This window comes from Allosphingosinicella sp. (assembly GCF_036387615.1).
Taxonomy (GTDB): Bacteria; Pseudomonadota; Alphaproteobacteria; order Sphingomonadales; family Sphingomonadaceae; genus Allosphingosinicella.
Genome location: NZ_DASVTH010000034.1, coordinates 1 through 96,459, shown reverse-complemented (window position 1 = coordinate 96,459; position 96,459 = coordinate 1). Strand labels below are relative to the sequence as shown.

Annotated in this window: 101 protein-coding genes and 1 tRNA gene; 48 read left to right on the top strand and 54 right to left on the bottom strand. The window is 66.5% G+C overall.

Going from position 1 to position 96,459, the window contains the following annotated elements:
* Window positions 1-135: 135 nt before the first annotated feature.
* Window positions 136-1,410 carry a DUF445 domain-containing protein gene (locus VF631_RS07210; protein WP_431849606.1) on the top strand — a complete coding sequence of 425 codons (1,275 nt, stop codon included), beginning with the start codon at window positions 136-138 and terminating at the stop codon, window positions 1,408-1,410.
* Between the two features lie 19 nt (window positions 1,411-1,429).
* Here the strand turns inward: VF631_RS07210 and VF631_RS07205 are convergent, their stop codons facing one another.
* A complete protein-coding gene (locus tag VF631_RS07205) occupies window positions 1,430-2,038 on the bottom strand; it encodes an SOS response-associated peptidase family protein (protein WP_431849605.1) in 609 nt (202 codons plus the stop codon).
* An 86-nt stretch (window positions 2,039-2,124) separates the two neighbouring features.
* On the opposite strand from VF631_RS07205, the gene VF631_RS07200 reads away from it, so the two are divergent.
* Entirely contained in the window at window positions 2,125-2,601 is a 477-nt protein-coding gene (locus tag VF631_RS07200; RefSeq protein WP_431849604.1) for an OsmC family protein, read from the top strand.
* A gap of 101 nt (window positions 2,602-2,702) precedes the next feature.
* A complete protein-coding gene (locus VF631_RS07195) occupies window positions 2,703-5,042 on the top strand; it encodes a putative bifunctional diguanylate cyclase/phosphodiesterase (protein WP_431849603.1) in 2,340 nt (779 codons plus the stop codon).
* Here the strand turns inward: VF631_RS07195 and pyrC are convergent.
* A complete protein-coding gene (gene pyrC / locus VF631_RS07190; RefSeq protein ID WP_431849602.1) occupies window positions 5,039-6,070 on the bottom strand; it encodes a dihydroorotase in 1,032 nt (343 codons plus the stop codon). The two genes, VF631_RS07195 and pyrC, sit on opposite strands and share 4 nt — an antisense overlap.
* 49 nt (window positions 6,071-6,119) lie before the next feature.
* Between pyrC and VF631_RS07185 the strand changes: the two genes are divergently transcribed.
* Both VF631_RS07185 and VF631_RS07180 read left to right on the top strand, forming a co-directional pair.
* Window positions 6,120-6,830 (top strand): YgfZ/GcvT domain-containing protein, encoded by a 711-nt coding sequence (locus VF631_RS07185; RefSeq protein ID WP_431849601.1) that lies wholly within the window; start codon window positions 6,120-6,122, stop codon window positions 6,828-6,830.
* Between the two features lie 41 nt (window positions 6,831-6,871).
* Window positions 6,872-8,158 (top strand): M20/M25/M40 family metallo-hydrolase, encoded by a 1,287-nt coding sequence (locus VF631_RS07180; RefSeq protein ID WP_431849600.1) that lies wholly within the window; start codon window positions 6,872-6,874, stop codon window positions 8,156-8,158.
* An 8-nt stretch (window positions 8,159-8,166) separates the two neighbouring features.
* On the opposite strand, the gene VF631_RS07175 is transcribed toward VF631_RS07180, so the two are convergent.
* The 4 genes from VF631_RS07175 to VF631_RS07160 all read right to left on the bottom strand — a co-directional run bounded on the left by VF631_RS07175 (window position 8,167) and on the right by VF631_RS07160 (window position 14,165).
* On the bottom strand, window positions 8,167-9,279 hold the full coding sequence (locus VF631_RS07175) for an extracellular catalytic domain type 1 short-chain-length polyhydroxyalkanoate depolymerase (RefSeq protein ID WP_431849599.1): 1,113 nt from the start codon (window positions 9,277-9,279) through the stop codon (window positions 8,167-8,169).
* Window positions 9,280-9,380: 101 nt separating this feature from the next.
* The gene (locus VF631_RS07170; RefSeq protein ID WP_431849598.1) at window positions 9,381-10,184 is read right to left on the bottom strand and encodes a LytR/AlgR family response regulator transcription factor; all 804 of its coding nucleotides are present in this window, start codon (window positions 10,182-10,184) and stop codon (window positions 9,381-9,383) included.
* Window positions 10,181-11,287 (bottom strand): sensor histidine kinase, encoded by a 1,107-nt coding sequence (locus VF631_RS07165; RefSeq protein ID WP_431849608.1) that lies wholly within the window; start codon window positions 11,285-11,287, stop codon window positions 10,181-10,183. The genes VF631_RS07170 and VF631_RS07165 overlap by 4 nt, the downstream gene beginning before the upstream one ends.
* Before the next feature lie 49 nt (window positions 11,288-11,336).
* The gene (locus VF631_RS07160) at window positions 11,337-14,165 is read right to left on the bottom strand and encodes a M16 family metallopeptidase (RefSeq protein WP_431849597.1); all 2,829 of its coding nucleotides are present in this window, start codon (window positions 14,163-14,165) and stop codon (window positions 11,337-11,339) included.
* 177 nt (window positions 14,166-14,342) lie between these two features.
* Between VF631_RS07160 and VF631_RS07155 the strand changes: the two genes are divergently transcribed.
* Entirely contained in the window at window positions 14,343-15,062 is a 720-nt protein-coding gene (locus VF631_RS07155; protein ID WP_431849596.1) for an ImuA family protein, read from the top strand.
* A 238-nt stretch (window positions 15,063-15,300) separates the two neighbouring features.
* A complete protein-coding gene (locus tag VF631_RS07150) occupies window positions 15,301-17,220 on the top strand; it encodes a DUF6504 family protein (RefSeq protein WP_431849595.1) in 1,920 nt (639 codons plus the stop codon).
* 5 nt (window positions 17,221-17,225) lie between these two features.
* On the opposite strand, the gene VF631_RS07145 is transcribed toward VF631_RS07150, so the two are convergent.
* Together VF631_RS07145 and VF631_RS07140 are read right to left on the bottom strand one after the other, a co-directional pair.
* The gene (locus VF631_RS07145) at window positions 17,226-17,639 is read right to left on the bottom strand and encodes a type II toxin-antitoxin system VapC family toxin (protein WP_431849594.1); all 414 of its coding nucleotides are present in this window, start codon (window positions 17,637-17,639) and stop codon (window positions 17,226-17,228) included.
* Window positions 17,636-17,890 (bottom strand): type II toxin-antitoxin system Phd/YefM family antitoxin, encoded by a 255-nt coding sequence (locus tag VF631_RS07140; protein ID WP_431849593.1) that lies wholly within the window; start codon window positions 17,888-17,890, stop codon window positions 17,636-17,638. Before VF631_RS07140 ends, VF631_RS07145 begins: the two co-directional genes overlap by 4 nt.
* 52 nt (window positions 17,891-17,942) lie before the next feature.
* Here VF631_RS07140 and VF631_RS07135 point away from each other — a divergent pair, with 52 nt between their 5' ends.
* On the top strand, window positions 17,943-21,419 hold the full coding sequence (locus tag VF631_RS07135; protein WP_431849592.1) for an error-prone DNA polymerase: 3,477 nt from the start codon (window positions 17,943-17,945) through the stop codon (window positions 21,417-21,419).
* Window positions 21,420-21,441: 22 nt separating this feature from the next.
* Here the strand turns inward: VF631_RS07135 and gmk are convergent, their stop codons facing one another.
* Window positions 21,442-22,074 carry a guanylate kinase gene (gmk, locus tag VF631_RS07130; protein ID WP_431849591.1) on the bottom strand — a complete coding sequence of 211 codons (633 nt, stop codon included), beginning with the start codon at window positions 22,072-22,074 and terminating at the stop codon, window positions 21,442-21,444.
* Window positions 22,075-22,122: 48 nt separating this feature from the next.
* Here gmk and VF631_RS07125 point away from each other — a divergent pair, with 48 nt between their 5' ends.
* A complete protein-coding gene (locus VF631_RS07125; RefSeq protein WP_431849590.1) occupies window positions 22,123-22,659 on the top strand; it encodes a DUF1697 domain-containing protein in 537 nt (178 codons plus the stop codon).
* 114 nt (window positions 22,660-22,773) lie between these two features.
* Here VF631_RS07125 and VF631_RS07120 read toward each other — a convergent pair whose 3' ends face one another.
* The gene (locus VF631_RS07120) at window positions 22,774-23,547 is read right to left on the bottom strand and encodes an exodeoxyribonuclease III (protein WP_431849589.1); all 774 of its coding nucleotides are present in this window, start codon (window positions 23,545-23,547) and stop codon (window positions 22,774-22,776) included.
* Window positions 23,544-24,932, bottom strand: a complete 1,389-nt coding sequence (locus VF631_RS07115) for an MATE family efflux transporter (protein ID WP_431849588.1) — start codon at window positions 24,930-24,932, stop codon at window positions 23,544-23,546. The genes VF631_RS07120 and VF631_RS07115 overlap by 4 nt, the downstream gene beginning before the upstream one ends.
* An 89-nt stretch (window positions 24,933-25,021) precedes the next feature.
* On the opposite strand from VF631_RS07115, the gene VF631_RS07110 reads away from it, so the two are divergent.
* Entirely contained in the window at window positions 25,022-25,660 is a 639-nt protein-coding gene (locus tag VF631_RS07110; RefSeq protein WP_431849587.1) for a glutathione S-transferase family protein, read from the top strand.
* Here VF631_RS07110 and VF631_RS07105 read toward each other — a convergent pair.
* Window positions 25,657-26,400 (bottom strand): DUF4019 domain-containing protein, encoded by a 744-nt coding sequence (locus VF631_RS07105; protein ID WP_431849586.1) that lies wholly within the window; start codon window positions 26,398-26,400, stop codon window positions 25,657-25,659. The two genes, VF631_RS07110 and VF631_RS07105, sit on opposite strands and share 4 nt — an antisense overlap.
* A gap of 182 nt (window positions 26,401-26,582) precedes the next feature.
* Here VF631_RS07105 and VF631_RS07100 point away from each other — a divergent pair, with 182 nt between their 5' ends.
* On the top strand, window positions 26,583-27,236 hold the full coding sequence (locus tag VF631_RS07100) for a DUF4893 domain-containing protein (RefSeq protein WP_431849585.1): 654 nt from the start codon (window positions 26,583-26,585) through the stop codon (window positions 27,234-27,236).
* Between the two features lie 9 nt (window positions 27,237-27,245).
* On the opposite strand, the gene VF631_RS07095 is transcribed toward VF631_RS07100, so the two are convergent.
* Window positions 27,246-28,004, bottom strand: coding sequence for a hypothetical protein (locus VF631_RS07095; RefSeq protein ID WP_431849584.1), 759 nt, complete (start codon window positions 28,002-28,004; stop codon window positions 27,246-27,248).
* Between the two features lie 304 nt (window positions 28,005-28,308).
* Here VF631_RS07095 and VF631_RS07090 point away from each other — a divergent pair, with 304 nt between their 5' ends.
* Together VF631_RS07090 and VF631_RS07085 are read left to right on the top strand one after the other, a co-directional pair.
* Entirely contained in the window at window positions 28,309-32,676 is a 4,368-nt protein-coding gene (locus tag VF631_RS07090; protein WP_431849583.1) for a Calx-beta domain-containing protein, read from the top strand.
* A gap of 148 nt (window positions 32,677-32,824) precedes the next feature.
* Window positions 32,825-33,076 carry a hypothetical protein gene (locus VF631_RS07085; protein ID WP_431849582.1) on the top strand — a complete coding sequence of 84 codons (252 nt, stop codon included), beginning with the start codon at window positions 32,825-32,827 and terminating at the stop codon, window positions 33,074-33,076.
* 11 nt (window positions 33,077-33,087) lie between these two features.
* Here the strand turns inward: VF631_RS07085 and VF631_RS07080 are convergent, their stop codons facing one another.
* The 3 genes from VF631_RS07080 to VF631_RS07070 all read right to left on the bottom strand — a co-directional run bounded on the left by VF631_RS07080 (window position 33,088) and on the right by VF631_RS07070 (window position 34,935).
* The gene (locus VF631_RS07080) at window positions 33,088-33,501 is read right to left on the bottom strand and encodes a hypothetical protein (protein ID WP_431849581.1); all 414 of its coding nucleotides are present in this window, start codon (window positions 33,499-33,501) and stop codon (window positions 33,088-33,090) included.
* Window positions 33,502-33,565: 64 nt separating this feature from the next.
* Window positions 33,566-34,540 (bottom strand): YsnF/AvaK domain-containing protein, encoded by a 975-nt coding sequence (locus tag VF631_RS07075; protein ID WP_431849580.1) that lies wholly within the window; start codon window positions 34,538-34,540, stop codon window positions 33,566-33,568.
* On the bottom strand, window positions 34,537-34,935 hold the full coding sequence (locus tag VF631_RS07070; protein ID WP_431849579.1) for a DUF2382 domain-containing protein: 399 nt from the start codon (window positions 34,933-34,935) through the stop codon (window positions 34,537-34,539). Before VF631_RS07070 ends, VF631_RS07075 begins: the two co-directional genes overlap by 4 nt.
* 71 nt (window positions 34,936-35,006) lie before the next feature.
* Between VF631_RS07070 and VF631_RS07065 the strand changes: the two genes are divergently transcribed.
* Both VF631_RS07065 and VF631_RS07060 read left to right on the top strand, forming a co-directional pair.
* On the top strand, window positions 35,007-36,020 hold the full coding sequence (locus VF631_RS07065) for a TauD/TfdA family dioxygenase (protein WP_431849578.1): 1,014 nt from the start codon (window positions 35,007-35,009) through the stop codon (window positions 36,018-36,020).
* Window positions 36,017-36,394 carry a DUF423 domain-containing protein gene (locus VF631_RS07060; RefSeq protein WP_431849577.1) on the top strand — a complete coding sequence of 126 codons (378 nt, stop codon included), beginning with the start codon at window positions 36,017-36,019 and terminating at the stop codon, window positions 36,392-36,394. The genes VF631_RS07065 and VF631_RS07060 overlap by 4 nt, the downstream gene beginning before the upstream one ends.
* Here the strand turns inward: VF631_RS07060 and VF631_RS07055 are convergent.
* Entirely contained in the window at window positions 36,391-36,708 is a 318-nt protein-coding gene (locus VF631_RS07055; RefSeq protein WP_431849576.1) for a hypothetical protein, read from the bottom strand. The two genes, VF631_RS07060 and VF631_RS07055, sit on opposite strands and share 4 nt — an antisense overlap.
* 131 nt (window positions 36,709-36,839) lie before the next feature.
* Between VF631_RS07055 and VF631_RS07050 the strand changes: the two genes are divergently transcribed.
* Complete coding sequence (locus VF631_RS07050; RefSeq protein ID WP_431849574.1) at window positions 36,840-37,382, top strand: hypothetical protein; 543 nt, start codon at window positions 36,840-36,842, stop codon at window positions 37,380-37,382.
* Here the strand turns inward: VF631_RS07050 and VF631_RS07045 are convergent.
* The 6 genes from VF631_RS07045 to VF631_RS07020 all read right to left on the bottom strand — a co-directional run bounded on the left by VF631_RS07045 (window position 37,379) and on the right by VF631_RS07020 (window position 40,693).
* Entirely contained in the window at window positions 37,379-37,885 is a 507-nt protein-coding gene (locus tag VF631_RS07045) for a hypothetical protein (protein WP_431849573.1), read from the bottom strand. The genes VF631_RS07050 and VF631_RS07045 overlap by 4 nt on opposite strands.
* A complete protein-coding gene (locus VF631_RS07040; RefSeq protein WP_431849572.1) occupies window positions 37,882-38,481 on the bottom strand; it encodes a hypothetical protein in 600 nt (199 codons plus the stop codon). Before VF631_RS07040 ends, VF631_RS07045 begins: the two co-directional genes overlap by 4 nt.
* A gap of 53 nt (window positions 38,482-38,534) precedes the next feature.
* Entirely contained in the window at window positions 38,535-38,930 is a 396-nt protein-coding gene (locus VF631_RS07035; RefSeq protein WP_431849571.1) for a heavy metal-binding domain-containing protein, read from the bottom strand.
* Window positions 38,931-38,981: 51 nt separating this feature from the next.
* Window positions 38,982-39,536 (bottom strand): hypothetical protein, encoded by a 555-nt coding sequence (locus VF631_RS07030; RefSeq protein ID WP_431849570.1) that lies wholly within the window; start codon window positions 39,534-39,536, stop codon window positions 38,982-38,984.
* Window positions 39,537-39,813: 277 nt separating this feature from the next.
* On the bottom strand, window positions 39,814-40,233 hold the full coding sequence (locus tag VF631_RS07025; RefSeq protein ID WP_431849569.1) for a DUF4345 domain-containing protein: 420 nt from the start codon (window positions 40,231-40,233) through the stop codon (window positions 39,814-39,816).
* A complete protein-coding gene (locus VF631_RS07020; RefSeq protein WP_431849568.1) occupies window positions 40,223-40,693 on the bottom strand; it encodes a DUF2721 domain-containing protein in 471 nt (156 codons plus the stop codon). Before VF631_RS07020 ends, VF631_RS07025 begins: the two co-directional genes overlap by 11 nt.
* Before the next feature lie 101 nt (window positions 40,694-40,794).
* On the opposite strand from VF631_RS07020, the gene VF631_RS07015 reads away from it, so the two are divergent.
* The gene (locus VF631_RS07015; protein WP_431849567.1) at window positions 40,795-41,847 is read left to right on the top strand and encodes a GNAT family N-acetyltransferase; all 1,053 of its coding nucleotides are present in this window, start codon (window positions 40,795-40,797) and stop codon (window positions 41,845-41,847) included.
* A gap of 60 nt (window positions 41,848-41,907) precedes the next feature.
* Here the strand turns inward: VF631_RS07015 and VF631_RS07010 are convergent, their stop codons facing one another.
* Window positions 41,908-42,465 carry a ferritin-like domain-containing protein gene (locus tag VF631_RS07010; RefSeq protein ID WP_431849566.1) on the bottom strand — a complete coding sequence of 186 codons (558 nt, stop codon included), beginning with the start codon at window positions 42,463-42,465 and terminating at the stop codon, window positions 41,908-41,910.
* A 148-nt stretch (window positions 42,466-42,613) separates the two neighbouring features.
* Between VF631_RS07010 and VF631_RS07005 the strand changes: the two genes are divergently transcribed.
* From VF631_RS07005 to VF631_RS06990, 4 genes are all read left to right on the top strand, one after another.
* Window positions 42,614-42,829, top strand: a complete 216-nt coding sequence (locus VF631_RS07005) for a hypothetical protein (RefSeq protein ID WP_431849565.1) — start codon at window positions 42,614-42,616, stop codon at window positions 42,827-42,829.
* A complete protein-coding gene (locus VF631_RS07000) occupies window positions 42,826-43,038 on the top strand; it encodes a hypothetical protein (protein ID WP_431849564.1) in 213 nt (70 codons plus the stop codon). Before VF631_RS07005 ends, VF631_RS07000 begins: the two co-directional genes overlap by 4 nt.
* 35 nt (window positions 43,039-43,073) lie before the next feature.
* Entirely contained in the window at window positions 43,074-43,445 is a 372-nt protein-coding gene (locus VF631_RS06995) for a hypothetical protein (protein ID WP_431849563.1), read from the top strand.
* Between the two features lie 87 nt (window positions 43,446-43,532).
* On the top strand, window positions 43,533-44,195 hold the full coding sequence (locus VF631_RS06990; RefSeq protein ID WP_431849562.1) for a hypothetical protein: 663 nt from the start codon (window positions 43,533-43,535) through the stop codon (window positions 44,193-44,195).
* A gap of 13 nt (window positions 44,196-44,208) precedes the next feature.
* Here the strand turns inward: VF631_RS06990 and VF631_RS06985 are convergent, their stop codons facing one another.
* The 3 genes from VF631_RS06985 to VF631_RS06975 form a co-directional block, all read right to left on the bottom strand.
* Window positions 44,209-45,060 carry an MBL fold metallo-hydrolase gene (locus VF631_RS06985; RefSeq protein WP_431849561.1) on the bottom strand — a complete coding sequence of 284 codons (852 nt, stop codon included), beginning with the start codon at window positions 45,058-45,060 and terminating at the stop codon, window positions 44,209-44,211.
* 105 nt (window positions 45,061-45,165) lie between these two features.
* The gene (locus VF631_RS06980) at window positions 45,166-45,468 is read right to left on the bottom strand and encodes a glycine zipper 2TM domain-containing protein (RefSeq protein WP_431849560.1); all 303 of its coding nucleotides are present in this window, start codon (window positions 45,466-45,468) and stop codon (window positions 45,166-45,168) included.
* 111 nt (window positions 45,469-45,579) lie between these two features.
* On the bottom strand, window positions 45,580-46,008 hold the full coding sequence (locus VF631_RS06975; RefSeq protein ID WP_431849559.1) for an OsmC family protein: 429 nt from the start codon (window positions 46,006-46,008) through the stop codon (window positions 45,580-45,582).
* Window positions 46,009-46,052: 44 nt separating this feature from the next.
* On the opposite strand from VF631_RS06975, the gene VF631_RS06970 reads away from it, so the two are divergent.
* Window positions 46,053-47,045, top strand: coding sequence for a methyltransferase (locus VF631_RS06970; RefSeq protein WP_431849558.1), 993 nt, complete (start codon window positions 46,053-46,055; stop codon window positions 47,043-47,045).
* Window positions 47,046-47,130: 85 nt separating this feature from the next.
* On the opposite strand, the gene VF631_RS06965 is transcribed toward VF631_RS06970, so the two are convergent.
* Window positions 47,131-47,679: a hypothetical protein gene (locus VF631_RS06965; protein ID WP_431849557.1), complete on the bottom strand. Its 549-nt coding sequence runs from the start codon at window positions 47,677-47,679 to the stop codon at window positions 47,131-47,133.
* A 311-nt stretch (window positions 47,680-47,990) separates the two neighbouring features.
* Window positions 47,991-48,245: a hypothetical protein gene (locus VF631_RS06960; RefSeq protein WP_431849556.1), complete on the bottom strand. Its 255-nt coding sequence runs from the start codon at window positions 48,243-48,245 to the stop codon at window positions 47,991-47,993.
* A gap of 171 nt (window positions 48,246-48,416) precedes the next feature.
* On the opposite strand from VF631_RS06960, the gene VF631_RS06955 reads away from it, so the two are divergent.
* Window positions 48,417-49,625 carry a sensor histidine kinase gene (locus tag VF631_RS06955; protein WP_431849555.1) on the top strand — a complete coding sequence of 403 codons (1,209 nt, stop codon included), beginning with the start codon at window positions 48,417-48,419 and terminating at the stop codon, window positions 49,623-49,625.
* Window positions 49,618-50,373 (top strand): LytR/AlgR family response regulator transcription factor, encoded by a 756-nt coding sequence (locus VF631_RS06950; protein WP_431849554.1) that lies wholly within the window; start codon window positions 49,618-49,620, stop codon window positions 50,371-50,373. Before VF631_RS06955 ends, VF631_RS06950 begins: the two co-directional genes overlap by 8 nt.
* Before the next feature lie 34 nt (window positions 50,374-50,407).
* Here VF631_RS06950 and VF631_RS06945 read toward each other — a convergent pair whose 3' ends face one another.
* Window positions 50,408-51,085, bottom strand: a complete 678-nt coding sequence (locus tag VF631_RS06945; protein ID WP_431849553.1) for a protein-L-isoaspartate(D-aspartate) O-methyltransferase — start codon at window positions 51,083-51,085, stop codon at window positions 50,408-50,410.
* A 91-nt stretch (window positions 51,086-51,176) separates the two neighbouring features.
* Here VF631_RS06945 and VF631_RS06940 point away from each other — a divergent pair, with 91 nt between their 5' ends.
* The 5 genes from VF631_RS06940 (at window position 51,177) to VF631_RS06920 (ending at window position 56,108) form a co-directional block, all read left to right on the top strand.
* Window positions 51,177-51,542, top strand: a complete 366-nt coding sequence (locus VF631_RS06940; protein WP_431849552.1) for a DUF1622 domain-containing protein — start codon at window positions 51,177-51,179, stop codon at window positions 51,540-51,542.
* 65 nt (window positions 51,543-51,607) lie between these two features.
* Window positions 51,608-51,940 carry a hypothetical protein gene (locus VF631_RS06935; protein WP_431849551.1) on the top strand — a complete coding sequence of 111 codons (333 nt, stop codon included), beginning with the start codon at window positions 51,608-51,610 and terminating at the stop codon, window positions 51,938-51,940.
* A gap of 83 nt (window positions 51,941-52,023) precedes the next feature.
* Entirely contained in the window at window positions 52,024-54,207 is a 2,184-nt protein-coding gene (locus VF631_RS06930; RefSeq protein ID WP_431849550.1) for a prolyl oligopeptidase family serine peptidase, read from the top strand.
* Between the two features lie 15 nt (window positions 54,208-54,222).
* Window positions 54,223-55,578 carry an amidohydrolase family protein gene (locus VF631_RS06925; RefSeq protein WP_431849549.1) on the top strand — a complete coding sequence of 452 codons (1,356 nt, stop codon included), beginning with the start codon at window positions 54,223-54,225 and terminating at the stop codon, window positions 55,576-55,578.
* Window positions 55,579-55,583: 5 nt separating this feature from the next.
* On the top strand, window positions 55,584-56,108 hold the full coding sequence (locus VF631_RS06920) for a GNAT family N-acetyltransferase (protein ID WP_431849548.1): 525 nt from the start codon (window positions 55,584-55,586) through the stop codon (window positions 56,106-56,108).
* Between the two features lie 2 nt (window positions 56,109-56,110).
* Here VF631_RS06920 and murA read toward each other — a convergent pair whose 3' ends face one another.
* The 4 genes from murA to recJ all read right to left on the bottom strand — a co-directional run bounded on the left by murA (window position 56,111) and on the right by recJ (window position 59,897).
* The gene (gene murA, locus VF631_RS06915) at window positions 56,111-57,394 is read right to left on the bottom strand and encodes a UDP-N-acetylglucosamine 1-carboxyvinyltransferase (protein ID WP_431849547.1); all 1,284 of its coding nucleotides are present in this window, start codon (window positions 57,392-57,394) and stop codon (window positions 56,111-56,113) included.
* Window positions 57,395-57,553: 159 nt separating this feature from the next.
* Window positions 57,554-57,907, bottom strand: coding sequence for an ATP-dependent Clp protease adapter ClpS (gene clpS, locus VF631_RS06910; RefSeq protein WP_431849546.1), 354 nt, complete (start codon window positions 57,905-57,907; stop codon window positions 57,554-57,556).
* A 91-nt stretch (window positions 57,908-57,998) separates the two neighbouring features.
* Window positions 57,999-58,074: transfer RNA gene (locus VF631_RS06905), tRNA-Glu, on the bottom strand.
* Between the two features lie 50 nt (window positions 58,075-58,124).
* Complete coding sequence (gene recJ / locus VF631_RS06900) at window positions 58,125-59,897, bottom strand: single-stranded-DNA-specific exonuclease RecJ (RefSeq protein WP_431849607.1); 1,773 nt, start codon at window positions 59,895-59,897, stop codon at window positions 58,125-58,127.
* A gap of 196 nt (window positions 59,898-60,093) precedes the next feature.
* Here recJ and VF631_RS06895 point away from each other — a divergent pair, with 196 nt between their 5' ends.
* Entirely contained in the window at window positions 60,094-61,311 is a 1,218-nt protein-coding gene (locus VF631_RS06895; protein ID WP_431849545.1) for a winged helix-turn-helix domain-containing protein, read from the top strand.
* Between the two features lie 30 nt (window positions 61,312-61,341).
* On the opposite strand, the gene VF631_RS06890 is transcribed toward VF631_RS06895, so the two are convergent.
* Together VF631_RS06890 and queG are read right to left on the bottom strand one after the other, a co-directional pair.
* Window positions 61,342-61,689, bottom strand: coding sequence for an endonuclease domain-containing protein (locus VF631_RS06890; protein WP_431849544.1), 348 nt, complete (start codon window positions 61,687-61,689; stop codon window positions 61,342-61,344).
* The gene (gene queG, locus VF631_RS06885; RefSeq protein ID WP_431849543.1) at window positions 61,671-62,789 is read right to left on the bottom strand and encodes a tRNA epoxyqueuosine(34) reductase QueG; all 1,119 of its coding nucleotides are present in this window, start codon (window positions 62,787-62,789) and stop codon (window positions 61,671-61,673) included. The genes VF631_RS06890 and queG overlap by 19 nt, the downstream gene beginning before the upstream one ends.
* 30 nt (window positions 62,790-62,819) lie before the next feature.
* On the opposite strand from queG, the gene VF631_RS06880 reads away from it, so the two are divergent.
* Both VF631_RS06880 and VF631_RS06875 read left to right on the top strand, forming a co-directional pair.
* A complete protein-coding gene (locus VF631_RS06880; RefSeq protein ID WP_431849542.1) occupies window positions 62,820-63,782 on the top strand; it encodes an ABC transporter ATP-binding protein in 963 nt (320 codons plus the stop codon).
* Between the two features lies 1 nt (window position 63,783).
* The gene (locus VF631_RS06875; RefSeq protein WP_431849541.1) at window positions 63,784-64,998 is read left to right on the top strand and encodes an ABC transporter permease; all 1,215 of its coding nucleotides are present in this window, start codon (window positions 63,784-63,786) and stop codon (window positions 64,996-64,998) included.
* Between the two features lie 14 nt (window positions 64,999-65,012).
* Here VF631_RS06875 and thiD read toward each other — a convergent pair whose 3' ends face one another.
* From thiD to glmM, 3 genes are read right to left on the bottom strand one after another with little or no spacing between them, the layout of a single operon-like run.
* On the bottom strand, window positions 65,013-66,215 hold the full coding sequence (gene thiD, locus VF631_RS06870; RefSeq protein WP_431849540.1) for a bifunctional hydroxymethylpyrimidine kinase/phosphomethylpyrimidine kinase: 1,203 nt from the start codon (window positions 66,213-66,215) through the stop codon (window positions 65,013-65,015).
* A complete protein-coding gene (locus VF631_RS06865) occupies window positions 66,212-66,436 on the bottom strand; it encodes a DUF1272 domain-containing protein (RefSeq protein WP_431849539.1) in 225 nt (74 codons plus the stop codon). The genes thiD and VF631_RS06865 overlap by 4 nt, the downstream gene beginning before the upstream one ends.
* Window positions 66,436-67,773 (bottom strand): phosphoglucosamine mutase, encoded by a 1,338-nt coding sequence (gene glmM, locus VF631_RS06860; RefSeq protein ID WP_431849538.1) that lies wholly within the window; start codon window positions 67,771-67,773, stop codon window positions 66,436-66,438. Before glmM ends, VF631_RS06865 begins: the two co-directional genes overlap by 1 nt.
* An 84-nt stretch (window positions 67,774-67,857) precedes the next feature.
* On the opposite strand from glmM, the gene VF631_RS06855 reads away from it, so the two are divergent.
* From VF631_RS06855 to VF631_RS06840, 4 genes are all read left to right on the top strand, one after another.
* Window positions 67,858-69,147: a dicarboxylate/amino acid:cation symporter gene (locus tag VF631_RS06855; RefSeq protein WP_431849537.1), complete on the top strand. Its 1,290-nt coding sequence runs from the start codon at window positions 67,858-67,860 to the stop codon at window positions 69,145-69,147.
* A gap of 24 nt (window positions 69,148-69,171) precedes the next feature.
* Window positions 69,172-69,771: a DUF1003 domain-containing protein gene (locus tag VF631_RS06850; protein ID WP_431849536.1), complete on the top strand. Its 600-nt coding sequence runs from the start codon at window positions 69,172-69,174 to the stop codon at window positions 69,769-69,771.
* Between the two features lie 67 nt (window positions 69,772-69,838).
* The gene (locus VF631_RS06845; RefSeq protein ID WP_431849535.1) at window positions 69,839-70,228 is read left to right on the top strand and encodes a hypothetical protein; all 390 of its coding nucleotides are present in this window, start codon (window positions 69,839-69,841) and stop codon (window positions 70,226-70,228) included.
* Between the two features lie 112 nt (window positions 70,229-70,340).
* Window positions 70,341-70,778, top strand: coding sequence for a hypothetical protein (locus tag VF631_RS06840; RefSeq protein ID WP_431849534.1), 438 nt, complete (start codon window positions 70,341-70,343; stop codon window positions 70,776-70,778).
* A 96-nt stretch (window positions 70,779-70,874) separates the two neighbouring features.
* Here VF631_RS06840 and VF631_RS06835 read toward each other — a convergent pair whose 3' ends face one another.
* The 4 genes from VF631_RS06835 to VF631_RS06820 are packed head-to-tail and all read right to left on the bottom strand — an operon-like array spanning window position 70,875 to window position 76,004.
* The gene (locus VF631_RS06835; RefSeq protein WP_431849533.1) at window positions 70,875-71,564 is read right to left on the bottom strand and encodes an NnrU family protein; all 690 of its coding nucleotides are present in this window, start codon (window positions 71,562-71,564) and stop codon (window positions 70,875-70,877) included.
* Complete coding sequence (locus tag VF631_RS06830) at window positions 71,561-72,976, bottom strand: amidohydrolase family protein (protein WP_431849532.1); 1,416 nt, start codon at window positions 72,974-72,976, stop codon at window positions 71,561-71,563. The genes VF631_RS06835 and VF631_RS06830 overlap by 4 nt, the downstream gene beginning before the upstream one ends.
* The gene (locus VF631_RS06825) at window positions 72,973-74,397 is read right to left on the bottom strand and encodes an amidohydrolase (protein ID WP_431849531.1); all 1,425 of its coding nucleotides are present in this window, start codon (window positions 74,395-74,397) and stop codon (window positions 72,973-72,975) included. Before VF631_RS06825 ends, VF631_RS06830 begins: the two co-directional genes overlap by 4 nt.
* Window positions 74,397-76,004 (bottom strand): peptide MFS transporter, encoded by a 1,608-nt coding sequence (locus VF631_RS06820; RefSeq protein WP_431849530.1) that lies wholly within the window; start codon window positions 76,002-76,004, stop codon window positions 74,397-74,399. The genes VF631_RS06825 and VF631_RS06820 overlap by 1 nt, the downstream gene beginning before the upstream one ends.
* A 129-nt stretch (window positions 76,005-76,133) precedes the next feature.
* Here VF631_RS06820 and VF631_RS06815 point away from each other — a divergent pair, with 129 nt between their 5' ends.
* Together VF631_RS06815 and VF631_RS06810 are read left to right on the top strand one after the other, a co-directional pair.
* Window positions 76,134-76,730, top strand: coding sequence for a nitroreductase family protein (locus VF631_RS06815; protein ID WP_431849529.1), 597 nt, complete (start codon window positions 76,134-76,136; stop codon window positions 76,728-76,730).
* A gap of 33 nt (window positions 76,731-76,763) precedes the next feature.
* Window positions 76,764-77,111 (top strand): GntR family transcriptional regulator, encoded by a 348-nt coding sequence (locus VF631_RS06810; protein ID WP_431849528.1) that lies wholly within the window; start codon window positions 76,764-76,766, stop codon window positions 77,109-77,111.
* Here the strand turns inward: VF631_RS06810 and VF631_RS06805 are convergent, their stop codons facing one another.
* Window positions 77,112-78,719: an ATP-binding protein gene (locus VF631_RS06805; RefSeq protein ID WP_431849527.1), complete on the bottom strand. Its 1,608-nt coding sequence runs from the start codon at window positions 78,717-78,719 to the stop codon at window positions 77,112-77,114. It abuts the gene before it with no gap.
* A 79-nt stretch (window positions 78,720-78,798) separates the two neighbouring features.
* Window positions 78,799-80,526: an acyl-CoA dehydrogenase gene (locus VF631_RS06800; RefSeq protein WP_431849526.1), complete on the bottom strand. Its 1,728-nt coding sequence runs from the start codon at window positions 80,524-80,526 to the stop codon at window positions 78,799-78,801.
* A gap of 52 nt (window positions 80,527-80,578) precedes the next feature.
* Between VF631_RS06800 and VF631_RS06795 the strand changes: the two genes are divergently transcribed.
* Window positions 80,579-81,508 carry an L-threonylcarbamoyladenylate synthase gene (locus VF631_RS06795; protein ID WP_431849525.1) on the top strand — a complete coding sequence of 310 codons (930 nt, stop codon included), beginning with the start codon at window positions 80,579-80,581 and terminating at the stop codon, window positions 81,506-81,508.
* A gap of 252 nt (window positions 81,509-81,760) precedes the next feature.
* Window positions 81,761-81,937: a hypothetical protein gene (locus VF631_RS06790; protein WP_431849524.1), complete on the top strand. Its 177-nt coding sequence runs from the start codon at window positions 81,761-81,763 to the stop codon at window positions 81,935-81,937.
* Here the strand turns inward: VF631_RS06790 and VF631_RS06785 are convergent.
* Window positions 81,934-82,356 (bottom strand): DUF4383 domain-containing protein, encoded by a 423-nt coding sequence (locus tag VF631_RS06785; protein ID WP_431849523.1) that lies wholly within the window; start codon window positions 82,354-82,356, stop codon window positions 81,934-81,936. The two genes, VF631_RS06790 and VF631_RS06785, sit on opposite strands and share 4 nt — an antisense overlap.
* 72 nt (window positions 82,357-82,428) lie before the next feature.
* Complete coding sequence (locus VF631_RS06780; protein ID WP_431849522.1) at window positions 82,429-83,070, bottom strand: SGNH/GDSL hydrolase family protein; 642 nt, start codon at window positions 83,068-83,070, stop codon at window positions 82,429-82,431.
* Window positions 83,071-83,181: 111 nt separating this feature from the next.
* Here VF631_RS06780 and VF631_RS06775 point away from each other — a divergent pair, with 111 nt between their 5' ends.
* A complete protein-coding gene (locus VF631_RS06775; protein WP_431849521.1) occupies window positions 83,182-83,826 on the top strand; it encodes a prolyl hydroxylase family protein in 645 nt (214 codons plus the stop codon).
* Between the two features lies 1 nt (window position 83,827).
* Here the strand turns inward: VF631_RS06775 and VF631_RS06770 are convergent, their stop codons facing one another.
* The gene (locus VF631_RS06770) at window positions 83,828-84,577 is read right to left on the bottom strand and encodes an SDR family NAD(P)-dependent oxidoreductase (protein WP_431849520.1); all 750 of its coding nucleotides are present in this window, start codon (window positions 84,575-84,577) and stop codon (window positions 83,828-83,830) included.
* Window positions 84,578-84,610: 33 nt separating this feature from the next.
* Window positions 84,611-86,068, bottom strand: coding sequence for a sigma-54-dependent transcriptional regulator (locus VF631_RS06765; protein ID WP_431849519.1), 1,458 nt, complete (start codon window positions 86,066-86,068; stop codon window positions 84,611-84,613).
* Between the two features lie 138 nt (window positions 86,069-86,206).
* On the opposite strand from VF631_RS06765, the gene VF631_RS06760 reads away from it, so the two are divergent.
* From VF631_RS06760 to VF631_RS06730, 7 genes are all read left to right on the top strand, one after another.
* On the top strand, window positions 86,207-86,344 hold the full coding sequence (locus VF631_RS06760; protein ID WP_431849518.1) for an aa3-type cytochrome c oxidase subunit IV: 138 nt from the start codon (window positions 86,207-86,209) through the stop codon (window positions 86,342-86,344).
* Window positions 86,345-86,360: 16 nt separating this feature from the next.
* Window positions 86,361-87,488, top strand: coding sequence for an NAD(P) transhydrogenase subunit alpha (locus VF631_RS06755; RefSeq protein ID WP_431849517.1), 1,128 nt, complete (start codon window positions 86,361-86,363; stop codon window positions 87,486-87,488).
* Window positions 87,485-87,907 (top strand): hypothetical protein, encoded by a 423-nt coding sequence (locus tag VF631_RS06750; RefSeq protein WP_431849516.1) that lies wholly within the window; start codon window positions 87,485-87,487, stop codon window positions 87,905-87,907. Before VF631_RS06755 ends, VF631_RS06750 begins: the two co-directional genes overlap by 4 nt.
* A 125-nt stretch (window positions 87,908-88,032) precedes the next feature.
* Window positions 88,033-88,710: a hypothetical protein gene (locus VF631_RS06745; RefSeq protein WP_431849515.1), complete on the top strand. Its 678-nt coding sequence runs from the start codon at window positions 88,033-88,035 to the stop codon at window positions 88,708-88,710.
* 9 nt (window positions 88,711-88,719) lie between these two features.
* Window positions 88,720-89,004, top strand: coding sequence for a proton-translocating transhydrogenase family protein (locus VF631_RS06740; RefSeq protein ID WP_431849514.1), 285 nt, complete (start codon window positions 88,720-88,722; stop codon window positions 89,002-89,004).
* The gene (locus VF631_RS06735) at window positions 89,004-90,497 is read left to right on the top strand and encodes an NAD(P)(+) transhydrogenase (Re/Si-specific) subunit beta (RefSeq protein WP_431849513.1); all 1,494 of its coding nucleotides are present in this window, start codon (window positions 89,004-89,006) and stop codon (window positions 90,495-90,497) included. The genes VF631_RS06740 and VF631_RS06735 overlap by 1 nt, the downstream gene beginning before the upstream one ends.
* Window positions 90,498-90,644: 147 nt before the next feature.
* On the top strand, window positions 90,645-91,379 hold the full coding sequence (locus VF631_RS06730; protein ID WP_431849512.1) for an aspartate/glutamate racemase family protein: 735 nt from the start codon (window positions 90,645-90,647) through the stop codon (window positions 91,377-91,379).
* Window positions 91,380-91,442: 63 nt separating this feature from the next.
* Here the strand turns inward: VF631_RS06730 and VF631_RS06725 are convergent, their stop codons facing one another.
* The 5 genes from VF631_RS06725 to miaB are packed head-to-tail and all read right to left on the bottom strand — an operon-like array spanning window position 91,443 to window position 96,457.
* Entirely contained in the window at window positions 91,443-92,783 is a 1,341-nt protein-coding gene (locus VF631_RS06725; RefSeq protein ID WP_431849511.1) for a PQQ-dependent sugar dehydrogenase, read from the bottom strand.
* A 5-nt stretch (window positions 92,784-92,788) separates the two neighbouring features.
* Entirely contained in the window at window positions 92,789-93,688 is a 900-nt protein-coding gene (locus VF631_RS06720; RefSeq protein WP_431849510.1) for a hemolysin family protein, read from the bottom strand.
* Between the two features lie 11 nt (window positions 93,689-93,699).
* The gene (gene ybeY / locus VF631_RS06715) at window positions 93,700-94,212 is read right to left on the bottom strand and encodes an rRNA maturation RNase YbeY (RefSeq protein ID WP_431849509.1); all 513 of its coding nucleotides are present in this window, start codon (window positions 94,210-94,212) and stop codon (window positions 93,700-93,702) included.
* Window positions 94,209-95,213, bottom strand: coding sequence for a PhoH family protein (locus VF631_RS06710; RefSeq protein WP_431849508.1), 1,005 nt, complete (start codon window positions 95,211-95,213; stop codon window positions 94,209-94,211). The genes ybeY and VF631_RS06710 overlap by 4 nt, the downstream gene beginning before the upstream one ends.
* Window positions 95,213-96,457: a tRNA (N6-isopentenyl adenosine(37)-C2)-methylthiotransferase MiaB gene (gene miaB / locus VF631_RS06705; RefSeq protein ID WP_431849507.1), complete on the bottom strand. Its 1,245-nt coding sequence runs from the start codon at window positions 96,455-96,457 to the stop codon at window positions 95,213-95,215. Before miaB ends, VF631_RS06710 begins: the two co-directional genes overlap by 1 nt.
* Window positions 96,458-96,459 lie beyond the last annotated feature (2 nt).

Sequence of the window (96,459 nt, the reverse complement as noted above, 5' to 3'; positions counted from 1 at the left end):
CGGCAGTGTGGGTGTCGTTGCCTCCCGCTGGGACGATCGCCTCCACATCGCCCATTCGCGGCTCACCCCCACCCTTAATCGTGCAAACGCACATCGGTACTTGAACATTCCCGCCGTTCGGGGATTGTTTCGCTCATGAAGTTGTTCGCCCGCGCGCCCCGCCGGTCTCCGGGTCATATGGAGGCTCCCCCGCCGGGCCTCAGGCACATGCGGATCGTCGCCACCGGGTTGCTGGTGGTGATGGCAGCCCTGTTCCTCATCAGCCGTGCACTGGATACCGGGCACCCGGTATTCGGCTTCGTCCGCGCGTTCGCCGAGGCGGCGATGGTCGGCGGGCTGGCCGACTGGTTCGCCGTCACCGCCCTGTTCCGCCACCCGCTCGGCCTGCCGATCCCACACACTGCAATAATCCCAAGAAACAAAGACCGCATCGGCAACACCCTCGCTCAGTTCCTGAAGGATAATTTCCTGACTCCGTCAGTGGTCGCGCGGCGGATGCGAAAGATCGACGTGGCGGGGGCGGCGGGCCGGTTCCTGACCGATCCGCCCGGCAAAGGCCGCCTGCGGGAAGGCGCATCCCGGCTGATCGCTGACATATTGGAGGCGCTCGACCAGGAGCGACTGGGCGGAATGGTGAAGAGCGCGATCGCCAACCGCCTGCGCGGCATGGAGGTCGCACCGCTGCTTGGCCAAAGCCTGGACGCGGCGATCACGGAAGAACGGCACATTCCTATCCTGGACAGCCTGATCACCTGGGCTGGGCGCGCGCTCGATGCCAACGAGGATATGATCCGAAACATGGTCCAGCAGCGCGCCAACTGGGTCATGAAAATGGCCGGGCTCGACGAGAGGCTCGCCAGCGCGATCATCGACGGTTTGCGCCGGCTCAGCATCGAGATGGCGGTCGATCCCGCGCACCCGGTTCGGCTCAAGGCCGAGGAGGGGCTCGCCGACCTTGCCTGGCGCTTGCAGCATGATCCCGAGCTGCGCGCCAAGGTCGAGGAGATGAAGAACGAGATCATCGGCAATCGGGCGGTGGCCAGCTGGATTGAGGGGTTGTGGGAGAAGGCGCGCGCCGGCCTGCTCAACGCCGCGCGCAACCCGGACGCCACAATGGCCGGACGATTCGGGGACGCCCTGCGCCAGCTAGGCGCCACCTTGCAGCAGGACCCAAGGCTCAAAGCGACGATCAATCAGTTCGCTCGCCGCGCCGTGGTCGGAGCGGTCGCAAGCTACGGCTCCGGCATCGTCGCGCTCGTGTCGGACACCATCCGCGGTTGGGACGCGCGGACCATCACCAATCGGCTGGAAGCCGCCGTGGGCCGCGACCTGCAATATATCCGCATCAACGGTACGTTGGTCGGTGGCTTGGTCGGCGTGCTGATCCACGCCTTCGAGGTTTTCGGCTGATCCTGGAGGACCCGGGGGCTCAGCAGGGGGCAAGGCGAACATCGAACGTGCCGGCCGGGCTTGGCTTGAGGATCTCCCGCGCGGGCACCGCCGGGTCGAGCCACCGCGCCCAATCGGACCGGGGGACCACCATTACCTGCCGGTCGTGATATGGCGCGACATCGGGGCCGGGTTCGCCAGTCAACATCGTGCAGGCCTCGCCCACTTCGCGGGTCGACCGCCACAGGCCCGCGATGCAGAACCAGTTCTCGCCCCGCACCGTGAACAGCCACCGATCCTTCTTCGCTCGCTTCCCCCGCGCCCCATCGGGGGCTGGCGGATCGGTATATTCGTAGAAGCCGTCCGCCACGATCAGGCACCGCCCGGTCGTGAACTCGCGTCCGTCCGAGCGGTAGTTGAAGACCGGCTTCCCGCCCGGTCCCGGCCAGCTCCAGCGGCGCTGGACGAGTTCGGCGGCGCCCGGCTCGTCCGCGGCAGCCCGCACGATCGCGGTGGGATCGGTGATGCGGATGCTCTCCAGCGCCTGGAGGTTCGGCGCACCTTCCGGAAAGCGAAGCGGGATCCGCAGCTGCGAGAAGTCGGTCGCGATCTCCCCCAACGCGACGGCGCGGCGATGCTCGTTGCACATGCCCGGGGCGCTACACGACTGCGCCCGCCCGGCGAAGCGGATTGCTCCTATTCCGGGCAAGGCCGTTCGGCTAGCTGGGGTGCGGGATGCCTGAAGGGAATGGAATGAACGGCTCCGCGATCAGCGCCGCATCGACAGGAACGGGCCGCTTCCAGACCCGGCTCGAACTGCCCGGTGGGCCGATCCTGGCGGATGAGCCCGCCGACGTGGGCGGGCTCGGCACCGGGCCGACGCCATACCAGTTGCTGAGCGCCGCGCTCGCCGCCTGCACGTCGATGACGCTTCGGCTCTATGCGGAACGCAAGGGCTGGGTCCTCCCGTCCTTCACCGTCGAGGTCTCCCACAGCTTCGTCGCGCCGCGCGACCGTTTCGATCGCCACATCGTCTTTTCCGAACCGCTTTCTCCCGAATGGCGGTCGCGCCTCGCCGAGATTGCCGACCAGTGCCCCGTGCACCGTACGCTGATTCGGGGCTTCGAGATCGTCACCACGGCTGGCCCCGGGGAAGCGGCGGACCCTGCCGGCCAGCATCTCAGCGACATGGAAGCCGCCTGCGCCGACTGATCGGGCCGGCTGCGTCGCGGCTTTAAGTTTCCAAACTTTAACCGTCCATCAAACCTCTCCGGCTACGACCACGGCTCTCGACCCGCAGGCCATGGACGCTGATGTATCACGCTCCCCTTTCCGCTGACGCGCCCCAGAACGACGCTCCGGTCGAGCTGCCGGAGGAGGATATCGGCTACGAGGACGGCAATGAGCGGTTGCGCGAGGCCCATCTAAGAAACGGACAGGCGCAGGTTACCGCGCTTTTCGCTCCATACCTCGCCCTGTCCGGCCTCGGCACCGCCCTGCTCGCCGCTTGGGCCATGTTCGGCCATGCGGGCCTCCAACTGATAATTCCGTGGATGGCGCTGGTCTGCTTCGCCCACTGGATGACTTATCGACGGGCGGCTGACGCAGGCACCGCAGCGGGAAGCCGTTCGGCGCGCGCCCCCGCCGAATGGCGCCGGATCGCGGAAGCCGTCGGCCTGGCGATCGCCTGGTGTTCGCTCCCGACCTATGCCTTCGTCACCGCCGACGGACCCGTCCAGGTCGTGATCGGCGGCGCGATGGGGGCGATGATTGTCGCCGGCCTCGCTCTGGTGGCGCTGCCCCGCGCGGCGCTCGCCTGGATTGCGACCTTCACGCTGGCGCTTTGCATCGCGAACTTCTTCGGCAGCCCGAGCCTCGATCCCAAGCTGGCTGCCGCGATCATTGGCCTCGCCGCGATCACGATCTTCGGCATCGGCCGGCTCACCCGCTGGACCTATTCCCAACTCGGCGACACCGCCAAGGTCCGCGCCCAGGCCGAGTCGGTGCGCCTGTTGCTGCGTGAATATGAGCATCGCGGCGTGGGCTGGCTTTGGCAGGTCGATAGCGAGAACCGCGTCGTCTATATCTCCAGCCGCATGACCGCCCTGCTTGGCCGTTCCACCAGCCAGCTGATCGGCCACTCGCTTCCTGCCTCGCTCGGCGGCAATTCGGCGCTCGGTCGCACCCTGCTCGCCCGCCAGCCCTTCGCCAACCTCGAGATGGAGCTCAAGACCCGCCGCGGCTCGCGCTGGGTCAGCCTGGCCGGCGATCCGATCATCGACATGGCCGGCGCGTTCCAGGGCTTCCGCGGGGTCGGCTCCGACATCACGGAAGTCCGCAAGACCCAGGAGCGCCTGACCAACTTGGCCAATATGGACGTGCTGTCCGGCCTGCCCAATCGCGGGCGCGTTCGGCAGCTTCTCGGCGAGGCACTGTCGACGGCGCAGTCGACCAATGTGCCCTGCGCGATCATGTTCCTCGACCTGGACGGCTTCAAGCCTGTCAACGACACGTTCGGCCACCCCAAGGGCGATGCGGTGCTGAAGGGCGTGGCTCAGCGCCTCGTCAAGGAAGTCGGTGATGCGGGGCACGTCGGCCGCATGGGCGGCGACGAATTCGCGATCGTCATCAAGGATGCGCAAGGCCGCAAGGTGATCGAGAATCTTGCCGCTCGCCTGATCGAGTCGGTGGCGCGTCCCTATCATATCGACAAGGTCGAGATCCGCATCGGCGTCTCCATCGGCTGCGCCTTCGGGCCGATCGACGGCCAGAGCGTCGACGACCTCATCCAGAAGGCGGACATGGCGCTTTACCAGGCCAAGAATGAGGGCCGGGGCACCTGCTGCTACTTCAACGACGACATGCGGTCCGTCGCCGAGCACCGGATGAGGCTGGAGCAGGACCTCAGCCACGCGATCGGCAACGGTCAGCTGCGCCTGCTCTATCAACCGCTGATCAATGCCTCCGATCAGACCCTGGTCGGCTTCGAAGCGCTGATCCGCTGGCACCACCCGACCCGCGGCATCGTGCCTCCGAATGATTTCATTCCGCTCGCCGAGGAAACCGGGCTCATCATGCAGCTGGGCGATTGGGTGATCGAGGAAGCCTGCCGCGCCGCCGCCACGTGGCCCGACAATATCACCGTGGCGATCAACATCTCGGCGCGTCAGCTCGTGCTCCCGGCCTTGCCCGCGACGGTCAACGCCTCGCTGTCCAAGCACCGGGTGCGGGCCAATCGGCTCGAGCTGGAAGTGACCGAAACGGTGTTCCTGGAAGATACGGCTGGCTCGCTCGACGTGTTGAAGCGGCTGCGCGCGCTTGGCGTCGGCATTGCGCTCGATGATTTCGGCACCGGCTATTCCTCGCTCGGCTATCTGAACAAGGCCGTGTTCCACAAGCTCAAGATTGATGGCAGCTTCGTTCGCGAGGCCGGAACCAACAAGGAAACGGTGGCGATCATCCAGTCGATCGTGCAGCTCGCCAAAAGCTTCCGCATGACGGTCACGGCCGAAGGCGTGGAGACCGCGGACGATTTCACCCGCATGCGCGATCTCGGCTGCCACCAGATCCAGGGCTATCTGTTCGGCCGCCCGATGAGCTTCGAACGCGCCAGCGAGTTGGTCCACGGGGCAACGCGGCGGATGAGCGCCTAAGCGTCCGCTGCTAAGCTCCAGCCGAAGCTCTCACCCGCGCCGAACGGAACCACCTCACCGATCCGCTCCGGAACCATCCCGGCCGATCGCTCCAGCGTGACCGTGCCTGAGTTAAGCGGCAGCCCATAAAAGCGCGGCCCGTTCTCGGACGAGAACGCCTCCAGACGATCCAGTGCGCCTTCCGCGTCGAACACCGCCGTGTAAGCCTCGAGCGCGAACGGGGCGTTCCAGACGCCGGCGCAGCCGCAGGCGCTTTCCTTGCGCTCGACCGTATGAGGCGCGCTGTCCGTGCCGAGAAAGAAGCGAGCTGACCCAGAGGTGGCTGCTCGACGCAACGCCAACCGGTGCCGCTCGCGCTTTGCTACCGGCAGGCAATAAGCGTGCGGCCTCAGGCCGCCTGCGAACAAGGCGTTTCGATTGATGATGAGGTGATGAGGCGTGATCGTCGCGGCGAGACCGGAGCCCCCTTCTTCCACGAAGGCCACTCCCTCGGCCGTGGTGACATGCTCCAGCACCACGTTGAGCGCGGGGAAGTCTCGGCGGAGCGGGGCCAGCACGCGCTCCAGAAAGACGGCCTCTCGGTCGAAAATGTCGATTTCGGGATCCGTCACCTCGCCATGTACGAGCAGCGGCATGCCGATCCGCTCCATCCGTTCCAGCACAGGGCGAATATTCGCGATGTCGGTGACGCCGTGCGCGCTGTTGGTCGTGGCGCCCGCCGGATAGAGCTTGGCCGCGGTGAAGACTCCCTCCGCATGGCCTAGCGCCAAGTCGTCGGGGTCGGTACGGTCGGTCAGATAGCAGGTCATCAGCGGCTGGAACCCGGCGCCCTCCGGCAGAGTGGCGTGGATCCGCTCGCGATAGGCGCGGGCACGCGCCATGTCGGTTACGGGCGGATCCAGGTTCGGCATCACGATCGCGCGCCCAAACTGCCGCGCCGTCCAGGGCAGCACAGCTTCCAGCATTGCACCGTCGCGCAGGTGGACGTGCCAGTCGTCGGGGCGGCGGATTGTCAGGCGTTGGGTCACATGGCTCCACGGGCTAGCAGGCGGGCGCCGGTCGTCCTAACTCAGCCCTATGCCAGCCACCACCCTAACCGACCGATCCCTGCTCCGTTTGTCGGGCGAGGATGTTTGCGGCTTCCTCCAGGGCCTCGTCACCCACGACACCGCCCTTCTCGCGCCCGCTCGCCCGCTCTGGGCCGGGCTGCTGACGCCGCAAGGCAAGGCCCTGTTTGATTTCATCCTGTGGGCGGACGGGGACGACGTATTGGCCGACTGCGAGGCCGATCAGGCCGAGGGCTTGCGCAAACGCCTGACCCTCTACCGCCTTCGCCGACCCATCCGGATCGAGCGCGAGGAGCAACTGGCGGTGCATTGGTCGCGGGACGACGGCCCCACGCATGATCCGCGTCTGCCGGAGCTCGGTTTTCGCTGGCTCGCACCTGCCGATGAACCCGCGAGCGGCTGGCTCCCCCACCGGCTCTCGCTCGGCGTCCCGGAGGGAGCGGCCGAACTCGGGCAGGACAAGACGCTCTGGCTGGAATGCAACGCCGCCGAGCTGAACGGCGTCAGTTTCACCAAGGGCTGCTATGTCGGCCAGGAGAATACGGCGCGGATGAACTATCGCAGCAAGGTCAACCGCCGGCTGGTCGTCGTGCCAACCGACGCCCCCGGCAATCGCGCCCGCATCCACTATCCCGAGCTCGGCCTCGCCGTGGAGCATCGCCGGGTGGAAGATCTCGGCAACGCGATCGTCCCGGCCTGGCTCGCAGCCGCGCTCGCCTGACGTGCTTGCCCGGGTCGCTTCCCGGGCATAGTCGTCGGCGCATGAAAGCCATTCCCTTCCTTGCCGCCTTGGCTCTGATCGCCAGCCCCGCTTCGACCCTCGCCCAAGCGACTCCCGCCCGGGCGAACGCCGCGATCAGCCGGATCGTCGCCAGCGCGGAATACAAGAAAGCCGCCGCCGCGCTGGATGCGGGGCACGCCCGCTGGGTGGAGGACGTGATTGCGATCACGGAGATACCGGCACCTCCCTTCAAGGAGCAGGCGCGCGCCAAAGCCTATCTCGCCATGTTCCAGGCGCGGGGGCTGAGCGACACCGCGATCGACGCGGAGGGCAATGTGCTGGGACTTCGCAAGGGGGCGGGCGAGGGGCCCTTGCTGGTGGTTTCCGCACATCTCGACACGGTGTTTCCGGAAGGCACGAACGTGAAGGTCCGCCGTGAGCCGGACAAGCTCCACGCGCCCGGCGTGGGCGACGACAGCGCTGGGCTCGCGACGCAGCTCGCGCTCATCGACGCGATGAACGCGGCCGGCATTCGCACCCGCGGCGACATCCTGTTCGTCGGCACAGTGGGCGAGGAGGGGCTTGGGGACCTGCGCGGCGTCCGCTACCTCTTCACCAAGGGCAAGTATAAGGATCGGGCCAAGGCCTTCATCTCGATCGATGGCGTCGGCAGCACTGGCTTCACCACCGGCGGAACCGGCTCCAAGCGCTACCGACTGACCTTCAAGGGGCCGGGCGGGCACAGCTCCGGCGCTTTCGGGATCGTGAACCCGATGGCCGCGCTCTCGCAGTCCGTGGTGGACCTCTACAAGTTGCAAGTGCCGTCGAGCCCCCGGACGACGTTCAGCGCCAGCGTGGTCGGCGGCGGCACTTCGGTGAACGCCATCCCGGAGCAAGTCTGGCTCGAGGTCGACATGCGCTCGGACAGTGCCGCCGAGCTTGCAAGGCTGGAGCAGCGCTTTCTCGGCATCGTGGACGAGGCGGTGAAGGGCGAAAACGCCGCTCGATCGACACGGCGGGGCAGCGTCTCGGTTGAGCGCAAGCCGATCGGCGATCGCCCCGCGGGCCAGACCCCCGCCTCGGCCGAGATCGTGCAATTGGCCATGGCCGCGCATCGGGCCGAAGGCGTGGAGGCGCAGACCGGCGCCAGTTCGACCGACGCAAACATCCCGATGAGCATGGGCGTCCCGGCGATCACCATGTCGGGTGCCGCCGCGGGCGCGGGGGCTCACGCGCCCGACGAATGGGTTGGCGTCGACAAGCCGAGTAACGTGAAGCTCAAGCGCATCCGCCTCGCCACCATCCTGGCGCTGGCGGGAATTCGCTGAGGCTTTCGTCAGCGCATCAGGCCCGCCGAGCGGAGTGCGTTCTCGATCGTCGCCTGAACGCTGCTGGTTGGCCTAGCCGCAGGTGGAATGGGCGTCGGAATCAGGCGTGGTATGCTTTCGACCATGCCGTTCGCGACCGGGGCCGGACGGCGTGGCTGGCTGACCTTGGCCTGATCCGCAATTCCCCAGAATTCGGCGATCCGATCCGTCGACGAGATCGCCACGTCGAGCATGTGCGGCCCGGCGACGCCGCTCTTGCCATCGACTTGGCCGGGATCGAGGGGGGTGCCGTGACCCATGCCGGTGATCTCCAGTTGTTCGACCAGCACGCGTCCGTCCGGCCCGCGCCATTGCCGCCGCGGGTAGCCGTCGATGCGATCCGAGGTGCCGCGCGCGCCTTCCAGGCTATGCACCGACAGCCATTGCTGAACGACATCATCGCCGTTGCCGGAATTCACGATATGGTCGGCGCTGCCGTGCCACACCGATACCCGCGGCCACGGCCCGCGATGTGGTGACGCCGCCCTAACTGCATTACCCAATATCGTCGGAGCTGCGCGACCCCGCCCGCTCATGCAAGCGAGCGCTTCGCCCAAATCGGTGGCGCAGCCATAGGCAAGACCCGCGATGACAGCGCCACCGGCGAACAGTTCCGGGTAGGTGGCGAGCATCACGCTCGCCATCGCGCCTCCGGCCGACAGGCCCGTCACGAAGACGCGTGTGCGGTCGACGCCGTGGCGGTCCGTCACGCGCTCAACCATCTGGCGGATCGACTCCGCTTCGCCCGCGCCGCGAGTTGCGTCGCCCGGCTGAAACCAGTTGAAGCAGAGGTTGGAATTGTTCGCCCGCTGCTGCTCAGGGAAGAGCAGGGCAAAGCCGTGCCGGTCGGCGAGGCGCGACCAGCCTGAGCCCTCGTCATAGCCCGCCGCGTTCTGGGTGCAGCCGTGCAGAACCACCACCAGCGGCGCACCCGCGGGTAGATGATCGGGAAGGTAGATGCGCGCCCGGAGGTTGCCGGGATTGCGGCCGAAGGCGGGCAGGTCCGTCAAGCGGTCCGTCCTGGCTTCCGCCATCTTTGGGCGTGTCGCCTTCAGGCGCTTGATTGTCTCGGATACTCGCATTTACGTTCCTCCCGGGACCGGCAGGAACAAGCCGATCGGAGCATGAACGCTGCAGTGCAGCATAGGTTGCTGCAGCGCAACAATCAGTGCTTCAGGCGGGATTAGTGGACGAAGCGGGCGACCACGTCCCGATAGCTGCGGCTCACCTTTACCTGGCTGCCTGAATCCAGAACCAGGAAGCACTCGCCGTTGGTGTGCGGCTTGACCTGGCGGACGAGGTCCAGATTGACGATGCAGGAGCGGTGGACGCGCTGGAAGCGGCGCGGATCGAGCCGCTTCTCCAGATCCTTCATCGTTTCGCGCAGGATCAGCGTGTTGTCGCCGGTGTAGATGCACATGTAATCACCGGCGGCGTCGATCTTCTCGATCGAATCGACATCGACGCGGAAGATCTGTCCGCGATCCTTGATGTTGATCAGCTTCTCGTAGCGGCCGGCGGCGTGCGCCTCATCGCTGCCGTCATTCATGCTGTCCACTGCGTCCGGCGCGACTTCGGCAAGCACCTCCTTGAGCTTGCCCGCTTCCTCGGCTCCGCGCTTTTCGGCAAGCCGCTGGCGAACGCGTTCGAGAGTGTCGGCGAGCCGCTCTTCCTCGACTGGTTTCATCAGGTAATCCATCGCCTGCGCCTGAAAGGCGCGGATCGCGTGATCGGTGTAGGCGGTGACGAACACGACCAGCGGCGGCTCGACTTCCATCAGCCCCTGGATCACCGAAAAGCCGTCGAAGCCGGGCATCTGGATGTCGAGAAAGACCAAGTCCGGCTTATGCGTCTTGATCGCGCGGATCGCCTCCCGGCCGTTTGAGCAGGTTTCGACGATCTCGACATCCTCATGACGCTCCAGGCGCAGCCTCAACCCCTGGATCGCCAAGGGCTCGTCGTCGACCAGGATCGTGCGAATGGTCATTTCACTTCCTCGGATTGAATCTGGTGGGGAATGTCGATGGTCACGCTGAAGCCCCCGTCAGCGTTCGTTTGAGTCTCAAAACGATGCTCGGCGCCATAGGCCTGCGTCAAACGGTCGCGTATATTCGCCAGTCCGACTCCGGTGCTCTGTTCGGCCCTGATCGTGTAGCCGCTGTCCGCCCCCGGGCCGGTATCCACCACCGTGATGATCACCCTGTCGCCGATCCGACGCGCTTCGACCGCGATATCTGCGCCGTCCTCCTGCGGTGTCACCGCATATTTGATCGCGTTCTCGACGAGCGGCTGCAGCAGCAACGAGGGCAAGCGAGCGCCAGACGCCGAGGCATCGATGCGAAAGCAGGGACGAAGCCGATCCTCGAAGCGCATCTTCTCGATCTCGAGATAGAGTTTCAACGTCTCTACCTCCTGTTCGAGGGTGACCGATCCGGTCGGCTCGTTGACCAGCGTGTAGCGCAGGAAGGAGGACAGCCGCGACAGCATCGCGTTGGCGCGCTCGGTTTGCTTGAGCAGCACCAGCGTCGAGATCGAATTGAGCGTGTTGAACAGGAAATGCGGGTTAAGCTGGTAGCGGAGCATCGCCAGCTGCGCGAAATTGGCCTGGCTTGCGAGCTGCACCATTCGGTCGTGCCGCTCCTCCAGAAGCAGGTAGTAATTGATCGCAAAGTAAAGTGCCGACCATGCCGTCAGCAGGATGAAGGTGAGCAGGATCGCGCCGAGGAAACGGATGCCCGCGGGCCGCGTCCCCGGCTCGAGAAAGGTAGCGTAGCTCCAGGTCACGATCGCCGAAAAGGCCGCTGCCGCCAGCAGCACCAGCGTGATCGAAACCGCCCAGGTGACGAGCGGCTTGACCCTGATCAGCCGGCGGAATGCGGCGGCCATCAGCAGCGTCAGGGAATAGCCGGTCGCGGTCAGGATCGCGGTGTGGATAACGAAACTCCACCCCATGGCATTGGCGATGCCGGAGAGGGTGTGCAGCAGGAAGTAACCGCCCCAGCCCGCCGATTGCAGAATCCAGAAAGCCCGGTTCTTGTCCTCGAAGAAGGGTTCCTGCTGAAGGCGCAGCGGTCCCCAGCTTTTCTTCACGGCTTCCGTCCCGGCCGTCGCCGGCGCGGGCGCGCTGATCTGAGCAGTGCTACTGGCCACCGCCGCCCTTCTTAGCCGGTACAACCAGCATCGACCAGTCGGGAGCGTCGGCAACGTGCCGCGCCACCGCCGCGCGGACATCCTCCGCCGTCATCTTCTGATAATCGGCAGGGAAGCTCCGGATATAATCGATCATTTCCGGCTGGCGGACCCAGTCCTCCAGCGCATTCAGCCAATAGGCGTTGGTTCGCATCCGCCGCTCGATGCCGGTCAGCACGGGGTTCTTCGCCCGCTCGAATTCATCGGGAGCCGCCGGCTTCGCGGCGAGGTCGGCGACGATCTCGCGGGCGATGCGGAAGAAGGTTGGCGCGCTCTCCGGCTTGAGTTCGGATGCTGCGTAGAAGATGCCCCAGCTCGGCATGTCCTCCGAACTGCTCGACAGCGCGTTCGGCGAATAGGACGCGCCTTCCGCCTCCCGCAGCCGCTCGAACAAGCGGACCTGGAGCATGTTGGCCGCGAGCGCCAGCGCACGCCGGTCCATCCGCCGGTCGATGCCGCCGAACGTCGACCAGCCGATCACGGCATAGGCCTGATTGGGGTCGCCCTGGTGCGTGTAAGTGCGTGGCGTGGGGCTCGGTGCTGGCGGCTGGACCGAGCGCGCCGAAGCGGCCGCGCGTCGCGTCTGCCCAGTAGGCAGCGCCGCTATCGTGCGGGAAAAGGCCTGCACGGCGGTCTCGATATCCACGTCCCCGACAATGATCCCGTCGACCGGGTCCGGCTTCAGCAGCGGCGCGAAGAAGCGTTCGACATCGCCGAGCTGTGCTTGCGCGAGTTCGGCCTTCTCGACCGGCGACCAGCGCGCGTCGCCGCCTCGGGTGAACGCCGATAGTTCCCGCCCGGCCCGCGCGCTCGCCGAGGCGAAGGCCAAATCATAGCTTTGCAGAGCGCCCGTCTTGAAGCGCGCGAACAGCGGCGCGTCCCAGCGCGGATGCGCGAGTTTGGTGGCCATGATCCGCAGCTGATCGCCAAGCTCCTGGCCGCTGGTGGAGCCGCTGAGCTCGAACGCATCTTCCGAAATGCCGAAGCCGAGCGCGACCCGCCGGCCGGTCATCAGCCGCTCGACCCCGTCGAGATCGAGATTGGCGAAGCCCGACGGCCCGACCAGCCCGCCAGCCCAGGCGAGCGACGGCTGGTCCGGCGACAGGCCGAGCAGGCCCTGGCCCCAGCGCAGGCTGACCTGCACCGTTCCTTTATCGAAATCGGTGCGCTTGAACGTGAGCGTGGAACCGTTGGCGAAGCCGACGATGGTGACGTCCATATCCTCGATCCGCTGGCGCGAGACCTCCCGCCCCGGGGCCCCGAGGGGCGGCAGATCGTCGATGCTGACGCGGCGATCCGATTGGCGCTGGGCCGGCTTCACCCTTTTGGCAAGCGCCAGGGCCTTTGCGATCCCGGGCAGACCGCCTGCGATCGGCTGCGGACTCAGCAGCATCAGCCGCGGTCCAGAGCCGCTGAACAGGCTCTCCATGCCTTTGCCGACCCGCGCCGGCGTCATGTCGCGCTCGAAGGTCGCAAGCATCGTCTGGATCGTCCTGGCGGACGCGACCACGGCTTGATCGTCGATCGCGTTGACGAGCTGCTGCGCGCGCTGCGGCGAGCGAACCGTGGTATCCGCTTCGACGGAGGCGGCGGCGGCGGTTCGAAGGTTGCTGAGCTCGCGCGCGATCTCCGCCTCGCTCGGCGGCGCCCGGAGCGCGTCGCGTACGATCGCGAAGCTCTGGTTCAGCGCTTCCTGCCAGCGTCCCTCCCGCGCTGTGATCGAGAGCTGGGTCATGTCGGCGATATGCGTGGAGCGACTCTCGCCGACGCCCGCATTGACGAAGTCGGCCTCGCCGCGGGCCTTCGCCTCGAGGCGGCGGTTGAGGATGCGGGCGCCGATCGAACGGGCCAGGTCGTCGCGTTCGCGCGCGATCGTGTTCGGAAGCGTCTGGTATGGCCTGAGCCAGGCGAACGAGGCGGTAAAGGGAGCGCCGGGATAAGCGAGGGTCGCCGCGCGCTGCTTGGGGGAGGCGATCGCGCCGAAATCGGGCTCGCGCGGGGGCGGGCCGCTCGCGCGCCAGTCGCCGAAGCGCTTGGCGATCAGCCGCTCCATCGAAGCGGGATCGGCGTCGCCGACCATGATCACCGTCGCCCGGTCGGGCCGATACCAACGCTCGTAAAAGGCGCGCAGTCCGTCCGCGGTCGCTCCGGCGAGCGTCGCTTCGGTACCGATCGTGTCGCGGTCGGCGATGCGCAGGCCGGAGTAGAAAAGCGGCCAGCTCGTCTCCTGCATGCGCTGGCTGAGCTCGGGCCGGCGGCCCTTTTCGGCCAGCACGACCTTGCGCTCAGCGTCCACGACCGCGGGGTCGAACAAGGCCGAATCGACCATCTCGGAAAGGACATGGAGGCTGGTGTCGAGGCTCGCCTCGTCGGCATGGGGCAGATCGAGCTGGTAGACGGTCTGGGTCGGGCTGGTGAAGGCGTTGGTGTCGCTGCCGAAGCTGGCGCCGAGCTTCTGCCAGATGCGCCGGCCCTCGCCGTCGCCAAAGGCCTTGGTGCCGCGAAAGGCGAGATGTTCGATATAATGGGCCCAGCCCCGCTCGCGGTCCTCCTCGTGGAGCGAACCGGCGTCGATCCGCACCCGGATCGAGACCTGCCGTTCGGGCAGGGCGTTCCGCCGCACGGCGTAGCGCAGGCCGTTAGGAAGCGTGCCGAAGGTCCAGGCCGGATCGCGCGGAATGTCGCTGCCGCGGTAAAGCCAGTCGGCATCGCCGGCGGCGAGCGCGGGCGCGCCGGTCAGGATCAGGAAGGCGAGGAGGAAGCGGCGGAGGAGGTTCATGGAGCTCATCTAGTCGGTTCGGCTCGTCACGATAGCCGTCAATCCCGCGAACTCACCCGAAGCCACGTTGACTCTGCCTGAACAGGCGTGGAACATAATAGGAACAGATGAGTCCCGAGTCGTATGTCCAGCCTGACCCCGAGCCGAACCGAACGCCTTGCCTCTTTGCGTGCGGAAGTGCGCGCGATCGAATCGGTGGGCTGCGGCGAGACGCGCGACTGCCTGGCTTTCGGCGTGGATGCAATCGACCGGCGGCTGGCGGGCGGCGGCCTTGCCGTGCCCGGGCTGCATGAGATTGCGGGCGCAGGGCCGGGCTTGAGCGACGATGCGGCGGCGACCTTGTTCCTCGCCGGCATCGGCGCGCGGCTGGGCGGAGGCAAGGGGATCGTGCTTTGGGCCCTGTCCCGCCGCGACCTGTTCGCGCCGGGTTTGGCGCAGGCGGGGCTGGGGCCAGACCGCGTACTCTACGCCGAATGCCGGGGCGATGAAGAAGTGCTGGCGGTGATGGAGGAGGGCCTGCGCCATCGCGGCCTTGTCGCCGTGGTCGGCGAGGTCGGCCGCGCCGCCATGGCTTCTTCCCGCCGGCTCCAGCTCGCCTCGGAAGAAGGGGGCACCGCCGCCCTGATGCTGAAGCGCTGGCGCAAGGCGGACGCCGATCCGCTCGCCGAGCCGTCCGCCGCCGTCACCCGCTGGCGGATCGCGCCCGCGCCATCCTCACCGCTGCCGGTGGAGGGCATCGGCCGTCCCCGCTGGCGCGTCACCCTTGCCCGCCAGCGCGGCGGCGAATCGTTCGAACTTCTGATGGAGGGCACCGATGCCCAGGGTCGCCTCGCTCTACCTGCCCAACCTCGCGATCGACCGGATCAGGCGGCTGGAACGCGGCAGGTTGCAGCCTAGCCCCTTTCCCGTTCAGGGAGAAATGGATCGCCTGGCTCTGTCCCCCGGACAGAGCCTTAGTGGCGATTCATGGACTCAAAGCGCCAGCTTTGGGAGGGTGAGGGCGTCTGACTCAACCAAGCCCGCTCCCGCTCCCTACGGTCGCCCCACCGAAGAACGCGCCGGGCCTTGGTGGCCGGACGCGCGCTGGCCGGAAAACGCCAAGGAACGTGCTAAGCTGCTTGCCTTGCGCGAGCAGATGGGGCTCGATCAGCCCTCCAACCAGCCCGCGCCGGAGGTCAACGACCCGCGCTCCGGCGGCTGGCGCCCCGGCGCGCACTGGGCGAAAAGCTCCGACGAGTGGCTCGACCGCAAGATCGCGTCCAAGCGCATGAAACGCCAGGCGGTGGCCGAGCAGATCGAGCAACTGCCGCTCCACCAGCGCCCACCGATGCGCGAACTCGGCCGGCGCAGCGAGAACCTGCCCCACCCGTTCCGGGCCATGCCGCCCGACGAGGCCGCGCAACCCACCGGGCGCGTCTCGCCCTACAATCTGGAAGGCGCCTTCTGGCAGCAGGGCCGCACGCTTGGCTGCTTTGTGGCGCGAGCGGTAAGCACCAACCCCTCTCCCGCTTGCGGGAGAGGGAGGGACCCAAGCGAAGCTTGGGAGGGTGAGGGGGCGCGGGCGAAGCTCGCGCCTGCGGCGCTCGCCCCTCACCCCAACCCTCTCCCGCAGGCGGGAGAGGGGGCTATCGTCACCACGCGCCGCGAGGGCCAGCGCATGGTGATCGCCGCTGCCTGCCCCGCAGCACAGGCGCTCGGGCTTCAACCCGCCATGCCCGTCACGCAGGCGCGCGCGCTGGTGCCGGGGCTCGACGTCCGTCCTGCCGAACCGGAGGCCGAAGCGGCGCTCCTTACCAGCCTCGCTTTATTCGCCGCCCGACGCTGGACCCCGGTCGCCGCCATCTCCGATCCGGCCGGCCTGTTCCTGGACCTGACTGGCGTCGCTCACCTGTTCGGGGGCGAGGAGCGGATGTGCCTGCGGATCCTGCGCTTCTGCGCGCGCGCCGGCTACTCGGCCCGGATCGCCGTTGCCGGAACCGCGGGCGCCGCCCACGCCCTGGCCCGCCACGCCCCCGGCCCGATCACCCTGTGTCGTTCGGGCGAGGAGCTGGACGCGCTGGCAGGGCTGCCTTTGGCAGCACTCCGGATCGGCGAGGATGCGGTCACCGCCGCCCGCCGGCTCGGCATCGAGCAGATCGGCGCGCTCGCCGCCATGCCGCGCGCGCCGCTCAGCCGCCGCTTCGGGCCCGCTCTGCTCACCCGCCTCGACCAGGCGCTCGGCCGCGCGCCCGAGCCGCTCGATCCGATCGTCCCCGTCGACCCCCCTTGCGCCAGCCTCCGCCTGGTCGAGCCGATCAGCACCGCCGAAGCCATCGCCGAAGTCATCGGCGACCTTATGACCACTTTGCTGCGCACCCTGGAGGAGACCGGCCTCGCCGCCCGCGCGCTCACCCTCCTCTGCCTCCGTGTCAATGGCGAAGAGCAAAGGATCGGCATCGGCACCGCCCGCGCCACCCGCGACCGGCTCCATCTCCTTCGCCTCCTTTGTGCAAAGATCGACAGGATCGAGCCCGGCTTCGGCATCGAGGCCATGCGCCTCCTGGCCGGCCGCTGCGAGCCGCTCGGGCCTCAGCCGATCGACGGCGAACTGGCCGGCGAGAAGCCCACGCCCGACATCGTCCCGCTGGTCGACACGCTCTGCGGCCGGCTCGGGCAGCGCGGCGTCTTCCAGGTGCGCGCAGTTGAAAGCGACGTGCCCGAACGCAGCCTGCGCCGCGTCGCTCCGCTGGCGGCGACCTCCTCTTGGCCGGATTGGGCGCGCCCCATCAGGCTGCTTGTCCCGGCCGAGCGGGTCGAGGGCGTCATGGCCGAGCTGCCCGATCATCCGCCCCGCCGCTTCTCCTGGCGCGGCCGCACCTACCGCGTCGCCCGCGCCGACGGCCCCGAGCGCATCCATGGCGAATGGTGGAAGCATAGCGGCGAGGCGGACGCGGTCCGCGATTACTTCCAGATCGAAGACGATTCCGGCCACCGCTTCTGGCTATACCGCCGCGGCGACGGTCTCGATCCGCGCACCGGCGATCTGAGCTGGCACATGCAGGGCCTGTTTGCGTGAGGGGGTCAGCGGCAGGCGTCGATCGCCTGGAGAAAGCCGGCAGCGGCGTAATCAAGGATCTTTTGGTCGTTCGTCAGCAAGGGACAGCCGAGATGCCGCGCGGTTGCGACAATCATGCGATCTGCGGGATCCCCATGGATGTCGCCTGGCAAGCTACCCGCATCGATGGCGATGATTGGCGCCAGCGGCTCTATCCTAAAGCCATGTCCATCGAGAATTGCGTGCATCCAATCGATTGGACGATAGCCGAGGGGGAGCTTGCCTTTATCGACCAGCATGGCGACCTCCCAAAAACTGATAGGGGAAATGACCGCCTCATCGGCAAGCGTTGCCTGCTCGATCAGAAACCTCGCCGCCTCTTTCAGACGACTATCCCCATGCGTGAACCAGACCAGAACATGAGTATCGAGGAGGATCAATCGAGAATCCCCAGTTCGGCGTCCCACGGCCCATCATATGCCGGCATCGTCAGATCATCGACGCCGAGATAATAAGGATGTTTCAGGAACCCGAATTTAGCGCCCTTACGCTCCTGCTGCCCTGCCGGGCGCAACTCGCCGACTGCGCGTCCACGCTTGGTGATCGTTACCGGCTCGCCAGTGCGCTCGACTTCATCCAAAATTCGCAGGCACTTCGCCTTGAACTCAGCAGCACCGATCATCCTGCCCATCGCGGCCTCCTCAAGTGACCAGTTGATGTAGTCACTTCGGCGTACAACGGCAATGACATACACTGAGCTCCACACCACCACCCACTTCAGCTTCTTGCGTGGCGTGTCCTCTTGCGACGAGCTGTTCGCGGCGGCCAAGCTGCTCGGCTATGAGGCGCTCGGCATCACCGATCGCAACAGTGTCGCGGGGCTGGTCCGCGCATTGATTGCGTCCGATGCGACCGGATGCCGCCTCATCGCCGGTTGCCGGCTCGATTTGATGGACGGTTCCTCGCTGCTGGTCTGGCCGGAGGATCGGGCTGCCTGGTCGCGCCTTACCCGCTTGCTTACGGTCGGCAAGTCGGGCGCCGACCGGCGCAAGGGCGAGAAGGGCAAATGCTTCCTCCACTGGGAGGATGTCGCATCCTGGAGCAAGGGACTGGTTGCGGCCCTGCTGCCAGGCGAAGCGGACGCGGCGACCGGGATCGCGCTCGCCCAAGTTGCCGACATTTTCGGTGACCGCTCGCACCTTGCTTTGACTTACCGGCGCCGACCGGGCGAAAAAGTTCGGCTGCATGAGCTCGACACGATGGCTCGTCGATACGGCGTTCGCAGCATCGCGACCGGTGATGTGCTCTACCATTCCCCCGACCGTCGCATCCTACAGGATGTCGTCACCGCCATACGCGAAAAGTGCACGGTGGATGATCTCGGTTTCCGGCGCGAGCGGTTCGCCGACCGTCATCTGAAAGGCGTTGCGGAGATGGAGCGGCGCTTCGTCGGCTACCCCGATGCGATTCGCGCCACAGCCGACATTGCCGAACGTTGCACCTTTTCTCTGCGCGAATTGAGCTACCAATATCCGGACGAGATCGTGATGTCCGGGCGCTCTCCGCAAGAGGCTCTGGAGCGGATGACGAGAGCTGCGCTGGTTACGGCGACCAAATCCCCAAACTACACGCTGGACCAATATTCAGCTCTTCTCGAACATGAGCTCACGCTCGTGGCCAAGCTCCGCTATGCCCCCTACTTCCTGACGGTGAACTCGATCGTCGGCTTCGCGCGCAGCCAGAATATCCTCTGCCAGGGCCGAGGGTCCGCAGCCAATTCGATGATTTGCTACGTGCTCGGGATCACCTCGATTGACCCGCTCGAGCACACGTTACTGTTCGAGCGGTTTATATCCGAGGACCGCCGCGAGCCGCCGGACATCGACGTCGATTTCGAACATGAGCGGCGCGAGCAGGTGATCCAGTGGATCTACGAAATCTATGGACACGACCATGCCGCTTTGACTGCCGTGGTCAGCCGCTTCCGCGCGCGCGGCGCGGTCCGGGAGGTCGGCAAGGCGCTCGGCCTGCCCGAGGACGTCACCGGCGCCCTCGCCGGCCAAGTCTGGGGCTGGTCGCAGGAAGGGGTGGAAGAGCGCCATGCGGCTGATCTAAATCTGGATACCAGCGAGCCTCGCCTGGCACTCACGCTCGATCTCGCGCGACAGCTGATCGGGACGCCGCGGCATCTCAGCCAGCATCCCGGCGGCTTTGTCCTCGCCCGCGACCGGCTTGACGAACTGGTGCCGATCGAGCCGGCGGCTATGGCCGACCGCTGGGTGATCGAATGGGAAAAGGACGACATCGAGGAATTGAAGTTCATGAAGGTCGACGTGCTCGGCGTCGGCATGATGGGCTGCATGCGCCGGGCCTTCGATCTCTTGAAAACGCACAAGGGGATCGCGCTCGATCTCGCCTCGCCCGAGATGCAGAGCGACGATCCTGTCGTTTACGAGATGATCCAGCGCGCTGACACGCTCGGCACCTTCCAGATCGAAAGCCGCGCGCAGATGAGCATGCTGCCGCGCATGAAGCCCAAGACATTCTACGACATCGTCATCCAGGTCGCGATCGTGCGGCCGGGGCCGATCCAGGGCGACATGGTGCATCCCTATCTTCGCCGCCGCGAGGGCAAGGAGGTGCCGGAATATCCCAAGCCCGAGCTCAAGGAGGTGCTGGAAAAAACGCTGGGCGTGCCGCTGTTCCAGGAACAGGCGATGAAGGTCGCGATCGTCGGCGCGGGCTTCACGGCCGGGGAGGCGGATGCGCTGCGCCGGTCGATGGCGACGTTCAAGTTCACCGGCGGTGTCGGCGTGTTCAAGGACAAGATGATCAACGGCATGATCGCGCGCGGCTATGCCCGCGATTTCGCTGAACGGACGTTCAAGCAGATCGAGGGCTTCGGCTCCTACGGCTTTCCGGAAAGCCACGCGGCGAGCTTCGCCAAGATCGCCTACGCCTCCTCCTGGATGAAGTGCCACCATCCGGACGTCTTCTGCTGCGCCCTGCTCAACGCCCAGCCGATGGGCTTCTACGCGCCGGCGCAAATCGTCCGGGATGCGCGCGAGCATGACGTGGAGGTAAGGCCCCCCTGCATCAATGCGAGCGGGTGGGATTCTACGTTGGAAGGGGGAGAGCCCCTCTCCCTTGAGGGGAGAGGGTTGCGCAGCCTTAGCGAGCCTGAATGCAATTCAGGGGAGCTTAGGCGAAGCTGGGTGAGGGTGACAGCGTCAGAGGAAAGCCTCCAGCGCCGTCACCCTCACCCAACTCCGACTAGGCAGCAAGCTGCCAAGTCTCCGTATCCCTCTCCCCTCAAGGGAGAGGGGCACCTCATTCCCCTCCGCCTAGGCCTGCGCGTCGTGCGCGGCCTTGCCGCGATCCATGCCGAAGCCATTCTCGCCGCCCGGGCATCCGGCCCTTTCCGCAGCATCGAGGACGCCTGGCTGCGCTCGGGAGTGCCTGTCGCCGCGCTGGAGCGGCTGGCTGAGGCGGATGCGTTCCGTGGGCTCGGCTTCGACCGGCGTCAGGCGCTCTGGCAGGTGAAGGGCCTGGGCGAGAAGCAACTGCCGCTATTCGCAGCCGCCGAAGCGCGGGAGGCGGAGCGCGAGCCCAAGGTCCAGCTCACCCCGATGACGACCGGCCGCGAGGTGGTCGAGGACTATCATTCCACCCAGCTTACGCTGCGCGATCACCCGCTCGCCTTCCTGCGCCCCGAGCTCGAGCGGCGCGGCATCATTCCGTGCGCCGCGCTCGCCCACGTCAAGAACGGCCGCAAGGTCGAGGTGGCCGGCATCATCCTCGTCCGCCAGAAGCCCGGCTCGGCCAAGGGCGTCTTGTTCATCACCATCGAGGACGAGACCGGCATCGCCAACGGCATCATCTGGCCGGCCCGGTTCGAGGCGCAGCGCCGCGTCGTGCTGTCTTCGGCGATGATCGGCATCAAGGGCACCGTCCAGCGCGAGGGCCCTGTGATCCACGTCATCGCCGATCGGATCGAGGATTATACGCCGTTGCTGCGCACTGTCGGCGAGCGCGAATTCCCGCACCGGCCCGGCCCCGGCGACGGCGCCACCCATCCCGGCTCACCCGACGCGCGCGACTCCAAGCCGCCGCGCCACCAGGATTGGGAACGCCGCGTCCGCGACTCTTACCACTCGCCTTTCCGCACCGGCGCCGACCCGGAGGAAATTATCCGGCAGAAATCGCGCGACTTCCATTGAGCAGCGCCAAACGCAGCCGGGATCAGCCGGTCAGGCTGCGAACGAAATCATGCAGGAAAACCCGGCGGGTCGCCTTCAACCGCTCGGACTTGAGGATGGTGTGGACCAGCGAGCGGCATTTCTCCGCATCGTTGTTGATCAGCACATAATCATACTCCGCCCAGTGGCTGATCTCGGCCGAAGCGCGTTCCATGCGCCCCCGCACCACTTCGTCGCTGTCCGTCCCGCGAGTGCGAAGGCGGCGGCCGAGCTCCTCCAGCGAAGGGGGCAGGATGAACACGCGCACGATGTCCGGATCGACCTGTTTCAGCTGCTGCGTGCCCTGCCAATCGATGTCGAGCAGGACGTCGCGGCCGCCCTCGATCGTGCGCACCACTTCGCGCTTCAGCGTCCCGTAGCGATGGCCGAACACGCGCGCCCACTCGAGGAACTCTCCGCGGGCGACCATCTCCTCGAACTCGGCATCGGTCACGAAATGATAGTGCTGGCCGTCGACCTCGCCCGGCCGCATCGGGCGGGTGGTCGCTGAAACCGACATGGCGATGCCGTCGTCGCTCTCCAGCAGCATTCGCGCGATCGTCGATTTGCCTGCGCCGCTCGGGCTTGAGAGCACGAAGAGCAGGCCCCGCCGTTTGAACGCACTGACGACTTCCATGCCCGCTACTGGCTTGCGAGGCGCGGGTGCGTCAAGCAGGGTTGGGACATGGAACGCCGCATCGCCCTGCTCCGCGCCGTCAACGTCGGCGGCCGCAAGATGCCGATGGCGGAGCTGCGCGGCCTGTGCGGCGAGCTCGGCTGGCGCAATGTTCAGACCTATATCCAGAGCGGGAACATATTGTTCTCGGCCGAAGGAACGGCGGCCGAACTGGAAAGCGCGCTCGAGCAGGCGATCGACCGGCGGTTCGGCTATTGGTCCGACGCGATGGTGCGCTCCGGCGACGAGTGGCGTGGATTGCTCCAGCACAATCCCCTCCCGGAAGAATCCGCCCGCGAGCCGAACCGGGTCTTCGCCGGGATTGCCAAGAGCAAGATCGTTGCGGGGGCGGCGGCTGTCATCGCGGCCAAGGCAGTCGCAGGCGAACGAGTCGAGGAGGCCGACGGCGCCTTGTGGTTCCACTACCCGGCCGGGCTTGGAACCTCAAAGATCACACCCAAGCTGATCGACCGCGCTGCCGGTTCGCCGGTGACCGCGCGCAACTGGCGCACGGTAGTGACGCTGAGCGAGCTGCTTGGTGACTAGATAATCGTCGGCCCGAACTTGATCCGGGCCAGGGCTTCTCTCCAGCCGACTCAGCGCATCGACTGAGAAAAAACAGCCCTGCCCCGGATCAAGTCCGGGGCGACGAGAAGGAGGCTAACGGTTGAGCTCGATCCAGGCTGGTGCGTGATCGCTCGCGCCTTCGCGCCCACGCACGTCGCGATCGACGCCGCAAGCCTTCAGCATCGGCACCAGCTCCGGGCTGAGCAGGAAGTGATCGATCCGTAGGCCCGCGTCGCGCGCGTAGGCGTTCCGGAAATAATCCCAAAAGGTGTAGATGCGCCCGTCCGGGTAGAGGTGCCGCAGCGCGTCGGTCCAGCCCTGGTCGAGCAGGGCGGCGTAGGCCTGCCGCGCTTCCGGCTGGAGCAGCGCGTTGTCGAGCCAGGAGCGTGTGTTGTAGATGTCGAAGTCGGTCGGCACGACATTGTAGTCGCCAGCCAGCACCGCGGGAACCTGGGCGCCCAGCAGTTCGGCAGCATAATCATTGAGCCGCTTCATCCAGGCCAGCTTGTAATCGAACTTGGGGCCGGGCTGGGGATTGCCGTTGGGAAGGTAAAGGCAGCCGATCAGCACACCGTTCACCGCCGCCTCGACATAGCGCGCCTGCGCGTCATTGGGATCGCCCGGCAGCTCCCGGCGAGTCTCGACCGGCTCACAACCGCGGGCGAGCAAGGCCACGCCATGCCAGCGCGGCATGCCGACCCAGACCGCGCCGTACCCGGCCTTCTCCAGTGCAGCCTCCGGAAATTTCTCCTGCGGCGCCTTGAGTTCCTGCAGGCAGGCGACGTCCGGCCGCGTCTCTTCCAGCCATTCCAGCAGGCGCGGCAGGCGGCCATTGATGCCGTTGACGTTGTAGGTCGCGATCCTCATGTCGGCACCAACCCGAGCCGGACGCGCCGGGTCCATCGCACCAGCATCATCACCGAGACGGCCGCGAGGCCGGCGGCGAGGCCGGACCAGATGCCGACGCCTTCCCAGTCCAGGCCGAAGCCCAGCCACAAGGCGGTTCCCATCCCGATCACCCAATAGCCGAACAGGGCATAGACCATCGGAACGGTCGTATCGTGGAGCCCGCGCAGCATACCGGCGCCGACCGCCTGCGCGCCGTCGACGATCTGGAACAGGGCGGCAAGGCCAAGGAACGCGACCGCGAGCGGTATCACTGACGCGTTGGCCGGGTCGGCGGGATCAAGGAAGATCGAGACGAGCTGGCGCGGGAAAAGCCACATCACCAGCGCCATTGCCGACATAAAGCCGACGCCCATCATCCAGCTTGTCCAGCCGGCCCGCGCGATGCCGACCGGGTCGCCGCGCCCGAGCGCGCTGCCGACCCGCACCGTGACGGCTTGGGCGATGCCCATTGGCACCATGAAGGACAGGGCGGCGATCTGGATCGCGATCTGGTGCGCGGCGAGGCTCTCCGCCCCGATCAAGCCCATCAGGAACACCGCAGCGTTGAACACGCCGACTTCCAAAGTCAGGGTGATCGCGATCGGGAGGCCGAGCTTCCAGACCTGACGGAACCGCGGCCAGTCGGCGCGCCAGAAGCGCCCGAACAGACGATATCGGCGGAAGCGCGGGTGCCGGGTGACGACCAGCGCGATGCCGAGAAACTCGAGGCTGACGGTAAAAGCGCTGCCGATCCCCGCGCCAACCAGCCCGAGCGGCGGCAGGCCGATCGCCGGCACGCCGAAGATCAGGCAGGTGTTGATCACCGCGTTGAAGATCACGGCAGCCACAGCGACGGTGAGCGCCCACAGCGGCCGCTCCAATGCCCCCAGGAAATTGCGCAGCACGAGGTAAAGGAAGGCGGGCAGCAGCGCCCACATCAGGCAGCGGACGAAGCTCTGCGCGCCCTCCGCCAGCACCGGATCCTGGCCAATCGCGATCAGCACTGCCTTGGCGTTCCAAAGGAAGGCCCACATCGGCAGAACGAGCAGCACTGCCGACCACATCGCTTGGCGCACCGTACGGCGCACGTCTCGAACGCTGTTCGGCCGGGCGCCTCGTTCGCGCGCTATCATCGGCGCTGCGGCGGTCATCAGCCCCATCCCGAAAATCAGGCAGAAGATGTAGAGGTTGACGCCCAGCGCCGCCGCCGCGAGCGTCTGCGGGCCGACCCGCGCCAGCAGCACCACGTCGGTCGCGTGGATGAGCGACTGGGCAAGGTTGGTCAGCACCATCGGATAAGCGAGCAGCAACGTCGCTTGCGCTTCGGCGCGCCAGGGTGAGCGAGGAGAGGTGCGCCGCAACATCGCCGGGCCTTAGGCCAGAGCGGCTCTTGAGTGAAATGGCTGCAAGGGACTAGGATGCGTTGCCCAACAAAACTGAAGAGGGACCTGGCATGATCGTCTATGGCTCATCCATATCGCCCTATGTCCGCAAGGTGCTCGCCTTCGCCGCCGAGAAGGGGATCGAAGTGGAAAGTAAGCCCGTGGGGCTCGGCTCCGACGATCCCGACTTCCTCGCCGCCAGCCCATTTCGAAAGATCCCCGCCCTGCAGGACGGCGACTTTCGCATCTCCGACTCGTCAGCGATCATCGCCTATCTCGACGCGCTCAAGCCCGATCCCGAACTGATCCCCGCCGAGCCCCGGGCGCGGGCGCGCGCGGTCTGGTTCGACGAGTTCGGCGATACGATCCTGATGGGCTGCGGACGCACGATGTTCTTCAACCGCCTGGTCGCGCCGCGCTTCCTGAAGCGCGACGGTGATCTGGCCGCGGCGGACAAGGCGGAGCGCGAGGAACTGCCGCCCGTCCTCGATTACCTCGAGAGCGTGATCCCGGAGAGCGGCTTCCTGGTCGAGGACCGGCTCACCTTGGCGGACCTCGCCGTGGCCAGCCCGTTCGTGAACCTCGGCCACATCCAGGTCGATCTCGGCTCGCGCCCGAAGCTTGCCGCCTACCTTGAGAGCATCCTCGGACGGCCCAGTTTCAAGCACTGGGTCGACCGCGAAACGGCATTCCTGGCCCGCGCCGCCTAATCCTTGCAGCCCATCCGGGAGCGCAACGGATCGCGGTCGATTTGGGCGATCGCACGGCCGCTCGGGCGCTTGGGCGCCATATTCTGCTCCTCCCGGGCGAGCCGGAAGGTGCCGTCGGGCTGGACTTGCCACATCAGGTAGCCGCAGACGAACTCCGCCCTCTCGAAGTCCGCGCTGAAGTCGGCGGCGACGTACAGGCCGGGCTCGGGCGCGCCCTCCGGGTTCTTGTACCAGGTGATCTCGACCACGCGTCGGCCCCGGACCGCGCCCGCCTCGGCGTTGAAGCCACGTGCCGAGCGCGTCCATTCGGCGAGCGGGAAGCGGCTCTTCATCCGGCCGGACAGCGCCTGGTGGGCTTCGGCGTAGCGGCCGGCATCCTTGGCAGCGAAGTAGCGATAACTGGTGGCGAGCACCGCCTGCTGGTCCGGGCGGCTCGGCTCCAGCGCGGCGTTGCCTGCCGCGCGCTCGATCAGGCTGAGCTTGTGCCGGCGATCGAGGCAGAGGAGTTCCTGCTCGAACCGGTTCTTTCCTTCTTCCGCGACGAAGCGGTAGCGGCCGAGCGTGACGAGGCGCGCCCCGCAGGCTCGCTTGGCGGCGGGCGCCAGCCGCGCCTGACCCTGCGCGACGTTGAGCGAGGCATCGACGGCAAGGCCCAACAGGTAGCTGGTCTCGTCCACACGCTCCACCACCGGTGCCGCCGTCGCAATCGCCTGCGCGGCAAGAAAGATGAACGCAAACATCGTCTTCGGTCCCCACCGGTTGCAGCCAGCCATAGCAGCATCGTCCGGCCGTGGAAAAGGGGCCGAGGCGCGAGCCGGCCGCCCCAACGTGGATTCCCGGCCGGCTGGCGATCTGGTAACCCTTTCTTAACCATTGGCGCCATCAAGCCAGGATGATCGAACGCCGTGAGGGAGCAGTAGTGATGAAGGCCAGTATAGGGCTGTTGTTCGGCATCGCGGGCTCCCTCATGGCGGCCGGATGCCAGACCCCGCAAAAGGCTTCGGGCGCGCGCCCCACCGTCGAGGTCAGCGCGGATGAGACGCCCGAATGGCAGGGCGTCGCGAACGAACAGGATGCGGAGCGCATCGCCAGCTTGGACGCAGCATGGCGCGAAGCGCTCGCCGCCGCGGGCAAGCAGGCGGCCGGCGAGGGCGAACTGCTCGACCCGAAAGCGGCGCTGGCGCGCCCGGCGCCGAGCCCCGGATCCTATATGTGCCGGCTGATCCGCTTCGGCTCGGCCAAGCCGCGGGAGCCGGAATATCAGGCGTTCAAGCCGTTCTTCTGCCATGTCGGCGTCAACGGCGACCAGCTCAGCATCACCAAGCAGACCGGCACCGAGCGGCCGGCCGGCTATCTTTGGGACGACGTCAACAAGCGCAGGATGATCTTCCTGGGGTCGCTTGCGCTTGGCAACGAGGATGCGCCGCTTTCCTATGGCGAGGATCCGGCCCGCGACATGGCGGGCATCTTCGAGCGCATCGGTCCGCTCCGCTACCGACTGGTCGTGCCGCGTCCACGCGGGACCGCCAAGCTGGACGTGATCGAGCTGGTTCCGGCGCCGGTTCAGTCGGAGTGACGGAAGGCTTCAGGTGCAGAGCGCCAGATAGGCGATCTCCATCACCGTGCCGCCCTCGACCTTCAGCGCGCCCTCGCCGCCCGGGCCGTAATCCTTCTCGTCGCTGACCGCGCCGTCCTTGCCGTATTTGCGCAGCGCCATCGGATTGATGGTGCGGCCCGAACAGTCGATCTGGAGGCGGTACGACGCGCCGGTCGGACCCGTGTCGCCGGGATTGGTGATCCGGAACCAGGCCTCGCGGTGGCCCGGCCTATCCTGGACGCTGGCGGCGTCGATCGCAATCGCCTGGCCTGTCGGGGCAGCGCCGAGGTTGAGCCAGGAAGAGCCGCGGGCAGATGGCGTGACCGGCGTCGCGGCGGCCGCCGACGAGCCCGCCGCGACAGTTGCAGCGGACGGGGCCGGGGCGACGGACGCGATAGCGGGATTGGTGAGCAGGTTGCAACTCGCTGACGCGCGCGACAATTCCGCCGCGACTTTCCGGTCCTTCACGAACGTCGCGACATAGAGAAGGTCCTGAACCATCAGGCGCTCGGGGTCCGTATAGCCCCGCTTCACCAGCCTCGTCGTGCGGGTCAGGACCCCGAGTTGCCCCTTTGCAAGCCGCTTGGACAGGCTCTCGTTCACGCACCGGGCCTGGGATTCGCTCAGCCCGTATCGTGCGAGCTCCGGGCCCAGAATGTTCTCACGGGACTTGGTGTAGTCGATGGCATAGCCGGCGCATCCGGCCAGAAGGAGCGCGGGGAAGGCGGCAATGATTGGCAAGCGCACGTCGAACCATCTCCGATGAAGCGGGCCGGCGATAGCAGGGTTCGGCGGCGCTTGGGATAGCCGATTGCGCGCGCGGCGGTGAAGCAGATCGTGGGTAGAACCGGACTGCGACGCGGTAGGTGAGGCCCGCAAGCTCGGTAAAAACGACGCCTATGTCTTTGCACTGTCACGAATCCTAGCCATAGCGCGGTCGACGCCGGACGACGCTGACGCCTGTCCCGGTTCAGCAAACGAATGTGGTGGGGGGGAAGCAGCCCGGGTTCGCCCGGTTTCGCTGCTGCCGCCTAAGAGGAGGGTACACACGATGGCTTGGATCAACGAGTTCCACTACGACAACAGCGGCGCCGACGCAGGCGAATTCGTCGAGATCGCCGCGCCCGCAGGCACAAACCTCACCGGCTGGACGATCGTGCTCTACAACGGCTCCAACGGGCTCATGTACAACACGAAGGCTCTTTCCGGGGTCGTCGCCAATCAGCAGAACGGCTTCGGCACGCTGAACTTCTCCTACCCGGTAGACGGCATCCAGAACGGATCGCCAGACGCCATCGCCCTGGTCAATAATCTCGGTCAGGTGGTTGAATTCATCAGCTACGAAGGGCCCTTCACCGCAGCGGCCACGGGTCCAAACGGAATTTCGAACGGTGCTGCGGCCGGAATGACCGCGACGCCGATCGCCCCGACGGAGCCGGGCACTGCCAGCGGCACCTCGATCGGCCGCGTCGGCACCGGCGATGAAGCCTCCGATTTCACTTGGGCGCTGATCACCGACGACACCCCGGGCGTCGTCAATGTCGGCCAGAGCTTCGGCTCGGCCCCGCCGCCGCCGGTCCCCGGCGCATTCTCAATCGCCGACGCATCCGCAGCCGAAGGCGACAGCGGCACCACCCCGATCACCTTCACCGTCACTCGCGGCAGCAGCAGCAATGTCGCGGCCTCGGTGAGCTACGCTGTGACGCTGCCCGGCGGCAACGGCGGCGCAAGCGCGAATGACGTTAGCGGCACCCTGACAGGCACGCTCAACTTCGCTGCAAACGAGTTTTCCAAGACGATCACGCTTAGCGTAACAGGCGACACCCTCGTCGAAGGCGACGAGACCTTCACCGTGACCCTGTCCAACCCGACCGCGCAGGCGACCATATCCGACGGGAGCGCTACCGGCACAATAACCGACAATGACGCACCGCCGGCGCCGCCCGCCCGGAACGTCTTCATCAACGAAATTCATTACGACAATGGCGGCACCGACACCGGCGAGGCCATCGAGATCGCCGCGCCGGCGGGCACCGACCTTACCGGCTGGACGCTGGTGCTGTACAGCACCTCAGACGGCGCCACAGTCGCCAATCCCTATAACACGCGCACTTTGTCCGGGTTGATTCCTGGCCAGGACGACGGCTTTGGCACATTGTCCTTTTCCTACGCTTCGAACGGCATCCAGAACGGCCCGCAGGATGGCGTTGCACTGGTCAACCCGCTTGGCGAAGTCGTGCAGTTCCTGTCGTGGGAAGGCGTTATCGTCGGAGGCTCCGGCCCGGCCGCGGGCCTCACCAGCCAGGATATCGGCGTCTCGCAGACCAGCGCGCCCATCGGAAGCTCGCTGCAGTTGGTCGGCAACGGCACCAGCTATGCAGACTTCCAATGGCAGTCGAGCAACGACGACAGTTTTGGCGCAGTGAACATTGGGCAGAACTTCTTGAACGGCGACGTCGCCGGGCAAGTTCGAATCGATGATGCGCGCATCGCAGAAGGCGAAAGCGGCACGGCGGAAATGGTGTTCACCGTCCGCCGCGCCGGTGGACAGAACAGCACGGCCAGCGTCGAATATTTCATCGGCACCAGCGATAGCGCCTCCGTCAGCGACTTGGCGCCCGGCCAGCCCCTTTCCGGCTCGGTAACCTTCGGCGTCGGCGAGACCAGCGTCCAGGTCCGCATCGCCATTGCCGGCGACACAGCGCCCGAGGGAAACGAGACCTTCACCGTGCGGCTCGCCAACCCGGCCGGCAACATCGGCATCGCCGACGACCAGGCTACCGGCACCATCGTCAATGACGACCCGATTGTCGCCACCATCGCTCAGATCCAGGGGGAGGCGCATCGCTCGCCGCTTGAGGGGCAGATCGTGACCACCGGCGGCATCGTGACCCTAGTCCGGTCCAATGGCTTCTTCGTTCAGGACCCGGTCGGCGACGGCAACGCGCGCACTTCCGAAGCCCTGTTCGTCTTCACGCGCACCGCTCCCACCGTAGCCGTAGGGGACGCGGTGCAGGTCCGGGGCGACGTCACCGAGTTCCAGGGCTTCGAAACCAATCTCACGACAACCCAGGTCAGCGCGGCCAGCGTCACGGTGCAGTCGAGCGGCAATGCGCTGCCCGGGGCGGTGGAAATCGGCGCGAACGGCCTGCGGCCGCCAAGCGAGATCATCGAGGATGATGGCCTCACCAGCTTCGATCCGACCACCGACGGCCTCGACTTCTACGAGGCGCTGGAGGGCATGCGCGTCACCATCGATGCGCCGCAGGCCGTCGCCAACGGGCGGGGCAACAACCTCTTCGTGGTCGCCTCGGGCGGGGAAGGGGCGACCAACCTGAACTCGGGAGGTGGCATCACCCTCGCCGCCGACGATTTCAATCCCGAGCGCATCCGCCTGTTCGACGGCAGCGGCGCACTCGCCAACGTGACCCGCGGCGACCAGCTGGCGGACGTCACCGGGATCGTCAGCTACTTCGGCAGCGCAACGTCGCAGTCCGGCTATGAGATACTCGTGACCCAGCCGGCGACCGTCACCAAGGATGTGGCGCTGCCGGAGCGCGAGACGACCGACCTCGTCGGCGGCCGCGATCACCTCACCGTCGCGAGCTACAATGTCGAGAACCTTAATCTCGCGGAGGCATCGAGCAACGGCTCGCCAGACCGCTTCGACCTTCTCGCCGCCGAGATCCTCTACGCGCTGAAGGCGCCCGACATCATTGGTCTGCAGGAGATCCAGGATGCGAATGGCCCGGCGTCCGGCGGTTCGCTCTCCGGCGTCGCGACCGCGCAGGAGCTGATCGATCGGATCGCCGAACTTGGGGGCCCCAAGTACGTCTATGTAGAGATCGCTCCTGGCCAGGCGAACAGTACAGGTGGCGAGCCTAACGGCAATATCCGCAATGGCTTCCTCTACAATGCCGATCGGGTGGATTACGTCGACGGCAGCGCGGAGCTGATTACGGGCGCGGCGTTCGAGGGCACTCGCAGGCCGCTCGTCGCCGACTTCCGCTTCAATGGCGAGACGGTGACGCTCATCAACGTCCACCTCACTTCACGCATCGGCAGCGATCCCCTGAGCGGCGACGTGCAGCCGCCGGCCAATGCCGGCGACGGTGCCCGCGAGGCTCAGGTGGCGGCGGTGAAGGCCTATGTGAACGAGCAGCTGGCGACTAGTCCTAACCTCAAGCTCGGTGTGCTCGGCGATTTCAACGCCTTCTACTTCGAGAAATCAGTCACGCAGCTCGAAGGCGGCGTGCTTACCAACCTGCACAACTTGCTGACGGAGGAGGAGCGCTACACCTACGAATTCGACGGCAACGCGCAGGCGATCGACAATCTCCTAGTCAGCGGCGGGCTCGCCTCCGGAGCGCGGTTCGACGTCGTTCACATCAACGCCGAGCAGCTCGACAACGATGCGCGTGCAAGCGACCACGACCCGATCCTCGCCCGCTTCTTTATCGAAGCGCCGAACGAAGCGCCGGTCGCCAAGGCGGACGCAATCACCGTCGACGAGGACGCCGCGACGGGAAATCTGTGGGAGCTGCTGCTCGGCAACGACAGCGACATCGATCAGGAGGATATCCTCTCGATCAAGTCGGTCGACGGGACCGGAACCCTTGGCAGCTTGCAGTTCGATTCAGCGACCAGGACGCTGGTCTATGTGGCCGACGACGAGAGCTTCGACGCGCTCGCGCCGGGAGCAACGGCGATCGATCGCTTTACCTATACCATCACCGATGATGATGGCCTGACCAGTACCATGACGGTGGAAGTCACGGTCAGGGCGGTCGAGGACACGGTCCGGATCGACGCGGGCAACGGCAACGATCAGGTCACCGGCGGTGCGGGCGAGGACTTCATCAACGGCGGCAACGGCAACGACGTCATCTTCGGCGAGGCTGGTCGCGATCAGCTGGACGGCGGCAGCGGGAATGACCAGCTCTACGGCGGCTCCGGTTCCGATCGCCTGACCGGCGGAACCGGCAACGATCAGCTGTTCGGTCAAAGCGGAAACGATCGCCTCGACGGCGGCAATGGCAACGATCAGCTGTTCGGCGACGGCGGCAACGACCGCCTGGATGGCGGTAGCGGGAACGACCAGCTGTTCGGCGGGGACGGGGACGATTTCCTGACCGGAGGGAATGGCAACGACACCTATGTCGGCGGCGTAGGAGCCGATCTATTCCGCTTTGGCCGGAGCGGCGGTAACGATCTGATCCGCGATTTTGATACGAGAGTGGACAAGCTCGTGTTGGACGAGGGTGTTCAGATCAACAAGGTCACGGTTCGCGACTTCGACGGGGATGGCGTGAACGATCTCAGGATCGCCTTCTCCCATGGCGGCGGAGACGTCACCCTGCTTGGGGTCAGCGACCTCGACAGCGTCCAGTTCGCAAGTGTCGGAGACTTTCTCCTCTAAGCGACATCGACCCTCAAGGGTGCGGCTTTCGTCGTTCGGCCGGCGAGCGCCGCACCTGTTGATCGACTGCTTTGCTCGATTCGTCGATGTTCAAGAACAGTTCACCGCTCTCCGCCCTAGAAGTAGCGCAGTTCAGGAGGATGTGATCGTGTTCAACGTGGTTTCGCTCGAGGGAAAAGCCTTCAACCCGGCCACTCGTGGCTATTATGCCGCTTATCGCCCGCACGAGGTCAATCGCTGCCCCGGCTGCGGGCGGAGCCACTGGCTGGTGGGACGCTCGCTTGCCGAGTGCGCCTTCTGCGCGACGGCGCTGCCGTTGCTGGATGGTGGGATGAACGGAACTGGCCTTTTCCGCCGCGGCCACCGCGTCCGCGAAGAGGAAACCCCACTCGCCGCCTGAGCGAAGGCCGCTCAGTGCACCTCCGGCGAGTGCTCGGCGGAGTGCGCTGAGGCGGGCGCGCCCGGCGCCTTCCCGCTCCAGCTCCGCTCCAGGAGCTGCTTGCCGACGCAGCTATATTCGTGGTGGACGGTGGCGGAGCCCTCGCCTGTCGAATGGTAGCCGCGCACTTCCAGGTCCGAAATCTTGATCAGCTGATCGGCCGAGCCAGCGTGCGACACCGTCATCAGGTGCTGACGGCACTCGTCCTTCGTCTTGAACTTTTGAAGCGCCTTGAGCTCAGCCAATCGTTCACTTTCCGCCGGCGAGGCGTGGTGCGCCGCCTCGGGACCCGGACCGCCGAGCAGGGATGCTCGCGAACAGCCGACCAGAAGCAGAAACAAGGCGCATCCTGCCGCTCGCTGTAGCGACCCGCTGGTGATTCTCATCGAACCCTTCCTCCCCTGCGCGCCAGCTTACATCGAAAGCGCGCAAGAGGGTAGTCGCGGGCTCTCAGGCGGGCCGAGCGCCCTGTTCCGCGCCCGCGAGCTCGGGCTCGAGCCGCTCCATCTCGACCGCGGTGCGGCGGACGGTCTCGTGGATCTGCTCGACCCGCTTCTCGATCGTCTTCTTGACCACCAACTCTTCGCGCACCACGGCTTCCTTGGTCACCACCGCTTCCTCGCGCATCTGGGTGATCTCGACGACACGATCCTGCAGCAGGCCGCTCGAGACGATCTCTTCATCTGTGAGGCGACGGTTTACCGGCCGGCGCTCGACGCTGGTCCGCTCCTCCAGCAACTCGACATCGGTCGTGACCGGCACCTCCTCCATGTAGGAGTGAACGCGCGCGCCGCCCCGAACCAGAGTGCGCTTTCCGACCCGAAGCTCCTCCTCGACAAGCGGGATGCGCGCTTCGGCTTCGGCCGGTGGCGCCGGTTCCGGCTCGGACACAGCCACGGGTGCGGGTTCGAGCTGGGGTATGGGCTCGTCTATGGGCTGGGGTTCGGGCTCGACCGGGGCGGGGCCGATGCGCCGGCTCAGCGTGGAAATCGGCACGCCCTCGACGCTGCCGTTCGGCGCGCCGCCCTTGGCAATCCGGGGATTAGCTTCCGGGCTGGGCGGGGCCATGGCCGCGACCTGCGCGGGTGGGGCAGCAGCCGCAATCGGGGCAGGTGGCGCGACGATCGGAGCTGGAGCCGGATTGGCGGCATCGCCCTGCGCGTGGCGGTCAAGCAGATCGACGGCTTGCTCGGCGGCCTGATCGCCCTCGATCTGCACGATCACAAGCGAGCCGCCGTTGGTCAGTTCCTCCTCGCACGCCTCGCGCTGGGCGCGACTGAGATAGATTGCGCCGAAATCGGGCTTCTCGCCCGGGCCGCAGGTGACGATCGCGCCTTTCAGGATGGCGAGCCGGCGCGACAGCAGGTCGAAAGCCGCTTCGGCCTCGCCGGTGTCGTCAAACAGGGCGGTTACGGTGCGGATCATCGCGTCACCTCGCTCACTACGGGGCCGTTCTGCTCGATCTCGGCTTGCTCGGAACGGAGCAGGATCGGCACATGCTCGGTGTTGGTCACGACCTTGCGGCGGACATGGATCTCCTCGACCAGCACCAGCCTTTTTTCCACCACCACCACTTCCTCCACCACCGGTATGACGGTGACATTGCCCTCGATCCGAACGCTGGGCAGGGCGTCCAGCGGCTGGTTGCGCGGCACCCGCCGCACCTCCACCTCATCGTGGGCGAGCTCGACCGGAACCTGCTCCTCCCGCTCGCCGACGGAAACACGGACGCGAAGCCGGCCGGTTTCAACTTGTCGCTTGGAGACATTGACCCGCTCTTCAACCAGCGGAATTGCGGCCACTTCCTGTTCTTCTGCCATTTCTGCTTCCCGACGCGGTACGAAGCTGAAAATCGCTGGCCGGTTCAGTCGTTCCACGCAACGGGAAGGAATTGCGCGAAGGGTTGCACATCTCGCTGCGTGAACTCTCGACGGTCGACCGGGTTGGACCGGTGATGTTGACCTGCGACCTGGATGCACTGCCCCTCACGCTTGAGCCGGATCGGCGTGGAACGATCGCCGATCTGGTGGAGCGGATCGCTGAGGAACGCGCGGAACTGAGCCGGAAACTGCTTGGGCCGGGAGCGCTCCTGTTGCGCGGCTGGCGCATGGAGAACTTGGCGGACTTCATGTCCGTGGTCCGCGCCTTTGCGGGTGAGCGGCCGCTGTTCGGCTATGCGGGCGGGGCCTCCCCGCGCAGCGCGCTGGGCGACGGCAGCTACAGCTCGACCGATTATCCGCCCCATGTCGCGCTTTCGCTCCACAACGAGCTCAGCTACACGGCGGTTCACCCACGATTGCTCTTCTTCGCCTGCCTGCAGGCGCCGGAAGCCGGCGGCGAGACGACACTGGGAGACAGCCGCCGCATCCTGCACGCGATCGAGCCCCAAGCGGCGGCCCGGTTCAAGCAGCGCCATGTGCGCTACCTTCGCAACCTCTCGCCGTTCGGGGGCGCCGGCTATTCCTGGCAGGAGGCGTTCGAGACCGAGGACCCGGTCGAAGCTGAGGCTCGGGCGCGGGCCATGGGCGCGAGCGTCGAATGGCAGGCGGGCGGATGGTTGCGGCTCAGCCAAGTCCGGCCGGCGACCGCAACGCACCCGGAGACGGGCGAGGAGGTCTGGTTCAACCAAGCCGACGGCTTCCATCCGAGCGCGCTGGATCCGGTAAGTTATGCGCAGGCCCTGGCGTTCGCGGGGAGCGAGGAAAGCTTTCGCCTGGGCGTCACCTATGGCGATGGCGGCGAGATCGCTGCCGGCGACCTGGAGGAGGTCCGTGCGGCGGTGCGGAACGAGACCCGGCCGCATCGCTGGCGGGAAGGGGACGTGCTGGTGATCGATAACCTGCTGGTGGCGCACGGACGGCGGCCGTTTTCGGGGCCGCGCAAGATCGTGCTGGCGATGGTGTGAAGCGCGAACGCGAACCCGCCGGTCTGCTCGCCCTCGCGGCACTGACCCTGGCGCTCGGCGTCGCGCTTGGCGCGTTTGGGGCGCATGCTTTGCGGGGTACGCTCACACCGTCGGCGCTCGGCTGGTGGCAGACAGCCGTGTCGTACCAGATGTGGCACGGGCTCGCGCTGCTGGCGCTGGGCGCGGGCCGGGTCGGGAGGGTGGCTTTGCCGGCCTTCCTGCTCGGGCTGGGGACGCTGATCTTCTCCGGGTCTCTCTACCTGATGGCGCTGACGGATATGCGCTGGCTGGGAGCGGTCACCCCGATCGGCGGCCTCCTCCTGATCCTCGGCTGGCTTCTGCTCGGCTGGCGCGCGTGGCGCGGGTTGAGCTAGCCTGCCAGCGCGCAGGCTGCCGCCGAGCCTGTGACGACGCTGAACACCTCCGGATCGTTCACCGCGCGGACGCGCTCCACGAAACCGGTGACGGTCAGCCGGCCTTGCCCGCGCTCGCGGCTGATATCCTCGGACAAGCTGGAAATCTTCTGCAGCTGGACCAGGTTCAGCCGATCCACCCAGCGCTTCGCCATGCAATCCGCCATCCCGCGGGACAGGCCCGCCTCGGTCAGCCGTGCGGCGACCCGACCTTCGAAGGGCTGCGAGCAAGCGGCCACAGCAAAGGGGAGAAGAAGGAAAAGCGAACGGTTCATTGGCTGGGCTCCTCGACTCGCCCAATTAGGGCGGGGGCGCGGCGAACGCCAGACTTGCGCCCGGCGCGGACTGGATCGAAAGGGCGGGCTCGCTGTTGAGGCAAGCGGAATCGACGGAGAGAGTGGGCAAGATGAGATTGGTGCGTGTCGCCCTGTTGTTTGGCGTTGTGACGGTAGCCGGCTGCGTGCCGAAGCCGGAGGCGCCGCCACGTCCGGCTCCGCAGCCCCAGCAGGTGCAGCCGACGCCACGGCCGCAGCCTCCCGCTCCTCCGCCCCCCCGGGCGGACTGGCGGGATATGCCGCTCACGCCGGGCGGGTGGGTCTATCGGAGCCAGGGCGACACCAGCCAGGCGCTGTTCGGGCCGCCGAGCGGGGAGGCCGCGTTCATCGTCCGCTGCGACCGCGTGCGCCGGCAGGTGAGCCTGTGGCGCGAAGGCGTCACCAGCGGCAATATGATGACTGTCCGCAACACCGCCAGCGCGCGCAACTTGCCGCTGTCGGTCCAGGCGCAGCCGCCCGCCTATGTCTGGTCGGCGCTGCCCGCGAGCGACCGCTTCCTGGACGCAACGGTGTTCAGCCGCGGCCGCTTCAGCGTGGAAGTGCCGGGAACGCCGATGCTGGTCATCCCGTCCTGGCCGGAGCCGGCTCGGGTGCTGGAGGATTGCCGGGGCTAGCGCGGGCTCGAAAGGCCGCCGACAGCCAGCGGCAGGTCGCGATGGACATAGCCGGTGATCGCCGTGCCGGCGGGGATGGACGCGTTCTTGCCTTGGAGCAGTGAGCTTATCGCCACGAGTGCGACACCCGTCATTGCGGGGGATCCTGTCGCGCCGGGACCCTTGGCAACCCGGGTGCCGTCGAGGCGGATGCGCCGATCGCCTACGGTGACGAACAGCAGCTGAATCTCGAGCCGGCCGGATTTGGCGAGCGCCCCGCTCGCGACGTGGCGCGCGACCTCCGCCGTCGCCACCGCTCCCTTCGGGATCACGACGTGGGAGCCAACCCGGACATCTTCGCTGACCGTGAGATCGAAGCGCGCCCCTTGCCGGTGCGTCTTGCTGTTGACCTCGGTCGCGGTAACCAGCGGCACCGGTGTTCCCGCCCTGAGCGCCAGCGGGGCCGGCACAGCCATGATGGCCTGAGCGGCGGCCGCTGCGACCAGCCAAGGCTGGCCAATCATTTTGCCTCCACCGGAAGCGCCAGCGCGGCTGGTGCTGCCGCCGGCGTGAAGGTCGAAGTCGCCGGATCGAACAGCATGTCGCCGGTGAAGTAGGCGTTGAAAATCTCGCCCGCCTTGAGTTTTGCGTTGTTGCCGGGCGCAAGCAGGGCCAGCGGCGCCAGGATGCCGAGGCCGATCGCTCCGAGAACAACCTGCTTGGTGCCCTTCTCCCCCTTGGCCTGGCTTTCCCCGCTGATCGGGATTTGGCTGCTCCCCGTTTCGACATAGAGCAGGCGAGCCGCCAGGGTGCCGGCTTTGCCGGTAGCGCCGCTTTTGTCGGCACTCAGCACTTCACCCCAGGCCTTGGCGCCAACCGGGATGATGGTCACTCCCGAAACCACGACCGGCTCATCGACCCGGAGCACGAAGCGCTCACCGGCTTTGGTGGTGCGGCTGCTGACCTCGTTCAGCACCATCAAGCGGATCAGCGTATCCTGCTCGACCAGGATGCCGCCAATGCCGGCCGGATTTGCCGGAGGCGGAGCCTGCTCTTGCGCGGCCGACAATGGCGAGAGCGCGATGGCGGAAGCGCACAAGGCTGCAATCGCCTTTTTCATGTTCAAATCTCCAGCCGTGCGGCGCCCCACAGCCTGAAGGGCGCCGCTCCTGCTTACTTGGCGGCTTCGGCCGGCTTGGCCGATCCGGTGAAGCGGATCGCTGTGCCGGTGGCGTTCGTCTTGCCCCAGCTCATCGCGCTGATGTGGGATTCGCCATATTGCGCCTTGATGACGGCGTCGGCGCCGAGCTTCTGGGCGCGCTCCCAAAGCTCCTTGTAGATCTTCGACTGGGACGCTTCCTTGCTGAAGATCGTCGCCTTGCGCACGCCGGCCTTGACCTCGCCGACCACTTCATATGGGCGGTCTGTGATGTCGTGCGGGAAGACCGGAACGCCGACCGCCTCGTTGACGACGACATATTCCTTCTTGGGCTTGTCCTTGGCGATGGCCGGCTGGGCGGCGGCGAGCGCCGCGATGACGAGCAGCGGCGTCAGCTTCGAAATCCTCATGATGTGTCCCCCTCTTTTGCCCGGCAAGACTGCGAGAGGAGTTTTGCATTGTCAATAACTTGGCGGCTTGCGCCCGCTGAGCGCGCCCGCCACCCGATCGGCGAAGGCCCGGGCGAGCCGCTCGCGTACGCCGCCGCCGCGAATGGCGAGGGCGATCGGGCCGGCGCTGCCGCCGCCCACATCGACATAAAGCTGGCCGAGCGCGGCGCCGTTCTGCGCATCGCGAACGTAGACGGTGCCGGCGAGGCGGTCCGCCCTGCCGAACAAGGCCGCGCCCGTGCCCTGCACCTCGATTGCGTCGATATCGAGCACCAGCCGCAGCGTGCGCCCGCTGTTCAGGCCGGAGCGAAGCGCCGCTTCGCGGACCGCCGCTTCCAGCATTGGCTTGAACGACTGAGCTGCCGGACCTTGTGCGCCGCTCGTCTCCGCACGCCCATCGAGCGCCGCAACGGCGGGCTGGGCGGTCGGCTGGAGGATGATCTCGATCCTGGCGATCTGGCTCGCGCCGACGATGGCGCGCGAAAGCGGCAGCACCTCCTGTGTCTGGCTGGCGCAGGCTGGCAGCAGCAGCAGCAAAGCTGGCGCGAACAAAAGGCGCAAGACCACGGCCCCCGACAGAGCCGAGGCGAGGCCCCGGCGCGAGCGGAAGATGTTATCCCCAACTTAGTTGAAAACAAGTCTTGATCGCCGAGTCGGCCCGACTCATACTCAGCTCATCTTCAACAAGCGAAAGGAGGTGATCCGATGTCTCATGGTTCAGCAAGGGGGTCGGGTCTGCTCGTTCGGGGGATGAAAGCCTAAGGCTTTCCTGTAGTCTTCCGGGCTGGAGCTTCCGGCCGCTGGCCATGTTAGAGGGGTCGTCGGGCAAGTGCCCGGCGGCCCTTCAACTTTTCTGGGCCCGCGCTTCGAAGCGCCGCGCCACGCGGCTCTGCCACAGCACGATCGCCGGAACCACGGCCAGTTCCATCACCAGGCCGAAGCGGTGCCCGTCGCTGGGCCAGCCATTCTGGACAAGGGAGAGCAGGCGCGACAGGCCGCCCACCAGGATGATCGCGCCCAGCGCCAGGAACACCGGCCTGCGCCGCTCGATCCGCGGCAGGCAGGCGAGAAAGACGAGCCCGGCGCCGAGCAGCAGCCCCGACAGGTAGCGAAAGTGGCTGTCGAGATCGATCGGTATCGGCTCGCGAACGCCGCGAAGCACCGAGGCGCTCTCGACAACGCTCTGCAATCCCATCGATAGCGGCACGAGGCAGGCGAGCGCGGTCGCACCCTGAAGCAGCTTCTTCTCGGTCTCAGGAGCCATGGAGGCTTCTCGCCGCGCGCACATATTCCTCGCGCACGCGGACCACCCGGGTCGAGATGTTGATCTCCCACAGGAACAGGCTGAGCCCCAGCGTCAGGGCAGACATGACCGCGATGAACAGCAAGGCCACCGGAATCCCGAAGTCGAGCGCGCCGATGCTGGCGAGAAACAGGACGATCACCATCACGCACACCAGCATCGCCGAGACGGTGCAAAGCGCGATTGCCCAGTGGCAGATCACCATCCGCCGGGCGAGCACGGCGAGCTCGCCGATTTCATCGCGGCGCCTGGCCTCGTCGGCCACCAGCACATCGAGTTCGAGCGCGCGCACCCGATCGACGATGCGGGCAAGCCGGCCGGCCATGACGTTCAGCAACCCGCCGATCCCGACCAGCAGAAACACCGGCGCAATCGCCAGCTGGATGATCTGGGCGATTTCCGGGACGTGCGGTGCGGTCATGGCGAGCCTGTTCGGGCGCGCTGCCCGCCTCGTCAACCGCGATTGACCAAATCCTCAACCTTCGCAGGTAGGAAAAAGGGCGACTGAAAGAGGCGGCTCGCGTGCTCCACATTCCCCTGAAGCCCGCGCGGGCGATCACTGTCGAGGTCGTGCCTGGCTTTGCCGCCGTCATCGACCAAGTCGCGCAGGCGGCCGATCCGCGGCACGCCTTTCTTCGCCGCGCCTGGTTCGCGGCTGCAGGGGGGCGAAATCCTCTTACCCTGGTGGCGACCCGGCCTGACGGCCGCGTCCTTGCCGCCTTGCCGACCGTGGCAGCCGCAACGCGGTTACTCGGCATTCGCGCAATCCCCGGCAGTTATTGGCCGGTCCGCAGCTTCCCTGTCGCCCGGGAGGCGACCGACGGCGAGCTCGCGTCGATCTTCGCCAGCTCCGCCGCGCGACGGGCGCTTGGGCGAGCCTGGCGGCTCGGCCCTGTCAACGCGGACGACCCGACCGCATCGCGGCTGGTTGGCGTCGCGGCTCAGGGCGGCTGGACGGTGCTGAAGCGCAGGATAGCGATCAGCTTCACCCTCGAAATCGTCGCGGCCCGCGCCGCCGGGCCCTGGCCCCGCGCCTCGACGCTGAAGAAGAACCGCTTCCACGAAAAGCACCTGGCCGGCCATGGCCCGCTCAACTGGCGTTTTCTGTCCGGGGCGGACTGGACGCCGGCGCTGTTCGACCAACTCGCCGCGGTGGAACAGGCGAGCTGGATCGGCGACGAGCCGGGCGCCGACGCGAAATTCTGCAATCCGCGCCAGCGGGGGATCTGGGAGCGGGCCGCGGCGGATCCGGAGCTGGCGGGCATGATGCATGTCGGCCTGCTCGAAGTCGGCGGCGCCCCGGCTGCGTTCAGCTTCGGCATCGAGGCGGGCCGCACCCGCTACTGCATCGCGACCAGCTACGACCGCCGCTTCGCCAAGCATAGCCCGGGCAAGCTCGTCAGCTATCGCACCTACATGGATGCGGCCGAGCGCGGCATCGCCATGCTGGACGATGGCGCCGGAGATGGCGGGCATAAGGGTGTGATGGGCGAGACACCGGGGCCGGACATCCTCGATTATCTGTTCGTGCGCAGCCGTCTGGCGGCGGCATTGATCCGGCGCTTCTGGCGCTAGCTCCGAACGCAAAAAGGCGCGCCGGCCTTCACCGGCGCGCCCCCTTGCAGGTTGATGCTGTCAGTAGGTCGAGCCGCCGGTCGTGCCGCCCAAGCCGCCGGAGCCGAGGCCCCCGGCGCCGGTCGTTCCCGCCATGTCCTCGTGCAAGCGCCGGAAGGTGTCGCGGCCCTCGCGAACGGAATCATAGCATTGCTGGATGAGGCTACGGGTCTGCTGCGACAACCCGTCATCCTTCAGCGCCGCTTCCCACTTGTTGGCGAGGTAGGTCTCGCCATGGTCGACCTCGGCGATCACGGCCGTGTCGTCGCTTCCGGTCACCTTGTCGCGCAGCGACAGGAATGCGCGATGGGCGGCGGCAAGGACGCTGCCGTCATCTTCCGGATTGCCGCCCATCGAGCGAACCGCGTCGCGCAACTGGGAAACGACCTGCTCACGCTCGTTGGCGCGCTCCAGGAAGGCGGAGCTGAAACGGCTGTTGGTCGCTTCCTGCGCCGAGCGGCGATAGCCGTCCACGCTGTCGATCGTGGTCTCGATGAGGCCGTTCAGAACCGAAATGTCGTGCGAGCTGCCGCCGGCCGAGCGAGCGCTGCCACCGCCCATGGGATCGGGTTCGAGCATAAAGAAATCTCCTTTGAGGGTATTGAGGCCCGTCACGTAACGCCTCGAAAACGGGAAGGGTTGCCCCGCTGAACTCACAAAATAGCGGGATCGGAACGGGCGCGATGCGACCGGCGTTCACGCTTTTGAAAAGAGGAGGTTTTGGATCATGATCGAGAGGGAGCGCGGCCAGCGGGCCAGCGTCGACCGGGAGACCGGGGAGGTTCATGGCAGCGGCTCGGGCGCGGGCGGCAATGGCAATCCGGGCGAAGATTATGACGATCAAGCCTATCAAGGCGGTGGCGGCCGCAAGGCGATGGGCGGCCCGAAGCCGATCGATGAAGCAGAGCGTCGGCCCAATGCAGACGAGGGGCCGGACCAGTGAGCGGGGGCAGCGGCCATCCGCTCCCGGGCAGCGACGAGGCCCGGCATAACGAGATCCCGGAGGATCTCGAACGTGCCAAGGGCCGCGGCGATGATCCCCGTCCGGTCGTTACCCCCGATCCGACTGGTGAGAACCCGGATGGCGAGCGTTATCGCTATGACGATCTCGGCCGGGGTCCCGGCGCTGAGGAACCGCCGCAAAGCGCCTGACGTTCGTTCCTTCGAACAGCGATCAGGAGATAAAGATGGCGAACGAAATCCCGACCGGCGGCACCCAGGCAGGCGGCGGCCCCGGCGCGAGCGACCAGCGCACCCCCGGCGGAAGCAGCGGCACCGGCGGCTACGGCAATGCCCAGAACCAGGCCAACCACCAGGGCCAGGACAATCCCTATGGCGGCGCGCAGAGCGGTTACGGAAGCGGCCAGGATCTGGATCGCGGCGCGGCGTTCGACGCGCAACAGGGCGGAGGGCGCTCGGCCGATGACATCGACATCGAGCAGAGCCCGGCAGACCAACGGGACGCCGAGCAGACGGCCGAGGCGGACGAGTTCCTTCAGGATCAGCAGGCTCATCAGGACCGTGGCCAGAGCAGTTTCGACGCCGAGGTCGAAGCCTGATCCGCTCAAGCCTGACGTGAGCGACCGAATGGAACCCGTCGCGACGAATCTCGTTTCGTCTGCGATACGGAGAGCTGGAGATTCCGAATGGCCAAGGGCAAGTCAAGCAAGGGCGGCAAGGCCGGCGACGGGTCAGCTCCGCCGTCGAACGGGTATACGCAAGGCGCGTCGAACGCCGGCCAGGACGGTCAGTCGTCCGGCACCGATCGAATTCCCGCATCGCTTCGTGAGTTCGGGGAAAAGGCCGTCGAACTCGCCAACAATCCGATCGCGCGCAGCATGCTTGCCGCCGGCCTGGTGACGGCCGCCGCAGCGCTCACCGCAAATCAGAAGACTCGGGACAGCGCCCGCAAGGCCGCCTCGGGCGTGGCCGATGCCACGGAGGAGGCGGCGGAGAATGCCCGACGTATCGGCGCCGCGCTCGTTTCGGCCGCTACCGAGTCATTCCAGAAAATGTTCTCAGGCGCCGGAGGATCGCCCGGTGAGACCGGTGCCGGCCAGCAGGCGAATGAAGCCGAACTGCCGCTCTCCACACCCCGAAGCGGCGGCGGGGCGTCCAGCGCCGGCAAGGAACGCGGCGGCGGCGGAACGCAACGCTCGGCTGCGAGCAGCAGTGGCAAGGCGGCGGGCGGCGGCAGCGGCAAAGCCGGTGGCGGCAAGGCAAAGACCACCGGCGAGGGCTCGAGCGGAAGTTCGGGCAAGAAAGGCGGCCGCAAGAAGGGCGGAGCCGCCACGAACGCGGGCGCTTAGGCAGGTCTATCGGCTATAACGGCTGCCCGGCCTGGCAGCGCTCCAGTTCGACCACGTCATGCGCGCAAAAGACGCGCACGTCGCTCCGATGCTCGACCGAGAGGTGGCGGACGCGCTCCAGGTTCTGGATGCGCAGCGCTCGATCGGTCTCCATCATCGTCTGATAGAAGCGCAGGCCGGGCGTACATCTGCGTTTCGCGTTACGGACTTCCTCGCGGTAGAAATAAGCGTCGCCAGCATAGAATAGCCAGCCAGCCTCGTTCCGGACCGCCACCCCGGCATGGCCCCAGGTGTGGCCTGGCAGCGGGACCAGCAGGATCTCCGGCGGAAGTCCGTCCAGATCGCGCGCGGTCTCGAACCCGAACCAGGGCTCGCCCTGGCCGCTATAGCGCCGCCAGTTGCGAACCTCGTTGAACTGGCGGGGGCGATAGCGCCTGCGCGGGATGAACCCGGTCCGCGGACCGGTCGCGGCGCTCCACTCCTCCTCCATCAGGTGCACGGTCGCCTGCGGGAAATCCTCCAGGCCACCCGCATGGTCGAAATCCAGGTGCGAGAGCACGATGTGGCGCACGTCGCCTGCCTTGAAGCCGAGCGCTTCGATCTGGCGAATTGCTGTGTCCTGTTCGCGCAAGACGATGCCGTTCAGCGCTCGGAAGAATTTTGGAATGCGATGCTCGGGCGGCTGATGCGGATGATCGACGTCCTTTAGCCCGTAGCCGGTGTCGACAAGGACCAGGCCGTGCGCATCCGTTTCGATGAGCAGGCAATGACAGACCAGATGGCCGAGCGGCCCCTTGCTGCGCCCGTCGAACAGCGGTCCTCCGACCGGACAATCCGTGCCGCAGTTGAGATGGTGAATTCGCATCGGCCGGACACTCCTTCGTCGGAAACGTCCAGCCCAAACGAAAAGCGGAGCGCCTTGTTCAGACGCCCCGCCTTTCTTACGCGGTTACAGGCCTTGCGGCGGTACTCAGCGGCAGCGGAAGCCGCGGCTCTTGTCGATCTCGCGACCAAGCAGGGCGCCCGCCGCAGCGCCGGCAATGGTGCCGACCGTGCGATTGCGGCCACCATCGATCGCCCGACCGGCAAGCGCACCGGCAGCGCCACCGACGATCAGGCCGGTGGTGCCGTTCCTGCGACGGCAGCGCAGGCGGCCGTCGGAACCGCGCCAGGTCTTACCCTGGTAATAGCCTTGGGCCTCAGCCGCCGTCGGGAGGGCGACCACCGGCAGCGTCATCGACGCGGCGGCGAAAGCAAGAGCAACTTTACGCATGGAACTGTCCTTCTTGAAAAACACAGACGAGAAACGCCGCACTTGTGACAGCGGTTGCATGAACCCAAAACAACAAGCGGGAAGGGTGGCGTTCAGCCGGTAAGCCAGCGATCAGTCGGCCAGCCGGTGCTCCAGGGTCATCTCCGCATTGAACAGCTTTGAAATCGGGCAGTTCGCCTTGGCTTCCTCCGCCAATTCAGCAAAGCGGGCCGGATCGATCCCGGGCAGCATCGCCTCCAGCGCCAGGTCGGACCGGCTGACCTTGAAGCCCTCCCCATCTTTCTCGAGCTTGACGCGCGCCGTCGTCTCGAGCGTGCCTTCTTCCAGCCCCTCACGGGCGAGCGCGAAGGACAGGGCCATGGTGAAACAGGCGGCGTGCGCGGCCGCCACGAGTTCTTCCGGATTGGTGCCGGGCTCCTCGCCGAACCGGGTCGTGAAGCTATATGGTTGATCCTTGAGGACGCCCGACTGGGTGGGGACCCAGCCTTTGCCGTCTTTCCCGAGCCCGACATAGCGGGCCGATGCGGTGCGTGTGAACATGGCGGCTCCTTGTGTGTTTGGCGGCAGAACCCACCTCACGCGGATTGGGTTTCGTCAAGCGCCCGCCGCCGATCACCGGGGGGCACCATGGAAAGGACAATCCCCTGCTCGACCAAGGCCAGACCGCGCTAGCGGCGCTTCTTTCCGATCTGCGGGCGCGCAGCTACCGGTTCGTTTCCCCAACTCCCGCCACCCATGCACGGGTCATCGCGCGGCCGGACAAGCAGGGGGCGCGGACCTTACGCGACGTGTTCGGATGGAGCCTGCCGTTCGAGCCGGACCTGCTGCCGCGGGAGATGCTCGCCAGCCTCGAACAGGCCGATGCGGTGGAAGAGCATGGCAACATGCTCAAGAGCAGGGTCCGCGTATCCAGCATGGACGGGCATCTCTTCCTCCACTCCGCTTACCCGACTGTCGACGACCAATCTGTCTTCCTGGGACCCGACAGCTATCGCTTCGTGGCGTTCGTGCAGGCTGAACTGGCGAGCAACGGGGTGCGAAGGCTGGTCGACGTCGGCGCCGGCGCCGGGGTCGGCGGGCTGATGGCTGCGCCCCTGGTTCCACAAGCACGCATCACCTTGCTCGACGCAAACCCCGCGGCGCTGCGCCTTGCCGCCGTCAACGCGCATGATGCCGGCGTGTCGGCCGAGCTCGTCGAGGGCTGCGGCATCGAGGATGTACCTGAGGGCCCGGACGTGGTGCTCGCCAATCCGCCCTATATGATCGACTCCGAAGGCCGCACCTATCGCGACGGCGGCGACATGCACGGTGCGCGAGTCTCGCTGGACTGGACGCTGAACGGCGCGCGGCGGCTCGCGCCCGGCGGGCGCGTGCTGCTCTACACTGGGGTAGCCATGGTCGAAGGGAGGGACGAACTGCGGGAGGCGCTGGAGCGGGAGCTTCCGGCCCTCGGATGTACCTTGCGCTATCGCGAGCTCGATCCGGACGTGTTTGGGGAGGAGCTGGAGAAGCCGGCTTATGCCGGCGTGGAGCGGATCGCGGCGATCGGGGCCGTGGTGGAGAAATCAGCCGAGTGAATCGTCGCTGGGCGCGCAGCGAAGCAATCCAGCGATCTTCCGAGTCTCTGGATTGCTTCCTGCCAATGCCGAAGAGGCAGTCCCGTCAGCCCGCGACCGCGACGTCCACCTTCTCGACCCATTCCGGGTAGAAGACCGGCTCACGGTTGGACCAGCCGGGGGCGGTAGCGGCCGCTTCGCTGATCGACTGCAGCAGGATGCGGCGCCGTTCCGGATGCAGGTGCGGCAGGGCGGCCGCGGCGCAAAAGGCGCCCGGCAGCCACGGCCGCACGCAGGCGCCGATCAGCCGCTCGTAAAGAAAGCGATAGGAGGCGAAGTCCGGCAGCCGATCCTGGCCGAGGTCGAAGGCGGTCATGGTGACGAGCGGGCCCATCAGGGGCTCCATCGCGTCGAGACCGCTGTCGTCCGGAACATAGTCGCGGATGTGATCGAGACGCTGATAGGTGCGCGCCTGGGCACGAATGCTGGCGGCTTCGCCCACGTCGCGCGACCAGCGCTTGATCGCGTCGCGGCGGCCGAGCCCCACGTCCAGCGAGCGCCGGATGTAACGCTGCGTGCCTTTCCCGAAGCTCGCGAATTCCTTCATTTCGGCTAAAGTCAGCGCCCCGTCCGCTGGCTTCGTATTCGTCGCCATGACCCCACTCCTTTTACCACAGCGAAGATCATGCGCCCCAACCACTTACCAAGGGCTTAACCGTATCCCCGCTCCCCATTAAGGAATGAATCAGGAAACCGGCCGCCCTGCAACGGAATTCGTGAGAGTGGGATCGGCGGCCGTCCGACTGTCACATAGCGGCAACATGAGGAAAGCCGCAGCCGGCGCGGATGCCCAGGCGCGCGATCATGCAGGCGGCTGGTCCACAAAAACATGATGGAGCCGGCCAAAGGGCGATTTCACGAGAGCGCCTTGCGACCGCCATCCGGCTTGCCTCCCGCCTCGACAACTCAGGTCGGGTGCGCGGAAAGGGGGTCCTCGTCGGCAACTCCCGACTCCCCGGGCGGGGGCGCGTCCAACGCCGTATCTTGGTCGAGCCGATGCTCGCCCGGATGGTCCGTCAGCTTCTGCATCAGGCTCCCTCCGCCTTGAGCGCCGCCAACGGAGGGATCCTCCTGGCTCCGATCGGCCTCGGGATCGGGCGGGGCGACCGACATCTTCTCCATCAGACCTTCGTCGACCAGTTGGTCCTTGCCTTGCGCCATGCTTGCCTCCTTTGAACGCTCGCTTCGTTCGAGCAACGTGCAGAAGGGCCGGGCGATCCGCGGAAGATTAGACGCGGAGTGGGTCCGCATTTCGACGAAACGCCGCGCCTGATCTGCAAACCGCATTTTCCGCTCTGCGAGCCGGCGTTCGAGGCGCTAAGGCATTGGCCAATGGCCTCGATCATCCTGCCACGCCCGTCCGGGCGCTTCCACGACCTGCCGCTGGCCATCAAGTCCATCCTGGGCTTCTGGTTCTTTTACTTCGTGACGATGATGTTGCGTGCGCTGGTGATCGGCCACGGTGTGGGCGAGATGTTCAGCCGCAGAACTGCTGGCATCGTTATTGGAATCATTCTCACCTTCGGGGTCTACGCGGCGCTTCGCTTCTTCGCCCGTAACAGCGGGCTGAAGAGGATGACGATCGTCGCCGCGATCGCCAGCGTCCCGGCGGCTTTTCTTTTCTCGCTGTTCAACTTCAACGCCTTCTTCGTGCAAGAACCGCTGGTCAGCCGCAACGTCGCGGAACGGGCGCGCGACGGGTTGACAATCAACCGGTCGGGGAGCGGCGAACTGCGCATACTGCGCCGCGACTCTCGCAGTCCTGTGACGGTACAGCTGCCGTGGACGCGCGACCTGCTTAGGCAGCAGGCGCCGCGTCTCATCGCAGACGGAGCGGTCACCTGGTATTTCTTCTTCGCCGCCTGGGCCTCCTTCTACGTGGCGATGAGCGCGGGAAGCCAGTTGCGCAACGCCGAGCGACGGGCGTCCGAATTCGAACGTGCGGCCCAGTCCGCCCAGCTCCGGGCGCTGCGCTACCAGGTCAATCCGCACTTCCTGTTCAACACGCTCAACTCGCTGTCCTCCTTGATCATGAGCCGCCGCGAGGACGAGGCGGAGAGGATGATCCTGAGCCTGTCCAACTTCTTCCGTTCGACGCTCGCTGTGGATCCGACCTCCGACGTCAGCCTGGCCGAGGAGATTCGGTTTCAGATGCTCTATCTGGACATCGAGAAGGCCCGCTTCCCGAGCCGGCTGAATGTGCAGACGGAGATTCCGGACGAATTGCTCAGTGCGCGGATGCCGGCCTTGCTGCTTCAGCCGGTCATCGAGAATGCGATCAAATATGGCGTCGCTCGCGCCAAGCAGGAGGTCACCTTGTCGATCCACGCCGCCCAGGAAGAGGGGCGGCTGAGAGTGACCATTGAAAATGATGCCGATCCCGCCGATCAGGTGGACGATCACGGCACCGGCGTAGGGCTGACGAATGTCTGCGAACGCCTTTCGGCGCGCTTTGGCGGCGCCGCCGAATGTCAGTTCGGGCCGATCGAGACGGGGGGTTATCGCGTGATCTTGACCATGCCCTTGGTGCGAAATGGCTGAGGACCGGCCGCTTCGGCTGCTCGTCGTCGACGATGAGCCTCTCGCCGTGGAGCGGCTGCAGATCCTGCTCACCAGGATCGATGGCGTCAGCCTGGTCGGCACCGCTTCGGACGGCGAAGCGGCGCTGCGCATGGCCGATGGCGTGACCCCGGACGCGGTTTTGCTCGACATCGCCATGCCCGGCCGGGACGGGATCGATGTCGCCCGCGCGCTCGGCCGCTTCGCCAAGCCGCCGCTCATCATCTTCGTAACCGCCTTCGATACCTTCGCCGTCGCAGCCTTCGACGTGGAAGCCGTCGATTATCTGATGAAGCCGGTCACGCCCGAGCGCCTCGTCCGCGCGATCGAGCGGGTGCGCGAGCGACTGGATAAGCGGGCAAGCGAACCACGCCCGCCTGCCGCCTCGCCACGCCACCTGGAGGAGTTCTGGGTTTCGGAGTCGAGCGGTCTCGTTCGGCTGGCCGCGCGCGACATCGACCGGATCAGCGCCGAGCGCGACTATATGCGGCTCCACTCCGGCAAGCGCAGCTGGTTGATCAACCACACGATCGGCAAGCTCGAAGAGGAGCTCGATCCGGCGCAGTTCGTCCGCATCCACCGCTCGGCGATGGTTCGCCGGGACTATGTTTCCGGCCTGCGCCGCGACGACACCGGGCGCTGGTACGCGCGCTTTCCGGACGGGGAGGAGCAGAAGATCGGGCGGCTGTATCTGCACAACGCCAAGGAGCTTGCCGGAAAAGGGCGGTAATCGCCCGGCGCCGGCTTTTTTTGCTCCTCGCCGGCTAGGCCGCGGTCTCGAGCTGGGTGAACCGGACCGCCATGACCTCCCTGGTCTCCGTCTGCCCGAACGTGCCCTTCGTCACCACGCTGAGCTGCTGCACATCCTTGCCTCCGAGCGGCACGACCATGCGGCCGCCCGGCTTGAGCTGGTCGAAAAGCGCCTGCGGCGGGGTTTTCGCGGCGGCGGTGACGAGGATCCGATCGAACGGCGCATGCTCCGGCCAGCCACGCGAGCCGTCGCCGACGCGCACCCGGACATTTTGAAAACCGAGCTGGAGGAGACGCTGGCTCGCCTCGCCAGCAAATTCCTCGACCACTTCGACGCTCCAGACGTCTGCGCGGAGCGATGCCAGCAATGCCGCCTGGTAGCCAAGCCCGGTGCCGACCTCCAGGATATGGTGCCCGGGCCGCACCTCCAGCATGTCCAGCATGAGCGCGGCGATAAAGGGCTGCGAGATGGTCTTGTCGAAGCCGATCGGCAGCGGCCCGTCATGATAAGAAAGGGCTGCAAGCTGCCCGGGAACGAACAGGTGTCGCGGCACGCGCAGCATCGCCTCCCGCACATCCGGGTCGAGCTCCTCCTTGCCAATTTCATCGCTTGCCAGGTCGAAATGCAGGTCGACGACCTCCACCATGTGGCGTCGGAAAACCGCCAGGTGCTTCTCGGTCATCGGCTTCATCGGCGGCGTCCCTCTCGCTTCAGCCTCAAGTGCCCGGCGGGGCGCTCGGTTCCGTTCCGCAACCAAGGCCGCCGCGCCTCGTTGCTCCCCTATGGACGAACGGCTGGAAGCGGGCATTCACTGGATCGGCCGTGCCATCGAGGTGGTCGGCATCGCCATCATTGTCGTCGGCGCTACGCTCGCCTTGGCCTTTTTCATCCGCCGGCTGCTCGTCCGGCGCGACAAGGAACGGGCGATCGGGGATTTTCGCTCCGATCTCGGGCGCTCGATCCTGCTCGGCCTGGAATTCCTCGTCGCGGCCGACATCGTCAACACGGTCGCGATCGAGCCCACCCTCGACAGCCTCGCGGTGCTTGCCGGAATCGTGCTGATCCGCACCTTCCTGAGCTTCTCGCTCGAAGTGGAGATCGAAGGGCGCTGGCCGTGGCAGCGAGGAGCGGAGCCGCGCGGGAACTGACGCAATCGGGACCCTCACCCCCGTCGCCGCGTTGAACCTGGCAACGACACACAAGGACCTGACCGATGGCCAAATCCAACCCCGAGACGCCAAATTCCACCACCGACTCGCCCGACAATCCGCTAAGTCATGGCGAGGCCGGCGATCTCGCGCGCGGCAACCCGGAATCGGTCGCCGAGTTCAACGGCCGGATGGCTGCGGCGGGCGGTGGCGATTCGGGCGGAGGCGCCTACCCGAACCCGCACACCGGCAAGAAGCCTGAAGGCGGCGGGTTCATGGGGCATGGCGGCCAGACCGACATCGCCTATCATGGCGGCGAGCAGCTTGGTGAGCAGGGCCTGGGCGGCAACTCCAACAGCGCCGCCGGCAAGACCGAGGGCGGCAAGCAGAAGGACTGATCCAATCCGGCTGGTCGCACGCTTCTCAATCGCTTAGCGGGCGCTATAGAGGCGGGACCAGCCCTTTGCCCCGAAGGTTCGCCATGCGCCATGCCGCTATCCTGCTGCTTCTCGCCTCCTCTGCCTGCACGATGAATCAGACGGCCCGCCGAGAGGCCGCGGCTCCGCCCGCTGCGGCGCCCCGCGCCTCGATCGTCTATCCCGCGACCCAGCGTCAGGACGTGGTGGAGAATCAGTTCGGAGCGGCGGTCGCCGATCCTTATCGCTGGCTCGAAGCGGACGTGCGCGAGGATAGCAAGGTGGCGGCCTGGGTCGCGCAGCAGAATGCGCTGACCAATTCCTACCTGGCGACGCTGCCCGGACGGGCGACGTTCGAGCAGCGCATTCGTGAGCTCTACAATTTCGAGCGGTTCGGCATCCCGCAAAAGCAAGGCAACCGTTACTTCTATTCCCGCAACACGGGGCTTCAGAACCAAAGCGTTCTCTACGTCCGCGAGGGCCTGAACGGCGCCCCCCGGATGCTGATCGATCCCAACACCTGGTCCAAGGACGGTGCCACCGCGCTCGCCGAATGGACGCCTTCGGAGGATGGCAAGCGGCTGCTTTACTCGGTGCAGGAAGGCGGGACGGATTGGCGGGTGCTTCGCGTGCTCGATGCCGATACCGGCCGCGTTCTTCCCGACGAGGTGAAGTGGGCGAAGTTCGGCAACATCGACTGGGCCAAGGACGGATCGGGTTTCTATTATTCCCGTTTCCCCGAGCCCAAGGCCGCCGAACAGTTTCAGTCGCTGAACGAGAACCACACGGTTTATTTTCACCGGCTCGGGACTGCGCAAGCGCAAGACAAGCTGATCTATGCCGATCAGGGGCGGCCCAAGCTCAGCAATGTCGCTCAGGTCTCGGATGACGGCCGCTGGCTGATCGTCACCTCGTCGGAAGGAACCGACGAGCGCTACGACGTGACCCTGATCGATCTCACCCGCCCGGCCGCGACACCTCGCAAGCTGGTCACGGGCCTGCAGAACCAGTGGGACTATATCGGCAATGTCGGCGACACCTTCTACTGGTCGACCAACACCGAAGCGCCGCGGCTTCGTATCGTTTCGACCGACATCGGCCGGCCCGGGCTGGAGGTGAAGCAGCTCGTCGCCCAGGACGAGGCGACTTTGGGCGGCGCGTCGATTGTCGGCAAGCAACTGATCGCGTCCTACCTCGTCGACGCCAAGACCGAGGTGCGCACCTTCGATCTGAACGGCCGACCGACGGGCAAGGTCAAGCTGCCCGGCATCGGCACGGCGGGCGGTTTTTCAGGCGACGCGGACGACAGCGAGACCTTCTTCGCTTATTCGAGCTTCAACGCGCCCACGACGATCTACCGCTACGACAGCGCGACCGGCGCAACGACCACCTGGGCGCAGCCGCAGGTCGCGTTCAAGCCGGAAGATTACACGGTCAGCCAGCGCTTCTACCGCTCCAAGGACGGGACCCGCGTACCGATGTTCGTGGTCCACAAGCGCGATCTCGATATGAAGAAGCCGCATCCGACTCTGCTCTACGGCTATGGCGGGTTCAACGCGTCTATGCTGCCGGGTTTCTCGGCGACCCGCATCGCCTGGATGGAGCAGGGCGGCGTGTTCGCGCTCGCCAACATCCGCGGCGGCGGCGAATATGGCAAGGCGTGGCATGACGCCGGCCGCCTCGCCAAGAAGCAGAACGTGTTCGACGATTTCATCTCGGCCGGCGAGTATCTGATCCGCGAGGGGATCACGTCCAAGGACAAGCTGGCCATCCAGGGTGGATCCAACGGCGGGCTTCTCGTCGGCGCGGTCATCAACCAGCGCCCGGACCTTTTCGCGGCCGCGCTTCCGGCCGTGGGCGTCATGGACATGCTGCGCTTCAACCGCTGGACGGCCGGCCGCTACTGGGTCGACGATTACGGCTACCCCGATCGTGAAGCCGATTTCAGGACGCTGCTGGCCTATTCGCCTTACCACAACATCCGCTCCGGCGCGGATTATCCGGCGGTGCTGGTGACCACGGCCGACACCGACGATCGCGTCGTTCCCGGCCACAGCTTCAAATATACCGCCGCGCTCCAGGCCGCCAACACCGGCCAGCAGCCCAAGCTGATCCGGATCGAAACCCGCGCGGGCCACGGCTCGGGCAAGCCGACCGAGAAGATCATCGAGGAATATGCCGACATGTGGGCGTTCATCGCGGCCCATACCGGCATGCGGGTCGGCGGGATTCAGACGGCGAGCAAGTAAGACGGGGGAGCATCAATGAAGCGGATCATCGGTGCGGCGCTGCTGGCGCTGGTCTGCGCGACGGGAGCGACGGGGCAGGAGTCATCGCCCCCGCAGGCTGCAACGCCCGCTGAGCCGGTCACGGTGATCCACGCCGGGACTTTGCTCGCGGAGCCCGGACGGTCGCCGCGCCGGGAGGCGAGCGTGATCGTACGGGGGCGCCGGATCGCCGAGGTCCGCAACGGTTACGTCAACATCCCCGGCGCGCGTGTCGTCGACCTTCGCGATCACACGGTCATGCCGGGGCTGATGGACATGCACGTCCACTTCCGCGGCAGCCTCGACGACCGCATCCAGGCACGGCTCCAGGCCAGCAGCCGTGATTACGAAGACGCGGCCTTCACGGCGCAGATGCACGCCAAGCGGACCTTGCTGGCGGGCTTCACGACGGTGCGGGACCTCGGCAACGATCCGCGCCTCGTCACTACGCTGCGCGACGCGATCGAGGGCGGCATGTTCCCCGGGCCGACCATCGTCGCGGCGGGAACCGGCATCTCCGTATCGGGCGGCCATGGCGATCCCCGCAACGGCCAGAACCGGGACCTTGCCGACATCGCAGCCCAGCGGGACATCAACACTTGCAACGGCCCCGACGATTGCCGCCGCGCCGTGCGCAACCAGATCTCGTTCGGCGTCGACGTGATCAAGATTGCGGCGAGCGGCGGCGTGCTGTCCAACGTGCCGGGCGGGCTGGCCCAGCAGATGATGGACGACGAGATCAGGGCGGTGGTGCAGACGGCGCGCAGCTTCGGCCGCCGGGTCGCCGCGCACGCTCATGGAGCCGACGGGGTCAATGCCGCGCTCAAGGCCGGCGTCAATTCGATCGAGCACGGCACCTTCACCAATGACGAAACCTTCCGGCTCTACAAGCAGAGCGGCGCTTACTACGTGCCGACCTTGCTCGCCCCCGCCGCGGCGCTGGCCGACGGCCGCCGGGGAGCGCTGACGCCCGCTCAGTACCAGAAGGCGCAGGAGGCAGCGGGTAACGCCGAGAAGAGCTTCGCCCGCGCCGTTCGGGAGGGCGTCAGGATCGCGTTTGGGACCGATGCGGGTGTCGCCCGCCACGGCGACAACGCCCAGGAGTTCGCCCTCATGGTGCGCAACGGGATGACCCCCGCAGCGGCGATCCGCTCCGCGACCGTCGACGCCGCTGCGCTGATCGACCGATCGAACAGCGTCGGCACGATCGCGCCAGGCAAGGACGCCGACATCGTGGCCGTTCGCGGCGACCCGCTCGCCGACGTCCGCCTGCTTGAAAACATGCAGTTCGTGATGAAGCACGGCCGCGTCCACAAGCTCGGCGGGGAGCGCCAACTCACCGAGGTGGACTGAACGGGGTGACTAGCGGCCCGACGCTCGGGAGCCCTCGGCTGCTCCTGCGCCCGCACGGGATCGAAGATTTCGGAGCGCTTCACGGGCTCACCCTTGCGCCGGAGACACGGGCGTTCCTGAGCGGAGAGCCCAGTCGCGAGGAAAGCTACAAGCGCCTGCTCACTTCGGTCGCGAGCTGGCACCTGTTCGGCTATGGCACATTCGCGGTGCTCGAGCGGGGAAGCGGCGATTACATCGGCAATTGCGGCCTGTTCCGCCTGGAGCGGGACCTCGACCCGCCTTTCGAGGGCGAACCGGAGGCCGGCTGGATAATCGCCCAGCAGCATTGGGGCCGCGGCTATGCAGGTGAGGCGATGCGGGCAGTGCTCGCCTGGTTCGATGCCAATCTGGGCATTCGGCGAACGGTGTGCATGATCTCCACGGGCAACGCGGCTTCCGTAAGCGTCGCCGCCAGGCTCGGCTACGAGCCGATCGGCCTGTCGCGCTACAAGGGCGGTGATGAGCTGATGCGCTACGCTCGAGAAGTATAGCCTCAGCCGGCCCCGGCGCGCTCGATGTCGGCGCCGACGGCCTGCAGCTTCTCCTCCAGCCGCTCATAGCCGCGGTCGAGGTGGTAGACGCGGTTGACCTCGGTCTGGCCTTCGGCGGCGAGGCCGGCGAGGACAAGGCTCATCGAGGCGCGCAGGTCGGTCGCCATGACCGGAGCCCCGTGCAGCTTCTCGACGCCCCGGACCACGGCGGAGCGGCCGCGCACCTCGATATCCGCGCCCATCCGGTTGAGCTCGGGCACGTGCATGTAGCGGTTCTCGAAAATCGTTTCGGTGAGCAGGCTGGTGCCGTTGGCGAGGCTCAGCATAGCCATGAACTGGGCCTGCATGTCGGTAGGAAAGGCCGGAAAGGGCGCGGTGGCCAGCGACAGCGGCTTGATGCCGCCATCCGCGCTGACCCTGATCCCGCTGGCCGTGTCCTCGATGATCGCGCCGGCATCCTGCAGGCCGGAGAAGATCGACGGCATCGTCTCCTTGCGCGCGCCGACCAGCTCCAGGCTGCCGCCGGTGATCATCGCCGCGCAGGCATAGCTGCCGGCCTCGATTCGATCGGGCATGACGGCGTAAGTGGCGCCGTGAAGCTCGTCGACGCCTTCGATCGTCAGCGTGTCGGTGCGCAGACCGTCGATCTTCGCGCCCATCGCGATCAGGCATTTGGCGAGATCGGTGATCTCCGGCTCGCGCGCCGCATTCTCGATCACGGTGGTGCCCTTGGCGAGCACCGCCGCCATCAGCGCGTTTTCCGTGGCGCCGACGGAGACGATCGGGAACCGAATCTCGCCCCCGCGGAGGCCGCCGGGCGGCGCCTTGGCCTTGACATAGCCGGCCGCGATTTCGAGCTCCGCGCCGAGCGCCTCCAGCGCCTTCAGGTGCAGGTCGACCGGGCGCATGCCGATCGCGCAGCCGCCTGGCAGCGACACCGTGGCCTCTCCCGCGCGCGCCACCAGCGGCCCGAGCACCAGGATCGAGGCGCGCATCTTGCGGACGATATCGTAGGGGGCGACCGTTGAGGCGATGTTGGACGCGCGCAGCGTCATCACCCGGCCGAATTCGTCGGGCTTGGAGCCTTCCACAGTGATCGAGACGCCGAGCTGGTTGAGCAGATGCCCGAAGCCGTCCACGTCCGCGAGCCGCGGCAGGTTGCGCAGCGTAAGCGGCTCGTCCGTGAGCAGGGCGCAAGGAAGCAGCGTCAGCGCGGCATTCTTGGCGCCCGAAATCGGGATGCGGCCCTTGAGCGGCTTGCCGCCGGTGATGATGATGCGATCCATGTCGAGTTCTTAAGACTTTAGCTGATCCGCGCAAGCGGCCCTTCGGGACGGGCCTTCGCCAAGCTCAGTCCCTCCTCAGGATGAGCGAAACAAAGCCAAACCGCTCACCCTGAGGAGCCGCTGAGCTTGTCGAAGCGGCGTCTCGAAGGGCGCCGGACCTCAGGCCTTTTCCAGCGTGCATTGCAGCGGGTGCTGGTTCTCCCGCGCGAAATCGATGACCTGCTGCACCTTGGTCTCGGCGACTTCGTAGCTGAAGATGCCGCACACCCCGACGCCGCGCTGATGGACGTGAAGCATCACCCGCGTCGCATCCTCGATGTCCATCTTGAAGATGCTCTGCAGGACCAGCACGACGAACTCCATCGGCGTGTAATCGTCGTTCAGCATCAGCACCTTGTAGGGCGAAGGCGTCTTCGTGCGGGTGCGCGTGCGGGTGGCGACGCCAAGGCCCGGTCCGCCCTCGTCGTCCTTGCGGTCCCCGGCAGCCGTGATGGGCAAATCAGTCGTCGACATGGCAGCGCCTAAATATGACATCCGCTTACCGTGCGGCAAGAGTCAGGCGTGGTTTACGCGCCAGAAACCGAAGTGTTTCGACCGTGAGAGTTGGTGACCCCTACGGGAATCGAACCCGTGTTTCAGCCGTGAAAGGGCCGCGTCCTAGACCGCTAGACGAAGGGGCCGGCTAGCGCGGCCGCACTTAGGCAAGGGCGGGCAGGGGGTCAACCCGTCCTCAGTCGGCCCAGGCCGCGTCCTCCAGGTGCAACTCGGCTGCGGGCCGGTCTCCCCAGTCGTCGCGCTTGATGCGGCCGGCGACCCACAATTTGCGGTGCGTCGGCGCAGCCAGCATCTCGGCGCCCAGCGTGCTTTGCGCCATTCGAAAGGCGATCGCCTTGATGCGCCGGCCGTCATCGCCCGCCACGATCACGCGAAGGTGGCCGTTGCCGACCACGTCCGCCTTGATGATCCGGACCGGGCCGGCCGCGATCCGCGGCGCCGGCCAGCCCGCGCCGTATGGGCCGCCCGCCTCCAGCGCGTCGCAAAGGTCCGGGCAGACGCCGCCGGGCGCGAGTACCGCATCAAGCAGCAGCGCCTGGCCGCCGCGGCTTCGGGCGATGTCGGCGGCAAGCCGCTCTTCCAGGAAGTCGGACAAGGCCTCGATCCTATCGCGCTGCACCGTGAGCCCCGCGGCCATAGCGTGCCCGCCTCCAGCGACGAGAAGACCGCTTTCCTTCGCTGCCAGCACCGCGGCGCCAAGATCCACGCCACTGATCGAGCGGCCCGAGCCCTTGCCGGTGCCGTCTTCGCCGATCGCCACCACGATCGCGGGGCGGCCGAGCTTTTCCTTGAGGCGGCCTGCGACGATCCCGATCACGCCGGGATGCCAGCCCTCGCCCGAGACCACAGCGACCGAACGCTCGCCCTGCGCCTTGCAGATTGTCTCGGCGGCCTCGCAGACCGAAGCCTCGATGCCGCGCCGCTCCTCGTTCAACCGGTCGAGCTCGGCTGCGATCACTTGGGCCTCGGCCGGGTCCTCGCTGGTGAGCAGCCGCACGCCCAGGTCCGACTTGCCGACACGCCCGCCGGCATTGATGCGCGGCCCAAGCGCGAAGCCGAGATCGGTGCAGCTCGGCGCCTTGGTCAGCCGCGCCGCGGCGATGAGGGCCGAAAGACCGACATTGCGCCCCGCCGCCATGACCTTGAGCCCCTGCGTCACGAATGCGCGGTTGAGCCCGCGCAGCTGCGCGACATCCGCCACCGTGCCCAGCGCGACGAGATCGAGCAGGTCTACGAGCCGCGGCTCCGGACGGCTCGCGAAGAAGCCGCGCGCCCGCAACGTCCGGAGCAAGGCAGCCCCCAGCAGGAAGCACACGCCGACGGCGGCGAGGTGGCCATGCGCGGCGGCCTCGTCGGCCTCGTCGAGCCGGTTCGGGTTGACCAGCGCCAGGGCGGCAGGGAGCGCCGTGGCGCATTGGTGGTGATCGACCACCAGGACGTCGACTCCGGCCGCGCGAGCGGCCGCGAGGGCCTCGAAAGCCTGCGCCCCGCAATCCACCGTGACGATCAGGCTCGCTCCGCCCTGTGCGATCCGGACCAGAGCCTCGCCGGACGGACCATAGCCCTCCATCAGCCGGTCGGGGATATAGGCTTGCGGGTCGCAGCCGAGCTGGCGCAGCAGGCGGATCATCAAGGCCGCGGAGGTCGCGCCGTCGACATCGTAATCGCCGAAGATCGTGACCGCCTCGCGCGCCTCGACCGCATCGGCGAGCCGCTCGGCCGCCCGGTCCATGTCGCGGAAGATCGAAGGATCCGGCATGAAGCCGCGGATCGTCGGCGCGCGGTGACGCTCCAGCTCGTCGCGAATGACGCCGCGGGCGAGCAGCAGCTGATCGGTCAGGTCGTCCGGCCGGAAACCCGCATCGCTGCCGTCCGCCGAACCACCGCGCCAACGCCAGGGCTGGCCGAGGATCGAGCGTTCCACGCCGAGCACGAGGCTTGAGGTCATCAGCATCAGTCCAGCCTAGAGCAGCGGAGTCCTGCCGGGAATCCGGTATCGACGTGTAGCAGGTGAATTCCGTTGAGTTTTCCATCGTCATGCCGGACTTGATCCGGCATCCACCTTCTTCTCGACGCAAGTAAGGTGGACGGCGGATCAAGTCCGGGGCGACGAGATGGGGTCAGGGCCCGAGATAATGCCGGACATGGTTTCTCTCGCCCAGGCGCGGCGGATCGCGCTGGCGGCGCAGGGCTTCGGTGCGCCGCGCCCGGCGGGCCGGATCGACGCCGGGCACCTGCGCCGCGTGCTCGCTCGGGTGCAGCTGCTTCAGATCGACAGCGTCAACGTGCTCTCGCGGGCGCATTACCTGCCGCTCTTCTCGCGGCTCGGAGCATATCCGCGCGAACTGCTCGATCGCGCCGCGTGGGGTCGGCCGCGGCAGCTGTTCGAATATTGGGCGCACGAAGCCTCGCTGCTCCCGCTCGAACTGCACCCCCTGCTGCGCTGGCGGATGGAACGCGCCGCCCGCGGCGAAGGCATGTGGACGCGGCTCCGCGCCTTTGCAGGCGAGCGAAGAGGCGAGGCGGAAGCGGTCCTGCGCCGGATCGAAGCGCAAGGCCCGCTGGCGGCTTCGGATTTCGAGGGCGCCAGGGGCCGGAGCGGCTGGTGGGAGTGGAGCGATGCGAAGGCGGCGCTCGAATGGCTGTTCTGGTCCGGCCGGATCACCGCCAGCACCCGGCGAAACAGCTTCGAGCGCGTTTATGATCTCGCGGAGCGCGTCATCCCCGCGCACATCCTGTCCGCTCCGACGCCGCCCAAGCAGGACGCGCAACGTGCGCTGCTGGAGCGAAGCGCCCGCGCGCTCGGGATCGCGACCGCGGCGGATTTGCGTGACTATTTCCGCCTCAAGCCCGAAGCGACGCCGCGCCTCGACGAACTCGTCGAGGAGGGCAGGCTGCGCCGCGTCTCGGTCCAGGGCTGGCGGCAGCCCGCCTATCTTCACGCTGAAGCCAGGCTCCCGCGCCGCGTTCGCACGGCCGCCCTGCTCGCCCCATTCGATCCGCTGATCTGGGAGCGCGCCCGTGCCGAGCGCCTGTTCGGCTTCCATTATCGGATCGGCATCTACACGCCCGCGGAGAAGCGCGTGCATGGCTATTACGTGCTGCCCTTCCTGCTCGATGAGGCGATCGTCGCCCGCGCGGACTTGAAGGCCGACCGGCAAGCGGGCCTGCTCCGCGTCCAGAGCGCCTGGGGCGAGCCCGGCGCGCCGCCTGAGAGCGCCGAGCGGCTGGCGGCGGAGCTGGAGTTGATGGCGGGGTGGCTCGGTCTCGGCGGTGTGCATGTCGAGCCTCGGGGCGATCTCCACGAGCAGTTAAGGGCCGCCGTTGGCCCCCTCTCCCCAGCGGGGAGAGGGTTGGGGTGAGGGGCTCGGCGTTCGTCAACCTGCGTTGAACTACTCGCCGCCACCCAGCCGAAGCTCACTCAATATCGTCTCCAGCACACCGTCCGCATTACCGAGCACATCATGGTTCCAGAATCTGATCACCCGAAATCCGGCCGCTTCGATAGCGCGCGTCCGCTCCGCATCCAGTTCAGCCCTATGCTGCCCCCCATCCAATTCCACCACCAGCTTCGCCCGGCGACACGCGAGGTCGGCCACATGATCGCCAATCGGAAACTGCTCGACAAACTTGTATCCGCCAAGCTGGCGATCCCGCAAACTCGACCATAGCCGTAGCTCCGCTTCCGTACGCTCCCTTCGCAGCTTGCGCGCGACAGAAGTCAGGCGCTTTCTCGCCACCTCGGAGCCCCCTCACCCAACCCTCTCCCCACTGGGGAGAGGGCTTCATTCTCGAGCTTCCTGAGGGCCCATGATGCCGCTTCGGCGACCACCGGGTCCGGATCGACCGAGAGCTCTTGCAAGCGCGGAACGTATCCCGAGTTCCCACTATTCCCCGCAGCGATCGCCGCATTACGCACCATTCGGTCGCGCCCGATCCGCTTGATCGGCGAACCGGCGAAGACCTGCCGGAAGCCGGCGTCGTCCAGTGCGAGCAGATCGGCCAAGGCAGGCGCGACGAGCTCGGCGCGGGGAAGAAAAGCTTGGTTGCGCCGCGCGGCGTCGGCGAAGCGGTTCCATGGGCAGACCGCCAGGCAATCGTCGCAGCCATAGATGCGGTTGCCGATCGCTTCCCGCAATTCGAGCGGGATCGGGCCTTTATGCTCGATGGTCAGGTAGGAGATGCAGCGCCGTGCATCGAGCCGGAACGGAGCGGGGAAGGCGCCTGTCGGGCACGCGTCCAGGCACGCGGTGCAGGAGCCGCAATGGACGCGGTGCTGGCTGTCCTCCTCCAGCGTGTCCGCGCCCAGGTCCAGCGTGGTGTAGATCGCGCCGAGGAACAGCCAGCTGCCGTCCTTGCGACTGACCAGATTGGTGTGCTTGCCCTGCCAGCCGAGCCCCGCCGCTTCGGCGAGCGGCTTTTCCATCACGGGCGCCGTGTCGACGAACACCTTGAGCTCGCATCCCGCCTCGGCCACGAGCCAGCGCGCGAGCGCCTTCAGCGCCTTCTTGACGGTGTCGTGATAGTCCGCGCCTTGCGCATAGACGGAGATGCGGCCGTGATCCGGCTCACCGGCGAGCGCGAGCGGATCGCGGCCGGGCGCGTAGCTCATGCCTAGGGAGATGACGGAGCGCACCTCCGGCCAAAGCGCGGCCGGCGAGCCGCGCCGCTCGGCCGTTTCCGCCATCCAGATCATGTCTCCGTGTGCGCCATCCTCGAGCCACGCGCGCAGCCGCTCGGCCGTTTTCGGAGTCGCGTCGGCCCGCGCGACCCCTACGGCCGCGAAGCCCAGCGCACGGGCTTCCGCTTCCAGTCGTTCGCGAAGCTTGCTTGTCGTCACCACGAGCGGGCGCTACCACTTTGCAACTCTATGGGGGACAGAGAAAAAGTGGGTGGGCTCGCGATCGAAGCCAAGGGGCTGCGCAAGGCTTTCGACGGCAAGCCGGCGGTGGACGGCATCGACATCGCCGTACCGGAGGGCAGCATCTACGGCGTGCTCGGCCCGAACGGGGCCGGGAAGACGACGACGCTGCGCATGCTGCTCGGCATCATCGATCCGGACGAGGGCGAGCGGACACTGCTCGGCCATGCTCGTCCGCTCGATGCCGCGCATATCGTCGGCTACCTGCCCGAGGAGCGCGGCCTCTACCCCGCCATGACCACGCGCGACGCGATTGCATTCATGGGCGCGCTCCGCGGCCTGCCGCTCGACGTCGGCAAGAAGCGCGCCGAGGGGATGCTGCGCGACAACGGCCTTGGCGATTATGTGGCCAAGCCGATCAAGAGCCTGTCCAAGGGCATGGCGCAGACCGTGCAGCTGTTCGGCACGATCGTGCACCGCCCGAAGCTGATCGTGCTCGACGAGCCCTTCTCCGGCCTCGACGCGATCAACCAGGGCCGGCTCGAGCAACTGATCCGCGCCGAGGCCGCGGCGGGCGCGACCATCGTCTTCTCGACGCACGTCATCGCCCACGCCGAGCGGCTGTGCGAGCGGATCGCGATCATCGCCGGCGGCCGTATCCGCTTCGAAGGCAGCGTCGCCGAAGCGCGCGACCGCCTGCGGCCCCAGGTGCGGCTGCGCACGCGGGCGGTGGACGGCCCGTGGCGCGCCGCCCTGCCGCGCGAGGCGAGCTATGAGGGCGAGGTCTGGCATTTCGAGCTGCCCGCAATCGGCATCGAGCCGCTGCTGCGCGCGCTGATCGACGGGGGCGCCGGAATCGAGGAACTCTCGATCGAGCGGCCGGGCCTGCACGACGCCTTCGTCGCCATCGCCGGCGAGGCCGCCGCCCGCCAGATGGATCGGGACGCCGAGCCCGAGCTGGAGGCCGCCTGAGGTGAGCAACCTGTTCCGATCCGCTTTCGTGATCGCCCGCCGAGATTTCGTCGCGACCGTCTGGACCAAATATTTCCTGGCCTTCCTGTTCGCGCCTTTGCTCATCATCGGCGTGTCGATCCTGTTCGGGCGGCTGACGGAACAGATGGCCCGCCAGGATACCCGCGCGAACATCGCGGTGATCGCCTCGCCCGCCGAGTTCGATGCGCTGGTCGCCTCGCGCGAGCGCGTGCAGGCGAGCTTCGGCGAGGATGGCCTGCCCGAACTGGTCCGCGCCGAGCCCGACTATGTGATCGACGCCCAGGTCCGCGAGCTTCTCGCGTCGCGCGACAAGAAGATCCTCGCGGTCCTGACGGGGGGGCTGGCGAGGCCCAAGCTGACCGGCGACATCAACGAGGAAGGCCGCATCCGCGCCCAGATGACCTTGATCGTCAACGATGCTCTTCGCGCCCGCCAAGGTGCGCAATCGCTCACGGTCGGCTTCGAAAAAGTGTCGGAATCGGCAGGTTCGGTCGCCTCGCTGCGCGCTCTCACCGCGCGCGCGGGGCAGTTGCTGCTGTTCATGGTCACCGTTTTGCTCGCCGGCATGCTGCTCTCGAACCTGGTCGAGGAGAAATCCAACAAGGTGATCGAAGTCCTCGCCGCCGCCATCCCGGTCGACGCCATCTTCCTTGGTAAGCTGTTCGCGATGCTGGCCGTGTCGCTGGTCGGCATCACCGTCTGGGCCGCCTTCGCCGGCATGGGCCTCCTGCTCCTCCCTTCGGAAGGCGGCGGAGGGGGGCTTCCTACACCCGCGGTAGGGTGGCCGATTTTCGTGGCTCTGGTTGTCGTCTACTATGCTGCAAATTACCTGCTGCTCGGCGCGCTTTTCCTCGGCATCGGCTCCCAAGCCGCTTCCGTGCGCGAGGTGCAGATCCTGTCGATGCCGGTGACGGTCGGCCAGATGCTGATCTTCCTGTTCGCCTCGGCCGCCGTCGGCCCGTTCAACAGCCCGATCGGCATCGCCGCCGCGGTGTTCCCGTTCAGCTCCCCGCTCGCGATGATCGCCCGCGCCGCTCAAACGCCCGAGCTCTGGCCGCACCTGCTGGCGCTCGCTTGGCAGGCGCTGTGGGTCTGGCTCACGATCAAGATCACGGCGAGCCTGTTCCGGCGCAACGTGATGAAGTCCGGCACACCGGGGAGCGCGCGCCCGAAATGGCGGCTCCGCAGGAGCTGAGCGCCGTCGAAGCTTCAGTCCCGTCGATCGAGTCGCCAGGGCGGGAAGCGGCGGTTCTCGCCGGCGCTGTACAGGCAGATCGGGTTGCCCGCCGGATCACGCAGCCGCGCCTCGCGCCATAGCCAGGGCTGATCCTGCGGCATGCTGTCGATGGCGAGCCCGGCTGCCTCGAGGCGCTGGACCAGCCGGTCAAGATCGTTCGCTTCGAAGTAGATGACGGTCGCGCCCGCAAAGGCACGTTCGTCCAGATGCAATGACAAGGTCGCCCCGCCGGGGCATTCGAAGCGGGCATAACGGGGTGGCGCGTCGACGATTTGGCTGAGGCCAAGTGTCCGGTAGAAGCGAGTGCTGGCCTCGTAATCAGCGGTGGGCAATGTAAGCTGGTTCAAGACAGGTTCATCACCGAGCGGAGCGTCGAGGCGAACGGCTTGCTGTCCCATCGGGCCGTGTCCGCGACCGAAGCCGGGAGCCTCGCGGAGCGAGATTCGGACGAAAGTACGGCCGGCCTCAACTGCCCGAGGCAGATCCCAGCCCCGCGCCAGGTAAGTCGCGATTGCGCTGGCGAGCGTGCAACCGGTTCCGTGCGTCTGCTTTGTCTCGATGCGGGCGGCGCGCCAATGATGCTCGTTACCCGCTTCGTCGAACAGCCAGTCTTCTACCTCGTGAGTTTGGCCCTCCGCCAGCTGATGGCCGCCTTTGACGAGCAAGGCGCGGCATCTTGTCCGATCCATGACCGCTTCCACGGACATGTCCCGATCGGTTCGGCCGCGTATCTCCATCCCTGAAAGTGCCGACAGTTCCGGCTCATTGGGAGTGACCACCGATGCGATCGCAATCAGCCGCTGGAACGCCGCGATCGTGGCTTCGTCCGCCAACACGGAACCGCTGCTCGCGATCATCACGGGATCGAACACGATCGGAATGTCGAGGCCGCCCAGACGATCCGCGACCGCCTCGGCCGTTTCGGCCGAGCCGATCATCCCGATTTTTACCGCATCCGCGCCGATGTCGCCCAGCACGGCGTCGATCTGTTTCAGCACCATCTCGGCAGGCACCGGCATGACCGCGTCAACGCCAAGAGTGTTTTGGGCGGTGATGGCGGTGATCGCCGTCATGGCGTGGCCGCCGAGCATGGTGACGGTCTTGATGTCGGCCTGAATGCCGGCGCCACCGCCCGAATCCGAGCCTGCAATGATCAGGATGCGCGGGACGCTCAATTCCGGAACCGCCGCTCCGTCGAGCCGGGGTAGCGCTCCAGCAATGCTTCGGCTCGGGCCGGGCGTCGCACGAGCCCGCCGCCGCAATTTGGGCAGGTGCCTTTCAACTCTGCTGCGCAATCATTGCAGAAGGTGCACTCGAACGAGCAGATGCTCGCCGCCTCATTGCCGGGCGGCAGGTCTCGGCCGCACCGTTCGCAGTCGGGCCGCATCTCCAGCATCAGGCGGCCGCCTTTACCGCTTCGCAAATCTGATCGACCACTTGCGCGACCAGCCCTTCATCCTCGCCTTCGGCCATGACCCGGATGAGCGGCTCGGTGCCCGACTTGCGGATCACCAGCCGGCCGCTTCCCGACAGCCGCGCCTCGGCATCAGCGATCGCCGCCTGCACCGGCTGCGTGTCGAGCGGGGCACCGCCCTGGAAGCGCACGTTCTTGAGGAGCTGAGGCAGCGGATCGAACAGATGGAGGAGTTCGCTTGCCGCCCGCCCGGTCACGACCAGTTCGGCAAGCACCTGCAGGGCTGCAACCAGCCCATCGCCCGTCGTGGCATAGTCGCTGAGGATGATGTGGCCCGACTGCTCGCCGCCGACATTGAAGCCCTTGGCGCGCATCGTCTCGAGCACGTACCGATCCCCGACCTTGGTCCGCTCGAGCGTCAGGTCTTGGCTTTGCAAATACCGTTCGAGGCCGAGGTTCGACATTACCGTCGCGACAATGCCGCCGCCGTGGAGCAGCCCGTGCCGCTTCCAGCCGGTGGCGATCAGCGCCATCAGCTGGTCTCCGTCCACCACGCGCCCGGTCTCGTCGACTACGATCAGCCGGTCGGCGTCGCCGTCTAGCGCAATCCCCACATCGGCGCCGGTCTCCACGACCTTGCGCTGCAGCAGCGCGGTATCGGTCGAACCGCAGCCATCATTGATATTGAGGCCGTTGGGGCTCACTCCGATCGCCACCACGTCCGCGCCAAGTTCCCAGAGCGCGGCCGGGGCGACCTGGTAGGCGGCGCCATTGGCGCAATCCACCACCACCTTGACGCCGTCGAGGCGCAGATGCTCGGGGAAGGTGAGCTTGGCGGCGTGGATGTAGCGCCCACGCGCATCCTCGATCTTGCGGGCGCGGCCGATCTCGGAAGCCGGGGCAAGCTTCGGCTCCGCTTCCAGAAGGGCCTCGATCGCAAGCTCGTCCGCATCCGTGAGCTTGTACCCGTCCGGCCCGAACAGCTTGATGCCGTTGTCTTGATAGGGGTTGTGGCTGGCCGAGATCATCACGCCCAGATCCGCGCGCATCGAACGGGCGAGCAAGGCGACAGCCGGCGTCGGCATCGGCCCGACCATCACCACATCCATGCCGACGCTGGTGAAGCCGGAGATGAGGGCCGATTCCATCATGTAGCCGGACAGGCGCGTGTCCTTGCCGACCACGACACGGTGGCGGTGCTGCCCACGCAGGAAATGAGCGCCTGCGGCCTGGCCGACCTTCTGCGCCATCGCCGCCGTCATCGGCATCTGGTTGGTCAGCCCGCGAATCCCGTCGGTGCCGAAAAACTTGCGCGTCATCGTTCCTGCCCGCTTCATTTTCTCTTGCCGATCACCGGCTGGTTCCCGACAGGCTGATAGCTTGTTGATTTGAAAAGGGCGAGCATGTCGCAGGCTACCCGCATCCTTCTCGCGCTCGTCGCCGGGCTGGCGCTCGGCATTGCGGCGGCCGCAATCGCGCCCGACTTCGGGATGGCCGCCGCCAACGTGGCGGACCCGATCGGCACGCTCTGGCTGAACGGCCTGCGCATGACGGTGGTCCCGCTCCTCATCGCGTTGCTCGTCACCGGGATCGCGCAAACCGCCGAGGCCGCCAAGGCCGGTGCGATCGCGGGCCGTGCGACCGTCTGGATCATCTCCTTGATGACCTTGTCCGCCATTGTCGGGGCGGTGTTCACGCCGTTGTTCCTGTCGCTGGCTCCGATGCCCGTGGAATCCGCGGCTGCGCTCCGCGCGGCGCTCACCAACACGGGTCCCGTCGCCGATGTGCCGCCATTCGCGGACTTCCTGCGCTCGATCGTGCCGACCAATGTAATCGCGGCGGCGTCGAGCGATGCGATCCTGCCGCTGATCATCTTCACCGCCACGTTTGCATTCGCCGTAACCCGGCTTCCGGCAGACACCCGCGTTGCCTTGACTGGCTTCTTCAGCGCGCTCGCCGATGCGATGATCATTGTCGTCGAGTGGGTGCTGAAGCTCGCGCCGATCGGCGTCTTCGCGCTCGCCTTCGTCGTCGGCGCGCGTTCGGGCGCGGCGGCGTTCGGAGCGGTCATCCACTATATTCTGACGGTTGCCGCCGTCGGCGGGATCATGGCGCTGCTCGCCTATGTGCTCGCCGTGGTCGGCGGGCGGGTGCCGTTCGGCCGCTTCGCACAGGCCATTGCGCCTGTGCAGGCGCTGGCCGTCAGCACGCAGTCTTCGCTCGCCTGCCTTCCGATCATGCTCAAGAAATCGGAGCAGCTCGGCGTGCCTGAGCGGACCGCCGGAATCGTACTGCCGCTGGCGGTGGCCCTCCTTCGCGCGACCGGCCCCGCCATGAACCTGGCGGTCGCGCTTTACGTGGCGAGCTGGTTCGGGGTGGAAGTCGGGCCCGCGCAATATGCATTCGCGATCCTGGCGGCCGTGCTCACCTCTATGGGCGCGGTCAGCCTGCCGGGGCAGGTGAGCTTCGTCACCTCGATCGCGCCGATCTGCCTCATCCTGGGCGCTCCGGTCGAGGCGCTTGCCATCCTAATTGCGGTGGAAGTGCTGCCGGACATCATGCGCACGGTTGGCAACGTCATGATGGATGTGGCGGTGACGACCACGGTCAGTCGCCAGGCCGGCGAGACCCAGGAGACGAGCCAAGACCCCGCCACCCGCAGCGGAGGCGGGAGCCTCGATCCAGCAACCTAGGAACGGACCGGGCTGCGGCAGGTTTTGCGCTCGAACCAAGCAAGGATTCGAACGATCGGCCAATCTGAGCAAAACCGCGCGGGCGCGCTCTCCTCGGGCCCGACCTATGCTCCGCTGGACCCGGAAAGCCTGAACAGCGCGCTTCAGCGGAACATCCATGCGCTGCAGGAACGGCGCCGCGCCGAAGCCGCTGCGGCTTCCACCCAGGAGAAGATCGCCGGCGCGATCACCCGCTTCGGCGGCAGCATGCGCTTCGTCTATGTCCATCTTGCTGTTTACGGCTTCTGGATCACTGGCAATCTCGGCTGGATCCCCGGCTTGCCTGCCTGGGACCCGACCTTCGTCGTGCTGGCGATGATCGCCTCCGTCGAGGCGATTTTCCTGTCTACCTTCATCCTGATCACACAGAATCGAATGGCTGCGCTCGCCGAGCGGCGGGCGGAGCTCGACCTGCAGATCAGCCTGCTGTCCGAGCACGAAGTAACCAAGCTGGTGACCATGGTGGACGCGATCAGCAAGCATCTGGGCGTCCGACATGACGCGGGCGAGGTCGAGGAGCTCAAGCGTAACGTCGCGCCCGAAGCCGTGCTCGACGCGATCGAAATTACCGAGCAGCAATCGTGAGCGTCCCTTTGCGGCACAGCCGGCACGGATGCTTCCGCCTGCGCACTCTCGGTGATAAGGTAAGCGTATGAGAAGCTTGTCCGCCGATGCAGCGATCGTCGCCGGCCCCAGCCTCGCCGCGTCCGGCGCGGCGATCTGGGCCGCCGAACGGCTGTTCGCGCTGGCGGCGGAACGGGGCGGGGAGCTTCCCCCTCTCCTGTTGCTCCCGACGATGATGGCGATCGCCTTCGCGCTGACTTGGGGCAGCTATTATGTCTTTGTCGGACTGCTTGCCTATCGTGCGCTATCGACCAGCAATGCCCTGGTGCTGCTGCTGGTCGTGGTTGCATTGCTGACGGTGCTTGCCTTGTTGAACCGACCCGAGCTGTCGGTGCCGATCCTGGCTTCGGCTGCCGGTGCGGCGCTGGCCTTGCGCCTGGTGCGGCTTAGGCCTCGGCGTCAGTTTAGTCCCAGTTAGATACACCGCTTTCAAGGGTGCCGATTTACCACGAATAGGACTGCCCTCGCCCCGCCGACCGTGAGATTGAGAGTTGGGGAGGCGAGGCCGCGAACAGAGGATTGAGACCGAGATGGCGCTGTTTGATCTGACCAAGTTCCTGAAGCGCCGCGCCTCGCCGGGCAACGCCGCGAACAACATGCCGCGGGAAGTCATCTACATCCCGAGCAAATACGGCGATGTCGAAGCGGTCAACCGCTGGGGCGACCAGTGGCTGATCAGCTACCCCTGGGAGACGCAGGAGTTTTTCGGATCCAAGGAATCGGTCAAATCCGAAATGAGCCGCCGCATCGAAGACCGCTATGCGGCCGAGAAGAAGGTGCCCCCCACCGTCATCTACATCCCGACGGGCAGCGGCGACGCGCGGGCGACGCATCTTTCGATCAACAAATGGCGCATCGAATATCCCTGGGCGGTCGACGATTTCACCGGAAACATGAATGCGGTTCGCAAGGAAATGAAGCGCCGCATCATCGAGCATTACACCGCGCGGCCTGAGGCGGCGGAGTAGATACCTCGTTACCCCAGGCAATGCCGGGTTTCGGACCGCTCGAAGCGCAGCGTTCTTCACCCGCTGAGGCGTCAACCTGCGCCGGCGCACGTTCTGCTAGATCAGCCCAAGCCAGCCCGGCAGCGAGACTTGTGGCGCGTGAAGGCTCGTCACCGCCAGCCACAGCACGAACCCGCCGACGATCGCGATCCAGCTTGGAAGCGCGTCTCTCCACTTCGCCCGGCCGCTCAGCAACGCACCGAACGGGATGAAGGACGTGCGCGCCTGCCATTGGCTCCAATCGGTCAGCAGCGCTCGCTTCTTGCGATCCTGGCCGATCGAGCCGGCCACCGCGAGCACCAGGATGCCGGCGGCCACGATCAGGTTCCGCAAGCTGCCATAGACGGCAATATGGGTCAGCGCCCACAGGATGAAGCTCCAGTTCATCGGGTGGCGTGTGATCGCGTAGACTCCGCGGGCCGGAGCTTTTGCCAGCTTGGCCGCGCCTGGATGCGGGAAGGCGGGGTTGCGGATCAGCGAGCCGATCAGAAGGATGCTCGCAACCAGCATGATCAGCGAGGCTGCTGTCCAGGCCGGATCGGGCGCGGTCCACAGCGGCCACGCATCGGCGCTCTGATAGGCCCAGATCATCCATCCAAGCGTGGCGAACGCGACCAGCGAATAGAGCAGGCTGAACCCGGCCTCACCGAGCTGTCCGACCAGCCGCATCCGTAACGGATGCGACATGGCCAGATGAGTTCCGACAAAGGCGATCGTCCCCAGCGCCAGGAGGACGAGGCCGCTCACCGCGGGTCGTAAGCGGGCGGAAGCTGGTCCTGTCGCAGGTTGAGGTAGCGGTCGCGCAGCTTGGTCTGGCGGGTGTCGAGCGGCTGCTGGACGCCGTCGATCATCACCATCTGCGGAATCGAAGTTGTGTCGAGCGGGTCGCCGTCCCAGATCACGACGTCGGCGCGGCGGCCGGCGCGCAGCGAGCCAAGCTCGCCGCCCAGTCCCATCACCTCGGCCGGCCGGGAGGTGATCGCCGCGAGCGCCTCGCCCCAACTGAGCCCAGTTGCCCCCGGCACCTTGGTCAGGGCGACCAGATTGCCTGCATTCTGCCGCGAGACCCGAACCATCCGGGTTTCGTCCTCGTTGATCGTGCCCATTGCAACGTTGATCCCTGCGGCCCGCATGCGTCCGAAATTGGACTGGGTCGCGGCCAGCTGCTCGAAGGCGGCGGGTAGATCGACCAGTGCGTTGGCGATGACGGGGACGCCGGAAGCCGCGATCTCGCGCGCCACGGTCCAGCCCTCGGTCGCGCCGACCAGCACCATGCGAAGATTGGGGAACTCGCGCTTCAGCCCGAGCACCTGCAGGATGTCGCTCGCCCGCTCGACATGCACGAGCAGCAACTGCCTCCCGGTCAGCACCGGCACCAGAGCGGCCGCATCGAAACGGGTCAGCAGCACGTCCTCGCCGCGATTGACGTTCGCGCCGAGCATCTGGTTGTCGGGTCCGGGTACCTCCTCGAGCGGGAGGTCGCGCTGGTCGGACGCGCGCGCCTGCCGCGGCCCCGCGCTGCCCCCCGAGATGCCGGTGGATGTGCGGCTGACCGCGCCGGCTTCACGAAGGGCGTTGCGGAACAGCACGTGCGTCGAGGCGCGGCTGCCGCCTGCTTCCTCCGCGCCCTGCTCGCCGAACTCGACGAACTGAAAGGCGCGGGCGCGCGTGATCGGCTGCATGTCGGCGCCAAGGTCGATGATCGCACCCTGGCCGGCGAAGATGCTCCTCGCGGTCGCGGGGGCCACCACCGCGCGAGTGATCCCGCTCGCCCGGCTGATCGAGACCGCGGCGGCGCGCGGATTGATCGCCGGAGCCACGTCGATGGCGGCGCTGAACGGTCCGCTATTGGCCTGGACATCGTTCGTCGACTCGACGGCGTCGACCTCGGCCAGACCGACCCGCGAGAAGCCAGCGATCATGCCGGGGGTTACCCACTTACCGGTTGCATCCACCACCTGCGCTCCGGCCGGAACGGCGATCCCGCGACCAGCCGCAACGATGCGCCCGTCCCGGATCACCACCGTCCCGCCTTCGATCGGATCGGAACCGTCGCCGATCGCCACCGTGCCGCCGGTAATCGCGATCGTCTGGGCGAGCGCAGGGGCTGCCGAGAAGCCCAGTGTCAATGCGGTTGCTGCTGCGAGAAACGCCTTCACTTCACATCTCCTTCGCCCGGTTGGCCGAGCTCGAAGTCGCTGACGGGCCGGCGCCGCGGATCGTTGGCGTCATACATGAGCGCGCCGTCGATCCAGACGCGCTCGGGGCGCGTGTAGACGGAGAGCGGGTTGCCGTTCCACAGCACCACGTCCGCCATCTTGCCGGGCCGAAGGCTTCCGGTGCGTTCGGCAATGCCGAGCGCCTTGGCCGGGTTCAAGCTGAGCCAGGTCCAGGCCACCTCGTCGGAGATCTGGATGCCGGCGCGGCGCCCATAGGTCAGCGCCTTGGACGCTTCCTGGTTCAGCCGCTGGATGCCGTTGGGATCGTCGGAATGGACGATCGCGCAGGCTCCAGCATTATGGACCAGCGGGATGTTCTCGTTGATGCCGTCATAGGCTTCCATCTTGAAGCCCCACCAGTCCGCCCAGAGCGCGCCGCAGATGTTGTTCTCGCGCAGCAGGTCAGCGATCTTGTAAGCCTCGGCGCCGTGGTGGAAGGCTGAGACCTTGTAGCCGAACTCCTTCGACATATCGATGATGTTGGCCATCTCGTCCGCGCGATAGCAGTGGTTCTGGACCAGGATCTTGCCGTCGAGCACGCCGCGCAACGTATCGAGAGCGAGATCGCGGGACGGCTGCTCGCCGCCGCTTGCCTCGTACTTGTCCCACTTGCGGTCATATTCCTGCGCCCGGGCCCAAGTCTGGCGCATCAGGGCGACGTTGGCCATGCGGCTCGCCGGCATCTGGTTGCGCCCGCCATAGACGCGCTTCGGATTCTCGCCGCACGCCATCTTGAGCGAATGCGGCGCGCCGGGGAACTTCATCCCCTGCATCGTGCGGGCATAGACGTTCTTCAGCGTCACGCCGCGGCCGCCGAACAGGTTCGCGGAGCCCGGCAGGACGTGAAGGCTGGTGACCCCGCCATTGGCGAGCGCGCGCGCGAAACCGGGATCCTGCGGCCAGATACTATGCTCGGCCCAGACTTCCGGGCGGACAGGGCCTGTCACCTCATTGCCGTCGGAATGCGCCTCGACGCCTGGGGAGGGATAATTGCCGAGGTGGCTGTGGATATCGATGATCCCGGGCGTCACCCACTTGCCGGCAGCGTCGATCCGAGTCGCGCCTTGCGGAATGGCCGTATCCGGCCCGCCGACCGCTTGGACTTTGCCGTCCGCCAGCACGACCGTGCCGTTCGCAATCCGGTTGCCCTCGCCGTCATAGACGGTCGCGCCGGTGATCGCCGTGACCACGCCGGGATAGGCACGGTAGGTCGACGGGAAAGCCTCGGGCGCCCGGCGGGGCGGCGTCGGCTTGTTCGCTGCCGGTTTGGCCGAGGCTGTCTGTGGTGGTTCTCGTTCGGCTTGGGTGCAGGCAGCAACAAGCGCGGCTCCGCAGAGCCCCGCCAGGAGTCGGAATGTCATCAGGAGCGTGCCTCTCCGGGCTTGAGTTCACCTTGGGTTCGGGTGCCGGGCGCAATCGGCTCGGCCAACTGAGTCTCGCCGGCCATGGCGTGGTCGGCATCCTTGAGTGTGTCGAGGTGCATCAGCCGCTTCACCAGCGGCGATATCACGAGCACGCCGACGCCGACCGCAACCGAGATCCAGCCGATCTGGCTGTAAACGCCGAGCACGACTTCCTTGGCGGCGCCTTCGCCTGTGCCGTGTTCCGATCCGGTGGCGGCGGAGATCAGACCCGCGGCGAAGTTGCCGGTCGCCGATGCGAAGAACCAGGTCCCCATGATCAGGCTCGCCATGTGGGCGGGCGCGAGGCGGTTCATCGCCGACAGGCCCACCGGGGACAGGCAGAGTTCGCCTGTCGTGTGCAGGAGATAAAGAAGGAAGATGAAGAGCACCGGAGTCGGAACCTCGACGCCCACCGCATTCGCGCCCGCGACCAGCACCAGGAACCCGGCGCCGAGTTGCATCAGCGCAAACCCGAACTTGGCTGGTGCGGAGGGCTCGAGTCCGCGGCGGCCGAGGGCGGTCCAGAGCCATGCAAACACCGGCGCGAAGATGATGATGTAGGCCGGATTGATCGACTGGAAGACCGAGGCGGGCACGCCGCCGCGATCGACGTAGCGGTCAGTGAACAGGTTGATCGACGATCCGGCCTGCTCGAACAGCGCCCAGAACAGGATCGAGCCGACGATCAGCAGCATCGCGGCGAAGATGCGGTCGCGATCTTCCCGGTCCAGCTTGGCGACCGCCGTGTAGAGGACATACGCCACCAGCAGGCCGCCGGCGATGCCGAGCAGGCTGCCGACAAGCTCCTGATACTGGATCAACGCCCATACGACGAAGACCGCGAGAACGCCAACCAGGTACAGCAGCCATTCGAACTTCAGCCCCATGACCGGCTGGCGCAGGCGCGCCGGATCGCGCGGTTCGCCCCGACCCATCAGCAGAGGCTTGCCCCACATGAAGACGAGCAGGCCGAGCAGCATGCCGAAGCCGGCCGCTCCGAATCCATATCCCCAGCCGTAGGTTTCGCCGAGATAGCCGGCGACCAGCGTGCCGATGAAGGCGCCGAGATTAATGCCCATGTAGAAGATGGTGTAGGCGCCGTCGCGCCGCACGTCGGTGCGCGGATAGAGCTGGCCTACGATGACCGAGATGTTGGCCTTGAGGAAGCCGGAGCCGACGATGATGAACGCAAGGGCCAGCCAGAATATGTTCAAGGCCGGGTCGTTCTGGTGGCCGGATCCATTGCCCTCGAACGCCATGAAGAAGTGGCCGAGCGTCAGCAGGACGGCGCCGAACAGCACCGCTTTGCGCTGCCCCAGATATCGGTCGGCAAGATAACCGCCGATCACCGGCGTGATGTAAACCAGCGCCGTGTACGCGCCGTAGATGATGGAGGCGTCGCCGTCCGAGTAAAGCCAGTGCTTGGTGAGGTACAGGATCAGCAGCGCCCGCATCCCGTAATAGGAAAAGCGCTCCCACATTTCGGCGAAGAACAGCACGAAAAGGCCGCGCGGGTGGCCGAGAATGGTCCTTCCTTCCTCGGCCGCATAAGGACTGGTCGCCACTGGCACTCTCCCAAGCAGATGGGCCGCTGCTGACAGGCGACCTCGTTGGCGGGGCAAACTAGCGTGCAAAACGCACATGCCAAGCGCATTGTTGCTGGCCCGTGACACTGCTAGCGGCCTGCTTCCCCTATGTTGAACGACCGCTCGTCCGCCCTCTCGCTCCTGCGCACCCGCCGCTCCGGCCGCCCACGCGACCTGATCGAGCCCGGGCCGGACGCCGAGCAGTTGCGCGACATTCTCTCGATCGCCATGCGCGTGCCCGATCACGGCAAGCTTTCGCCCTGGCGCTTCATCGTCGTGCGCAAGGAGGATCGGCCCGCGCTGGAAGCTCTGCTCCACCGCGCTTTCCGGATCGGCTGCGCGGACCCGACCCGGCCGGAGTTGGAGGCGGTTACCCGTTATGCCAACCAGGCCCCCGCTCTGGTGGTGGTCCTGTCCAGCCCGATCGAGGGCCACAAGGTGCCGGTGTGGGAACAGCAGCTGTCGGCCGGCGCGGCCTGCATGAACCTGCTCAACGCGGCGCACGCGCTCGGCTTCGCGGGCGGCTGGATCACCGGCTGGCCGACTTACTCGGATGAAGTGCGCCGCGCCTTCGGACGTGACGGCGAGACGATCGCCGGCTTCATGTTCATCGGCACGCCCGGCACGCCCCTGGAGGAGCGTCCCCGTCCTGATTATGACCGGATCGTGAGCACCTGGGCGCCGTCCTTCGAGAGCGGGACTTGACTGGGCTGCTGTGTTACGACACTACATCAGGCGATGGCCAACGACGATCGCCCTGTCTACCTCCGCCTTCGCGACAACATCGCCGCCAAGATCCTCGCCGGCAGCGTTGGTGATGGCGATCCGCTGCCCTCGGTGCGCAGCCTCGCCGCCGAACATGGCGCCAATCCGCTGACGGTCGCCAAGGCCTATCAGACCTTCCAGGACGAAGGCCTGATCGTTGTCCGACGCGGTGTCGGCATGTTCGTCGCTCAGGGAGCTGCCGCCAAGCTCCGCGCCAGCGCCCGCCAGGAATTCCTGGAACAGCGCTGGCCCGCCATCGCCGCGCACATCCGCCTGCTCGGCCTCGACGCCGAAGACCTGGTCGACCGCGCGCTGGCCTGATTAGCTCGTCTTTCGTTCCCGCAGACCGGCCTTGATCGCGTGGGCGACATCGCTCGTGCGAAACGGCTTGCGCAAGATCGGCGCTTCCCTGGCGGCGGCTTCGATGGCCGCGGTCTCGGCATAGCCGGTGACGAACACGAGCTTCTGATCGTGCCGCAGCCGTCGCGCGGCTTCGGCCACTTGCGCCCCGTTCATGCCCGGCATCGCAAAATCGAGCATCAGCAGATCGAAGCTCCCCGCTTCCAGCTGGGCGAGCGCTTCCTGGCCATTCGACGCGGTCGTTACCCTGTGTCCAAGCTCCTGCAGAGTCTCCGCGAGCACACGGCGGACCTCCGGTTCATCGTCCACCACCAGCACCGACGCGTTCTCCGGGGCGGCGCCGGCATCGTCGGGCTTCAGCCCCTTGAAGTCCGGCACCGGCTCGTGAGTGCGCGGCAGGACCACGGAAACGGTCGTGCCTTCGCCGGGCGCGCTCCTGATCCGGGCCACGCCCCCCGATTGCTTGGCGACGCCGTACACCATCGACAGACCAAGCCCGGTGCCTTGTCCCACTTCTTTGGTCGTGAAGAAGGGGTCGAAGGCGCGGTCCGCAACTTCAGCCGTCATGCCGGACCCCGTGTCGAGCACGCTGAGCTCGAGATAATCTCCGTCCGTCAGGTCAGGGTCGTCATCCACATGGAGGGTGCGCGTCGACACTCTAAGCTTCCCGCCCTCCGGCATGGCGTCGCGCGCGTTGATTGCAAGGTTTAGAATGGCGAGTTCGAGCTGAGTCGGGTCGGCGAGCACCGGGGCCGCGGCATCCGCGATCTCCAACTCCAGCTCAATCGATGGGCCGAGCGTCTGGCGGAGGAGATCGCGCAAGCCCTCGACGAGAGGACCCACCTCGGTCGGCCGGACCTCCAGCCGCTGCGTGCGCGAGAAAGCGAGCAGCTGCCCGGTGAGCCTGGCGCCGCGCTCGGCCGCCTGAAGCGCGTTGCGCGTGAGGCGCTGGGTGCGTTCATCCTCCGACTTGCGGCCGATCATGTCGAGATTGCCGATCACCACCGCGAGCAGGTTGTTGAAGTCGTGCGCGATGCCGCCGGTGAGCTGGCCGACCGCGTCCATCTTCTGCGCCTGGATCAACGCGGCCTCGGCCCGCTCGCGATCCTGGATTTCGCGGTGCAGCCGTTCCAGCGCGCTGTCGCGTTCGCGCACCCGCTCAAAGAGCTGAGCGTTCGCCTCGCGCAGCTGAAGCGGGGAGGGAATGGCGAGGGCCCGGGGGATGAGAGGCCAAAGCACCATCGCGGTGCCGACCGAGGCTATGGCGGTGACAACCTTGATCAGCGCCTCCCAACCATAATCCGGGTTCCACAATGTCCAGATCGCCATCAGGTGGGTGGTGCCGCACGCGACGATGAACAGCGCGAACAGCCAGAAAATCCAGCTGAACTCGATATCCTTGCGACCGGTGACGAAGCGGACGATGGCAATGGGGATCGAGAAGTAGGCCGCCGCGATCAGCGCGTCCCCGATCACATGCGTCCAGATCAGCTCGGGCTGCCAGAGCAGGCAGTAACCATGCGGGGCAAGATCGCGCGCCCGCGTCAGGATGTCGAAATAATTGCCCATGGTCGGCCCTCTCAGGCCTAAGCTATGGCCGGGAGCCCAGAGCCACGCAATGTGGCGCGAACGCTGCAATGACAGTATGTCAGCCGGCCGCGAAGGCCTCCTCGGGGATCGAGTAAAGAATGGAGGCCGGCGCGGTGGCGGCGGCCTGGAGTCCCAGCGCCTCCGGCACGACCTGGTCGAGATAGAAGCGGCAGGCGGCCGTCTTCATGCTCCGGAAGGTCGGCTCGAGTTCCTCATCCAGCACCTGGACTTGCTTGGCCATCAGCCAGCCGCTGACGGTGACGGAGAGCATCGTCAGGAATGGATAGGAGCCGGCCAGCCGATCCTCCGGCTCCGACCGCCCATGATGCTCGGCGACCGCGACGCACGCTTCCACCAAGCTCCGCAAGGCCGACGAGCCAGCCGAATCTTGCCCGATTTCAGCCAGCAAACGCTGTAGCACGGCCCCGCCTTCCAGCCCGAGCTTTCGCCCCACCAGGTCGGCGGCCTGGATGCCATTGGTGCCCTCGTAGATCGGGGCGATGCGAGCGTCGCGATAGTGCTGGGCGGCCCCGGTCTCCTCGATAAAACCCATGCCCCCATGCACCTGCACGGCCAGGCTCGCCACCTCAACGCCGACATCGGTGCCATAGGCCTTGACCAGCGGCGTCAGCAGGTCCGCGCGAAGCTGGGCATCGCGATCACCCAACGACGCACGGTCGGTTAGGCCCGCCGTATAGTAGGTCAGCGCGCGCGCGGCCTGGGTCAGCGCCTTCATGCGCAGCAGCATGCGGCGCACGTCAGGATGGTTGATGATAGCCACCGGCTCACGTCGCGCCCAACCCGCCCGCGAACCCTGTACTCGGCTCGAGGCATAGGCGACCGCCGCTTGCGTCGCCCGCTCAGCGATCGATACACCCTGCAGGCCGACGTTCAGCCGCGCATTGTTCATCATCGTGAACATTGCGCGCATGCCGCCGCCCTCCTCGCCGATGAGCCATCCGACGCACTCGTCCGCATCGCCGAACGACATGACGCAAGTGGGGGAGGCGTGAATGCCGAGCTTGTGCTCGATCGAGACGCAGCGCACGTCGTTGTGCTCGGCGGGAGCGCCGTCGGGCCCGAGCCGGAACTTGGGTACCAGGAAGAGCGAGATGCCCCTGGTTCCGGCCGGCGCGTCCGGCAGGCGGGCGAGCACCAGGTGGACGATATTGTCAGTCAGATCATGCTCGCCGAAGGTGATGAAGATCTTTGTGCCCTTGATCGCGTAGGTGCCGTCGCCGCGCGGGCTTGCCTGCGTGCGGAGCGCGCCAACGTCGGAGCCGGCCTGCGGCTCTGTCAGGTTCATGGTGCCGTTCCACTCGCCGCTGATCAGCTTCGGCAGCCAGGTCCGCTGGAGTTCCGGCGAGCCGTGATGCTTGAGCGCCTCGACCGCGCCGGGCGTCAGCATCATGCACAGCGAGAAGGCCATGTTGGCCGAGCCGAGATCCTCCATCACGACGGTGGCGAGCGTGAAGGGCAGGCCCTGGCCGCCATGCTCGACCGGCCCCGCGAGCGTGCCCCAGCCGCCCTCGACATAGGCGCGGTAGGCGTCTTTAAAGCCCGGCGGCATCGTCACGCCCTCGGGAGACCATCGCGCCCCTGCCTGGTCGCCGACCCGGTTCAGCGGCGCGAACTCGCCTGCCGCGAAAGCGCCGGCCCCCTCCAATATGGCATCGACAAGGTCGGGCGTGGCTTCCGCGAATGCGTTGTGGCCGGTCAGCTCATCGAGCTTCACGATGTGGCGGAGGAGAAAGCGCTGTTCGGCAATGGGCGGCGTATAGGTCATTCCCGTCTTTCGCTGGAATGACGGCGTGAGCGCAAGCGGCTAAGGCGGGCGCGTGACCGAAGTCTTGCCCGCAAGCGACGCCGCAATCGCCAAAGCCGCCCAGCTGATCCTGGCGGGTCATCCGGTCGCCGTGCCCACAGAAACCGTTTATGGCCTCGCCGCCGACGCCACCAACGGCGAGGCTGTGGCACGCATCTACGCTGCCAAGGGCCGGCCCGGCTTCAATCCGCTGATCGTCCACGTGCGCAATTTCGCGCAGGCCCAGGAGATCGGGATCTTCTCCGAGCAGGCACAAGCGCTTGCGGAGACATATTGGCCTGGCCCGCTGACCCTGGTCGTCCCTCTCCGGCCGGAGGCGGGGATTGCTGACGCCGTTACCGCCGGGCTGGGCACGGTTGCGCTGCGTTGCCCGAAGCACCCGGTCATGCAGGCCCTGCTCGCCGCCACCGGGCGACCGCTTGCCGCGCCATCCGCCAATGCGAGCGGCACGATCAGCCCCACCTCCGCCGCGCACGTGCTGAAGACGCTGGGAGGTCGGATTCCGCTGGTGCTCGACGGGGGGCCAGGCGAGGTCGGGCTGGAATCGACGATTATTCGCGCGACGGACGGGAAGCTGCTCTTGCTCCGGCCAGGGCCGATCGATCTTGGAACCGCCGTTGGGCCCCCCCAATCCGCCACCAGAATCGAAGCGCCCGGCCAGCTTCGAAGCCACTACGCGCCAACCAAGCCGCTACGTCTCGACGTCACGCGGGCCGACGCCGGCGAATGGCTGATCGGCTTCGGCGCGATCAGTGGCGATTACAATCTCAGTTCGTCCGGCGATCTTGACGAAGCGGCGGTCCGGCTGTTCGCCGCCCTGCACCGGGCCGACGGCGAAGCCGCGCCGCGAATTGCGGTCGCCCCGATTCCGCGATTCGGCACGGGGCTAGCGATCAACGACCGCCTGTGCCGGGCGGCGGCGCCGCGGACCTCGCAAGAATAACAATCACGGTTTCGTCGCCCATCCGGCGACATACGTCGCGACCTGAGCACGTCCGTCGCTCCCCCCGCCTCCGCCGTCGAACAGGAAAAGCATCTTCCAGGCGGATCGGTATGCAGCGCCCATCAACTCGTTTTGGGAGAACTTACGTGTCCAGCATCAACTTCACTCAGATCGCCGCCTCCGGCATCGCTACCTTGTTCGCCACCATGATCTTCATCAGCGCGGCGGTCGGCCCGGCAGTGATCGCCTGACATGCTTCAGGCGATCATCGCACTTTACTTCCTGACCGTGCTGATCGGAGGTGCGGTCAGCCTTCACCGCGCCGTTCAGCGGAACCTGCCGCTGATCGGCGCGGCGCTGGCTTACAAGCCGCAACCCGCCGCTCGCCAGGCGAGCCTTGAACCCGCTGGGCTCCGAGCCGGAGCTTAACGGCGGTCACTGATCACTGCGTCGCGGTGAACGAAGCCGAAATAGGCAGCCGGGACAGCAAGAATGACGTGCAGCCACACATCGTTGCCGAAAATCGGAACCAGCCCGAATAGCGTGTTCGTGGCCGGGATGAGCCCGAGCACGATCAGCAGACCGTAGCTGATCGCAACGATCCTCGCGTAATTCTTGGACGCCGAAAGGCTCTTATATGCGAGAAGCCCCCATACGCCGAACAGCAGGTGCACGATGTTGTGCAAAATGTTGACCGGGAACAGCCGCATCGCATCGCCGTAGAACGAGTCCACCGCCAGTTCCGGATAATGGGCGGGGGCCGGATGCCACAGGCCGGGGATGAAGCCGGACGCGCCTGCCAGCAGGAACAGAATGCCCCAGACAAGCGCGAAAGTACGTGTATTCATGACCAATCTCCCTGATTGTCCTGGCTACGCGTACAGGCCCTCACTTCGGGCAAGTCACCAACGGGCTGCAACTCATAACGGTTCCGTCACGCTGGCGATCACCTGGGATCGGGGCCCCGCTGCGCCAGTGACGAGCGCCGCGATCGCATTCGCCATTTTCGCTCCGCCCTGCACGGAAGGTTCGATCGGGTTGGCGTAGTCGCCCTCCTCCGCGCACAGCAGGCGCAGGTCGATCAGCGGCAGGCAATGCGTGAAAGCCGCGCGCGTGATCCGGTCATTGAACAGCGACAATGCAGCCTTGATCACCTTGTGGTTCGGCGCCGAGGGCGGCGTGTCGTAGATGGTGCAGAGCGCGGTCGGGAGCCCCTGCGCGAGCACCTCTTCGAGCATCTGATCATAGTCCCCGGCAAAGCGATCCTGCGCGCCGGCGAGCATGAGCACCGCCTCGCCCACTGTCCGCGCGCTCGCGCCCAGGATGTGGGAAGTCCCGAGCGCGTCGTTGCCGCCGACGCTGAGCACGAGGTGGGTCGTGTCCCCGGGAATCCGGCTAAGCTGCGCGCCGACGCTGCGGGTCACCGCGCCGTCGACAGCAAGCAAGGTCGCCGACCAGCCGGGCGGGAGCGCGGCGCGGACCTGCTTCACCACGTCCGGTCCGCCGGGCACATAGGCTGCGTTGTCGAAGATCGAATCGCCGAGCAGGACAAGGTGGGGCATGGATTCTCCTTTGCTGCCGGCCAACGAACGAGTCTGGCAAAGGGGTCAGGCGCTTGCGGGCAGCGGTCCCCGCCCGCTACTCCTCCGGACAATCAGCGTCAGGATGTTCGTATGTTTCTGTGGGAAGTCGGCGAGATCGTCCGCAACACGCTTGCCAAGCGACCAGGCGCCTTCAAAGTGCCCGCGACGGGGCTCGAGATCTACGTCGTGCGCAATTTCCTTTCAGCGCAGGAATGTGCGGGTTTGATCAAGCGGATCGACTCGGACCTGAAGCCCTCCGGTCTGCTCGCCGACGAACCCGACCCTGAGTTCCGGACAAGCCAGACCTGCGACCTCCAGGCCTCTGATTCGCTGGTCAACCAGATCGATCATCGCATCGCCCATTTCCTGGGGCTTCCGGCGGAGTATGCCGAGACACTGCAGGGCCAGCGTTATGCCGTCGGCCAGCAGTTCAAGCCGCACCACGACTTCTTCTACACCGACCAGCCCTATTTCCCGGCGCAGGAGAAGGTCGGCGGCCAGCGCACATGGACTGCAATGGGTTGCCTCAACGACGTGTCGGCGGGCGGCCAGACCTATTTCGAGCGCGCAGGCGTTCGGATCACGCCCAAGACAGGCAACCTCATCATCTGGAACAACCTCGATCTGGCCGGCGAGCCAAATACTTATTCACTGCACCAGGGCATGCCGGTGGAGGCCGGGACCAAATACATCGTCACCAAGTGGTTCCGCGGCCGCAAATGGGGATACGAGTAGCCTAGAGCGAGTACCCGCCGTCCGCGACCAGGCAGGTGCCGGTCGTGAACGCCGCCTCCTCGGAGAGCAGGAAGACGATCTGGGCCGCGATCTCCTCCGGCTGCGCGAACCGCTCGAGCGGCGTCGCTGAGCCAGCCATCTCGCGATAGGCGGCCTCTTCACTGCCCGTCTTCTCGACAAGATCGTTGAAGAAGGGCTGGTCCGACCAGAGCGGGGTTTGCGTCCCGCCCGGGGCGATCGCGTTGACGCGGATGCGCGGCGCGCCTTCCTTGGCTGCCACGCGCGCCAGCTGGATCATCGCAGCCTTGGACGCGGCATAGGCGCCGATGCCTTTCTCGGGCTTGAAGCCCGCTGCCGACGCCGTGAGGACGATCGAACCCCCGTCCCGCATCGCCCTCATCGCGGCCCTGAGCGCAAGGAACGCGCCGTCGAGGTTGACCGCCATGACGCGCCGCCATTCGGCAAGGCTGGTCTCCGCGATTGGCGCGGCATGGCCGATGCCGGCATTCACGACTGCGTGGGTCAGGCCGGACAGATCCGCCTCCGTCCAGAGCCGCTCATCGGCGACGTCGCCAATCAGCAGCTGGCGTTCGCTCGGCAGGGAAAAGGCGAAGTCCGCCAGCTTACCCTCCTGCGAGTCGCACAGGATCAGCTTCTTTGCGCCGCGCTGTGCGAGCAGGCTGGCGGTCGCGGCGCCGATTCCGGACGCGGCGCCGGTGATCAGGGCGACGGCATTGGAGAAGTCGGACATGAGTTCCGATCTAGCGCAGCTTGGGCGCGTTCGTCACGCAGCGTTGTCGATGCCGAGCTCCCCTAGCTTGCGGTACAGCGTCGAGCGGCCGATCCCGAGCCGGCGGGCGACTTCTGTCATCCGGCCGCGGTAATGGCCGATCGCAAGCCGGATCACGTCCGCCTCGATGTCCTCCAGCGGCCGCAAATTCCCGTCGGACTCATAGAGAGTGATGCCGGGACCATGCGACAGCGCCGCGGCGTTGGATGCGCCGTTGAGCGGGCGCGCATGGTAATCGTCGGCGCGTTTGGAGAAAGTGGCTTCCTGCTTGATCTGCGGAAAGTCGGCCGCGGTGAGGGCATTTCCCTCGCAAAGAACGGCGGCGCGAAACAGCGCGTTCTGCAACTGGCGGACGTTCCCGGGCCAGCCGTAGGACATGAGCACGGCAAGTCCGTCATCGGTGATGCTGAGGTGGCGCATGCCGGGCTGCTCGGCGATCCGGCCGAGCAGGTGACGGGCAAGCGCCGGGATGTCGCTGGCGCGGGCGCGAAGCGGCGGCAGGGCCGTGTGAACGATATTGAGGCGGTAATAAAGATCCTCGCGGAACGTGCCGCGTGCCACCTCGTCGATCAAGCGGCGGTTGGTCGCGGCGATGATCCGCACATCCACGGTCTGCGAGATCCGGCTGCCGAGCCGCTGGAACTCGCCCGTCTCCAGCACCCGCAGCAGCTTGACCTGGGTCTCGAGCGGCAGTTCGCTGACTTCGTCGAGGAAGATGGTCGATCCGTCCGCGTCCTCGAACCGGCCTATGTGGCGGTCGAATGCGCCCGTGAACGCACCTTTCTCGTGCCCGAACAGCACCGAATCGACCAGATTCTCCGGAATCGCGCCGCAATTGACAGTCAACATCGGTCGCTTGGCGCGTGGGCTCGAGCTGTGAATCGCCTGGGCGATCACTTCCTTGCCCGATCCGCTCTCGCCCTCGATCAGAACGGAGACTCGCGCCCGCGCCGCTTTGGCCGCAATCGCGAGGGTTGAACGGAACTCGGGCGAGGAGCCGACGATCTCGTCGAACGCGAGCGTCTTGGAGATCTTCTCCGACAAGGGCCTGAGCTCACCGCCGCGCTGGCGCCGATCAGTCGCCGCGTTCAGCGCGGCCAGCAATCGATCCGGTGCCAGCGGCTTGACCAGGAAATCATGCGCGCCGGCCCGCATCGCCTCCACCGCCACCGCGACGGAAGTCTGGGCGGTCAGGATCAGCAGCGGCAGGTCCGGGCGAAGTGCTCTGATCTGTTCGATCACCTCGGTGCCGGCCGGACCGGGCAGCCAGTGATCGAGCAGGATCGCGTCGACATCCTTACCGGGGTCGTCCTGAAGCAATCGGGCGGCGGCATCGACGTCGGGAGCGCCCATCACCCACCAGCCGGCGCGCGCGCCAATCGCGGTCACCAGCCGACGCTGCGCGGGCTCGTCGTCGATCAGCAATAGGCAACGTGTGGCTTCAGGCCGCATGGCTTTCCTCTGGTCCGGAGAGCCCGCCTTAGCCGCTTCCGGTAAAGGGCCGCTTAAGGTCACCATCAGGGCTGCGGCCCTTTCCAGCCGCGCCCGGCATTGATAAGGATCGGCCAACACGGACAGGCAGAGGACGCGATGGCAGTCGAGGGCGAGGCGAACACCGACATCCAGGCGCATGTGAAGAGCTACGATCGCTTCTCCGCCATGATGAAATGGGGCACGATCATCAGCTTCATCGTCGCGATGATCGTCGTAATCATCATCTCCTCCTGATCAGGACGCGCGGGGGGTGAAAATCGCAGTCCTGAAGGAGACGGCCGACGGCGAACGCCGCGTCGCAGCAACCCCGGAAACGGTCAGGAAGTTCATCGGGCTCGGCGCCAGTCTGTCGGTCGAGACTGCGGCGGGCATGGCCGCCTCGATCGCCGACTCCGATTATGTCGCGGCCGGAGCCATGGTCGGTCCCCGTCAGGAAGTGCTGAACGGCGCCGAGGCGATCTTCGGCGTGCAGGGTCCAGACCCCGCCGCCTTGGCCGGCGCGGCGCCGGGCGCGCTCGTGGTGGCCGCACTCAACCCGTTCGGGGAGCGTGGCCGGGTCGACGGCTATGCCGCCGCCGGCCTGGAGGCGCTCGCGCTCGAATTCATGCCGCGCATCACGCGCGCGCAATCGATGGACATCCTGTCCAGCCAGGCCAATCTCGCCGGCTACAAGGCGGTGCTCGACGCCGCCGCCGAATATGGCCGCGCCTTTCCGATGATGATGACGGCGGCGGGCACGATCGCCGCCGCGCGCGTGTTCATCATGGGTGTCGGCGTTGCCGGCCTCCAGGCGATTGCAACCGCCCGCCGGCTGGGCGGGATCGTCTCGGCGACGGATGTCCGCGCGGCGACCAGGGAGCAGATCGAGAGCCTCGGCGCGAAGGCCATCTTCGTGGAGAAGGTGAAGGGCATCGAAGGCGAAGGCGCGGGCGGCTACGCGACGGAGATGTCGGACGAATACAAGGCCGCGCAGGCCGAGCTCGTCTCCACTCACATCGCCAAGCAGGACATCGTGATCACGACCGCGCTGATCCCCGGCCGCCCTGCGCCGCGGCTCATTTCCGATTCCCAGCTCGCCAGCATGAAGCCGGGCTCGGTGGTCGTTGATCTGGCGGTCGAGCAGGGCGGCAATGTCGAAGGCGCGGTGCTCGGCGCAGTGGCGGAGCGCCACGGTGTACGCATCGTCGGCCATCGCAACGTGCCGAGCCGCCTCGCGGCCGACGCCTCTGCGCTCTACTCCCGCAACCTGTTCAACTTCCTGTCCGCCTTCTGGGACAAAGATGCCAAGCGCCCAGTGCTGCCGGACGAGGACGAAATCGTCCAAGGCGTCCGCCTCACGCGCGGCGGCCAAGTCGTCAACCAGCGGCTGCTGGGATGAACGCGCAGGTCCGTTCGCTGTGTCTCGTTGCGCTCGCGCTTGCGGCAACAGCCAGCCAGGCCCGCGACTATCCCATCGGGGCCGGGTGGAGCCGGGCGCCGGACCTGTCCGTCTATGGCGCGCTCCGGCTTTCGTCGGAGCTGGCGCAGGAGCGGGAAGTGCTTTGCCTCGGGCATAATCCTGCCAGCGTGGAAGATCGCTGGCGGGCGGCTTACGCGGCGCGCGAGGCCTGGATCACGGACGCGCTGAGCCGGCGTTACGGCTCCGCAGCCGTCACCCGCGCCGCGGATGTGAAGGTCGGGCGCATCACCTGTACGACCTTCCGGGACGATCGCTGGCGCAAGCATCATTTCCAGATGCTGAGGCTGCTGGAATACCGGCTGGTGCCCCGCGACCACTGGAGGAGCTCCGCCCGGTGAGGTCATTTCCGCTTTCATGCTGGGTGCGCATTCGCCTGAGCGGCCGAACCGGATCGGCGAATCTTATATTGGGAGCGCTGTTAGGCGGAGCGTTAGCTGCGCCCGTAGCCGCCCAGGACCGCACGATGCGGAATATGTGGTTCGTCCAGCCGGTACCAGCTCCGGCTGGCGAGCTGGTTTTGGCCAGCGGCGACTATGTCCTGAAGCAGCGCTTGTTGCCCAGCGGATTGGCGGAATTGCGCGAAGCTTCGCAGGTGAGAGGCACGCCCCTTGCCGCCGGAACTCAACTGGTCGAGGTCACCTCGCAGGCTGGCGCCATCTTCTGCATGCCTGCCGTGCCGAAGCAGAAGTTGATCGGCGCGTCCTTCCAGCCCTGCCTTGTGGACGATGATCGTGACGGCGACTTCGACGGCTGGTTCAACGCAATCAGCGAGACCAAGGGCTTGCTGACGATCGCCGGCAAACGCCCACGCAAGTTGAAGCCGCTTTCCGCGACGCCTTACGCGAGTGTTGATCCGAACACGTTACGCGCCGACTGCTTCGTCGGAAGCGAGCGTCGAAACTTCTTCAACATCTACTCGCTTGAGAGTTTCATGATAGCCTTTGGCTGCGGGCCGCAGGCCGACAGGCTGACCGCGCCGGTCAATTTCAAATCGAGCGAAATGCCGAAAGAGGTTTCCGTACTCGGAGCGCGCTTCACTGCTCTAGGCGAAGCCGAGGGCAAGATGCGGGTCCGAGTGTCCGAGGCGATGCCGTACCAGCCGTTCGGAGTGGTCAAGACGACCACGTACCGCTTCTACTAAGGACGATTGATGAGCTTCATCGCGATCTTCTCGATCTTCGTGCTGGCCTGCTTCGTAGGCTATTTCGTGGTCTGGGGCGTTACTCCCGCGCTGCACACGCCGCTGATGGCAGTGACCAACGCCATTTCCTCGGTGATCATCGTCGGCGCGTTGATCGCGGCGGCGGAGGCGGGCTCGGCCGCGGCCAAATGGCTCGGCCTCCTGGGCGTCGTGCTGGCCAGCATCAACATCTTCGGCGGGTTCGCCGTCACCGAGCGCATGCTCGCCATGTACAAGAAAAAGGAGCGGCGCTGATGCACGAGGCCGCCGAAACTCCGGCCTGGGCGGCGCTCGCCTATCTGATTTCGGGCTCGCTGTTCATCCTCGCGCTGCGCGGGCTCTCCAGCCCGGAAAGCTCGCGCCGCGGCAATCGGCTCGGTATGGCCGGCATGGCCATCGCGGTCGTTACCACCCTCGTCACCCACCTGCCGTTCCAAGCGGGCGGCCCGTTCGACGGGGCGGCGGCGGGGAGCAACATCGACTGGGTCACGCTCGGCCTGATCCTGGCGGCGATCGCGATCGGCGCCGCAATCGGCCTGCTCACTGCCAGGCGGATCGCGATGACCGCGATGCCGCAGCTCGTCGCCGCCTTCCACAGCCTGGTCGGCCTCGCCGCCGTTCTTGTGGCGGCCGCCGCCTACCTGAATCCGGAGGCGTTCGGGATCGCGACGCGCATTACGCCGATCGCGAGCCCCTCCTTCTTCAGCATCGACCCGGTCAGCCGCGTCGAAATGGGGCTCGGCATGGCGATTGGCGCGATCACCTTCTCGGGCTCGGTGATCGCCTTTTTGAAGCTCAACGGCAACATGTCGGGCGCGCCGATCATGCTGCCCGGCCGTCACATCATCAATCTCGGCATAATCGCCGCGATCCTTGGCCTGATCGGCTACTTCCTAACCGACCAGTCTCCATGGGTGTTCTGGACCGTGACGGCTTTGTCCTTCCTGATCGGCTTCCTGCTCATCATCCCGATCGGCGGCGCGGACATGCCCGTCGTGGTCTCGATGCTGAACAGCTATTCGGGCTGGGCCGCGGCGGCGATGGGCTTCACGCTCGGCAACAGCGCGATGATCATCACCGGCGCGCTGGTTGGCTCGTCTGGCGCGATCCTGAGCTACATCATGTGCCGCGCGATGAACCGCAGCTTCATCAGCGTGATCGCGGGCGGCTTCGGCGGCGACGCGGCGATCGCCGGCGGAGGCGGCGCGATTGATCGGCCGTACAAGCGCGGCTCGGCCGAGGACGCGGCCTTCCTGATGAAGCAGGCCGAGCAGGTCATCATCGTCCCCGGCTACGGTATGGCCGTCGCGCAGGCCCAGCATGCCTTGCGCGAGATGGGGGACCTGCTCGAGGCCGAGGGCGTCAGCGTCAAATATGCGATCCATCCGGTCGCCGGCCGCATGCCGGGCCACATGAACGTGCTGCTCGCCGAAGCCAGCGTCGACTATGACAAGGTGTTCGAGCTCGAGGACATCAACTCCGAGTTCGCCCGCTCCGACGTTGCGTTCGTGATCGGCGCCAACGACGTGACCAACCCTTCCGCTAAGACCGACAAAACTTCCCCGATCTACGGCATGCCGGTGCTCGACGTCGAAAAGGCCAAGACGGTGCTGTTCGTGAAGCGCTCGATGGGCGGCGTCGGCTATGCCGGCGTGGACAACGAGCTCTTCTACCGCGACAACACGATGATGTTGCTCGCCGACGCCAAGAAAGTGGTCGAGGAGATCGTCAAGAACATGGGCCATTAGCTCCGGATCCGAGGTGCGCCCGTCGCCGCGCGACGAGCCGAGACATAGCGGTGGACAAGTTGCGCGGCGGCCCTGTCAAGAATTGCGCTCGGGGGTTAAGCTTGTTGCCGAGCAGGCGGCCAGCGGGGTCTCAGGCAAGGGGCGGAAATGCGTAAGCTGGGTATGATCGGTGGGCTGAGCTGGGTCTCGACCGCCATGTATTATGAGCAGATCAACAAGGGCGTGATCCGGCGTCAGAGCCCGCTCGCTTCGGCGCCGCTGCTGATCGAGAACCTCGATTTCGAAAGCTTCAGCCAGCTCCAGACCAGCGGCGACTGGCAGGGCGCGGGCGATGTTCTCACTGCCTCCGCCAAGCGACTGGAGCAGGCAGGGGCGGAGGGCCTCATCCTATGCAGCAATACCGCGCACAAGCTCTACGACCGCCTCGCCGGAGAGATCGGCATTCCGATCATCCATATCGGGGATGTGACCGCGGCCAAGCTGGTCAAGGACGGAGTCAAGCGAGCCGGGCTGATCGGCACCCGTTTCACCATGAGCGACAGCTTCTACCGCGACCGGATCGAAGCCCACGGAATCGCGGTTGCGGTCCCCGATCCCGGCACTGCCAAGGAGATCGATCGCATCATCTTCGAGGAACTGGTTCGCGGCACCGTATCGCGCATCTCGCAGCGTACATTGAAGACCTGCCTTACCATCATGGGCCAGGCCCGGCAGCAGGCGGTGATCCTTGGCTGCACCGAGCTCGTCCTGCTCGTCGATCCCAACGCCAACGTTCTCCCGGTCTACGACACCACCGCGCTGCACGCACAGGCGGCCGTCGACTGGATCCTCGGCGCGGAGATTGGCGCAGCCTTCAGCCAGCCGGCTGAAGCGGCTGCATGATCCTGGATTGACAGGAGCTTAGGTCGGTCGCAGCCTCCCCTGCAAGAACAGGGGATGCGGAATTCAGCCGGCTGATCCTGCCGCTCCTGGCCGAGCCGGCAAGCTGACGCGCCAGATGACGTTGCCGACATCGTCGGCGACGAGCAGCGCACCGTCCCGCGCGATCTGGACGCCCACCGGTCGGCCGAGCGCCTTGCCGTCGCTGCTGAGGAAACCCGTCAGGATGTCGCGCGGCGCGCCGGCCGGGCGCCCTGCCTGAAACGGAACGAAGATCACCTTGTAGCCGCTGCGTGGCTTGCGGTTCCACGAGCCGTGCTGTCCGATGAACGCGCCGTTCGCGAGCGCCGGGCCGAGCCGCGCGCCATCCGAGAAGGTGAGGCCGAGCGAGGCGGTGTGCGGCCCCAATGCGTAATCCGGCTTGATCGCGCGGGCGACCAGATCGGGCCGCGCAGGCTTGACGCGGGCGTCGACATTCTGACCGTAATAGCTCCACGGCCAGCCGTAGAAGCCGCCGGGACGAACGCTGGTCATGTAATCGGGAACAAGATCGCTGCCGAGCTCGTCGCGCTCATTGACCGAAGTCCACAAGGCGCCGCTCTCAGGGTTCCAGTCGATCCCGACCGGGTTGCGGAGACCCGAGGCGAATACCCGCTTGGCGCCGGTTGCCGCGTCGATCTGCAGGATGGCGGCGCGCTCCTGCTCTTCCGCCATGCCATGCTCGGCGACGTTGCTGTTCGATCCGACGCCGACATAGAGCCGCGATCCGTCTGCGCTCGCGACCAGGCTTTTCGTCCAATGGTGGTTGCGCCCGGCGGGCAGGTCGGCAATCTTTCGCGGCTGCGCGTCTATCCGGGTCGCGCCCTCCACATAGGGATAGGCGATAAGCGCGTTCGCGTTGGCGACATAGAGGGTGCTGCCGACCAGGGCCATTCCGAACGGCGAGTAAAGGCCGGTGAGGAACGGCGTCTTCAACTCCGCCACGCCGTCGCCGTCAGCGTCGCGAAGGAGCGTGATCCGGTTCGCGCTCGGCACACCCGCGCCCGCGCTCTTCATCACGCGGCTGGCAAACCAATCCTTTAGCCCGCCGCTTTTCGCCTCCTTTGGCTTAGGGGGCTTGTTGCTTTCCGCGACCAGGATGTCGCCATTGGGGAGCATTGTCATCCAGCGCGGATGGTCGAGCCCCGCTGCAAAGCCGTTCACTCGCAGCCCGGCCGCGGCGGTGGGCATGCCACCGGCAGGCCAGCCGGTCCGCTCGGCGATGTTGACGGTCGGGATCAGCGTCTTGACCGGCGCGGGCAGCCTCGGATCCGGGCCGAACCCCTCGGCCACGTCCAGTTTCGCCCGCTCCCCGCAGCCGGCGAGGGCGACGGCGCCGAATGACGCGATCAGAAGGGCGTTTCGCATCAGCCTTACAACTCCGCCAGAACGCTTTCTTCCGGTGCGTGCAGCCGCAGCCGATTGACCCGCCGCGCGTCGCTGTCCGTCACTTCCAGCCGCCAGCCGCTCGGATGCGCCACGATCTCCCCGGTTTGCGGCACGTGCCCGGCCAGGATCACCGCCAGCCCGCCCAGCGTGTCCACATCTTCCTCGACGTCGCCGAGGCGGGTGTCGACCGTTTCCGCAACCTCTTCCAGCTCGGCCCGGGCATCGGCATCCCACATGCCGTCTTCGAGCGGGATCAGCATGCCTGCCGGCTCTTCGTCATGCTCGTCCTCGATCTCGCCGACGATTTCCTCGACCACGTCCTCGATGGTGACCAGGCCCTCCGTCCCGCCAAACTCGTCGACGACGATCGCGAGATGCACGCGATCGGCGCGCATGCGGGCCAGCAGATCAAGCACTCCCATGGATTCCGGCACGAACAGGGGCGCGCGGAGCAAGGTGCGCAAGTCGTCCGGCGGGTTCGCGCCGGTGACGTTCAAAGCGAAGACGTCTTTGATGTGCACCATGCCGATGACGTGATCGAGGCTCTCCTCGTAGACCGGCAGCCGGCTGTGCCCAGCCTCCGCGAATGCTGCGACGAGGTCCCCGAAGCTGGTCGTGACCGGCACCGCGATGATGTCTCCGCGCGGGACCGCGATGTCGCCGACGTCGCTCTCTCCGAAATGGAGCAGATTGCGCAGCATCTGCCGCTCGACATGGCTGAGATCGCCGACCGCGGGCACCTCGCCCTCATGGCTGTCGATCGCTTCCTCGATCTCGTCGCGAAGCGTCGGTTCGTTGTCGTCACCGAACAGGAGCGTGCGAAGTCCGCCCCAAAAGGTGCGCCGGTCCGCTCGGCCGTTTCGACTGTCGTCCTCGTCAGGCATGGTGGCGGGCTTCAAACCTCCGTCAAAAGATATGGATCGGCAATTCCCAGCGAAGACAGCGCATCTCGCTCCACGGCTTCCATTGCGTCCGCGTGGTCCTCACCCTTTTCGTGATCATAGCCGAGCAGGTGGAGGGTTCCGTGGACCACGAGATGCGTCGCATGGTGCTCGACGGGGACGCGCTTTTCCGCGGCCTCGGAAAGGCACACGCCGCGCGCGAGAACAACATCGCCGAGCAGCAACTCGCCTTCGCCCCCGATTGCAATCTGATCGATCAGCTCGGGCTCGACCATGGGAAAGGAGAGGACGTTCGTGGGCTTGTCCTTGCCGCGATAGGTCGCATTCAGCGCTCGCACCTCCTCGTCGCCGGTGAAGCGGACGGAAACCTCGATCGCGAGCGGGGCTTCGATGAGATTGGCGAAATCGCTTTTCTCCAAAGCCGCTCGAACGGCGCGATCCGACAGGGCGCTCCAATCGATCCTACTGTCCCATTCCTCGGACACGTCAGCCTCGACCGTGATCACGCGCTTTGCGTTCCCTCATAAGCGTCGACGATCCTGCCCACGAGCGGGTGCCGGACAACGTCGGCCGAGCTGAACCGGACCGTCGCGATCTTGGGGATGCCCTCCAGCTTCGTCACGGCGTCGGCCAGCCCGGACATGCCCGGGTTGGGCAGATCGACCTGCTTGGGATCCCCACAGATCACCATCCGGCTGCGCATGCCGAAGCGGGTCAGGAACATCTTCATCTGCTGCGGCGTGGTATTCTGAGCCTCGTCGAGGATGATGAAGGCGTCCCCGAGCGTGCGGCCCCGCATGAAGGCGATCGGCGCGATCTCAATCTCGCCGCTCGCGATCCGCCGCTCGACCTGCTCGGTCGGCAGCATGTCGTAGAGCGCATCGTAGAGCGGACGCAGATAGGGGTCGACCTTCTCCTTCATGTCGCCGGGCAGGAAGCCAAGCCGCTCGCCGGCTTCCACCGCCGGGCGTGACAGGATCAGCCGATCCACAGAGCCGCCGATCAGCTGCTGCACAGCCTGCGCCACCGCCAGGTAGGTCTTGCCCGTCCCGGCCGGACCCAGCGCGAAGATCATCTCGTCACGCCCAAGCGCCTCCATGTAGAGGGCCTGAGTCTTGGAGCGCGGAACAATGGTCTTCTTGCGCGTCCGGATCATCACCTTGGGCGGCTCGGCGACATCCGTCGAGATGATCCCGTCCAGCACCGGCTGACCGGACATGGCGATCACCGCATCGACCATCCCCGCGTCGATGTCGTGGCCCTCATCCAGTCGGTTGTAGAGGCCTTGCAACACGTCTCGGGCGCGCGCGGCGGCTTCCGGCTCACCCTCGATCTGCACGCGCGATCCGCGCGCCGCGATGTACACGCCAAGCCGATCCTCGATCGCGACCAGGTTGCGATCGAACTCGCCGAACAAGGGCCCGAGCAAATGCGGTTCGGCGAACTGGAGCTCGACGCGGGCGCGCGGCGGCGTGGCGGCCGTGGCCGGCTTCTTGGGTTGAGCCATCAGGCTGCGATCTCGGCAAGGGCCGGCGCGGCCGCACGCCCGCCGACGCTGTTCGGCCCGGCCGAGACGATCTCGACCTCCATGATCTCCCCGATACGGGCGCCCGTCTGCACGTGCACGGATTGGAGCCAGGGCGACTTGCCGAGCATCTGGCCCGGCTTCTTGCCGCGGCGCTCGATCAGCACGTCGGTGCGCCGGCCGACACTGGCCTGGTTGAACGCATGCTGCTGCTCATTGAGGAGCGCCTGCAGCCGCTGCAATCTTTCGTCCATAATCTCCGGTGCAACCTGTTGGTCCATCGCCGCAGCCGGCGTGCCCGGCCGCGGCGAGTATTTGAACGAGTAAGCCTGCGCGTAGTTCACTTCGGCGACGATGCCGAGCGTTTCAGCGAACTCCGCGTCCGTCTCACCTGGGAAGCCGACGATGAAATCGCCGGAAACGGCGATGTCGGGCCGAGCCGCACGAATCTGCTCGATGAGCCGCAGGTAGCTGTCTCGGCCGTGGCTGCGGTTCATCGCCTTCAAAATCCGCGTGCTCCCCGACTGCACGGGCAGGTGCAGGAACGGCATCAGCTTTTCGACGTCAGCATGGGCGCGGATCAGGCCCTCGCTCATGTCGTTGGGGTGGCTGGTCGTGTAGCGGATACGGTGCAGGCCCGGGATGCGGTCCAGGGCTGCGATCAGGTGGTGGAGCCCGCGCCCATCAACATCCGCCCAGGCATTCACGTTCTGGCCGAGAAGCGTGATCTCCTTCGCGCCCATGTCGACCAGCGCCTTGGCCTCGTCGAGAATCGCGCTCCAGGGACGGGAAATCTCGGCGCCGCGCGTGTAAGGAACGACGCAGTAGGTGCAGAACTTGTCGCAGCCTTCCTGAACCGTCAGGAAAGCGCTTGGCCCCTGGCTGCGGCGGGCGGGAAGAGCCCCGAATTTGGTTTGCGCGGGCATGTCTGTGTCGAGGGCTCGCCCTCCGCCCGCGGCCGCCGCGATCATGCCCGGCAGCCGGTGATAAGCCTGCGGGCCGACCACGATGTCGACGCTCGGAGCACGACGCGGGATCTCGGCCGCTTCCGCCTGCGCCACGCACCCGGCGACCGCGATCATCGGCCGCGATCCATCCTCGCGCCTCAACCGACCGATGTCGGAATAGACCTTCTCCGCCGCTCTCTCGCGGATGTGGCAGGTGTTGAGCACCACCAGATCGGCCTCGCCGCCGTCGACGGCCTGCATGCCCTGCGCGGCAAGCAGCT

Excerpts from the sequence above, each read along its gene's own strand:
- VF631_RS07035 (WP_431849571.1), bottom strand. The coding sequence starts at position 38,930 with ATGAGGATTTCGAAGCTGACGCCGCTGCTCGTCATCGCGGCGCTCGCC.
- VF631_RS07205 (WP_431849605.1), bottom strand. The coding sequence starts at position 2,038 with ATGTGCAACGAGCATCGCCGCGCCGTCGCGTTGGGGGAGATCGCGACC.
- VF631_RS07115 (WP_431849588.1), bottom strand. The coding sequence starts at position 24,932 with ATGTTGCGGCGCACCTCTCCTCGCTCACCCTGGCGCGCCGAAGCGCAA.
- VF631_RS06750 (WP_431849516.1), top strand. The coding sequence starts at position 87,485 with ATGAACGCGCAGGTCCGTTCGCTGTGTCTCGTTGCGCTCGCGCTTGCG.
- VF631_RS07010 (WP_431849566.1), bottom strand. The coding sequence starts at position 42,465 with ATGCTCGAACCCGATCCCATGGGCGGTGGCAGCGCTCGCTCGGCCGGC.
- VF631_RS07080 (WP_431849581.1), bottom strand. The coding sequence starts at position 33,501 with ATGAGAATCACCAGCGGGTCGCTACAGCGAGCGGCAGGATGCGCCTTG.
- VF631_RS07120 (WP_431849589.1), bottom strand. The coding sequence starts at position 23,547 with ATGAGGATCGCGACCTACAACGTCAACGGCATCAATGGCCGCCTGCCG.
- VF631_RS06945 (WP_431849553.1), bottom strand. The coding sequence starts at position 51,085 with ATGAAGCCGATGACCGAGAAGCACCTGGCGGTTTTCCGACGCCACATG.
- VF631_RS06785 (WP_431849523.1), bottom strand. The coding sequence starts at position 82,356 with ATGAATACACGTACTTTCGCGCTTGTCTGGGGCATTCTGTTCCTGCTG.
- VF631_RS07050 (WP_431849574.1), top strand. The coding sequence starts at position 36,840 with ATGAGATTGGTGCGTGTCGCCCTGTTGTTTGGCGTTGTGACGGTAGCC.
- VF631_RS06800 (WP_431849526.1), bottom strand. The coding sequence starts at position 80,526 with ATGACCTATACGCCGCCCATTGCCGAACAGCGCTTTCTCCTCCGCCAC.
- VF631_RS07090 (WP_431849583.1), top strand. The coding sequence starts at position 28,309 with ATGGCTTGGATCAACGAGTTCCACTACGACAACAGCGGCGCCGACGCA.
- VF631_RS06765 (WP_431849519.1), bottom strand. The coding sequence starts at position 86,068 with ATGCGGCCTGAAGCCACACGTTGCCTATTGCTGATCGACGACGAGCCC.
- VF631_RS06810 (WP_431849528.1), top strand. The coding sequence starts at position 76,764 with ATGGCCAACGACGATCGCCCTGTCTACCTCCGCCTTCGCGACAACATC.
- VF631_RS07070 (WP_431849579.1), bottom strand. The coding sequence starts at position 34,935 with ATGGCAGAAGAACAGGAAGTGGCCGCAATTCCGCTGGTTGAAGAGCGG.
- VF631_RS07160 (WP_431849597.1), bottom strand. The coding sequence starts at position 14,165 with ATGAACCTCCTCCGCCGCTTCCTCCTCGCCTTCCTGATCCTGACCGGC.
- VF631_RS06745 (WP_431849515.1), top strand. The coding sequence starts at position 88,033 with ATGCGGAATATGTGGTTCGTCCAGCCGGTACCAGCTCCGGCTGGCGAG.
- VF631_RS07020 (WP_431849568.1), bottom strand. The coding sequence starts at position 40,693 with ATGACCGCACCGCACGTCCCGGAAATCGCCCAGATCATCCAGCTGGCG.
- VF631_RS07170 (WP_431849598.1), bottom strand. The coding sequence starts at position 10,184 with ATGACCATTCGCACGATCCTGGTCGACGACGAGCCCTTGGCGATCCAG.
- VF631_RS07175 (WP_431849599.1), bottom strand. The coding sequence starts at position 9,279 with ATGCGAGTATCCGAGACAATCAAGCGCCTGAAGGCGACACGCCCAAAG.
- VF631_RS06855 (WP_431849537.1), top strand. The coding sequence starts at position 67,858 with ATGTCGCAGGCTACCCGCATCCTTCTCGCGCTCGTCGCCGGGCTGGCG.
- VF631_RS06735 (WP_431849513.1), top strand. The coding sequence starts at position 89,004 with ATGCACGAGGCCGCCGAAACTCCGGCCTGGGCGGCGCTCGCCTATCTG.
- VF631_RS06775 (WP_431849521.1), top strand. The coding sequence starts at position 83,182 with ATGTTTCTGTGGGAAGTCGGCGAGATCGTCCGCAACACGCTTGCCAAG.
- VF631_RS07055 (WP_431849576.1), bottom strand. The coding sequence starts at position 36,708 with ATGAACCGTTCGCTTTTCCTTCTTCTCCCCTTTGCTGTGGCCGCTTGC.
- VF631_RS06865 (WP_431849539.1), bottom strand. The coding sequence starts at position 66,436 with ATGCTGGAGATGCGGCCCGACTGCGAACGGTGCGGCCGAGACCTGCCG.
- VF631_RS06805 (WP_431849527.1), bottom strand. The coding sequence starts at position 78,719 with ATGGGCAATTATTTCGACATCCTGACGCGGGCGCGCGATCTTGCCCCG.
- VF631_RS07200 (WP_431849604.1), top strand. The coding sequence starts at position 2,125 with ATGCCTGAAGGGAATGGAATGAACGGCTCCGCGATCAGCGCCGCATCG.
- VF631_RS06840 (WP_431849534.1), top strand. The coding sequence starts at position 70,341 with ATGGCGCTGTTTGATCTGACCAAGTTCCTGAAGCGCCGCGCCTCGCCG.
- VF631_RS07210 (WP_431849606.1), top strand. The coding sequence starts at position 136 with ATGAAGTTGTTCGCCCGCGCGCCCCGCCGGTCTCCGGGTCATATGGAG.
- glmM (WP_431849538.1), bottom strand. The coding sequence starts at position 67,773 with ATGACGCGCAAGTTTTTCGGCACCGACGGGATTCGCGGGCTGACCAAC.
- recJ (WP_431849607.1), bottom strand. The coding sequence starts at position 59,897 with ATGACCTCAAGCCTCGTGCTCGGCGTGGAACGCTCGATCCTCGGCCAG.
- murA (WP_431849547.1), bottom strand. The coding sequence starts at position 57,394 with ATGGATCGCATCATCATCACCGGCGGCAAGCCGCTCAAGGGCCGCATC.
- clpS (WP_431849546.1), bottom strand. The coding sequence starts at position 57,907 with ATGTCGACGACTGATTTGCCCATCACGGCTGCCGGGGACCGCAAGGAC.
- VF631_RS06815 (WP_431849529.1), top strand. The coding sequence starts at position 76,134 with ATGTTGAACGACCGCTCGTCCGCCCTCTCGCTCCTGCGCACCCGCCGC.
- VF631_RS06950 (WP_431849554.1), top strand. The coding sequence starts at position 49,618 with ATGGCTGAGGACCGGCCGCTTCGGCTGCTCGTCGTCGACGATGAGCCT.
- VF631_RS06790 (WP_431849524.1), top strand. The coding sequence starts at position 81,761 with ATGCTTCAGGCGATCATCGCACTTTACTTCCTGACCGTGCTGATCGGA.
- VF631_RS06725 (WP_431849511.1), bottom strand. The coding sequence starts at position 92,783 with ATGCGAAACGCCCTTCTGATCGCGTCATTCGGCGCCGTCGCCCTCGCC.
- VF631_RS06770 (WP_431849520.1), bottom strand. The coding sequence starts at position 84,577 with ATGTCCGACTTCTCCAATGCCGTCGCCCTGATCACCGGCGCCGCGTCC.
- VF631_RS07185 (WP_431849601.1), top strand. The coding sequence starts at position 6,120 with ATGCCAGCCACCACCCTAACCGACCGATCCCTGCTCCGTTTGTCGGGC.
- VF631_RS06955 (WP_431849555.1), top strand. The coding sequence starts at position 48,417 with ATGGCCTCGATCATCCTGCCACGCCCGTCCGGGCGCTTCCACGACCTG.
- VF631_RS07040 (WP_431849572.1), bottom strand. The coding sequence starts at position 38,481 with ATGAAAAAGGCGATTGCAGCCTTGTGCGCTTCCGCCATCGCGCTCTCG.
- VF631_RS07110 (WP_431849587.1), top strand. The coding sequence starts at position 25,022 with ATGATCGTCTATGGCTCATCCATATCGCCCTATGTCCGCAAGGTGCTC.
- VF631_RS07105 (WP_431849586.1), bottom strand. The coding sequence starts at position 26,400 with ATGTTTGCGTTCATCTTTCTTGCCGCGCAGGCGATTGCGACGGCGGCA.
- VF631_RS07005 (WP_431849565.1), top strand. The coding sequence starts at position 42,614 with ATGATCGAGAGGGAGCGCGGCCAGCGGGCCAGCGTCGACCGGGAGACC.
- VF631_RS06935 (WP_431849551.1), top strand. The coding sequence starts at position 51,608 with ATGGCCAAATCCAACCCCGAGACGCCAAATTCCACCACCGACTCGCCC.
- VF631_RS06780 (WP_431849522.1), bottom strand. The coding sequence starts at position 83,070 with ATGCCCCACCTTGTCCTGCTCGGCGATTCGATCTTCGACAACGCAGCC.
- VF631_RS06760 (WP_431849518.1), top strand. The coding sequence starts at position 86,207 with ATGGCAGTCGAGGGCGAGGCGAACACCGACATCCAGGCGCATGTGAAG.
- VF631_RS06880 (WP_431849542.1), top strand. The coding sequence starts at position 62,820 with ATGGGGGACAGAGAAAAAGTGGGTGGGCTCGCGATCGAAGCCAAGGGG.
- VF631_RS06980 (WP_431849560.1), bottom strand. The coding sequence starts at position 45,468 with ATGCGTAAAGTTGCTCTTGCTTTCGCCGCCGCGTCGATGACGCTGCCG.
- VF631_RS07075 (WP_431849580.1), bottom strand. The coding sequence starts at position 34,540 with ATGATCCGCACCGTAACCGCCCTGTTTGACGACACCGGCGAGGCCGAA.
- VF631_RS06930 (WP_431849550.1), top strand. The coding sequence starts at position 52,024 with ATGCGCCATGCCGCTATCCTGCTGCTTCTCGCCTCCTCTGCCTGCACG.
- VF631_RS07135 (WP_431849592.1), top strand. The coding sequence starts at position 17,943 with ATGACATACACTGAGCTCCACACCACCACCCACTTCAGCTTCTTGCGT.
- VF631_RS07100 (WP_431849585.1), top strand. The coding sequence starts at position 26,583 with ATGAAGGCCAGTATAGGGCTGTTGTTCGGCATCGCGGGCTCCCTCATG.
- VF631_RS06940 (WP_431849552.1), top strand. The coding sequence starts at position 51,177 with ATGGACGAACGGCTGGAAGCGGGCATTCACTGGATCGGCCGTGCCATC.
- VF631_RS07180 (WP_431849600.1), top strand. The coding sequence starts at position 6,872 with ATGAAAGCCATTCCCTTCCTTGCCGCCTTGGCTCTGATCGCCAGCCCC.
- VF631_RS06985 (WP_431849561.1), bottom strand. The coding sequence starts at position 45,060 with ATGCGAATTCACCATCTCAACTGCGGCACGGATTGTCCGGTCGGAGGA.
- VF631_RS07125 (WP_431849590.1), top strand. The coding sequence starts at position 22,123 with ATGGAACGCCGCATCGCCCTGCTCCGCGCCGTCAACGTCGGCGGCCGC.
- VF631_RS07195 (WP_431849603.1), top strand. The coding sequence starts at position 2,703 with ATGTATCACGCTCCCCTTTCCGCTGACGCGCCCCAGAACGACGCTCCG.
- VF631_RS06960 (WP_431849556.1), bottom strand. The coding sequence starts at position 48,245 with ATGGCGCAAGGCAAGGACCAACTGGTCGACGAAGGTCTGATGGAGAAG.
- VF631_RS06710 (WP_431849508.1), bottom strand. The coding sequence starts at position 95,213 with ATGGCTCAACCCAAGAAGCCGGCCACGGCCGCCACGCCGCCGCGCGCC.
- VF631_RS07045 (WP_431849573.1), bottom strand. The coding sequence starts at position 37,885 with ATGATTGGCCAGCCTTGGCTGGTCGCAGCGGCCGCCGCTCAGGCCATC.
- VF631_RS06995 (WP_431849563.1), top strand. The coding sequence starts at position 43,074 with ATGGCGAACGAAATCCCGACCGGCGGCACCCAGGCAGGCGGCGGCCCC.
- VF631_RS07025 (WP_431849569.1), bottom strand. The coding sequence starts at position 40,233 with ATGGCTCCTGAGACCGAGAAGAAGCTGCTTCAGGGTGCGACCGCGCTC.
- VF631_RS06975 (WP_431849559.1), bottom strand. The coding sequence starts at position 46,008 with ATGTTCACACGCACCGCATCGGCCCGCTATGTCGGGCTCGGGAAAGAC.
- VF631_RS06825 (WP_431849531.1), bottom strand. The coding sequence starts at position 74,397 with ATGACATTCCGACTCCTGGCGGGGCTCTGCGGAGCCGCGCTTGTTGCT.
- VF631_RS06895 (WP_431849545.1), top strand. The coding sequence starts at position 60,094 with ATGGTTTCTCTCGCCCAGGCGCGGCGGATCGCGCTGGCGGCGCAGGGC.
- VF631_RS07150 (WP_431849595.1), top strand. The coding sequence starts at position 15,301 with ATGGGGCTCGATCAGCCCTCCAACCAGCCCGCGCCGGAGGTCAACGAC.
- VF631_RS06965 (WP_431849557.1), bottom strand. The coding sequence starts at position 47,679 with ATGGCGACGAATACGAAGCCAGCGGACGGGGCGCTGACTTTAGCCGAA.
- VF631_RS06990 (WP_431849562.1), top strand. The coding sequence starts at position 43,533 with ATGGCCAAGGGCAAGTCAAGCAAGGGCGGCAAGGCCGGCGACGGGTCA.
- VF631_RS07140 (WP_431849593.1), bottom strand. The coding sequence starts at position 17,890 with ATGGGCAGGATGATCGGTGCTGCTGAGTTCAAGGCGAAGTGCCTGCGA.
- VF631_RS06925 (WP_431849549.1), top strand. The coding sequence starts at position 54,223 with ATGAAGCGGATCATCGGTGCGGCGCTGCTGGCGCTGGTCTGCGCGACG.
- VF631_RS06740 (WP_431849514.1), top strand. The coding sequence starts at position 88,720 with ATGAGCTTCATCGCGATCTTCTCGATCTTCGTGCTGGCCTGCTTCGTA.
- VF631_RS06730 (WP_431849512.1), top strand. The coding sequence starts at position 90,645 with ATGCGTAAGCTGGGTATGATCGGTGGGCTGAGCTGGGTCTCGACCGCC.
- VF631_RS06845 (WP_431849535.1), top strand. The coding sequence starts at position 69,839 with ATGAGAAGCTTGTCCGCCGATGCAGCGATCGTCGCCGGCCCCAGCCTC.
- VF631_RS06720 (WP_431849510.1), bottom strand. The coding sequence starts at position 93,688 with ATGCCTGACGAGGACGACAGTCGAAACGGCCGAGCGGACCGGCGCACC.
- gmk (WP_431849591.1), bottom strand. The coding sequence starts at position 22,074 with ATGGAAGTCGTCAGTGCGTTCAAACGGCGGGGCCTGCTCTTCGTGCTC.